Origin of the sequence: Burkholderia aenigmatica (assembly GCF_048627025.1) — a bacterium.
Classification (GTDB): Bacteria; Pseudomonadota; Gammaproteobacteria; order Burkholderiales; family Burkholderiaceae; genus Burkholderia; species Burkholderia aenigmatica.
Genome location: NZ_CP184468.1, coordinates 625,483 through 737,118 on the forward strand (window position 1 = coordinate 625,483; position 111,636 = coordinate 737,118).

Consider the following 111,636-nt stretch of genomic DNA (forward strand, 5'->3'; position numbering starts at 1 on the left):
GCTTCGTTCATGCGTGTAGCGGTGTGGGTCATGCGTCGAGACGGCGCCCGAGCGCCCATCGGTAGCCGTCGAGATCCTCGATCTGCGCGAACCGGTCGCCCCAGAACTGATCCTGCGGCGCACTCAGCGATTTCGCGCCCGCGTCGAGCGCGCACTGCCAGGTGGCGTCGACGTCGTCGACATACAGATAGAACGATTGCGGCGCGATGGCGTTTGCGCTCTTCGGCGTGAGCGCGGTCGAGCCGAACGCGCCCTCGGGCGCGAACATCACGATCAGCTGGCCGCGGTAGGCCATCTCGACGTGCATGATCGCGCCGTCCTCGTCGTGCACGTCGCGCAGCTCGAAGCCGAATGCGGCCTGGAAGAAATCGATGGCCGCGCGCGCGTTGCGTACGGCCAGGTAGGGCGTCAACCAAGGCACGTTGGCCGGACGTGGATCGGTCATGAAAATCTCCTGTGGGGGCGCTTCGGCACGTGCTCTGACTCCATGCGTCGGCGTTCGTTCAGGGGGCGGCGCGGCGTCCGGGGCGTTCCGCCCCGGTGCGATGCATCACGAATCCTGCGAAGACGCGATGGAAAACGGAAGCGAGGCGGCCGCCCGGACGTTCAGCGGCGAACGCCCAGTGTATCGCGCAGCGCGCACGGCAGGGCAAACAGGGACGCATGCAGCCGCGCGTCGTAGTAGCGCAAGCCCTGGACGCGACGGGCGGCGAGCCGTTCGTCGATGTCGTGGGCGAACAGCGCGGCCGCGTCGAGCGTGTCGCTCGCGATCGCCATCAGCCACTGCGAGCCGTACAGCGGCACGTGCGCGGACAACGGATCGACGACCGCGAAGCACGCACGCAGGTCGTCGAGCAGCGCGGCGATGCGCGCCGCGTGGAACACCGGCGAGCCGAGGTGCATCGAGATTGCACCGCACGGCGTCAGGATCCGCTTGAGCCGTGCGTAGAACGCGCGCGTATAGAGGCCGGCCGCCGGCGAATCGGGCGGCGTGAGGTCGAACACGACGAGATCGAAATGCTCGACGGTCGACTCGACGAAATGCGCGGCGTCGCCGATCACGACCTCGACGCGCGGATCGTCGAGCGCACCCTGGTGCACGTCGTCGAGATAACGGCGCGCCATCCCGACCACCTCGTCGTCGAGTTCCGCGATCACGATCCGCTCGATGCACGCATGCTTGAGCAGCTGGCGCGCCGCGCCGCCGTCGCCGCCGCCGAGCACGAGCGCCCGGCGCGGTGACGGGTGCGCGAGCGCGGCCGGGTGCGTCATGCACTCGTGATAGACGTACTCGTCGCCGACTGACGTCATCGGACGGCCGTCCAGCGTAAACAGTCGGCCGAGCTGCGGGGTTTCCCAGACTTCGATCTGCTGGTGCGGGGACGCGACGCGCGCGAGCCGCCGGGCGTTCGGGAAGCCGTAGGCGGCGTCGGGCGTAGGGTGGAAGAGAAGTGTCGTGCTCACGGGCGGGCGGCTCAGGGCTGGCAGTTCCGACGTCTGAATTATAGGAGGCGGGCAGTTTGACGGAAAACCGTGCCGGAACACTGTGCATAGACAAGGGAAATGTCAGCCCATCTGTTAAAATGACGAGCTTTGCAGCCCCGTCCGTAGGCTCCGTCCGCTTCGCGTCCGTCAGGCGCCGCACCGCGCGCCGGGAACGATTGACGCTCGAGCTTCCGGATGCCGCCGTGCCCCCGTTTCCTCGACTCGTTCTCCGGACTCGACATGACGACTTCGTCTCCCGCCTCCACCACCCTGATGGCCAACGCGATCCGTGCGCTCGCGATGGACGCCGTCCAGCAAGCGAACTCCGGCCACCCCGGCATGCCGATGGGCATGGCCGAAATCGGCGTCGCGCTCTGGTCGCGCCATCTGAAGCACAACCCGACGAACCCGCACTGGGCGGACCGCGACCGCTTCGTGCTGTCGAACGGCCATGGCTCGATGCTGCTGTACTCGCTGCTGCACCTGACCGGCTACGACCTGCCGATGGAAGAGCTGAAGAACTTCCGCCAGCTGCACTCGAAGACGCCGGGCCACCCGGAATACGGCATCACGCCGGGCGTCGAGACGACCACCGGCCCGCTCGGCCAGGGTCTCGCGAACGCGGTCGGCATGGCGCTCGGCGAAGCGCTGATGGCCGACGAGTTCAACCGTGATGGCGCGAAGATCGTCGATCACCACACGTACGTGTTCCTCGGCGACGGCTGCCTGATGGAAGGCATCTCGCACGAAGCCTGCTCGTTCGCCGGCACGCTGAAGCTGAACAAGCTGATCGCGCTGTACGACGACAACGGCATCTCGATCGACGGCGACGTCGTGAACTGGTTCCACGACGATACCCCGAAGCGTTTCGAAGCCTACGGCTGGAACGTGATCCCGAACGTGAACGGCCACGACGTCGACGCGGTCGACGCGGCCATCGCGAAGGCGAAGCTGTCGGACAAGCCGACGCTGATCTGCTGCAAGACGGTGATCGGCCAGGGCGCGGCGACCAAGGCCGGCGGCCACGACGTGCACGGCGCGGCGCTCGGCGCGGAAGAAATCGCGAAGACGCGCGAAGCGCTCGGCTGGACCTGGGCACCGTTCGAGATTCCGCAGGAAGTCTATGCGGCATGGGATGCGAAGGAAGCCGGCAAGCGCGCCGAAACCGAATGGGATGCGACGTTCGCTGCCTATCGCGCCAAGTTCCCGGCAGAAGCCGCTGAATTCGAGCGCCGGATGGTCAACCAGCTGCCGGCCGACTGGGCGCAGAAGGCTGCCGCGATCATCGCCGGCGCGAACGAGCGCGCCGAGACGGTAGCGACCCGCAAGGCGTCGCAGCAGGCGATCGAAGGCCTGGCTGCCGCGCTGCCCGAACTGCTCGGCGGCTCGGCCGACCTGACCGGCTCGAACCTGACCAACTGGAAGGCGTCGAAGGCCGTCCGTGCGAATCCGGAAGGCCCGGGCGTCCAGCTGGGCAACCACATCAACTACGGCGTGCGCGAATTCGGCATGAGCGCCGCGATCAACGGCCTCGCGCTGCATGGCGGCCACAAGCCGTTCGGCGGCACGTTCCTGACGTTCTCCGACTACAGCCGCAACGCGCTGCGCGTCGCCGCGCTGATGAAGGTGCCGTCGATCTTCGTGTTCACGCACGATTCGATCGGCCTCGGCGAAGACGGCCCGACGCACCAGTCGATCGAGCACGTGTCGAGCCTGCGCCTGATCCCGAACCACGACGTGTGGCGTCCGGCCGACACGGTCGAGACGGCCGTCGCGTGGACCCACGCGATCGCAGCCGACCGTCCGTCGAGCCTGATCTTCAGCCGCCAGAACCTCGCCTTCAACCCGCGTACCGATGCGCAGATCGCAAACATCGAGAAGGGCGGCTACGTGCTGAAGGACTGGGACGAAGAGATCGTCGCGCGCAAGATCATCCTGATCGCGACGGGCTCGGAAGTCGAACTCGCGATGAAGGCCGTCGCACCGCTCGCGCAGCAGGGCATCGCGGCCCGCGTCGTGTCGATTCCGTCGACCAACGTGTTCGACCGCCAGGACGCCGAATACCGCGAACGCGTGCTGCCGCACGGCGTGCGCCGCGTCGCGATCGAAGCCGGCGTGACCGCCTTCTGGCACAAGTACGTCGGCCTGGAAGGCGGCGTCGTCGGGATCGACACGTTCGGCGAATCGGCGCCGGCCGGCGTGCTGTTCAAGCACTTCGGCTTCACCGTCGAGCACGTCGTCGAGACGGCCAAGGCCGTGCTGGCCTAAAGACATACGCGACGCGCGCCACCCCTCGCGCGCGTCGCACCGTGAAGCTGCACGAAACGAATTTTTTCAGCCATCAGGAGATAGACCATGACGATTCGCGTCGCAATCAACGGCTACGGCCGTATCGGCCGCAACACGCTGCGCGCGTTCTACGAGAACGGCAAGAAGCATGACATCGAGATCGTCGCGATCAACGACCTCGGCGATGCGAAGACCAACGCGCACCTGACCCAGTACGACACCGCGCACGGCAAGTTCCCGGGCGAAGTGTCGGTCGACGGCGATTACCTCATCGTCAACGGCGACCGGATTCGCGTGCTGGCCAACCGCAACCCGGCCGAACTGCCGTGGGGTGAGCTCGGTGTCGACATCGTGATGGAGTGCACGGGCTTCTTCACGACCAAGGAAAAGGCGAGCGCGCACCTGAAGGGCGGTGCCAAGAAGGTGATCATCTCGGCGCCGGGCGGCAAGGACGTCGACGCCACGATCGTCTACGGCGTGAACCACGACGTGCTGAAGGCCGAGCACACCGTGATCTCGAACGCATCGTGCACGACGAACTGCCTCGCGCCGCTCGTCAAGCCGCTGCACGACAAGATCGGCCTCGAAACCGGCCTGATGACGACGATCCACGCTTACACCAACGACCAGGTGCTGACGGACGTCTATCACGAAGACCTGCGCCGCGCGCGTTCGGCCACGCACAGCCAGATCCCGGCCAAGACGGGTGCTGCTTCGGCGGTCGGCCTGGTGCTGCCGGAACTGAACGGCAAGCTCGACGGCTACGCGATTCGCGTCCCGACGATCAACGTGTCGATCGTCGACCTGTCGTTCATCGCGAAGCGCGACACGACGGTCGAGGAAGTCAACGCGATCATGAAGGAAGCATCGGAAGGCGCGCTGAAGGGCATCCTCGGCTACAACACCGCACCGCTGGTGTCGATCGACTTCAACCACAACCCGGCTTCGTCGACGTTCGACTCGACGCTGACCAAGGTGTCGGGCCGCCTCGTCAAGGTGTCGAGCTGGTACGACAACGAGTGGGGTTTCTCGAACCGCATGCTGGATACGGCTGTCGCATTCGCGAACGCGAAGTAATCCCGCACGTTACGCGGCCGCCGCAAGGCGGCCTGCGTAGCGAACGAGCCCGGCCCGGTTTTCCGGCCGGGCTTTTTTATTGCCTGTCGTTATTGCCCGCCGTTATTGCTTGAAGCGGCCGTCACCTGCTCGAGCGCGGCGACGAACGCGCGCTTCAGCGGGCTGTCGAGGTCGGTCCATGCGAGGCCGATGCCGGTGCGGTGCCCGGCCAGGTCGAGCGGCCGCGAGAGCACGTTCGGCGGCAGCGCGCTGGCGGCTTCCGCCGGAATCAGCCCGATTCCCATCCCCGCCGCGACGAGCGCGAGCATCGTCGTGAATTCCCCGAACTCCTGCGCGATCTCGAGCGTCGTGCCCGCGCGGCTCAGCGCGAGCAGCATGTCGTCGTGAAAGCCCGGCGCGTAGCGGCGCGCGAGCACGAACGCGGGCTGGCCGCGCAGCGCGGCCGGCGAGATCGCATCGTGCGCGGCGAGCGGATGGTCGAGCGGCAGCGCGACGACGAAGCCTTCCTCGAGCACCACGCGCGTGTCGATGCCCGCATACGCGGCCGGCAGCCGGATCATCCCGAAATCGATCCGCCGGTCGCGCAGCGCGGCGATCTGGTCGGGCGTCGGCAGGTCCTTCAGTTCGAGCGCGATCAGCGGATAGCGCTCGCGCATCGTGCGCAGCACGGCCGGCAGCAGCACGGGCAGCACCGACGACACGAACGCGATCCGCAGCGTGCCGATCTCGCCGCGGCTCGACAGCCGAGCCATCTGTTCCGCACGCGCGGCCTGCTGCAGCGTGGCGCGCGCCTCGGGCAGGAACACGCGCCCCGTATCGCTCAGTTCGACCTTGTGCCGGTCGCGCTCGAACAGGCGCGCGCCGAGCTCTTCCTCGAGCGCCTTGATCTGCATGCTCAGCGCGGGCTGCACGATGAACAGGCGCTGCGCGGCGCGCCCGAAATGCAGCTCTTCCGCGAGCGTGACGAAGGCGCGCAATTGCTTGAGTTCCATGGGCGGCGGGCAGGCGAGAGTGGTAATCAGATTTCATGATAACCGGATCAAAAAAGACCATTGGCGCGGCGCCCGGCCGGCGGCCGAAGATACCGTCAACGCGAGACCGGCCGCGATGGGCCGCCGGCTCGACTGGCACGAGGAGACACACATGACCAACGCGCTTGACCGGTTCCGCCTCGACGGCCGCCGCGCACTGATCACGGGTTCCGGTCGCGGGATCGGGCTGACGCTCGCCCGTGGGCTAGCCGAAGCAGGGGCGGCGATCGTCATCAACGATCGCAATGAGGACAAGGCCGCGACGCTCGTCCGGCACCTGCGCGAAGAAGGCTTCACGGCTGACTACGCGGTGTTCGACGTCGCCGAGCACGCGCAGGTACGGGCGGCGATCGACGATTTCGAGGCGCGCATCGGCGCGATCGACATCCTCGTGAACAACGCGGGCATCCAGCGCCGCGCGCCGCTCGACGCATTCGAACCGGACGACTGGCATGCGCTGATGCGCGTGAACCTCGACGGCGTGTTCAACGTCGCGCAGGCCGTCGCGCGGCACATGATCGCGCGCGGCCGCGGGAAGATCATCAACATCTGCTCGGTGCAGAGCGAGCTCGCGCGGCCGACGATCGCGCCGTATGCGGCGACCAAGGGCGCGGTGCGGATGTTGACGAAAGGGATGTGCGCCGACTGGGCGCGCCACGGCATCCAGGCGAACGGCCTTGCACCCGGCTATTTCGAAACCGAACTGAATCGCGCGCTGGTCGACGACGCGGCGTTCTCGGACTGGCTGTGCAAGCGCACGCCGGCCGGCCGCTGGGGGCGCGTCGACGAGCTGTGCGGCGCGGCGATCTTCCTCGCGTCGGCCGCATCCGATTTCGTGAACGGCCAGACGCTGTTCGTCGACGGCGGGCTGACCAGCGCCGTTTGAGCGACGGTGCTTGCGCCGTGAGCGCAGCACCGTTGCGCCGGCTCGCGCCGGCATCCGAATTCCCAGAAGAGCCCGCCATACGAGCGGGCCGATGTCCCGGCGCGATGGCGCCGGGTTCCGGAACGGAAGGCAGGAGACAGGAGACAACGATGGATCGCATTTCCCCGCCGCCCGCGCGGCACGATGCAGGGTCCGGCACGCCGGGCGACACCGTCGAGCGCCGCGGCGTCGACACGAAGCAGCTCAACCGCGCGGCATGGACCTGCTCGCTCGGCAGCGCGCTCGAATACTACGATTTCGCGTTGTACACGCTCGCGTCGGCACTGGTGTTCGGGCCGCTGTTCTTTCCCGCGCAGACCGCCGAGATGCGGCTGATCGCGAGCTTCGGCACCTACTTCGTCGGCTTCGCGGTGCGCCCGCTCGGCGGCGTCGTGTTCGGCGTGCTCGGCGACCGGATCGGCCGCAAGTTCGTACTGACCGCGACGGTGCTGCTGATGGGCATCGCGAGCACGCTGATCGGCGTGCTGCCGACCTTCGCGACGGCCGGCTACTGGGCGCCCGCGCTGCTGATCCTGCTGCGCATCCTGCAGGGCCTCGGTGCCGGTGCGGAACAGGCCGGCGCTGCCGTCCTGATGACCGAATATGCGCCGCCGGGCAAGCGCGGCTTCTATGCGTCGCTGCCGTTCCTCGGCATCCAGCTCGGCACGGTGCTCGCGGCGGCCGTCTATTTCCTGCTGCTCGCGAACATCGATCGCGTCACCGACGGCTGGGGCTGGCGCGTGCCGTTCCTGTTCAGCGCGGTGATCGTCGCGGTCGGGATCTACATGCGCGTGCGGTTGCACGAGTCGCCGACCTTCGTGCGGCTCGAGAAGCGTGCGCAGGTCGTGGCGAATCCGCTGAAGAGCGCCGTGCAGCATTCGAAGCGCTCGCTGCTGATCGGTATCGGCCTGCGGATGGCCGAGAACGGCGGCTCGTCGATCTACCAGGCACTCGCCGTCAGCTATCTCGCCGGCGTGATCGGAATGAAGGGGCCGATCGGCGCGCTGGCGCTGGTGTGCGCGGCGACCGTCGGCGCGTGCACGGTGCCGCTGGCGGGGCACTTGAGCGACCGCTTCGGCCGTGTGCGCGTGTATCGCACGTTCGCGTGGCTGCAACTCGCGCTCGCGTTCCCGGTGTGGTGGATCTTCAGCCAGGGGAACGTGGTCGCGAGCGTGATCGCGATCTCGGTCGCGCAGGGCTTCGCGAACTGGGGGATGCTCGGCGCGCAGGCCGCGCTGCTGCCCGAACTGTTCGGCTCGCGCCATCGCTACATGGGCGTGTCGTTCTCGCGCGAAGTGTCGGCCGTGCTCGCGGGCGGGATCGCACCGCTGGTCGGCGCGACGATCATCGCGACCGTGATCGCGCTGCACGGCGGCGACCACATGGCCGGCGTGCGCGCCTGGGTGCCGATCGCCGCCTATCTGGTGCTGCTGACGCTGATCACGCTGTTTACGACATCGCGGATGCCGGAAACGCTGAACCGCGATCTCGACGATCCGCTCGACGCGGCGCAGGCGGCGCCGGCACCGGACGCCGATGCGCTCGCGCGGCACGCATGAACGCGCCGGGCGGCTGACGCGGCCCGGCACGCTTTCGCATTCAACTTACCTCGACAGGAGCAAGCGCAGATGGCGCACGAATCGACCCAGCGGCCCGAACTGCTGATGACGGGCCCTTACCAGCCGTGGGACGACGCATGGCTGGCCGGCTATAACGTTCACCGGCTGTGGGAAGCCACCGACCGCGCGGCGTTCCTCGCCGAACACGGCGCCGGCGTGCGCGCGATCGCGACGCGCGGCGACCTCGGCGCGAATGCCGAGCTGATCGCCGCGCTGCCGAAGCTCGAGATCATCTCCTGCTATGGCGTCGGCACCGATGCGATCGATCTCGCCGCCGCGCGCGCACGTGGCATCCGCGTGACGAACACGCCCGACGTGCTGACCGGCGACGTGGCCGACCTCGGCGTCGGGCTCGCGCTCGCGATGATGCGCCGCATCGGCGCGGGCGACGCGTACGTGCGTTCCGGCGCATGGCGCGACGGCGACATGCCGCTCGTCACGCGGCTTTACGGCAAGCGCGTCGGCGTGGTCGGCTTCGGCAGGATCGGCTCGACGCTCGCGCGCCGGCTGTCGGGCTTCGACGTCGAGCTCGGCTACTTCGACGTCGCGCCGCGCGAGGACAGCCCGCACCGCTTCTTCGGCGACCTTGCGGAGCTGGCTGGCTGGTGCGACCTGCTGATCGTCACGCTCGCGGGCGGGCCGACGACGCGCCACCTCGTCGATGCCGCCGTGCTCGACGCGCTCGGGCCGCAAGGCTATCTGGTGAACGTGTCGCGCGGCACGACCGTGGACGAACCGGCGCTGCTCGACGCGCTCGAGCGCGGCGCGATCGCCGGTGCCGCGCTCGACGTGTTCTGGAACGAACCGCACATCGACCCGCGTTTCCTCGCGTTGCCGAACGTGCTGCTGCAGCCGCACCATGCGAGCGGTACGATCGAGACGCGCCAGTCGATGGGCTGGCTCGTGCGCGACAACCTCGCCGCGCACTTCGCCGGCGCGCCGCTTGTCACGCCGGTCGCCTGAGGAGGCTGTCATGCGTATGCGTTGCATGTGCGTCGTGATCCACGGGCCGAACGACCTGCGGGTGGAAGAGCAGGATCCGGGCGAGATCGGCCCGGGCCAGGTGCGCGTCGATGTCGCGATGGGCGGCATCTGCGGCTCCGATCTTCATTACTTCCGGCACGGCGGCTTCGGTGCGATCCGGCTGCAGCAGCCGATGGTGCTCGGCCACGAGGTGGCCGGCACGGTCGCGGAAGTCGCGCCGGACGTGACGTCGGTGAAGGTCGGCGATCGCGTCGCGGTCAATCCGAGCCGGCCGTGCGGCGCGTGCCGCTACTGCCTCGAGGGGCTGCCGAACCAGTGTCTCGACATGCGCTTCTACGGCAGCGCGATGCGGATGCCGCACGTGCAGGGCGCGTTCCGCAACGCGCTCGTGTGCGATGCCGTGCAGTGCGTGAAGGTCGCCGATCACGTGCCGCTGTCGCTCGCGGCGCTTGCCGAACCGTTCGCGGTCGGGCTGCATGCGGTGTCGCGCGCGGGCCCGCTGATCGGCAAGCGCGTGCTCGTGTCGGGCTGCGGGCCGATCGGCGTGCTGGCGGTCGCGGCGGCGCGCGTGCATGGCGCGGCGGAGATCGTCGCGACCGACGTCGTCGAGGCGCCGCTCGAAGTGGCGAGCGCGCTCGGCGCCGACCGCACGATCAATGCGGCGGTCGATACCGGATGGGTCGAGCGTTACGGCGCCGACAAGGGCACGTTCGACGTGATGATCGAGTGTTCGGGCAATGCGCGTGCGCTGCGCGACGGGCTGGACGTGATGCGTCCGCGCGGGGTCGTCGTGCAGCTCGGGCTCGGCGGCGACGTCAGCCTGCCGCAGAACGTCGTGGTCGCGAAGGAGTTGTCGATCTGCGGATCGTTCCGCTTCCACGCGGAATTCGCGCTCGCGGTGCAGCTGATCAACGCGGGGCGCGTCGACTTGCGGCCGGCCGTCACGCGCGTGTTCCCGATGCGCGACGCGAACCTCGCATTCGAGCTGGCCGGCGACCGGCAGCGCGCGATGAAGGTGCTGATCGATTTCGCGGACGAGGCTGCTTGACGGTCACGTTCACGGTCACGCGCTGGCGCGCGACGGACGGTATCGGCCACCCTCGTAAAAAAGGCACGCCCGCGCTTCGCGCGGCGTGCCTTTTTTCGTCGTGCTGCGCAAACGCGCTATCGCATCACTGCGTGACCTGCCGCACGCCGACGCGCTGCGACGCGAGCCACAACGCGATCAGCACGCCCGCGAGCGCCGCGCCCGCGACGCACACGCCGCGCCAGCCGTCGATGCCGTACGCGACGCTCGCCGCGAACGACCCGAACGCACCGCCGATGAAGTAGCTCGTCAGGTAGATCGTCGTCACGCGGCTGCGCGCGTTGCCGGCCAGCGCATAGATCACGCTCTGATTCGAGATGTGCATGCCCTGCACGCCGACGTCGAGCAGCAGGATGCCCGCGATCAGCGCCGCGAGCGAGTGCGCGCCGGTGGCGATCAGCGCGAACGACGCGAGCACGGCCGCCGCGAACAGCCCCGTCGCCGCATTGCCGTGGCCGCGATCGACCAGCCGGCCGGCCGACGTCGCCGCGAGCGCGCCCACCGCGCCGACGATTCCGAACAGGCCGATCTGCCCTTCGGAATAGCTGTACGGCGGCTGGCTCAGCAGGAACGTGAGGCCCGTCCACAGCAGGCTGAAGCACGCGAACACGAGCGCGCCGTAGGTGGAGCGCAGCGCGATCAGCGGTTGCGCGCGCACCAGTGCGACGAGCGACTTCATCAGCGCCGCATAGTCGAGGCGCGCGTCGCGGCGATCCTTCGGCAGCTTCACGGCGAGCACGACGGTCAGCGCCGCCACCATCACCGCAGCGATGCCGTACACCGCGCGCCAGCCGAACCCGTCGGCGATCGCGCCGGCCGCGACGCGCGCGAGCAGGATGCCGAGCAGCAGCCCGCTCATCACGGTGCCGACCGCGCGGCCGCGCGAGCGCGCGTCGGCGAGCGATGCGGCGAACGGCACGAGCAGCTGTGTCGAACAGGTGACGAAACCGACTGCGACGTTCGCGACGACGAACATCGTGAAGTTGGTGCTGAACGTGACCGCGACCAGCGCGACGACGTTGAGCATCAGCAGCCGCACGATCAGCGTATGACGGTTGACCGCGTCGCCGAGCGGGACGATCAGCAGCAGGCTCGCCGCATAGCCGAGCTGCGTCAGCGTGACGAGATAGCCGAGCTCGGTCGGCGCACGCCCGAAGCTGCGTGCGATCGCGGCGAGCAGCGGCTGCGCGTAGTAGATGTTGCCGATGACGATGCCGCACGCGCAGGCGAACAGCAGCGTCATGCCGCGGGTGAGGGGAGGATGGGTGTCGTGATGCGGTTCCATGGTCGCGAAAAACAGCGGCGCCGTCCGGCGGCACGGGGCCGTCGGCTGCGCGGGGTGACGGAAATCGGGGCCGGCGTCAACGGATCGGCGGTGAACCGATGCGCGCCGGGCGGATCGCGGCCGGGCCCGGATCGGGCGGGCGGCGGATCGTCGTGCGGCGGGCGGAGGCAGGGCGGGCCCGGGCGGGCCGTTCCGGTGCGGCGCCAGGCGCGATGCACGGGAACGGATGTGCGTATGATGCGGGAATCGAACCATAGCGTCCAAGACTGGATCGTTATGCGCTTCATTGGTAAAACCAATACATCGGCCGCCATGCTCCTCCGCCACATCCGCTATTTCCTGGCCGTCGCCGAGCAGCGCAGTTTCACGCGCGCGGCCGACGCGCTGCACGTCTCGCAGCCGACGCTGTCGCAGCAGATCCGCCAGCTCGAGGAAACGCTCGGCGTGCAGTTGTTCGACCGTTCGGGCCGCACGGTGCAGCTCACCGAGTTCGGCGAGGTTTATGCGCGCCACGCGCGCGCCGCGCTGCACGAGCTCGAGACGGGGCAGCGCGCGCTGCACGACGTCGCCGATCTCGGCAGCGGGTCGTTGCGGCTTGCGATGATGCCGACCTTCGCGGCCTACCTGAGCGGCTCGCTGATCGACGCGTTCCATGCCGACTATCCGAACGTCGCGCTGACGATCGATGCGATGCCGCAGGAGCGCATCGAGGCGCTGCTCGCCGACGACCGGCTCGACGCGGGCTTCGCGTTCATGCCGCCACGTGCGCCGGACATCGACGCGCTGCCGCTGTGGGACGAGCCGCTCGCGCTCGTGACGGGCCGCACGCATCGTCTCGCGCGGCGCCGTCGCGCACTGACGCCGGCCGAGCTCGGCGGCGAGCCGCTGGTGCTGCTGAGCCGCGCGTTCGCGACGCGCGAGAGCATCGACCGCTATTTCATCGAGCATGGCGCGCAGCCGAAGATCGCGATCGAGACGAATACGGTCAGCGCGGTGCTGGAGCTCGTGCGGTGCGGCCGGCTCGCGACCGTGCTGCCCGACGCGGTCGCGCGCGAGAGCACCGACCTGTGCGCGCTCGAGATCGATCCGCCGCTGCCCGCGCGCACGGCTGCGCTGCTCACGCGCAAAGGCGCATACCGCAGCGTCGCGGCGCGCGCGTTCATCGAGCGTGCGCTCGCGTATCGCGATCCGTCGGGAGGGTGACCGGTACGGCCGGGCGGCGCGCGCGACGGGCGCCCGCCCGAGCCGTCATGTGCGCGGTGTCGGGAAGAAGATGCCCGCGCGCTGCGCGGCGTTCGCGATGTGCGTTTCGATCGCGGTGCCCGCGGCAGCCGCGTCGCGCGCGATCAGCGCGTCGACGATCGCACGGTGCTCGTGCCACGTCGACAGCAGCAGTTCGCGCCGGTAGAACGGCATGCGCTGGCTTTCCTTCATGATGTCCGCGCTGCTGCGCAGCACCGATTCGATCGCCGCGTTGCCGGCCAGGTGGATGATCCGCATGTGGAAGTCGAAGTCGAGCTGCGACGCTTCGTCGAGCGCGTTTTCGGTGAGCGCGACGTGCAGGTCGGCGAGGTTGTCCTCGAACCACGCGATGTCGCCATCGCTGACGACGTGCGCGGCCATCCGCGCGGCGAACCCTTCGAGCGCATAGCGCATCTGGTACGTGTCGGGCGGCGACGACTGCTCCGCGAACCGCCATGCGTGCGCGGCCGTGGCCTGCGCACTTTCGACGTACACGCCCTTGCCGGCGCGGATGCGCAGCATCCCGAGCGCCTCTAGCGTCGACAGCGCCTCGCGCAGCGACGCGCGGCTGATCTCCAGCTCTTCGGAGAGCTGGCGCTGGGCCGGCAGCAGGCTGCCGACCGGATACACGCCTGCCTCGATCCGGTCGCGGATCGTCGCGATGGCGGCGTCGGTCACGGTGTGCGGAACGTTTTTCATGATGTGAACTTTGGCCGGTCTGACCGGCATTGTAATCCGCACGCAGGCGGTGCATGGCCGGCCTACGGGAAAGCCACGATCTGCCCCTGTCAGGTGCATCGAAACCGGGCGGGCAGGGGGCGGGAAATCCCTATTTTGTCCGTCCTTGACGCCACTATATCGGCTTCCTACTATCCACCATAACATCACTGGTCTTACCAGTATGAACAGACGAAACTGCAACCGTTGGATCGGGAGAGCGCCGTGTCGAAATTCCTCAATTCGCTGTTTGGCCGAGTAGTCGTCGCATTGATTCTAGGGATCGCGCTGGGTGCGTTCTTCCCGCATTTCGCCGAGTCGTTGCGACCGCTCGGCGACGGCTTCCTGAAGCTCATCAAGATGGTGATCGGGCCGATCGTGTTCTGTGTCGTGGTCAGCGGGATGGCCAACGCGGGCGACCTGAAGAAGGTCGGCCGGGTCGGCCTGAAGGCCGTCATCTACTTCGAGATCATGACGACGCTCGCGCTCGGCATCGGCCTCATCCTCGCGTGGCTCACGCGCCCGGGCGTCGGGATGAACATCGACCTGCGCTCGCTCGACGCATCGTCGCTCGCGTCGTACGCGAAGAACGCCGAAAGCCTGAAGGACACGGCCGGCTACCTGATGAAGATCATCCCCGAGACCGCGATCGACGCGTTCGCGAAGGGCGACATCCTGCAGATCCTGGTGTTCGCGGTGCTGTTCGGCTCCGCGCTGTCGCTGCTCGGCGACAAGGCGCAGCGCGTCAACTCGCTGATCGAGGAACTGTCGCACGTGTTCTTCCGCATCATCGGCTTCATCATCAAGCTCGCGCCGCTCGGCGTGCTCGGCGCGATCGCGTTCACGACCGGCAAGTACGGCGTCGCGTCGCTCAAGCAGCTCGGCTATCTGGTTGCGGTGTTCTACCTGAGCTGCTTCGTGTTCGTCACGGTCGTGCTCGGCACGGTGATGCGGCTCGCGGGCTTCTCGGTGTTCAAGCTGATCCGCTACCTGCGCGAGGAACTGTCGATCGTGCTCGGCACGGCGTCGTCGGACGCGGTGCTGCCGCAGGTGATGCGCAAGCTCGAATACATGGGCGTGAAGGATTCGACGGTCGGCCTCGTGATTCCCACCGGCTACTCGTTCAACCTCGACGGCTTCTCGATCTACCTGACGCTCGCCGTGCTGTTCATCGCGCAGGCCACCAACACGCCGCTGTCGACGCATGACCTGATCGTCGTGCTGCTCGTGTCGCTCGTCACGTCGAAGGGTGCGCACGGGATCCCGGGCTCGGCGATCGTGATCCTCGCGGCAACGCTGTCGGCGATCCCCGCGATTCCGGTGCTCGGCCTCGTGCTGATCCTGCCGGTCGACTGGTTCGTCGGCATCGCCCGCGCGGTGACCAACCTGATCGGCAACTGCGTCGCGACGGTGGTCGTCGCGGTGTGGGAGAACGACATCGACCGGGCCCGCGCGAAGCGCGTGCTGAACCGCGAGCTGCGCTACGTGCCGGCCGAAGAGGAAGACCGCGCGGCGCCGGTCGCCGGCGACCAGGCTCACGCGCTCTGAGCGCAACCCCGCGCGGGGCGGCTTCCCCTGGTCGTCCCGCGCAACCGGAATTCAGGTGGCCGGCGCCTCGATGCGCCGGCACTTCATCGCACCCCAGGAGACGACATGGCAGCCCCCATCCTCGATCCGAACGCGCCGGCCTTTACGCGGCGTTACATGAACCTCGCCGATCCGCGCCTCGGGGCACAGGCGCTCTTTGCCAGCGACGAATTCTTCGCGCCGAAGGAGCGCATGCTGAATCCCGAGCCGGCCGTGTTCATTCCCGGCAAGTACGACGACCACGGCAAGTGGATGGACGGCTGGGAGACGCGCCGCAAGCGCACGACCGGCCACGACTTCTGCGTGGTGCGGCTCGCGCGGCCAGGCGTGATCCACGGCGTCGACCTCGATACGAGCCACTTCACCGGCAACTTCCCGCCGGCCGCGTCGATCGACGCGTGCGTGGTCGAAGGCGACACGCCGCCCGATGACGCCGAATGGCGCCCGATCGTCCCGGCGACGACGCTGCAGGGCAATTCGCATCACTACGTGAGCGTCGACGATGCGCGGCCCTATACGCACCTGCGCGTGAACCTGTACCCGGACGGCGGGCTCGCGCGGTTGCGCGTGTACGGCCAGCCGCAGCGCGACTGGCGCCAGGTGCCGGCCGGCGAGCTCGTCGATCTCGCAGCGATCGAGAACGGCGGCTACCTGGTGGCCGCGAACAACCAGCACTTCGGTCCGGCGTCGCAGATGCTGATGCCGGGGCGCGGCGTGAACATGGGCGACGGCTGGGAAACGCGGCGCCGCCGCGAGCCGGGCAACGACTGGGCGATCGTCGCGCTTGCGCGGCCGGGCATCATCCGGCGCGTCGAGGTCGATACCGCGTTCTTCAAGGGCAACTTTCCCGACCGCTGCTCGCTGCAGGCCGCACATGTCACGGGCGGCACCGACGACTCGCTCGTCACACAGGCGATGTTCTGGGCCGAACTGCTCGGCGAGCAGAAGCTGCAGATGGATCACGTCCACACGTTTGACGCGCTTGCGGCGCTCGGCCCCGTCACGCATGTGCGTTTCAACATCTTCCCGGACGGCGGCGTGTCGCGCCTGCGTCTGTGGGGCGAGCCGGTTTGAAGGAGGGCAACGGCATGAGCGGATCCCACCTGCTGCGCGTCGAGCGCCTGACCCGCGAAGCGTTCGCGCCGTTCGGCGACGTGATCGCGCTCGAAGGCGCACGGCATTTCCCGATCAACGGCGGCACGACCGAGCGCTTCCACGATCTCGCGACGATCGACGTGTACGCGGACGGCGGCCGCCCGCTCGTCAGCGTGTTCCGCGCGCAGCCGCGGGCGCTGCCGGTCGCCATCACGCTGATGGAGCGCCATCCGCACGGCAGCCAGGCATTCATCCCGCTTGCCGCCGTGTCGCGCTACGCGATCGTCGTCGCGCCGGCCGGCGAGTTCCGGCCCGACGCGATGCGCGCGTTCCTCGCGGAAGGCTGGCAGGGCGTGAACTATGCGAAGGGCGTCTGGCACCATCCGCTGCTCGCGCTCGACGCGGTCAGCGATTTCGTGATCGTCGATCGCGGCGGCCCGCAGCCGAACTGCGACGAGATCCCGCTCGAGCGCGCGTGGGCGCTCGAGTTCGAGCCGGCCTGCGCGGCCTGACGCAAGTGCAGCGTCCGGCGCAGGCTGCCTGACGGCAGCCCGCGCGGGCACGTCGAAGGGATTTCGAAAGCCTCGGCCGCACGGCGGTACGCCGACGCTATCCTGATCCGGGTGCTATCCCGAAAAGAACACGGCCCGGGCGGCGAGATGCCGGCCGGGCCGTGCTGCGTGCGCGGGGTGCGCGACTCAGTGCTTGCGGTGCGGGCAGTTCTCGGTGGTGCAGGAACCGTACATCGCGAGCGAGTGCTCCTGGAGCTTGAAGCCGCGCTCCTTGGCGATCGCCTGCTGGCGGCCTTCGATCTCGGCGTCGAAGAATTCCTCGACACGGCCGCAATCGAGGCACACGAGGTGATCGTGGTGCGAGCCTTCGTTCAGTTCGAACACGGCCTTGCCGGATTCGAAGTTGCTGCGCGTCAGCAGGCCGGCCTGCTCGAACTGCGTCAGCACGCGATAGACGGTGGCGAGCCCGATGTCGAGCTGCTCGTTGAGCAGGTTCCGGTAGACGTCTTCTGCCGTCAGGTGGCGCACGGGGCTCTGCTGGAAGATCTCGAGAATCTTGAGGCGCGGTAGGGTGGCCTTTAGCCCGATATTCTTGAGATCCGTCGGATTGGTCATGGCTAGGCATCCCTAGAGTACAATGCAGGGCTTCAATGTTACCGGCTTTTCGCCGTTCCAGAAACACGCGCGGCCTGCGACGCGGGCCTGCACGGTGAGGGAAATGATTCCAGAATCTCTTTCGCACTTTCAGAGGAGCCGCATGCGGAGTGTCATCATCGCTGCCGCCGCCGTTGCCGCGCTGGCTGGTTGTTCGTCGTACGACAGCGTGACGCAGCGCATCGCGCAGAGCATCACCCCCTACCGGATCACCGTCGTGCAAGGCAACTTCGTGTCGCAGGAGAAGGCCGCGCAGCTGCAGGTCGGCATGTCGCGCGAGCAGGTGCGCGCGCTGCTCGGCACCCCGCTGCTGGCCGACATGTTCCACGCCGACCGCTGGGATTACCTCTTCTACTTCAAGCGCGGCTCGACGGCGGTCGTCCAGCAGCGCGATCTCGTCGTGACGTTCTCGGGCGATCGCCTGGCGGGCTGGACGGGGGCGGACAACCTGCCTTCGGAACTCGACCTGCTGGCCGATATCGACGGCGACCGTGGCGGCAAGAAGGCGAAAGCGGCCGCAGCGGCGAAGAAGGCCGCCGAGGCTGCCGCCGCCGCGAGCGCCGCGCAAGCGGCGAGCGCGTCGGCGCCGGAGGCTGTCGCCAGCCCGGCCGCCGTACCGGCGTCGGGCGCGGTGGTCGACCAGGATGCGAACGCGCAGGCCGCCCGCGCGGCGAACCGCGCGACCAACCAGGTGTCGGGTCAGGGCACGGCCGCGCGGCGGTTCACGCCGTCCACGCAGGCTGCCGGCGGTGCGCCGGTGCCGGGCGGCCAGCCGCCGGGCGCGGTTCCGGCGATCCAGCCGCAGTTCCAGTTCCATCGTCCGCCGCAGCCGAACGTGTCGAACGAGGCGTCGCCGCCGGTCGGCCCGCAAGGCTCCGACACGCTGCAGAACCAGCCGCTCACCGCGCCGGCGCAGTAAGTCCGCGTGCGGAAACAGGGCGGCATGCGCCGCCCGTTTTTAGACTTGTCGTGTAGAAAGCCATGAAGATTGCGATTGCCGGCGCATCGGGCCGAATGGGCCGGATGCTGATCGAAGCCGTTCTCAACGATTCCGACGCGCAGCTGGTCGGCGCGCTCGACCGTGCCGACTCGCCGTTCCTCGGCCAGGACGCCGGCGCGTTCCTCGGCAAGGACACCGGGGTCAAGCTGACCGCCGACCTCGACGCCGTGTTCGCGCAGGCCGACACCCTGATCGACTTCACGCGTCCGGAAGGCACGATGGCCCATATCGAGGCCGCGCTGCGCCACGACGTGAAGCTCGTGATCGGCACGACCGGCTTCACCGCCGAGCAGAAGGCCGAGTTGCAGGCCGCGGCGGGCAAGATCGGCATCGTGTTCGCGGCGAACATGAGCGTCGGCGTGAACGTCACGCTGAAGCTGCTCGAATTCGCGGCGAAGCATTTCTCGCACGGCTACGACATCGAGATCATCGAGGCGCATCACCGTCACAAGGTCGATGCGCCGTCCGGCACCGCGCTGATGATGGGCGAAGCCGTCGCCGGCGCGCTCGGCCGCTCGCTCGACGATTGCGCGGTGTACGGCCGCCATGGCGTGACGGGCGAACGCGACCCGTCGTCGATCGGCTTCGCCGCGGTGCGCGGCGGCGACATCGTCGGCGACCACACCGTGCTGTTCGCCGGGATCGGCGAGCGCATCGAGATCACGCACAAGTCGTCGAGCCGCGTGTCGTACGCGCAAGGCGCGTTGCGCGCGGTCCACTTCCTGTCGGCGCGCGGCGCCGGCCTGTTCGACATGCAGGACGTGCTCGGCCTGCGCTGACCCCACGGGGAAACTCCGATGGCGATACCCACCGGCGTTGTCCACTACCTCGAAAGCGGCGATGCGATCACGCACGCCGTTGCCTATGTGCTGCTGGCGATGTCCGTCGCCAGCTGGTGCTTCCTCCTCACGAAAGCCTGGCTGCTGGTCCGTGCGAAGCGGCAGGGGCCGCGCGCGCTCGCCGCGTTCTGGCGTGCGTCGTCGCTCGACGCGGGCATAGCCGCGCTCGCCGGCGCCGATCGCGAGCGCGTGTTCGTGCCGCTCGCCGAAGCCGCGCGCGATGCGGCCGACGACCACGATCCGGCCGCACTGGCCGCGCGCGTCGAGCGCAGCGAGCGCGTGCTGCGTGCGTTGCGGCACGCGATGCTGCGCTCGCAGCGGCGTCTCGAATTCGGCCAGGTGCTGCTCGCGTCGATCGGCAGCACCGCACCGTTCGTCGGGCTGCTCGGCACGGTTTGGGGCATCTACCACGCGCTCGGCAGCATCGCCGCGAGCGGGCAGGCGCAGATCGAGAACGTCGCGGGGCCGGTCGGCGAGGCGCTGATCATGACCGCGTTCGGGCTCGTCGTCGCGATTCCCGCGGTGCTGGCCTACAACATCCTCGGGCGGCTCGTGCGGCAGCTCGCCGAGGAACTCGACGGCTTCGCGCGCGACCTGCACGTGTTCGTGTGCGCGCAGGAAGCCTGACGCGTGAACAGGCCCTAGAGGAGCGACCATGGCATTCGGCGGACTCGAGCACCACAAGACGTCCGCGCCGATGGCGGAGATCAACATGACCCCGCTGATCGACGTGATGCTGGTGCTGCTCGTCATCTTCATCATCACCGCGCCGCTGATGACGCACGCGATCCGGCTCGACCTGCCGAAGGTGGCGGCCAGCGTCGCGCGCGACACGCCGCAATCCGTCACCTTGTCGATCGACGATACGGGCAAGCTGTACTGGGACGATACGCCCGTGGCGCTTGACGCGCTGCCCGCGCGCTTTCGCGCCGCCGCCGCGGGTGGCGCGCCGCCCGAGTTGCGGCTGCGCGCGTCGCGCGCGACCCGCTACGACACGATCGCGCAGGTGATGGGCGCCGCGCAGGCCGCCGGCCTCACGCGGATCGGCTTCGTGACCGACGTGCCGCCGCAGGCGGGCGGTTCGGCGGCAGCGCCTGCCGTGCCGGCCAACCGCTGAGCGGATCCGGCGGGCCCATCCCTGCCGCGGGATCGGGCCGCACGCCGCAAGACCGGTCGAATGGGCCGGCGCGGGCGGTATAATCAACGTTTTTCCCGGTTGGCAGGCTTTTTTCAGGTAACCCGGAATTTTCCAGGCTACCCGGGCATGCTGCGGGTTACCCGGAAAATTCCCGGAAACCGTGAACAGGTCCGGCAACAGCGAACCTGCCAGTCCGCCGGGCCAGCACGACTTTCGATCCACATCCGCGCGCGAGCCGTCGCGCCGCTTAAAGCCTAGTCCGAACCACACCATGCACGAGAGATACGTACCCGCCGACGTCGAAGCCGCCGCCCAGGGCGACTGGCGCGCAGCCGATGCCTACAAGACGCAGGAAGATTCGCAGAAGCCGAAGTTCTACTGCGTGTCGATGCTGCCGTACCCGTCCGGCAAGCTGCACATGGGTCACGTGCGGAACTACACGATCAACGACGTGATGTACCGCTATCTGCGGATGAACGGCTACAACACGCTGATGCCGATGGGCTGGGACGCGTTCGGGATGCCGGCCGAGAACGCCGCGATGGCGAACGGCGTGCCGCCCGCGAAGTGGACTTACGACAACATCGACTACATGAAGGGCCAGATGCAGTCGATGGGTCTCGCGATCGACTGGTCGCGCGAAATCGCGACGTGCAAGCCCGACTACTACAAGTGGAACCAGTGGCTGTTCCTGAAGATGCTCGAGAAGGGCATCGCGTACAAGAAGACGGGCACCGTGAACTGGGACCCGGTCGACCAGACCGTGCTCGCGAACGAGCAGGTGATCGACGGCCGCGGCTGGCGCTCGGGCGCGCTCGTCGAGAAGCGCGAGATCCCGATGTACTACCTGCGCATCACGCAGTACGCGGATGAGCTGCTGAACGACCTCGACGGCCTCGGCTGGCCCGAGCGCGTGAAGATCATGCAGCAGAACTGGATCGGCAAGAGCTTCGGCGTGAACTTCGGCTTCCCGTACGAACTCGACGGCGAGAAGAAACTGCTGCGCGTGTTCACGACGCGCGCCGACACGATCATGGGCGTCACGTTCTGCGCGATCGCGGCCGAGCATCCGCTCGCCACGCGCCTCGCCCAGGACAAGCCCGAGCTGCTCGCGTTCATCGACGAATGCAAGCGCGGCGGTGTCGCCGAGGCCGACGTCGCGACGATGGAGAAGAAGGGCGTCGCGACGGGCTTCTCGGTCACGCACCCGCTGACCGGCGAGCCGGTCGAGGTGTGGATCGGCAACTACGTGCTGATGAGCTATGGCGAAGGCGCGGTGATGGGCGTGCCGGGCCACGATGAACGCGATTTCGCGTTCGCGAAGAAATACGACCTGCCGATCAAGCAGGTGATCTCGGCCGAAGGCCAGCAGTACTCGCTCGACGCATGGCAGGAGTGGTACGGCGACAAGGAAACCGCGGTCTGCGTGAACAGCGGCAAGTACGACGGCCTGCACTACGCGGAAGCCGTCGACGCGGTCGCGGCCGACCTGAACGCCGGCGGCTTCGGCGACAAGCAGGTCACGTGGCGCCTGCGCGACTGGGGCGTGTCGCGCCAGCGTTATTGGGGCACGCCGATCCCGATCATCCACTGCCCGTCGTGCGGCGACGTGCCGGTGCCGGAGCAGGACCTGCCCGTCGTGCTGCCGGAAGACCTCGTGCCGGACGGCTCGGGCAACCCGCTCGCGAAGTCGGAAGCGTTCCTGAACTGCGCGTGCCCGAAGTGCGGCGCGGCCGCGAAGCGCGAAACCGACACGATGGACACGTTCGTCGATTCGTCGTGGTACTTCTCGCGCTACACGGCGCCGGACGCCGAGACGATGGTCGACGCGCGCACCGACTACTGGATGCCGATGGATCAGTACATCGGCGGTATCGAGCACGCGATCCTGCACCTGCTGTATTCGCGCTTCTGGACCAAGGTGATGCGCGACCTCGGCCTCGTGAAGTTCGGCGAGCCGGCGAAGAACCTGCTCACGCAGGGGATGGTGCTGAACGAGACGTACTACCGCGAGGACGCATCGGGCAAGAAGACCTGGTACAACCCGCTCGACGTGACGGTCACGCACGACGACAAGGGGCGCCCGGTCGGCGCGACGCTGAACGCGGACGGCCAGCCGGTCGTGCTCGGCGGCATCGAGAAGATGTCGAAGTCGAAGAACAACGGTGTCGATCCGCAACTGCTGATCGACCAGTACGGCGCGGATACCGCGCGCCTGTTCACGATGTTCGCCGCGCCGCCCGAGCAGCAGCTCGAGTGGTCGGGTGCGGGCGTCGAGGGCGCGAGCCGCTTCCTGCGCCGCGTGTGGAGCTTCGGCGCAACGAACCGCGAAGCGCTCGCCGCGCGCGCGGGCTTCGATGCGGCCGCGCTCGGCGAAGCCGACAAGGCGCTGCGCCGCGAGATCTACAGCGTGCTGAAGCAGGCCGATTTCGACTACCAGCGTCTGCAATACAACACGGTCGTGTCGGCCGCGATGAAGATGCTGAACGCGATCGACGGCGCGAAGGGCGCGACGCCCGGCGTGCTGCGTGAAACGTACGGCGTGCTGCTGCGCGTGCTGTACCCGGTCGTGCCGCACGTCACGTTCGAGCTGTGGAAGGCGCTGGGCTATGCGGACGAATTCGGCCCGCTGCTCGACGCACCGTGGCCGAAGGTCGACGAGGCCGCGCTCGAGCAGGCCGAGATCGAACTCGTGCTGCAGGTGAACGGCAAGGTGCGCGGCGCGCTGAAGGTGGCGAAGGACGCGAGCCGCGAGGCGATCGAGGCCGCGGCGGTGGCCGACGACGCGTTCGCGAAGTTCAGCGACGGCAAGCCGGCGAAGAAGATCGTCGTCGTGCCGGGCCGCCTCGTGAACATCGTCGTCTGACGGCCGCTGGCCGTCGGACGTACCCAGAAGGAGCGAAGGTGATCCGCAGATCGTTTTTGATGCTCGCTGTCGGCAGCGCGGTTGCGCTGTCGGCATGCGGCTTCCAGTTGCGCGGCCAGCAGGACTACGCGTTCAAGCGCCTGCTGATCGCCGGCGCGCCGCCGCCCGTCGAGGCGCGCCTCGTGCGTCTCGTCGAGGCCGGCAGCGACACGAAGATCGTCCAGTCGGCGGGCGACGCCGATGCCGTGCTGACCATGTGGGAATCGCGTAGCCTGAATACGCTGACGCTCAACAAGTACGGTTCGGCACAGGAATACGCGCTCTTTTATACGTTGCGCTACCAACTGACGAGCAAGGACGGCACGGTGCTGATTCCGATGAGTGCGATCGCGCTGAACCGCGCGATGACGTACAGCGATCAGTACACGAACGCGAAGGCGCAGGAATCGGAACTCCTGTACGGCGACATGCAGAACGACGCGGTCGACCAGCTGATGCGACGTCTCGCGATCGTCCACTCGCTGACGCCGGCGCCGGAAGATGTGGTGCCGGGCGTCGCGCCGCGCGCGCCGCTGCCGCCGCCGCCGCTCTGATCGACGGCGTACGCACCGATGCAACTGCGACTTGATGCGCTGGAGCCGCACCTCGCGAAGGGGTTGGCCGGGCTCTATACCGTCTACGGCGACGAGCCGCTGCTCGCGCAGGAAGCGTGCGACCGCATTCGTGCGGCCGCGCGCGCGGCCGGCTTCACCGAGCGTTCGGTGCATACGGTCGAGCGCGGTTTCGACTGGAGCGTGCTGCTCGGCGCTACCCAGGCGATGTCCCTGTTCGGCGAGCGCCAACTGATCGAGCTGCGCATTCCGTCGGGCAAGCCCGGCAAGGAAGGCGCCGATGCGCTGAAGACGCTCGCGGCCACGCCGAACCCCGACGCGCTGATGCTCGTCACGTTGCCGCGCCTCGACGCGGCCACGCAGAAATCCGCGTGGTTTACCGCGCTGCAGAACGGCGGCGTCGCGCTGAAGATCGATCCGGTCGACCGCGCGCAGCTGCCGAACTGGATCGGCCAGCGTCTTGCCATGCAGGGCCAGCGCGCCGCGCCCGGCGAGGACGGGCGGCGCGCGCTGCAGTTCATCGCGGAGCGCGTCGAAGGCAACCTGCTTGCCGCGCACCAGGAAATCCAGAAGCTCGGGCTGCTGTATCCGCAGGGCGCGCTGTCGTTCGAGCAGGTGCACGACGCGGTGCTGAACGTCGCGCGTTACGACGTCTTCAAGCTGAACGAAGCAATGCTCGCCGGCGACGCCGCGCGGCTCGCGCGGATGATCGACGGGCTGAAGGGCGAGGGCGAGGCGATCGTGCTCGTGATGTGGGCCGTCGTCGAGGAGTTGCGCACGCTGCTGCGGATCAAGCGCGGCACGACGGCCGGCAAGCCGCTCGCGACGCTGCTGCGCGAGAACCGCGTGTGGGGGCCGCGTGAGCGGCTGATCGGCCCCGCGCTGAACCGCGTGTCGGAAGCCGTGCTCGAGAAGGCGCTCGCGTTTGCCGCGAAGCTCGACCGGCAGGTCAAGGGGCTCACGGCCGTCGCGCCGGGTCGCCGCACGCAGGACGAACCGCCACCCGATCCGTGGGACGGGCTGTTCCAGCTCGCGATGACGGTGGCCGGTGCCCGCGGCGAGCGACCGCCGACCGCGGGCCACGTGCGACGCTAAGTCCCGTTCGGGCCTTCAGCGCGCGCTGCGCAACCCGCTTACAATGTTTTGATCGCTGGCGCGGCTCTCCGGCCGCCGCCGCTCACGCTTCCCCACGAATTCATGCCGCCCCGCGCGGCGCGCTTCTCGAGTCACACGATGGATATCGATCAGTACATGACCGACCTGGGCCGTCGCGCCCGGCACGCTTCCCGCGCGATGGCGCGCGCCAGCACGGCCGCGAAGAATGCGGCGCTCGACGCCGTGGCGCGCGCGATCGAACGCGACGCGCAGGCGCTGAAGGATGCGAATGCGCGCGACGTCGAACGTGCCCGTGAAAAGGGGCTCGATGCGGCGTTCGTCGATCGCCTGACGCTGTCGGACAAGGCGCTGAAGACGATGGTCGAAGGCTTGCGTCAGGTGGCGTCGCTGGCCGATCCGATCGGCGAGATCAGCAACCTCAAGTACCGCCCGAGCGGCATCCAGGTCGGCCAGATGCGTGTGCCGCTCGGCGTGATCGGCATCATCTACGAATCGCGCCCGAACGTGACGATCGACGCGGCTGCGCTGTGCCTGAAGTCGGGCAATGCAACGATCCTGCGCGGCGGCTCCGAAGCGCTCGAATCGAACGCGGCGCTCGCGAAGCTGATCGGCGAAGGGCTCGAAGCAGCCGGCCTGCCGCAGGATGCGGTGCAGGTCGTCGCGACGGCCGATCGCGCGGCGGTTGGCAAGCTGATCACGATGACCGAATACGTCGACGTGATCGTGCCGCGCGGCGGCAAGAGCCTGATCGAGCGCCTGATCAACGAGGCGCGCGTGCCGATGATCAAGCATCTCGACGGCATCTGCCACGTGTACGTCGACGATCGCGCCGATCTCGCCAAGGCGCTGACCGTCTGCGACAACGCGAAGACGCACCGCTACGGCACCTGCAACACGATGGAGACGCTGCTCGTGTCGAGCGGCGTCGCGGCGAAGCTGCTGCCGCCGCTCGGCAAGCTGTATCGCGACAAGCAGGTCGAACTGCGCGTCGATGCGGCCGCGCGCACGGTGCTCGCCGATGCGGGCGTCGGCCCGCTCGTCGATGCAACCGAGGAAGACTGGCATACCGAGTATCTCGCGCCGGTGCTCGCGATCAAGGTCGTCGACGGCCTCGATGCCGCGATCGAGCACATCAACCATTACGGCTCGCACCACACGGATGCGATCGTCACCGAGGATCACGACCGCGCGATGCGGTTCCTGCGCGAGGTCGATTCGGCGAGCGTGATGGTCAACGCATCGACCCGTTTCGCCGACGGCTTCGAATTCGGCCTCGGCGCGGAAATCGGCATCTCGAACGACAAGCTGCACGCACGCGGCCCCGTCGGCCTGGAAGGGCTGACGTCGCTGAAGTACGTCGTGCTCGGGCACGGCGAAGGCCGCCAGTAACCAGCGAGGCGCACAACCGATGGCAATGCTCTGGGTCAAGACGTTCCATATCGTTCTGATCGCCGCGTGGTTTGCAGGGTTGTTCTACCTGCCGCGCATCTACGTGAACCTGGCCATGGAAACCGATCCGGCCGCGGTGCGGCGCCTGCTGCTGATGGCACGCAAGCTGTTCCGCTTCATGACGATGATCGCGGTGCCGGCGCTGGCCTGCGGGTTGTGGCTCTGGCTGTCGATCGGCATCGGGCAGGGGCAGGGCTGGATCCACGCAAAGGTGACGGTCGTGCTGCTGCTGATCGTCTACCACGCGTATTGCGGGCATCTGCTGAAGGTGTTCGAGCGCGGCGAGAACCGCCGCACCGACAAGTGGTATCGCGTGTTCAACGAACTGCCGGTGCTCGGCATGCTCGCGGCGGTCGCGCTGGTCGTGATCAAGCCGTTCTGAGCGGCATGGCCGGCGAGGTTGCCGGCGCCGCCCGATGCGCAACGGCGCCCTGCGGGGCGCCGTTGGCCGTTTACGCGCGGTAGGCGTGGCGCGCGCTCAATCCTTCGCGCCGTCGTCGATCCGGCGGCGCGTGATCGCCTCCTTCGCACGGCCGACCCGTTCCATCAGCGCGGGGCCGCGCGACAGCGCGACGCCGACCGCGAGGATATCGCCGATCGCGAGATGCGACATCCGCGACGTCATCGGCGAGAACACGTCCGTTTCCTCCGCCACGTTCGACGCGAGACTCACCGTCGCGAGCTTCGCGAGCGGCGAATGGCTCTGCGTGATCGCGACGACTTTCGCGCCGCACGCGAGCGCGGAGCGCGCGGCGTCGACGATGTCGCGCGTGCGGCCGGTGTTCGAGATCGCGACGACGACGTCGTGCGGCCCGAGCAGCGCCGACGACATCGAGAACGTGTGCGGATCCGAATACGCGACGCTCGGCACGCCGAGCCGGAAGAACTTGTGCTGGATGTCCTGCGCGGCGATGCCCGAGCCGCCCGCGCCGTAGAACTCGATTCGCGATGCGTTCGACAGCAGTGCGATCGCATCGGCGACGCTGCCCGCGGACAGGCTGTTGCGCACCTCGATCAGTGCGCCGATCGTGCGGTCGAACACCTTGCCGATGATGCCGGGCGCCGGTTCGTCGGGCTCGACGTCGCGATAGACCGACGACACGCCCGGCGCGACGCTCTGCGCGAGCCGGATCTTGAATTCGCGAAAGCCGCTGCAGCCGAGCGCCTGGCAGAAGCGCGCGATCGTCGGCTGGCTGACGCCCGCGCGCGTCGACAGCTCGGTCATCGCGAGGTCGAGCACCTCGCGCGGCGCGGCGAGGATGTAGTCGGCGAGCTTGCGCTCGGACGGGCGCAACTCGGCGCGGATCGCTTCAATGCGGGGCAGCATGGGACGGCAGGCAGAAATCGGGTTCGGATGAGCGAGTGTATCGCAATCGAATTGTAGAAAATCTACAAGAAAATGCTAGCTCCAGTCAGACGCTTTTGCTGAGACGGGTTAGGGTTTTCACTAGGTATAGCCTTGCTGGTAGCGGGAATAAGGGTTGCGGGGCGACGAATCTGCATTGCGTGCGTGTAGTTTTTCTACTAGACTGACTTCGTTCTGTCGACGTGTTCGACCGTCCCCACGATTCCAACGCCGGTGTCGGCCGGCATACAGGAGCGCCCAGCATGACGTCGCTGCACCCCACCCTGGCGAAGGTCACCGAACGCGTGATCGCCCGCAGCCAATCGACCCGTTCCGCCTATCTGCAGCGCATCGACGGCGCGCAGGGCAAGTTCCCGGCGCGTGGCGCGCTGTCGTGCGCGAACCTCGCGCACGGCTTCGCGGGCCTCGAGGGTAACGACAAGTTCGCGATCAAGGCGATCCGCGAGCCGAACATCGGCATCGTGTCCTCGTACAACGAGATGCTGTCCGCGCACGCGCCGTACAAGGATTTCCCCGACATCATCAAGGCGGCCGCGCGCGAGAACGGCGGTGTCGCGCAGTTCGCGGGCGGCGTGCCGGCAATGTGCGACGGCGTCACGCAGGGCAATCCGGGGATGGAGCTGTCGCTGTTCTCGCGCGAGGCGATCGCGATGGGCACGGCCATCGCGCTCACGCACAACATGTTCGACGCGGCGCTGTGCCTTGGCATCTGCGACAAGATCGTGCCGGGCCTGCTGATCGGCGCGCTGCAGTTCGGCCACCTGCCGACGATCTTCGTACCGGCCGGCCCGATGACGAGCGGCCTGTCGAACGACGACAAGGCGAAGATCCGCCAGCAGTTCGCGACCGGCCAGGTCGGCCGTGACGCGCTGCTCGAAGCCGAATCGGCCGCCTATCACGGCCACGGCACCTGCACGTTCTACGGCACCGCGAACAGCAACCAGATGCTGATGGAGCTGATGGGGCTGCACCTGCCGGGCTCGGCATTCGTCCACCCGCACACGCCGCTGCGCACCGCGCTCACGGCCGAGGCCGCGCGCCGCGTGCTCGACCTGACCGTCGAGCGCGGCCAGTACACGCCGATCGGCCATGTGATCGACGAGAAGGCGATCGTCAACGGGATCGTCGCGCTGCTCGCGACCGGCGGCTCGACCAACCACACGCTTCACCTCGTCGCGATCGCACGCGCGGCCGGCATCCTGATCGACTGGAACGATTTCGACGAACTGTCGGCCGTCGTGCCGCTGCTCGCGAAGATCTACCCGAACGGCAAGGCCGACGTGAACCACTTCCACGCGGCCGGCGGCATCGCGTTCCTGGTGCGCAACCTGCTCGAAGGCGGGCTGCTGCACGAGGACGTGACGACCGTCGCCGGCAAGGGGCTGTCGCACTACACGAAGGAGCCGAAGCTGATCGAAGGCAAGCTCACGTGGGTCGACGGCGCGGCCGAGAGCCACGACACGAAGGTGCTGCGCGGCATCCGCGAGCCGTTCCAGCCGGACGGTGGCCTGCGCCTGATGCAGGGCCGGCTCGGCCGCGGCGTGATCAAGATTTCGGCGGTCGCGCCCGAGCACCGCAAGGTGACCGCGCCCGCGATCGTGTTCGATTCGCAGGAAGCCGTGCAGGAAGCGTTCGATCGCGGCGAGCTGAAGCGCGATTTCGTCGCGGTGGTGCGCTTCCAGGGCGCGCGTGCGAACGGGATGCCCGAGCTGCACCGTTTGACGCCGCTGCTCGGCGTGCTGCAGGATCAGGGCTTCCACGTCGCGCTGGTCACCGACGGCCGCATGTCGGGCGCGTCGGGCAAGGTGCCGGCCGTGATCCACGTGTCGCCGGAAGCGCTGCTGGCCGGCCCGCTGGGCAAGGTGAAGACGGGCGACACGCTCGTGATCGACGCGGAAGCCGGCGTGCTCGACATCGAGGTCGATGCCGCCGAGTGGCAGGCGCGCCCGGTTGCGCAGCCGCTGCACCAGGCCGAGAACGAGGTCGGATTCGGGCGTGAGCTGTTCGGCGTGTTCCGCGCGGCCGCCGCGCCGGCAGAGCAGGGCGCATCGGTTTTCGGTACGCTGGTCGGCGAAACGGCCGGCCACGTCGCCGCATGAATTTCAAGGAGCCAATTCAATGAAGACGATTGCTGAAATCGTGAAGCTGGGCCCGGTCATCCCGGTGCTCGCATTCGACTCGGTCGAGCAGGGCGAACACGTGTCGCGCGCGTTGCACGCGGGCGGCGTGAAGGTGCTCGAGATCACGCTGCGCACGCCGGCCGGCCTGGAGGCGATCCAGCGCGCGAGCCAGCTCGCGGACGACATCGTCGTCGGCGTCGGCACGATCACGAAGCCCGAGCATTGCGCGCAGGCGAAGCGCGCGGGTGCGAAGTTCGGCGTGTCGCCGGGGCTGACCAAGGAACTGCACCTCGCGTCGCTCGACGCGGGCCTGCCGCTGCTGCCGGGCGTAATGACGCCGAGCGACATCATCCAGGCGCTCGAATTCGGCTACGAGATCGTGAAGTTCTTCCCCGCGCAGCAGGCCGGCGGCGTGCCGATGCTGCAGGCGTTCCACGGCCCGTTCCCGGCGCTGAAGTTCTGCCCGACCGGCGGCATCACGGTCGACACCGCGCCGAATTTCCTGAAACTGCCGAACGTCGTGTGCGTCGGCGGTTCGTGGCTCACGCCGAAAGCCGCGCTCGCCGCGCAGGACTGGGCCGAAGTCACGCGCCTCGCGCAAGCCGCGAGCCAGCTCCCCCGTTAAGAATTGTACGAAATGACGGTTTAACCCTCGGATGACGAGCGCTTAGTGCTTGTTTTACCGAGGGTTTTTGCTGATGGAACCGGTTCTATCCGCGAGCCGCAAAGATCAGTAAAATTCAGCGTCCTGACGGGGTGGGTACCCCCCGTGTTTCGGAGACCTGCATAGCCGGGCATACTCGCAACAACTCGCCCGGTTCGAACAATTCTAGGAGGAGTGCCACATGGGGGCTGTCCAAGGCAGCATGCTGCTCGTATTCACGCTGATCGCGATCGCCGCGCTGATCCTGATGATCGCGCGCTTCAAGATTTACCCGTTCCTGGTGCTGATCATCGTTTCGCTCGGCCTCGGTCTCGTCGTCGGCATGCCGATGGACAAGATCGTCAAGTCGTTCGAGGCGGGCACCGGTGGCACGCTCGGCCACATTGCGATCGTCGTCGGCCTCGGCACGATGCTCGGCAAGATGATGGCCGAATCGGGCGGCGCCGAACGGATCGCGACCACGCTGATCGACTGGTTCGGTGAAAAGAACATCCACTGGGCGATGATGTTCGTCGCGATCATCGTCGGCCTGCCGGTGTTCTTCGAAGTCGGCTTCGTGCTGCTGATCCCGATCGCGTTCAACGTCGCGAAGCGCACCGGCAAGTCGCTGCTCGTCGTCGGCCTGCCGATGGTGGCCGGCCTGTCCGTCGTGCACGGCCTGATTCCGCCGCACCCGGCCGCGCTGCTCGCCGTCCAGCAATACGGCGCCGACATCGGCAAGACGATCGCGTTCGGCCTGATCGTCGGCGTGCCGACCGCGATCATCGCGGGCCCGCTGTTCGCGCTGACGATCTCGAAGTTCGTGAAGCTGCCGGAGAACAATCCGCTCGCCGCGCAGTTCGTCGATACGCACACGGACGGCCGCAAGCGCGAACTGCCGAGCTTCGGCATCACGCTGTTCACGATCCTGCTGCCCGTCGTGCTGATGCTCGTCGGCAGCTGGGCCGACCTGCTGTTCACGCCGAAGTCGCTGCCGAACAACCTGCTGCGCTTTGCCGGCAACTCGGACGTCGCGCTGCTGATCGCCGTGCTCGTGAGCTTCTTCACGTTCGGCAAGCTGCAGGGCTTCAACCGCGACCAGATCCAGAAGTTCTGCGGCGAGTGCCTGGCACCGATCGCCGGCATCACGCTGATCGTCGGCGCGGGCGGTGGCTTCGGCGGCGTCCTGCGCGACAGCGGGATCTCGCAGCAGATCGTCGAGACCGCGAAGCACGCGCACCTGTCGCCGCTGCTGCTCGGCTGGTTCGTCGCGGCGCTGATGCGTCTCGCGACGGGTTCGGCGACGGTCGCGATGACGACCGCCTGCGGCATCGTCGCGCCGATCGCGGCAGCGGCCGGCACGACGGTCAGCCCGGAACTGCTGGTGCTCGCCACCGGCTCGGGCTCGCTGATCTTCTCGCACGTGAACGACGGCGGTTTCTGGCTGATCAAGGAATACTTCGGGATGACGGTCGGTCAGACGTTCAAGACCTGGTCGTTGCTCGAAACGATCATCTCGGTGCTCGGCCTCGGCTTTACACTGCTGCTGAGCATGGTTCTGTAACAAGGGGTAGTCAATGATTCTGATCGCAATGGGCGTGTCGGGCGCGGGCAAGTCGCGAATCGGCGAAATGCTGGCGGAACGCCTGTCGTGCAGCTATACCGATGGCGACGCGTTTCACAGCGCGGCGAACAAGGAAAAGATGCACCACGGCATTCCGCTGACCGACGACGACCGCTGGCCGTGGCTGCGCACGATCCGCGAGGCCATCGAGGAAAAGCAGCGTGCCGGTGAGACGGCCGTGTTCACGTGTTCGTCGCTGAAGCGGTCGTACCGCGACGTGCTGCGCGGCACCGATACCGACGTGCGGTTCGTGTATCTGAAGGGTTCGTTCGAGGTGTTGCACGAGCGCCTGAAGAGCCGCACCGGCCATTTCTTCGATCCGTCGCTGCTGAAGAGCCAGCTCGACACGCTCGAGGAGCCGGGCCCGGACGAAGCGATCGAGGTCAGCATCGAGCTGACGCCCGAACAGATCGTCGATCAGGTCATGCTGAAGATCGGCATCGCGCAGCAGCACTGAGCGCGGTTCGCGGCAATCGTCACGAAAAAGGCGCCCTTCGGGGCGCCTTTTTCGTGGGCGGCCCGCGGGCCGCAGGCGGGTCAGGTCGCGAGCGCCTGCTTCGCGATGCCGTCGAGCAGCACGTCGAGCATCGTGTCGTGCACGGCTGCCGGATCGAGCTGCGCATAGAGCGGGGCGGCCGCCTTGACGAGCGGATGCGCGGCGTCGGACAGCGCTTCCATCTCCGCGAGCTCGACGTCGTTCGCGGCGCGCGTGAGGCCGCCGGCTTCGGCGGCGGCCAGCCCGATCACGCTCGCATACCAGCCGACGCACACCGACGGCAGCGCCGCGCGCGGGATGCCGGCGTCGGCCAGCGCGCGATGCACGGCCTCGATGTGCGCGAGATCGGCCGGCCCGGTACTCATGTGCCGCTGCAGCAGCGCGAACGCGGCCGGGTAGCGCAGCGCGAGCGCGCGGTACTGGCGCGCGAGGTCGCGCAGCCGTTCGCGCCACGGCAGGGCGGCGTCGACCGGCACGAGCGAGCGCGACAGCGCGTTCGCGATCGCACGGCTCAGGCCTTCCTTCGACTTGAAGTGATACAGCACGCTCATCGGATCGCAGCCGACCGACTGCGCGAGCTTGCGCACGCTGAATGCGGCTTCGCCGACGTCTTCGAGCAGTGCGAGCGCGGCCGCGACGATCGCGTCCTTGTCGAGGCCGCGCGGGCCCTGGGCGGGTTTGTCTTTCATCGATGCGGGCTGACGGGCCGGCGTGGCGCCGGCTGTAAACTTGACGAAAGCTTATTCTACACTGTAGAATTATTTCTGCGGTGTAGAAATTGGGTGTCCCGGCACCTTTCAATACGTGCTTTCGCACAGTCCGGGATCCAGGCGGCACGAGCGTGTCCGCCGTCAACACGGGCCATCGCGCCCCTTTATCTCGTTGACACCCATGTGGAACCGGCTGCCCCACCCGCGAAGCCAGAAGGCTCTTCGACAGGCGGCCCAAGACCATGCAAGTGCAATCATGACTTTCAACCATCAACCCCTGATCCAGGGCGAATCGCGTTTCGAACAAACGCAACTGAACATCGAAAAAGACAACTGGAACTGGTGCGACCCGGCCCGCTACGACGGCGAGCGCCCGGCGAACTGGTACGAAGCGTCGCTGTCGCGCCACGCGAACAGCGCGCCGCTCGCGCACGACGTGGTCTGCGACGTGCTCGTGATCGGCGCGGGCCTGCTCGGCGCATCGGCCGCGCTGCATCTCGCGGAAGCGGGCGTCGATACCATCCTCGTCGACAAGCACCACGTCGGCTCGGCCGCATCGGGCCGCAACGGCGGGCAGCTCACGCCCGGCCTCGCGCGCTGGGAAGCCGCCGACATGATCGATCACCTGTCGCACGACGACGCAAAGCGGCTGTGGCGCTTCGCATCGACCGAATCGATGGACCTGATCGATGCGATCGGCGCACGCTACGCGCTCGAGCTCGACCGCAAGCGTGGCCACGTGACGGCCGCGGTCCACCCGGGCCACATGAGCGCGCTGCTCGACGGCGCGGATGCGCGCCGCCATCTCGGCGACGCGGGCGTGACGCTGGTCGGCCGCCACCAGCTGCATGACGAATACGTGCGCTCGGGGCTCTACCACGGCGCGGCGATCGACGCGATCGGCGGACAGATCCATCCGCTCGCGCTGGTGCGCGGCCTCGTGCACGGCTTCCGGCTGAACGGCGGCGCGCTGTTCGAGGGCACCGAGGTGCTCGAACTCGACGAAACGCCGGAGGGTGTCGTCGCGACGACGCCGGGCGGCACGATCACCGCACGCAAGGGCGTCGTGCTCGCGCTGCACAACACGACGTTCCGGCTGCTCGACGACGGCGCCGCGACGACCGTGCCGTTCTTTACCTACGTGAGCGTGACGGCGCCGCTCGGCGTCGACGTCGCGACCTTGATGCCGGCCGGCATGCCCGTGTACGACACGCAGTTCCAGATCGACTACTACCGGCCGGTACGCGGCAACCGCCTGTTGTTCGGCGGGCAGGGCACCGGCACCTGCTGGGCGCAGCCGGACGTGAACGCGTATCTGCTGACGCGGCTGAACACGGTGTTCCCGCAGCACGACGGCCAGTTTGCGCTCGACTACTGCTGGAGCGGCGTCAGCGACTTCACGCTGAACGGCGCGACCGACAGCCGCAAGACCGACGGCCGCGTGCCGATGTACATGGTGCAGGGCTGGAGCGGCCACGGCGTCGCGCAGACGGTGCGGATCGGCAAGGCGATCTGTGACGATTTCGTCGGCCGCAACGACGACTTCTCGATGCTGACCGGCATCGACCATCGCGCGATTCCGCTCGGCCGCCAGCTGTCGCCGATCGCGATCCCGGCCGCGAAGGCGGCGATGAGCGTGATGAGCGCGCTCAATCCGGGCAAGATGATCTCGTTCTGATCGGCCGCACAGCAAAAAGCCCGATGCGATTGCTCGCATCGGGCTTGTTTATCTGCGGAGACGGTAGCGCTTACGCGATCCGCTTCGCCAGTTCGACGGCCTTGCCGATGTACGACGCAGGCGTCATCGCGAGCAGAAGATCTTTCGCGTCCTGCGGGATCGCGAGCGTGCCGACGAATTCCTGCAGCGCTTCGCGCGTGATGCCCTTGCCGCGCGTCAGTTCCTTCAGCTGCTCGTACGGGTTCTCGATGCCGTAGCGGCGCATCACCGTCTGCACCGGCTCGGCCAGCACTTCCCAGCAGTTGTCGAGGTCTTCGTTCAGGCGCTGCGGGTTCACTTCGAGCTTGTCGAGGCCGCGGATCAGCGAGTCGTATGCGAGCAGCGAGTAGCCGAGCGCGACGCCCATGTTGCGCAGCACCGTCGAGTCGGTCAGGTCGCGCTGCCAGCGCGACACCGGCAGCTTGTCGGCGAGGTGGCGCAGCGTCGCGTTCGCGAGGCCGAGGTTGCCTTCCGAGTTCTCGAAGTCGATCGGGTTGACCTTGTGCGGCATCGTCGACGAGCCGATTTCACCGGCCTTCGTCTTCTGCTTGAAGTAGCCGACCGAGATGTAGCCCCACACGTCGCGGTCGAGGTCGAGCAGGATCGTGTTCGCGCGCGCGACCGCGTCGAACAGCTCGGCCATGTAGTCGTGCGGTTCGATCTGGATCGTGTACGGGTTGAACGTGAGCTTCAGGCGGTTCTCGATCACGTCGCGCGAGAACGCTTCCCAGTCGAATTCCGGATAGGCGGACAGATGTGCGTTGAAGTTGCCGACCGCGCCGTTCATCTTGCCGAGGATCTCGACCTTCTCGATGCGTGTGATCGCGCGGGCGAGGCGGGCCGCGACGTTCGCGAGTTCCTTGCCGAGTGTCGTCGGGCTGGCCGGCTGGCCGTGCGTGCGCGACAGCATCGGCTGCTCGGCGTGCGCGTGCGCGAGTGCGACGAGGCGCTGGTAGACCGTGCGCAGCGCCGGCAGGATCACGTGCTCGCGCGCGCCGGCGAGCATCATCCCGTGCGACGTGTTGTTGATGTCTTCCGACGTGCACGCGAAGTGGATGAATTCGCTGGCCTTTTCGAGTTCTTCCTGGCCCTTCACCGATTCCTTCAGCCAGTATTCGACGGCCTTCACGTCGTGGTTCGTCACGCGCTCGATGTCCTTGATGCGGGCCGCGTCGTGCGCGGTGAAGCGCTCGGCGAGCTGCAGCAGGAATTGTTCGGATGCGTCGGAGAAGCGCGGGACTTCCGCGAAGCCGGCGCGCGACAGCGCGATCAGCCAGTGCACCTCGACGGTGACGCGGTGGCGCATGAAGGCGGCTTCGGAGAGCCAGTCGCGCAGCGCTTCGGTCTTGCTGGCGTAGCGGCCGTCGATGGGCGAAAGCGCGGTGAGGGCGAAAAGCGTATCGGGACGAGTGTCGGACATGATCGGGCGGGCCTTGGGGCCGGGTCGAGCGAGGGGAAGGAGAATCCGGCATTTTACCATCGGCGCGGGACGATCCCGGCTGAGCGTGGCCGACGGGCGCCGCCGCATGCGGACACAGTGCCGGCGCCCGTTGGCGGCGGGGCGCCGCGCCGCTCGCCGCGCCGCCGGCCGGGGCCGCCCGCCGGTAGAATGCAGGCTTCTTCCCGACCGCCGCCCGCCGCGCCCGCCTGCATGGAACTGAAATGGCTCGAAGACTTCGTCTCGCTCGCGGAGACGCGCAGCTTTAGCCGGTCCGCCGAACTGCGGCACGTGTCGCAGCCGGCGTTTTCGCGGCGCATCCAGGCGCTCGAGGCATGGCTCGCGACCGAACTGATCGATCGTTCGGTCTATCCGACGCGGCTCACGCAGGCCGGGCAGATCTTCTACGAACAGGCGCTGACGATGCTGTCGCAGGCGCACGAGGCGCGCACGCTGCTGCGCGGCCACGTCGGCGCGCCGGTGCCGACGATCGAGTTCGCGGTGCCGCACACGCTGTCGCTCACGTATTTCCCGCGCTGGCTGCAGCGGATCGAGGCGAAGATGGGCCAGGTCCACACGCGGCTGCGCGCGCTGAACGTGCACGACGCGGTGCTGTCGCTCGTCGAGGGCGGCTGCGATCTCGTGATGGGCTACCACCACCCGAGCCATCCGGTCGCGCTCGACCCGGCGCGCTACGACATGCTGATCCTCGGCAGCGAGCCGATCAGCCCGTTCTCGGCGCCGGGCCGCGCGGGGCGGCCGCGCTATACGCTGCCCGGCACGGCCGACGCGCGCGTGCCGTACCTGTCATATACGCCGAACGCGTATCTCGGCCGGATGACGGAGGTGATCGTCGCGAATGCATCGACGCCGCTGTTCCTCGATCGCGTCTATGAAACCGACATGGCCGAAGGGCTGAAGGCGATGGCGCTCGCGGGCCACGGCATCGCGTTCCTGCCGCACAGCGCGGTCGAGGATGCGGTCGCCGGCGGCCGCCTGATCCGGCTCGACCGGTCGGTGCGCGGCGGCGCGTACCCGTTCACGTTGACGATGGAGATCCGCCTGTACTGCGACAAGCTCGCGCTGCAGGGCGACGATCCGCGGCAGAAGCTCGTGCGTGCGCTGTGGGACGTCGTGCGCGACGAACTGCGCGAAACCGCGGGTTAACCGTCGGCGGTTAACCGTCGGCCGGCTGTCGTCGAGCTTGCGGTGCCTGTCGGACGGCTGTCCGGCGGCCATCACGTATCCAGGAAACACGATTTTTCACGCACGCGATGCACGAGCGATCGCGTGCGTTCTTGCGCAAATCGACCGCAGATTTGCGAAAAATCGCGATCATGCAAGAAACGCATAATCGAATAAGCAAACGGCATTGGATAAAAAAAACGGGTTTTTCGACAATGTGCGCACCTGTTGACCGTTGGAGCATCCATGTCTTCGCAATTGCAGTCCATCCCGTCCTACCTGCACGCCGACGATCTCGGCCCGTGGGGCAACTATCTTCAGCAAGTCGATCGCGTCGCGCCGTACCTCGGCTCGCTGTCGCGCTGGCTCGAAACGCTGAAGCGCCCGAAGCGCATCCTGGTCGTCGATGTGCCGATCGAACTCGACAACGGTACCGTCGCGCACTTCGAAGGCTATCGCGTGCAGCACAACGTGTCGCGCGGCCCGGGCAAGGGCGGTGTGCGTTACCACCAGGACGTGACGCTGTCGGAAGTGATGGCACTGTCCGCATGGATGTCGGTCAAGAACGCGGCCGTGAACGTGCCGTACGGCGGCGCGAAGGGCGGTATCCGCGTCGACCCGCGCAAGCTGTCGCGTGGTGAGCTCGAGCGCGTGACGCGCCGCTACACCAGCGAAATCGGCATCATCATCGGCCCGAACACCGACATTCCGGCGCCGGACGTCAACACCAACGAACAGGTGATGGCGTGGATGATGGACACCTACTCGATGAACCAGGGCCAGACGTCGACCGGCGTCGTGACCGGCAAGCCGATCGCGCTGGGTGGTTCGCTCGGCCGCAAGGAAGCAACGGGCCGCGGCGTGTTCGTCGTCGGCTGCGAAGCGGCGAAGAAGAAGGGCCTGGAAATCGAAGGCGCACGCATTGCAGTGCAGGGCTTCGGCAACGTCGGCGGCATCGCGGCGAAGCTGTTCCAGGAAGCGGGCTCGAAGGTGATCGCGGTGCAGGATCACACGGGCACGATCTACCAGCCGGCTGGCCTCGATTCGAACAAGCTGCTCGACCACGTTGCCCGCACGGGCGGCGTCGCGGGCTTCGAAGGTTCGGAGCCGATGCCGAACGACGAGTTCTGGACGGTCGAAACCGACATCCTGATCCCGGCGGCACTGGAAAACCAGATCACCGAGAAGAATGCAGCGAAGATCCGCACGAAGATCATCGTCGAAGGCGCGAACGGCCCGACGACGACGGCGGCGGACGACATCCTGACGGCGAACGGCGTGCTCGTGATCCCGGACGTGATCGCGAACGCAGGCGGCGTGACCGTGTCGTACTTCGAATGGGTGCAGGATTTCTCGAGCTTCTTCTGGACGGAAGACGAGATCAACCACCGTCTCGAGCGCGTGATGCGCGAAGCGTTCTCCGGCGTGTGGGCAGTCGCGGAAGAGCACAAGGTGTCGGTGCGTACGGCGGCGTTCATCGTTGCGTGCAAGCGCATCCTGATGGCACGCGAAATGCGTGGCCTGTATCCCTGATCGGCGGTTGCCGATTTCAGATCGGTTGACTACGATCAATCCATGACGCAATCCATCCGGTTGCGTGCATGAACCCTCGCGGGCGGTGCCGAATCCGGTACCGCCCGCGCGCGCATTCAGGCGCCGGAAGGGGGCCGAAGCCGGGAGGAAGGCTTCGCGCAGCACGATTCGTAGTGCGGTAAACAACCAGTACTTTCAAAAATATTACTTTGATACACTGGCGCGGGTTTTAGCCAAGGAGATGACCAAAATGAAATACCAAAAGGCAGTCCTGATGTTCGCGGCGCTTTGCGCGTTCGCAAGTGGCGCGCATGCTCAGGAGACGGGCACGCTGAAGAAGATCAAGGACACGGGCGTGATCGCGCTGGGGCACCGCGAATCGTCGATCCCGTTCTCCTACTATGACGAAAAGCAGCAGGTGGTCGGCTATTCGCGCGAATTCCAGATGAAGGTGGTCGACGCGGTGAAGAAGAAGCTGAACCTGCCGAACCTGCAGGTGAAGAACATCCCGGTCACGTCGCAGAACCGCATTCCGCTGGTGCAGAACGGCACGGTCGATATCGAGTGCGGCTCGACGACCAACAACGCCGAACGCCAGCAGCAGGCCGCGTTCTCCGACACGATCTTCGTGATCGGCACGCGCCTGATGACGAAGAACGATTCGGGCATCAAGGATTTCGCCGACCTGAAGGGCAAGACGGTCGTGACCACCGCCGGCACGACGTCCGAGCGCCTGCTGCGCAAGATGAACAACGAAAAGCAGATGGGCATGAACATCATCAGCGCGAAGGATCACGGCGATTCGTTCAATACGCTGGAATCGGGCCGCGCGGTCGCGTTCATGATGGATGACGCGCTGCTCGCGGGCGAGCGCGCGAAGGCGAAGAAGCCGGGCGACTGGGTGATCGTCGGCACGCCGCAATCGGAAGAAGCGTACGGCTGCATGATGCGCAAGGGCGATGCGGACTTCAAGAAGGTCGTCGACGACGCGATCTCGCAAGTCGAGAAGTCGGGCGAAGCCGCGAAGATCTACGCGAAGTGGTTCGAGAACCCGATCCCGCCGAAGGGGCTGAACCTGAACTTCCCGCTGTCCGATTCGATGAAGAAGCTGTACGCGAACCCGAACGACAAGGCGCTCGACTGACCGCACGGCCGTTGATGCAGAAATGACGCTAATGAGACGGAAGAGGCCCCGCTTCTTCCGTCTCTTTTTGCTGGAGTCTTGCCCATGTCTTACCACTGGAACTGGGGCATCTTCCTGAGCCCCGTGTCGACCGGCGAGCCGACGACTTATTTCGGATGGCTGATGTCCGGCTTCTGGGTGACGATCGAAGTGTCGCTCGTCGCCTGGGTCATCGCGCTGATCGTCGGTTCGCTGTTCGGCGTGCTGCGTACCGTGCCGAACAAGTGGCTGTCCGCGATCGGCACCCTGTACGTGTCGATCTTCCGGAACATTCCGCTGATCGTGCAGTTCTTCGTCTGGTATCTCGTGATACCCGAGCTGCTGCCCGCGTCGATCGGCACCTGGATCAAGCAGTTGCCGCCCACCACGCAGTTCTTTACCGCGTCGATCATCTGTCTCGGCCTGTTCACGGGCGCGCGCGTGTGCGAACAGGTGCGCTCCGGGATCAACGCGCTGCCGAAGGGCCAGCGCGCCGCCGGCCTCGCGATGGGCTTCACGCAATGGCAGACGTACCGCTACGTGCTGCTGCCCGTTGCGTACCGGATCATCGTGCCGCCGCTCACGTCGGAATTCCTGAACATCTTCAAGAACTCCGCCGTCGCGTCAACGATCGGCCTGCTCGACCTGTCCGCGCAGGCGCGACAGCTCGTCGACTACACCGCGCAGACGTATGAATCGTTCATCGCGGTCACGCTCGCGTACGTGATCATCAACCTCGTCGTGATGGCGTTCATGCGCTGGATCGAAGGCCGCACGCGGCTGCCCGGCTATATCGGAGGCAAGTGATGCATCAGTTCGACTGGAGTAGTATTCCCGGCGCGCTGCCGACGCTGTGGACGGGGGCGATCGTCACGTTGCAGATCACGCTGATCGCGATCGTGGTCGGGATCGTCTGGGGCACGCTGCTGGCGCTGATGCGGCTGTCGGGCGTCAAGCCGCTCGCGTGGTTCGCGCAGGGCTACGTGACGGTGTTCCGCTCGATCCCGCTCGTGATGGTGCTGCTGTGGTTCTTCCTGATCGTGCCGCAGCTGCTGCAGGGCGTGCTCGGGTTGTCGCCGACGATCGACATCCGTCTCGCATCGGCGATGGTTGCGTTCTCGCTGTTCGAAGCCGCGTATTATTCCGAGATCATCCGCGCCGGCATCCAGGCGGTGCCGCGCGGCCAGGCGAACGCCGCGTTTGCGCTCGGCATGAACTACGCGCAGGCGATGCGCCTCGTGATCCTGCCGCAGGCGTTCCGCGCGATGGTGCCGCTGCTGCTCACGCAGGCGATCGTCCTGTTCCAGGATACGTCGCTCGTGTACGTGATCAGCCTCGCGGACTTCTTCCGCACGGCGGCCAACATCGGCGATCGCGACGGCACGACCGTCGAGATGGTCCTGTTCGCCGGCGCATGCTATTTCGTGATTTGCTCGTTGGCGTCTGCTCTCGTCAAGGGTCTCCAGAAAAAGGTCACAAGATGATTTCCATCAAGAACGTTTCGAAGTGGTACGGCCAGTTTCAGGTCCTCACCGACTGCACGACCGAGGTCAAGAAAGGCGAAGTGGTCGTCGTGTGCGGCCCGTCGGGCTCGGGTAAATCCACGCTGATCAAGACCGTGAACGGCCTCGAGCCGTTCCAGCAGGGCGAGATCCTCGTGAACGGCCAGTCGGTCGGCGACAAGAAGACGAACCTGTCGAAGCTGCGCTCGAAGGTCGGGATGGTGTTCCAGCATTTCGAGCTGTTCCCGCACCTGTCGATCACCGAGAACCTGACGCTCGCGCAGGTCAAGGTGCTCGGCCGCGGCAAGGACGAGGCGAACGAGAAGGGCATGAAGCTGCTCGATCGCGTCGGCCTGAAGGCGCATGCGCACAAGTTCCCGGGCCAGCTGTCGGGCGGCCAGCAGCAGCGGGTCGCGATCGCGCGCGCGCTGTCGATGGATCCGATCGCGATGCTGTTCGACGAGCCGACGTCCGCGCTCGACCCCGAGATGATCAACGAAGTGCTCGACGTGATGGTCGAACTCGCGCAGGAAGGGATGACGATGATGGTCGTCACGCACGAGATGGGCTTCGCGAAGAAGGTGGCCCATCGCGTGATCTTCATGGACAAGGGTGCGATCGTCGAGGACGACCGCAAGGACGATTTCTTCTCGAATCCGAAATCGGAACGCGCGAAGGACTTCCTCGCGAAGATCCTGCACTGAGCGTTCGCGCGCGTCGGCGCTGCATGTGCGTCGCTGCGAAAACCGCCCGGCCAAGCGCCGGGCGGTTTTTTTTCGTCCGCCGCCAGCGGGCGTTACCAGCTGTAGCGGTAGCCGACCTGCCCGACGATGCCGCGCCGGTAGTCGCCGCCGATGTTGCGTGCGATCTTCGCGTTCGCATACAGCTCGCCCGACTTGCCGAAGCCGGCGGTCACGCCGACGCCGAGCTCGTACCACGTGCGGCCGAGATGCGTCGCGAACGGGGTGCCGCCGACGACGGTCTGGCCCGGCGACAGGAAGTCGTGCAGCACGTCGGCCGTGAAGTACGGCGTCGCGGCACCGCCGCCTGAATCCGACTGGAGGTTCGGCCGGAAGATGCGCACGCCGACGCGGCCGCGCAGCGCGTTCGTCGTCGTGCCCGAAACCGCCGAGACGTTGTCGTTGAACCCGTTCAGCTTCAGGTACTGAACCATCAGCTGCGCCTGCGGCTCGACCGCAACCGGCAGCGCGCCGATCGCGAACGGCTTGCCGACTTCCTGCGACAGTGCGACACCGAAGCCGTTCTGCGACGCCTCGTTGCCGTAGCTGTCGCGATAGCGGTTGCCGTAGTGCGTGACCTGCCCGACGCTGTCGAAGTACGTGCCGTCGGACAGGTACTTCGTCCAGTAGCCGCCGACGCTCTGCGCGTGCATCTCGACCGAGCCCGTCGACGTCGACAGGTTGGCCGTGTCGGCGCGCGCCATGTCGCTGAAGCTCGCGTTCGACACGCCGATGCTGGCCGTCACGCCCGCGTGCGTGCTGCCGCCGCCGTTCGGCGCCTGGTCGAGCGTCCAGTCCTTGCCGAACTGCGCGAAGAACGTGCGCGCGTCGGCCGCGAAGCGGCCTGCGTTCGCGTCGAGGCTCTGGCCGCCGATGCGCCCCCACACGCCGTCGCGATTGCCGGGCTGCTGCTTGCCGAGGTTGTAGATGTCGCCGACGCGCTCGTGCAGCTTGCCGAGGGTCGAGAAGCCGTAGTCGGCGTTCAACAGCGGTGTGAGCGCATAGCCGGCGACACCGGGGCGATACGCGAGCGTGCCGCCGTTGCCATTCCCGTTGCCGTTACCGTCGCCGCCACCGGACGGGTGGATCGGGTCGCCGGGGTCCGACGGATCGAGCTGCGACCGCAGGTACCAGCTGTTCGCGTCGCCTTGCCCGCCGCGATACAGCCGGTATTCGTACGCGCCCGCCTGCACGGGCCCCGCGAGCTGGAATGCCGATGCGGTGGTCGTGCCGCCGTTGGCCGTGACGACCACCGGAATCCCGTCGCCCATCGTCTGCGCGCCGGTGCCGGCCGTGTTGGCGATCTTCAGGCCCGTCGTGCCGCTCGCGGCGCCGCCGTTCACGATCACCCGATCGGTCGGCGATGCGTCGGCGCCGAGGAACGTGTTGAGCGCGATCGTGCCGCCGTTGCCGACGTAGCTGCCGGTCGTCAGCGTCTTGTAGCTGCCCGCGAGCGTCGGCGAACCGGTCGGTGCGGCGAACGCGACCAGGCCCGCGTTGTTCAGGCTGCTCAGCACGGAGCTGCCCGTCATGCGCCAGGTGCTGCTGCCGTCGACGGTCAAGGCGACCGGATCGATCGTGCCGGTCAGCGTCGTGCCGTTCGCGAGGAACACGTTGCCGATGCTCGATGCGTCGGAGACGACGTTGCCGGTCAGGTTCACGGCCGACGCGGTGAAGCTGGCGTGGCTGCCGTTCGACAGGTCGAGCAGTGTGCCGTTGCCGGCCGTCACGACCGTGCCGTTGCGCACGGCGATGTCGGCCGTGCCGCCGCGCACGGCGAAGGCCGGCCCGGTGGCGGACGTGACGCTGCCGCCGTCGACGAGCACCGAGCTCGTCGCGCCGTTGGCGAGCGTATCCGACGCCAGCACGCCGGCCGTCGCGCCCTTGAGTGTCGTGCCGGTCAACGCGAGCACGCCGCCGCTGTCGGCGGTTGCGCCGTTGCCGGCGGCGCTGGCGATCGACGAGCCGGTATCGCCGATGCGGCCGCCGTTCTGCGCGACAAGGCCGTCGGCCGCCGTGCCGGCTGCGCTGATCTTCGCGCCCGACAGCAGCGCGGTCGCGCCGCCACTCGTCACGATCGCGGCCGAACCCGCGCCGGTCGTCGCGACGGTCGTACCGTTGGCCGTCAGCGTCGAATCGACACCCGACACGAAGAAGCCGCGCGCGTTGTCGCCGGTGGTCCGGACGACGGTCGCCGCATCGGTCGCGATGCGTGCGCCGGCGCCCGTTGACGACAGGCCGTCGGCGCCGCCGCCGGTCGTGCCGATCTGCGTGCCGGACAACGCGACCGTCGCGTTCGTCCCCTGGTTGTCGATCCCCTTGCCCGAGCCGCCGACCGCGATCGACGTCGCGCCGGCCGCGAGCCCGCCGCCCGTCACGGTCGAGTCGATCAGCACGCCGTCGGCGCTGCCGTTCGCGATCACGGTGCCGGCGCCCGACAGCGCGACCGATGCGCCGGCACCCGTCAGGTGTACGCCCGCGATGCCGTCGTCGGCTTCGATCGACCCCGCGTTGGCGAGCGTCGCCGACGCACCCTGGACGAGCGCGCCGGTGCCGTCGGAGACGCGGATCGTCGACGCGTTGTTCACCGTGCCGAGCGTGCCGATCACGACGCCCGTCGAGCCGGCGCCCGTCAGCAGTACCGTGTTGCGGTTCTCGAGCGTGCCGAGGCGTTGCGCGACGAAGCCCGTCACGCCGGCAGTCGATGACGTGACGGCGGCGCTGTTGGTGAGCGTCGTCGCGACCGGTGCGCCGGCATTGGCGCCGGCGAGGTCGTGCGCCTGGCCGTCGACGACGCCGGCGATCGCGCCGGCCGCGTTCAGGTTGATCGTCGCGCCCGCGTCGATCGTGCCTTGCGCGCCGCCTTCGACTGCGATCGCGATGCCGTTCGTGCCGTTGACGTTGTAGATCGCGTTGCCGGTCGACAGCACGGTGCCGGCGTCGGTTGCGAGCACGCCGCGTGCGCGCTGGCCGTTGACGTCGGTCGTCAGCGCGCCGGCCGTCGACGCGCCCGTGTAGGCCGCACCGCCCGCGACCCGGAACAGCGTCGAATCGTCGGTGTCGACGCGGAGGTGCTGCGCGGCGACGTTGATCTGCGAGCCCGCGCCATAGGCGTAGAAGCCGATCTGGTTCGTGCCCGACATGAAGGCGGGCACCGCATTGGCGCCGACGTCGATCGTCGCGCCCGAACGCGCGTGCACGCCGATCGCGCCGGTGCCCGTCAGGTTGAGCGCGCCGTCGAGCGTGGCCTTCGCGCGCGGCCCTTCGGCCCACACGCCGTAGTTGCGCGTGCCCGAGGCGGGATCGAGGCCGCCGGCCACGTTGATCGTGCCGGTCGAGGTTGCAGCCGTCGCGCTCGTGCCGGTCCCGACGACCATGATGCCGATGCCGTTGACGCCATTCAGCGTGATGGTGCCGGTATTGGTCACGGTCGCGGCCGTGTTGGCCGCGAGCATGCCGACGTTGGCGAGCGGCGTGCCGGACGCCGCGCCGTTGACGACGATCGCGCCCGCGTTGCTCAGCGTGCCGGACGACGAGCCGATGCTCGCCAGCGCGGCGCCGTTCTGTGTCTGCGAACCGATCACGATCGTGCCGAGGTTGCTCGCGGTACCCGATGCGCCGAGCAGGATGCCGTACGCGTGCGCGGACAGCGCGACGTCGTTCGCGGCTTCCGGCGCGCCGGCGTCGTACTGGGCCGCCCGGCCGAGGTAGATCGTGCCGCCGGCTTCGTTCGTGAAGCTGCCGCCGGCGACGAGGCCGCCGATCACCTGGCTGTCGAGCGTCGTCGTGTTGACGCCCACGTTGATCGTGCCCGCGTTCGATGCGGTCGCGCCGTCGGTCGCGGCCACCGCATAGTTCTGCAGGTCGAGCCGGTTGCGGATGAGATCCCAGGCGCCGACGTTCATCACGCCGTTGTTGACGAACGTGGTGCCTGCGCCGTTCGCGTACACGCCGCTGCCTTCGACGTACGTGTTGAGGCCGAAGTTGTCGGGCGGAACGGCGCCGCTCGTGCTGACGTTGTCGCCGGCCGTATAGCCGGAGGAAATCGAGCCGTTGTTGACGCCGCTCGCGCCGCTCAGTAGGCGCACCAGCGTGAAGTCGCCCGACAGGCGCCCGTCGTTGACGAAGTGCGCGCCGTTCTCTGCGACGACGGCAGCGCTCGCGTCGATCGTGTTGGCGCCGCGGAAGTCGATCTGACCGTCTTTGCCGATGTGCAGCGTCGCGTTCGCGCCGGTGCCGTGCATCGCGGTCGGATAGTTTCTGGGCAACGCGTTCTTGTCGCCGGGCGACACGTTGTTCGCGTACTCGAAGGTCTGCGGGGAGAGCGTTACGGCCTGGCCGAACGCGTTGTCGTAGGCGGCCTGCGAGCCGAGCGCGCCGTTCCGGACCGAGCGCACGAGGAAGTCGTTGTACGCGGCAAGCGACGCGGCGTCGGTGACGGTCCACGTGCTGCCGTCGAACGCGGTGAAGGTGCCCGCGTAGGCTGGCACGTCGAGCTGGATGCTGCCGACGGGGCCGCCGCTCGCGAGATAGTCGCCGGTGATGAACCAGATCTGGTTGCGCGAATTCCAGTTGATGACGCTCGGTGCCGAGCCGGTGCCGTCCGCGTAGGTGAGGTCGGTCTGCTTGGCCGCGATCGTGATCGCATTGCCTGCCGCCGCGGGTGCGTTTGCCGGGTTGCCGATCGATACGTCGAGCGTGCCGCCCGAGTTCGCGACCGTGCCGATCCGCGTGTTCACGTACTGGTTGCCGTTCACGTCGTGGTAGACCGGCACGATGGTCGAGCCTGCATTCGACGGGGTGAAAGCGGACGAATCGTAGGTGGCGACTGACGTGCGGCCGCCCGTGATCGAGTCGGGAGTGCCGACGCTTTGCGTCTTGCCGCCGAGCGTCAGCAACGGCTGATTCGGGTTGCCCGACACGACGGACGTGCTGCCGAGCGGCACCTGCGTGTAGCCCATGTCGCCGGTTGCACCGGTCCACGCGCCCGTCAGGCTGACCCGGTCGCCGCCCGACACGGTCGTGGCGCCGACGAGGTTGTCGTTGACGGTCGGGCTGAAGCTGTCGAGCGCGCAGGTGCCGTTGCTCGCGACGGCCGCGCCGCTGCCGCACGTCGACGCGTACGCGGAGCCGGCCGACAGCGCGGCCAGCGCGGCGCCGACTGCCGCGACGCGAAGCGATGTCCGGTGCGGTGCCGCGTGCGCGGCGCGGCGGCTCGTTCCCGACGGGCGGCCCGAACGCTTGCCGCGCGCCCGTGCCGTTTCCGCAGCCGCGACCCAGCAGCCGGTGGTCTCGCTCCATATCGATCGAAATGAATGATTCACGACAAGCCCCTCTCTCTTGTTTTGATGTGGTTTTCACCGCGGCGCAGTGAAATCGCAATCCGCGGCGGGGAATGGCGTGAATGGGTGTGCAGCGGCTGTGGCCGTGCCAATCGCGATTCGTTACACCGAGGATGAGCGGAGTCTATTGACCGGGAGGGTGGCCGATTGTCGGGAAGCTTACAAATGCGGCATTAATGCTGTTTTCGTTTGGTATTTTTTGTTTGTGTGATGAATCGAACTGAGCGCCTTGATGGATAAGGGTTTGGTCGATTTTTTGTGTGTAGCGTCGCGATCGCCGTATCGGTGGGATGGCGCACGGTTTGCGTCAGGTTGGTCCGTTAAAATGCGGTTTGCGGATTATATGCACTCTGGCGACGTGATTTATTCGTTTCTCTTCTTGATGATTTTCTATTGGAGATGAATTAAATCAAGAGAATATTGCGTGACGTTGCTTCGATATACCGGAATGTGGGCCGGATGAACGGAGTTGGCACGGGCGAGCGCTAGGGCCCGAAGCGTCACGGCACCGTGTGTGCAAAACAGCCCGCCGCAATCGCACATGGCGGGCGACCGTCTTGCGGAACAGCGGCCGGCAGGAGAGAGGAGCGGGCGCGGGTGCGCCGGGCTCAGAAGTCGATTGCGTCGTCGGAATCGACGTCCGCGGCGGTGGCGAGCGCCTCGCGTGTGTCGCGCGGCGCCGACGCCGATGCGTCGAGCGCCGGATTGCGCAGCTTCTCGAGCACGCGCTCGGGCACCGGGATCCGCATCCGCGCGGCGACGTCGCCGCACTGGAACATGATCAGCTCGCCCGGCTCGAACGCGGTCCAGACTTCGTTGTCGGTGAGCGGCTGCGTCGCGATCACGGCGACGCGATCTTCGGGCGTCGTGTATTTCGCGAAGTCGATCGACAGGTCTTCGTCGACGAGGTGCGCGGTCGAGAACGGCCAGCGCCGCACGAGGTAATGCAGCCGCGTCGAGCAATGCGCGAACAACGCCTGGCCGTTCGACATCAGGAAGTTGAACACGCCGTGATCGGTGATGCCGCGCGTCAGTTCGCCGACGCGCTCGAACAGCTCGGGCAACGGCGGCTGCGCACCGGGGAACGCTTCGCGCAGCCCCTGCATCAGCACGCAGAACGCCTGCTCGCTGTCGGTCGTGCCGACCGGGTGGTAGACGCTGCCTTCCATGTCCGGTGCGTAGTCCTGCAGGTCGCCGTTATGCGCGAAGATCCAGTGCCGGCCCCACAGCTCGCGCATGAACGGATGGCTGTTCTCGAGCAGGATGTGGCCTTGCGTAGCCTTGCGGATGTGCGCGATCGTGTTCTTGGACTTGATCGGGTAGCGCTTCACCATTTCGGCGATCGGCGACGTGGCCGATGCCTGGTGATCGATGAACAGGCGGCAGGCTTTATCTTCGAAGAACGCGATGCCCCAGCCGTCGGCATGGTGATCGGTGAGCCCGCCCCGGGCCGCGAAACCTGTGAAGGAGAATGTGACGTCCGTCGGCGCGGCGCAGTTCATTCCTAAGAGTTGGCACATTTTACTTGGGGCAGCAGGCTGAGGCGGGGGGTAACGAACCGGGCGAACCCCGGTACAATGCGGCTTCTAGCATATCACCGAGCCCTGAGCGGTAAAAAGCGGATTCCGCTGGCCAAAGGTCCCGTGTTGCGGTTTGCCGTCAGTCGGCCCGCGGCATGCGTGTTCCGGCCCCGCCGACGGCAAGCACGTTCCTCACGACGCCTCCTATGACTGCCTCGAACGCTTCCTCCCCGGCGACGCTCTCGCTCGCCCGTCCCGACGACTGGCACCTGCACCTGCGAGACGGCGACATGCTGGCCGCCGTGCTGCCGCACACCGCGCGCCAGTTCGGCCGCGCAATCGTCATGCCGAACCTGAAGCCGCCGGTGACGACCACCGCGCAGGCGCAGGCGTATCGCGAGCGCATTCTCGCCGCGCTGCCGGCCGGGATGACGTTCGAACCGCTGATGACGCTGTACCTGACCGACAACACGCCGCCCGACGAGATCCGTCGCGCGTGCGAAAGCGGCTTCGTGCACGGCGTGAAGCTGTATCCGGCCGGCGCGACGACGAATTCCGACCACGGCGTCACCGATCTCGCGAAGTGCGCGAAGACGCTCGAGGCGATGCAGGAAACCGGCATGCCGCTGCTCGTGCACGGCGAGGTGACCGATGCGTCGATCGACCTGTTCGATCGCGAGAAGGTCTTCATCGACCGCGTGATGACGCCGCTGCGCCGCGATTTCCCGGGCCTGAAGGTCGTGTTCGAACACATCACGACCAAGGACGCAGCCGACTACGTGCGCGACGCCGACGCGGCGCCCGGCCTGCTCGGCGCGACGATCACCGCGCATCACCTGCTGTACAACCGCAACGCGCTGTTCGTCGGCGGGATTCGCCCGCATTACTACTGCCTGCCGGTGCTGAAGCGCGAGACGCATCGCGTCGCGCTGGTCGAGGCCGCGACGTCGGGCAACCCGCGCTTCTTCCTCGGTACCGACAGCGCGCCGCATGCACGCGACGCGAAGGAAACCGCTTGCGGCTGCGCGGGCTGCTACACGGCGCTGCACGCGCTCGAACTGTATGCGGAAGCGTTCGACCACGCCGGCGCGCTCGACAAGCTGGAAGGCTTCGCGAGCTTCTTCGGCGCCGATTTCTACGGGCTGCCGCGCAGCGCCGAGACGGTCACGCTGCGTCGCGAGGCGTGGGAACTGCCGCGCGAGATCTTCGCCGGCGATACGCCCGTCGTGCCGCTGCGCGGCGGCGAGACGATCGGCTGGAAACTGGCGTGACGGTCGCGCCGCCGCGCGAACCCGGCCACACGGCCGGCAGCGGGGCGGCGGATTTTGCGCGGATCGACTGGTCCGTGCCGTGGCTCGCGCCCTATGCCGGGCCCGGCTGCGTTGCACAGGCGGCTGCGCGGGCGGGCGAAGCCGCGCTGCTCGACGCGCTGAACGGCGCGTTGGGCGACACCGGGCCCGGCGGCCCGCGCGCCACCGGCCGCGGCCGGCTGCTGCGGTTCGTGCCGCAGGCTGCGTTGCCGCCCGGCGTGGCGTACGAGACCCATATCGCGGAGACGGGCGGCGTCCCGACTCGCCACAATCTGCACGACTTCTTCAATGCGCTCGTCTGGTTCGCGTATCCGCGCATCAAGGCCGCGCTGAATGCGCGTCAGGCCGCGGCGATCGACGCCGCGGGCGGTGTCGGCCCCGTGCGCGGCACGCTGCGCGATGCGCTCACGCTGTTCGACGAGAATGCCGCGCTGTTCGTGACGGCCGACCGCACGCTCGCCGACGCGTTGTGCGGGTTCGACTGGCCGCGGCTGCTGGTCGCCGCGCGCGATGCGTGGGGCACGCGCTGCGAGGCGCGGCTCGTCGGCCATGCGCTGCTCGAGCAGCTCGTCGCGCCGTACAAGTCCTGCACCGCGCACACGTGGATCGTCGAAGTGAGCGCCGACTATTTCTCTTGGCCCGACGCGCAACGCATCGCGCATGTCGATGCGCGTGTCGCCGCCGAACTCGCGGCGCGCGCGCTGACGAGCCGCGATTTCGCGCCGTTTCCGGTGCTCGGCGTGCCGGGCTGGTGCGATGCGAATGCCGAGGCCGCGTTCTACGACGATCCGGCCGTGTTTCGCAGCGGTCGCCGTTCGCGCCATGCCGACAGCGGCGCGCAGTGCTAGAATGCGCGTCGCAAAGCAGGCCAGGCAGTCGCGGCCTCGCCGCCTTCGGGCGCGCGGGGGCGAGGAAAGTCCGGACTCCACAGGGCAGGGTGATGGCTAACGGCCATCCGTGGCAACACGCGGAACAGGGCAACAGAAAGCAAACCGCCGATGGCCCGGCGCAAGCCGGGATCAGGTAAGGGTGAAACGGTGCGGTAAGAGCGCACCGCGGCGACGGCGACGTTCGCCGGCACGGTAACCTCCACCCGGAGCAATTCCAAGTAGGCAGGCGCGCATTTTCGGATGCAGGACGGGGCCCCCGTCTCGTCTGCGGGTAGGAAGCTTGAGCGCGTCAGCAATGGCGCGCCTAGAGGAATGGCTGCCACGCGTTGCGTGCTTCGGTGCGCAGCGTGCACAGAATCCGGCTTATCGGCCTGCTTTGCCGTTCGAATGCGAAAGGGCCGGCGCTCCCCACGGAGCGCCGGCCCTTTTTTCATCCGTGCTCGCCGTGCGTTCAGGCGGCGACGATGTCGAACGAGTGCGTGAGTTCGGCCGTCTTCGCGATCATGATCGACGCGGAGCAATACTTGTCGTGCGACAGGTTGATCGCGCGTTCGACCGTGGCCGGGTTCAGGTTGCGGCCGGTGACGGTGAAGTGGAAGTGCACCTTCGTGAACACTTTCGGATCTTCGCTTGCGCGCTCGGCCTTCAGCGTGACCGAGCAGCCGCTGACTTCCTGGCGGCTCTTCTTCAGGATCAGCACGACGTCATAGGCCGTGCAGCCGCCGGTGCCGAGCAGCACCATTTCCATCGGGCGCGGCGCGAGATTGTGGCCGCCGCCTTCGGGCGCGCCATCCATCGCGACGAGGTGGCCGCTGCCGGTCTCGGCGGAGAACGCCATGCCGTCCTGACCCATCCAGCTTACTTTGCATTCCATGCTTGCACTCCAGCGTTGCCTGATTCGGATTCGATCCGGCATTGTAGCCCGCTGCGCAACGGTCGGCTGATGCGCTGCACGACGCGCAACGCCGGCGCCGTGCGCGCGGCGCGCCAGGCGGCCAATTCGCTCTCGTTTTTAGGGGTTTTGCTCTAGATGGGGGTGGTTTCTGATCCTGCCAGTCGGGATCAGGTGGTTGATTTCAAAGAGAAAATCAATTTTTCAAACGCGTCGCCTCAAATTTCGTATTGTGGTGTTTGATTTCGTAATGCAAATTTTCTTGTGAAGTCGGCAACGCGTTCGTATAATGAGCCTCATTGGTTGTCGCGCTGCGGCAACCTCCGAATGTCTCCTCCACCCTCCTCCTATGGTGGATTAAGCCCGAACCAGCCGTTCGGGCTTTTTTTCGTCCCATGCAAACATCGGCGCGCGGCTTGCGCGCGCTGGCAGCGTCACACCGGCTGCTTTGCGGCCGACTGCGACGCCGCGCCGCCGGACGGCACGCCGCGCGAGCGTGCGTCAGGGGCCGGCGCGTGGACGGCCGACGCATGGCCGTGGCCGCGTGCGCAGAAGTGGCGGACGCGTTCGCGCACCGCGCGCAGGCGGACGACGCGATCCTCGGCATGGGCCGCGCGGGCTTCGGTAATGCGCGTATCGAGCGCGTCGAGCTTGGCTTCGCAGTCGGCGCGGGCGGCGACGGCAGGCGCCGAGGCGGCCAGCAGCGCGGCCGCAAGGAAGGGCGTAAGTCGTTGATTCATCATGCTTGTTTGTTGTTTTCCAGATTCGGCCGGTCTGGCGCGGCAAGGTCATGTGCCGCGCGTCGATGGGTGCCTCCCTGGGCGCTCGGTTCGCCTGGCTTGTCGGGGCACGACCGGATTTTGGCCCATTTCGGCCGCCGTGGACACGGGACGTGGATTCCCTTTGACCGCGTTGCCGTATTTCCTTTATAATTCAGGGCTTTTCCGCATTCATGCCCACGGAAAAAGAACAGGGAGAGCCTGCACCGCGCCTTGAAGCGCACACAGACAAGCAGGACGAACACATCGGGCAAAGCATTTTTTTTGGATCGATCATGAAGACGTTTTCCGCAAAAGCCCATGAGGTGACGCGCGAATGGTACGTGATTGACGCGACGGATAAGGTTCTCGGCCGTGTTGCCAGCGAAGTGGCACGCCGTCTGCGCGGCAAGCACAAGCCTGAGTTCACTCCGCACGTCGACACTGGTGATTTCATCATCATCGTGAACGCGAGCAAGTTGAAAGTCACGGGCAACAAGACGCTGGACAAGAAGTACTACCGTCACTCGGGCTACCCGGGCGGTATCTATGAAACGACGTTCGGCAAGATGCAAGAACGCTTCCCGGGCCGCGCGCTCGAGAAGGCGGTCAAGGGCATGCTGCCGAAGGGCCCGCTCGGCTACGCGATGATCAAGAAGCTGAAGGTCTACGCAGAAGCGACGCATCCGCACTCGGCTCAACAGCCGAAGGCGCTCGAGATCTAAGGGGACCCACATGATCGGTAACTGGAACTACGGTACGGGCCGCCGCAAGAGCGCAGTCGCACGTGTCTTCATCAAGGCTGGCAAGGGCGACATCATCGTCAATGGCAAGCCCATCGCTGACTACTTCTCGCGCGAAACGTCGCTGATGATCGTGCGTCAACCGCTGGAACTCACGAACCACGGCCAGACGTTCGACATCAAGGTCAACGTCAACGGCGGCGGCGAAACGGGTCAGGCAGGTGCAGTGCGCCACGGCATCACCCGTGCACTGATCGACTACGATGCGACGCTGAAGCCGTCGCTGTCGAGCGCAGGCTTCGTCACGCGCGATGCACGTGAAGTCGAGCGTAAGAAGGTCGGTCTGCGCAAGGCACGCCGCGCCAAGCAGTTCTCGAAGCGTTAATTTCGCTTCATGGCTTCGCTGCTCTCGGGCGGCGTCTGCCCGAAAAACCGCCAGCTTTCGCGCTGGCGGTTTTTTTATGTCCGCTTCCAGGCGCGTGCTGCCGCGGCCCGCGCGGGCGTGTTTGATGAAATCGACAAGAACCTATTGATTTCATGGACTTCAGCACGATCTTCTGATCGGCCCTACAATAGCGGCTAAAGCTTTTTGGAGAGTTCGCAATGAACGCTGTTACCGAATCCGCAGCAACGACGGCCGAAATGCCGGTTCCGTTCGTCTTCACCGACGCCGCAGCCGACAAGGTCAAGCAACTGATCGACGAAGAGGGCAATCCCGACCTGAAGCTGCGCGTGTTCGTGCAGGGCGGCGGCTGCTCCGGCTTCCAGTATGGCTTCACGTTCGACGAGGAAGTCAACGAGGACGACACCGTGATGAACAAGAACGGCGTCCAGCTCCTGATCGACTCGATGAGCTACCAGTACCTGGTCGGCGCCGAGATCGACTACAAGGACGACCTCAACGGCGCCCAGTTCGTGATCAAGAACCCGAACGCGAGCACCACCTGCGGGTGCGGCTCGTCGTTCTCGGTCTGAGCGCACGATCGATCGTGTCCGGTTCGCCGGAATGAAAAACGGGGCTTCATGCCCCGTTTTTTTATGTCCGTGCGCAATGGCGATGCAACGCCCGCGTTGTGGCGGGTGTCGCGTCAGCGCGGATAGAGCGCGCCCAGCACGCGGTTGCCGGCTGCACCCGTGACCGTCGCGAGATTGCCGGGCTGGCGCGCGGTGAAGCGGTACGCGAGCCAGGCGAACGCGAGCGCCTCGACCTGTTGAGGCGGCACGCCGAGCGCGGCCGTCGTTTCGACCGTGGCCGGCACGCCGGCCTCGTGCAGCGCGTGCCGGAGCGCATCGAGCAGCACCGGATTGCGTGCGCCGCCGCCGCAGACGAACACGGCCTTGCAGCCCGCCGCGTGCTGCGCGATCTCGCGTGCGACCGACACGGCCGTAAGCGCGGTGAGGGTCGCCTGGACGTCCTGCGGCGCGAGTTGTGCGAACGCGGCGAGCTTCGCGTCGAGCCACGCCGGATTGAACAGGTCGCGTCCGGTGCTTTTCGGCGGCGGCGCAGTGAAATACGGCTCGTCGAGCAGCGCGTCGAGCAGCGGTGCGTGGACGGTGCCGCGCGCGGCGAACTTGCCGCCGTCGTCGTACGGCTTGCCGAGATGGCGGGTCGCCCATTCGTCGAGCAAAGCATTCGCGGGGCCGCAGTCGAAGCCGCGCACGTCGCCGCCTTCGCCGGGCAGGATCGTGATGTTGCTGATCCCGCCGAGATTGCAGACGACGCGCGTTTCGCCCGGCGCGCCGAATACCGTCGCGTGGAAGGCCGGCGCGAGCGGCGCGCCGTGGCCGCCTGCTGCGACATCGCGGCTGCGGAAATCGGCGATTACGTCGACCTGGGTCAGTTCGGCGAGCAAGGCAGGGTTGTTGATCTGCCGCGTATAGCCGCGCTCGGGGCGATGGCGCACGGTCTGGCCGTGCACGCCGATCGCGCGGATCTCGTCGCGCGACAGCCCGGCCGTGCGCTGCAATTCGTGGCAGCACACCGCGTAGCGCGTGACCAGCGCGTTCGCCGCGAGCGCTTCGCGGTCGATTTCATCGTCGCCCGGCTGCTGCAGCGCGAACAGCGCGTCGCGCAGCGATTGTGCGAAGCCGACGAACGCTTCCGCGAGCGCGACCGGCGGCTTGCCGGCCTCGAAACGCGCGGCGACGCCATCGACGCCGTCCATGCTGGTTCCCGACATCAGCCCGAAGTAGATGCCGTCGGCCGGATGGGCGTTTGGCGGCTGTCGTTGCGGCACGTTGGGTTCTCCTGGATCGTGCGGCGCGGGCCGGTGCCGCGCGCCTTGCGCCCGATTATCCGCGCAACATGACGCGCCGTTAAGCGATGCGCGCGCAAGTTATGGGAAAATCCCTGCTTTTGCGACATTCTTCCTGGCACCGATGAGCACCGAACCCAGTTCCAAGCCTGTTTTCCCGATCACCGACGAAGTCCGGCATGCGCTCGCCGTCACGAAGCGCGGCGTCGACGAGCTGCTGGTCGAGGAAGAGTTCGCGCAGAAGCTCGCGCGCAGCGCGGCCACGGGCACGCCGCTTCGCATCAAGCTCGGCCTCGACCCGACCGCACCTGACATCCACATCGGCCATACGGTCGTGCTGAACAAGATGCGTCAGCTGCAGGATCTCGGCCACACCGTGATCTTCCTGATCGGCGATTTCACGTCGCTGATCGGCGACCCGTCGGGCCGCAACGCGACGCGCCCGCCGCTCACGCGCGAACAGATCGAATCGAACGCGAAGACCTACTTCGAGCAGGCCGCGCTCGTGCTCGATCGCGACAAGACCGAGATCCGCTACAACAGCGAATGGTCGATGCCGCTCGGCGCGGACGGGATGATCAAGCTCGCGTCGCGCTACACGGTTGCGCGGATCCTCGAGCGCGAGGATTTCACGAAGCGCTTCCAGGGCGGCGTGCCGATCTCGATCCATGAATTTCTGTACCCGCTGATGCAGGGCTACGACTCGGTCGCGCTGAACGCCGACCTCGAGCTCGGCGGTACCGACCAGAAGTTCAACCTGCTGGTCGGCCGCGAGTTGCAGAAGCAGTACGGCCAGGAACAGCAGTGCATTCTCACGATGCCGCTGCTCGAAGGCCTCGACGGCGTCGAGAAGATGTCGAAATCGAAGGGCAACTACGTCGGCATCAGCGAGCATCCGAACGACATGTTCGGCAAGCTGATGAGCATCTCGGACACGCTGATGTGGCGTTACTTCGAACTGCTGTCGTTCCGCCCGATGGACGAAATCGGCGGCTTCAAGCGCGAGATCGAAGGCGGCCGCAACCCGCGCGACTTCAAGGTGCTGCTCGCGCAGGAAATCGTCGCGCGCTTCCACTCGCAGGCCGACGCCGAGCGTGCGCTCGAGGATTTCAACCACCGCGCGAAGGGCGGCGTGCCGGACGACATTCCGTCGGTCACGCTCGCGGGCGCGCCGCTCGCGATCGGTCAACTGCTGAAGCAGGCCGGCCTCGTGCCGTCGACGAGCGAGGCGCTGCGCAACATCGAGCAGGGTGGCGTGAAGATCGATGGTGCGACCGTGTCGGACAAGGGCCTGAAGGTCGAAGCCGGCGAGTTCGTCGTGCAGGTCGGCAAGCGCCGCTTCGCACGTGTCACGCTGACCGCATGATCGCGCTGATCCAGCGCGTGAAGCGCGCCGACGTGCGCGTCGGCGACCGCACGACGGGCGAGATCGGCGCGGGCCTGCTCGCGCTGGTCTGCGCGGAGCGCGGCGACACCGACGCGGCAGCCGACAAGCTGCTGGCGAAGATGCTCGGCTACCGCGTGTTCAGCGACGCGGCCGGCAAGATGAACCTGCCGGTGTCGAATATCGACGGCGAGGGCCGCGCAGGCGGCCTGCTGCTCGTGTCGCAGTTCACGCTGGCGGCCGATACCAACAGCGGGCTGCGGCCGAGCTTCACGCCGGCCGCGCCGCCCGACGAGGGCGCGCGGCTGTTCGACTATTTCGTCGCGGCCGCGCGTGCGCGCCATCCGGTCGTCGAGACGGGCGAGTTCGGCGCGGACATGCAGGTGTCGCTCGTCAACGACGGCCCCGTGACGTTCTGGCTGCAAGTGCGGCCCTGATTCTTCCCCGGAGACGTGCCGCGATGGCCATCACGCAGATTCTTTTCATCCGCCATGGCGAGACGGCCTGGAACCGCATCAAGCGCATCCAGGGTCATATCGACATTCCGCTGGCCGAAACGGGCCTCGAGCAGGCGCAGCGGCTCGCCGTGCGGATCGCGCGCGAGGCGCGCGACGGCGCACGGCTCGATGCGATCTATTCGAGCGATTTGATGCGCGCGCAGCAGACCGCGCAGCCGTTCGCCGATGCGCTCGGGCTGTCGCCGCGGCTGCGGGAAGGGCTGCGCGAACGCTCGTACGGCCAGTTCCAGGGGCATGACAGCGCCGAGATCGAGACGCTGTTCCCCGATGCCTACGCGGCCTGGCAGACGCGCGACCCCGGTTTCGCGCCGGAGGGCGGCGAGTCGCAGCGCGAGTTCTATCACCGCGTACTGCATGCGCTCGAACCGATCGTCGCCGAGCATCCGGGCGGCCGGATCGCGTGCGTTGCGCACGGCGGCGTGCTCGATTGCGTGTACCGGTTTGCGAACGGCATCGAACTGTCGGCGCCGCGCAATTATCAGCTGCTCAACACGAGCATCAACGTCGTCGATTACGTGGATGGCCGCGCGCAAGTCGTGCAGTGGGCCGACGTGTTGCACCTGGACGCGGCAAGCGACGACGACGGGTACCGCAAGGTGCTCTGAACCAGCAGGCCCCGTCCGGCATCGCCGGCCGGGGTTTCCTTCCTGTGCGGTGCTGCCGCTTACGGCTTACTGCGGCAGCGCGTGGCGCGTCTTGTAGTCGAGCGCGTACGCGATCTTGCCGGGCTTGTCCGCCGCGATCGGCTGGCGCAGCTTGTCGAATTCCCCCTTGTTGTATTTCTTCCCGCCGTTGATCGCGTCCGCGCGCCCGAGGTCGGCGCCCGTCTTGCCGTCGATCACCGGATCCGTGGCCGCGACCATCCGCGTCGACGCATTCCAGACCGCGTTCAGGTAGCCCGTGTCGGCCTTCGCCGGATCGGGATCGGTTGCGCCGGCGCGCGTCAGGTCATAGCCGGCGAGCGAGAACGTGCCCGGTTGCGCGCGCAGCCAGTCGGCCCAGTAGAACTCGAGGTAGTCGGTGGCTTGCGCGGGCTTGCTGTAGCCGATGTCGCGCGTGAAATAGACGAGCGAGCGGTAGCGGTCGTTCGTCATCCCGAGTTTCAGGCCGAGCCCGGTCGGCAGCTGCGCGGCCGTGATCGGCTTGCCTTCGCCATTCTTGAGGCGCAGATAGCCGCGGCTCTGCATCTGCTGCCAGAACGCGTCGCCCGAGTAGTCGCTGAGGTTGTCCTTGACGACGACGTGCACGTGCAGCGCCGGGCCGCCGTCGGGCGTCTCGTAGTAGGTCGACAGGCCGTGGTGGCCGTCGGTCAGGTACAGCGCATCGCCGTTCGGGCCGATCACGACCGGGTTCAGCACCGAGCGGTCGCGGGCGTTCGCGTCGGTCGTCGTGCACGTGTAGCTCGCGGGTTCGCGCAGCGCCGATCGGGCCGTGTAGCCGCCCGAAGCGACGCCGCCGAGGCCTTCGTCCGCGCAGAAGTCGTCGAACTTCTTGTCGGGCTGCAATTCGTAGCAGCCGAGCTTGTAGTAGATCTGGTCGTAGCCGATCGCGCCCTGCGTCGGATGGAGATCGCCGAGCGTCACGTCGATCAGGTCGCCCGCGCGAGCGGCCTTCCACTTGCCCGGTTGCGGCGTGACGGTGGCGGGCGGCGTGGGAGCAGGCGTAGTCGGGGTGCCGCCGGACGGCGTTTGCGCGTCCGAGCGCGCGACGGCGGTGACATCGTCGCCTCCGCAGGCGGTGAGGGCGAAGACGGCGGACAGGCTGGCGGCAAGGGCGAAACGGATCGGCAGGCGTGGCATCGCGGGCTTTGGGTGTCGGTCGGGTTGGCGGGACACCGCGCGGGTCACGGACAGGCGGGACGTACGGCACGTGCGACCGTGCGCGGGTGCAAGCCCGTCAGCTTGTCACAGGTATTTGACAGTAAATTGAAATGATAAGAGGAAGCGAATCGTCAGGCGGGCGGCTTGCCGTCGGGCGGTGTCGCTGTGGCGCGCCGGCGCGCGCGCTTTGACGCGCCGTTCACGAGCGCCCAGCGCAGCACGGGGGCGACGACCCGTATGCCGGGCCGGACCACTGCGCGTCGCAGCGGCGCGAACGCGGCCACGCCGAGCATGCGTTGCGCCCACGGCGGCAGCAGGTCGATCCCGGCATGCATCACCAGCGACGCGGCCGGCCGCAGCGCGGGCTTCGCAACCGGCACGTTCAGCAGGATGGACATCACGTCGAAGGTGCGCGGCCCGGCCTCGAGCTCGGGCTGCATGCGCGCGAGATAGGCGGCCACTTCGGCGCGCGAACGGGGCACCTCGTGCGCGCCGAGCAGCTCGGCGATCAATGCCGTTTCGGCGTAGTAGCGATCCTGCAACTCGCCCGGCAGCGCCGGATTCACGTAGCGCAGATGCGCGGCGAGGAAACTCGACACTTCCGCGACATGCACCCAGGTCAGCAACGCCGGATCGTCGGCGCGGTACGGCCGGCCGTCCGGCGCGGTGCCCGAGATGTGCGCGTGGATCGATTTCACGCGCTCGATCAGCGCGAGTGCGTCCGCGCGACTGCCGAACGTCGTACCGGTGATGAATGTGGCGGTGCGCCGCAAGCGGCCCAGGATGTCGGTGCGAAACGACGAGTGATCCCAGACACCCGCGAGCGCGAGCGGATGGAGCGCCTGCAGCAGCAGCGCGGCGATGCCGCCCGTCATCATCGACGTGAAGTCGGCATGCACGCGCCAGCAGACGGCGTCGGGGCCGAACAGCCCCGGGTCTCCCGGCGGCGAAGAGAGGTCGAGCGACGGGCCGCCGCCGCCCGCCGTCAGGTGCGTGACGCCGGCCACGAGCCGCTTGCGGATCGGCTCGGCCCAGCGCGGGCCCGGTGCGGGTGCGGCGGGGTGGCGGGTGGGCGGCGTCGTCATGGTGGGTGCGGCTCGGGCGACGGGTTACTTCCCGTCGGGGGTATCCCACTCGCCGCGTTCGGTGCGGCCGGTGTCCGGCACGGAAAGCCCGAAGTGGCGATAGGTGAGCAGCGTCGCGACGCGCCCGCGCGGCGTGCGCTGCAGGAAGCCCTGCTGGATCAGGTACGGCTCGAGTACGTCCTCGATCGTGTCGCGCTCCTCGCCGATCGCGGCGGCGAGGTTGTCGATGCCGACCGGGCCGCCGTCGAACTTGTACAGGATCGCCTCGAGCAGCTTGCGGTCCATCAGGTCGAAGCCGACCGGATCGACGTCGAGCATCGCGAGCGCGGCATCGGCGACGGCCGCGGTGATCTGGCCGTCGGCCTTCACTTCCGCGAAGTCGCGCACGCGGCGCAGCAGCCGGTTTGCAATCCGCGGCGTGCCGCGCGAGCGCTTCGCGATTTCGAGCGCGCCGTTCGGATCGATCTGCGCGTTCAGCAGCGACGCCGAGCGCCGCACGATGCGCGACAGTTGCTCGGCGTCGTAGAACTCGAGGCGCGCGACGATCCCGAAGCGATCGCGCAGCGGGTTGGTCAGCATCCCGGCGCGGGTGGTCGCGCCGACCAGCGTGAACGGCTGCAGGTCGAGCTTCACGCTGCGCGCGGCCGGGCCTTCGCCGATCATGATGTCGATCTGGTAATCCTCGAGTGCCGGATACAGGATTTCCTCGACGACCGGCGACAGCCGGTGGATCTCGTCGATGAACAGCACGTCGTTCGCTTCGAGGTTGGTCAGCAGCGCGGCGAGATCGCCCGCGCGCTCGAGCACGGGGCCCGACGTCTGGCGCAGATTCACGCCCATCTCCCGCGCGATGATGTGCGCGAGCGTCGTCTTGCCGAGGCCCGGCGGCCCGAACAGCAGCACGTGATCGAGCGGCTCGGAGCGGCGCTTGGCGGCTTCGATGAAGATCTCGAGCTGGCCGCGCACCTTTTCCTGGCCGACGTAGTCGTCGAGCTGGCGCGGCCGCAGCGCACGTTCGAACACCTCCTCGTGCGACGAGGCGGGCGTGGCGGCGATGATCCGCTGCTCGGTGGCGAGTTTGTCGGTTTCAATCATGCGGCCATTGTACCGCGCGCCGCTGTCCCGCCCACCTGGCCGAACGGCCGACTGGCGAGCGTCGCGCGGCCGCGCGACACTGGCTTCGACGCACCGAATGGCGGCGCGTCATGCGGGCGTTACACCTTCGACAGCGCCTTCAGTGCGAGCTTGATGCCTTCCGATACACCGGTGCCGGCCGGCACGTTCTTGATCGCGGCGAGGCCTTCCTTTTCCGAATAGCCGAGCGCGAGCAGCGCGTTGAGGATGTCGGTCGCGTGGTCGGACGGCGAGGCGGCGCCGGCGAGTGCACCGAGATCGGCGCCGAGCTTGCCCTTCAGTTCGAGCAGCAGGCGCTCGGCCGTCTTCTTGCCGATGCCGGGCAGGCGCGTGAGGCGCGCGGCGTCCTGCATCGTCACGGCCTGCGCGAGTTCCTGCACGCTCATGCCGGACAGCACGGCGAGCGCCATGCGCGCGCCGATGCCGGTGATCTTCAGCAGCTCGCGGAAGGTCGTGCGTTCCTGCGGCGTCAGGAAGCCGTACAGCAGGTGCGCGTCCTCGCGGATGATCTGCTGCGTGAGCAGCACGATGCGCTCGCCCGTTTGCGGCAGGTTGTAGAAGGTGCTCATCGGCACGTCGATTTCATAGCCGACGCCGTTGCAGTCGACGAGCAGGTGAGGCGGGTTCTTTTCGAGCAGGATGCCGGCGATGCGACCGATCATGGATGGCTTGGTGCGAGGAAGAAAGCGCGAGTGTAGCGCACGTGCGGCGCTATGCCGACGGGATCGGCCGTCTGGCGGAAGCGATACGTGCCGCGTATGCGTCGTGCGAGGCTGGAATGGCCGGCGCGGTCGAAAGCGGTTCCCCGGTGCGCCGGGCGATGGCGTGCGCCAGCGTTAGCCGACCAACCGCCCGCGTCGCACGCGCAGCCCTTTCTTCGCGAGCGCCGGCGCGAGGCCGCCGAGCGTGCTGAGCGTGTTGCCGCCGTGCGCATGGCAGATCGCCATGCCGAGCGCGTCGGCCGCGTCGGAGCCCGGTTGTCCGGAGAGGTCGAGCAGCCGCGTGACCATTTCCTGCATCTGCGTCTTGGTCGCGCGGCCGTAGCCGACCACGGCCTGCTTCAACTGCAGCGCGGTGTATTCGGCCACCGGCAGGCCGCCCGCGACGAGGCCGCAGATCGCGGCGCCGCGCGCCTGGCCGAGCAGCAGCGTCGACTGCGGGTTCACGTTGACGAACACTTTTTCGATCGCGGACTGGTCGGGGGCGTGCTCGCGCACGATGGTCGAGACGCCCTGGAAGATCGTGCCGAGCCGGGTGGCCAGGTCGGCGGTCGGCGTGCGGATCACGCCGCTCGCGACATACGCGAGCCGGTGGCCGCTGACGTCGATGACGCCGAAGCCGGTGACGCGCAGGCCGGGGTCGATGCCGAGAATTCGCATGGGTAAGGAGAGAAGCCTGATGCAGCGATACTACAACGAATGGTGCGGTGCGCTGGCCGCACGGTTGCGTACGAGCGCGCCGCGCAATAAAAAACCCGGCGGGTGCGATGCCGCCGGGTTGTCGAGCAGCGGCCGCGCGGGCCGCAGGCGATCAGTGACGGAAGTGGCGCACGCCCGTCAGGATCATCGCGATGTTGTGCTCGTCGGCTGCGGCGATCACTTCGTCATCGCGCATCGAGCCGCCCGGCTGGATCACGCAGGTCGCGCCGGCCGCCACGACGACGTCGAGGCCGTCGCGGAACGGGAAGAACGCATCCGACGCCACGGCCGAGCCGGCCAGCGTCAGGCCCGCGTTCTGCGCCTTGATGCTCGCGATGCGCGCGGAATCGACGCGGCTCATCTGGCCTGCACCGACGCCAAGCGTCATGCCGTTGCCGCAGAACACGATCGCGTTCGACTTCACGTACTTCGCGACACGCCATGCGAACAGCAGGTCGTCCATTTCCTTCGGCGTCGGGTGGCGCTTCGTGACGACACGCAGTTCGTGCGGCTGCACGTTCTTCGAGTCGAGCGACTGCACGAGCAGGCCGCCGCCCACGCGCTTCAGGTCGAATGCGTTGTGGCCGTCGCCCAGTGCGATTTCGAGCAGGCGCACGTTCTGCTTCGCGGCGAACACCTGCTTCGCGGCGTCGGAGAACGACGGGGCGATCAGCACTTCGACGAACTGCTTCGCGACAGCCTGGGCCGCCGTTTCGTCGACTTCGCGGTTGAACGCGATGATGCCGCCGAACGCCGAGGTCGGGTCGGTCTGGAACGCCTTTGCGTACGCGTCGGCCGAATCGTTGCCGACCGCGACGCCGCACGGGTTCGCATGCTTGATGATCACGCAGGCCGGTGCGTCGAACGTCTTCACGCATTCCCACGCCGCGTCCGAATCCGCGATGTTGTTGTACGACAGTTCCTTGCCCTGCAGCTGGCGGTAGTTCGCGAGCGCGCCGGCCGGCGTCGTGAGGTCGCGGTAGAACGCCGCGCTCTGGTGCGGGTTCTCGCCGTAGCGCAGGTCCTGCACCTTGTCGAACGCCATGTTCAGCGTCGCCGGGTACGCGCTGCGCGATGCGTGCTTCAGCTCGTCGGTCAGGCTCGTCAGGTAGTTCGTGATCGCGCCGTCGTATTGCGCGGTGTGCGCGAACACCTTCGTCGCGAGGCGGAAGTTGGTCGGGTAGCCGACCGTGTTGCCGTTCGCCTTCATTTCATCGAGCACGACCGAGTAATCGGCCGGATCGACGACGACCGTCACGTCGCGGTGGTTCTTCGCGGCCGAGCGCAGCATCGTCGGGCCGCCGATGTCGATGTTCTCGATCGCGTCGGCGAGCGTGCAGTCGTCCTTCGCGATCGTCGCGACGAACGGATACAGGTTCACGACCAGCAGGTCGATCGTCGGGATGCCGTGCTGCTCCAGCGCCTGCATGTGCTCGGGCAGGTCGCGGCGGGCCAGGATGCCGCCGTGCACCTTCGGGTGGAGCGTCTTCACGCGCCCATCGAGCATTTCCGGGAAGCCCGTGTAATCGGCCACTTCGGTAACGGGCAGGCCCGCGTCGGCGAGCAGTTTCGCGGTGCCGCCGGTCGACAGCAGCTTGACGCCGAGGTCGGACAGCGACTTCGCGAAGTCGACGATGCCGGTCTTGTCGGAAACGGAAATGAGCGCTTGCTTGATCATGATGGAACCACCAATAGCCAGGGAAACGGGGACGGGACGGCCGCCTACAGCAGGCCGTGCTGCTGCAGCTTCTTGCGCAGCGTATTGCGATTGATGCCGAGGTACTCCGCGGCGAGCGACTGGTTGCCGCCGGCCTGTACGAGCACGACCTCGAGCATCGGCTTTTCGACGCAGGACATCACCATTTCATAGACGTCGTGCGGATTGGAGCCGTCTAGATCCCGGAAATACACGTCCAGGCTCTCGCGGACACATTGTTCGATGTTGTGCTTGCTCATGCTGCTAACTGGTTATGGTCGTCCGACTCGCCCTGGCCGTTTTCCTCTTCGTCATCGACGTAGACGAGGTGGTCCGACAGCGCCTTTTGCGCCTCGAAGAATGCATTGACGGCGGCGAGCTGCTCGCGGGTGGAATCGAGCGTGTTCATCCTGTGCCGGAACCCGTTGGCACCGGAAAGGCCGCGAGTGTACCAGCCGATGTGCTTGCGCGCAGTACGGACGCCCGTGAATTCACCATAGAAAGCGTAGTGGTCTTCCAGGTGTTCGTTCATCACGTGCTGGATCTCGTCGATCCGCGGCGGGGGCAGCAGCTCGCCGGTTTGCAGGAAATGATCGATTTCGCGGAACAGCCACGGCCGACCTTGCGCGGCACGACCGATCATCAGGGCATCGGCGCCGGTTGCGTCGAGTACGGCCTTCGCCTTCGCGGGCGACGTGATGTCGCCGTTCGCGACCACCGGAATCCGCACCGCCGCCTTCACGGCCGCGATGGTTTCGTATTCGGCGTCGCCGCGGTACAGGTCGGCGCGCGTGCGGCCGTGCACGGTCAGCATCGAAATGCCGGCGGCTTCGGCCAGGCGCGCGACCGTGATCGCGTTCTTGTGATCGCGATCCCAGCCCGTGCGGATCTTCAGCGTGACGGGCACCGCATCGGGCCCCGTGCCGACCGCCGCGACGACCGCCTCGACGATGCGCTGCACGAGCGGCTCGTTCTGCAGCAGCGCGGAGCCGGCCGCGACGTTGCAGACCTTCTTCGCCGGGCAGCCCATGTTGATGTCGATGATCTGCGCGCCGTTGTCGACGTTGTAGCGGGCCGCTTCGGCCATCATCGCCGGATCGGCGCCGGCGATCTGGACCGCGATCGGCTCGACTTCGCCTTCGTGGTTCGCGCGCCGCATCGTCTTCGCGCTTTTCCACAGCTGCGCGTTGGACGCGACCATCTCGGACACGGCGTAACCGGCCCCCAGCCGCTTGCAGAGCTGGCGGAACGGACGATCCGTCACGCCGGCCATCGGGGCGACGAACAGGTTGTTACGCAATACGTGAGGGCCGATAACAGGCATCGCAATGGCACCGCCCGCGGCGGGCGCGGGCAGGGAAAGGGCAGACGGAAACGCGCATTTTACCGTATTCCCATGTCCCGCCGATTTGACCCGGTTTGAGTGGCGCGACTGTGCACGCCGCGCGTCAGTTGCGCTGGCCGAACATCATCTGGCGCGCGATCAGCTTCTTGAGCGGCGGCACGAACTCGAGCGCGGTGAGCGCGGCACCGCGCAGCAGCGGGAGCGGGCCCGCGTCGATCGTGAACAGGCGCGCCAGCGTGTCGGTCGCGCCGATCGTGAAACGCCGGTCGAGTGCGCGGCGCGCATTGAAGGTGGCGAGCGCGGTCGCTTCGAAGCCTTGCGCGGACAGCGTGTCGACGAGCGTATGCGCATCGCGCAGCCCGAGGTTGAGCCCCTGGCCCGCGACGGGGTGCAGGGTTTGCGCGGCATTGCCGACGATCGCGACACGGCCGGTGACGAGCGTTTGCGCAGCGTTCAGGCCGAGCGGGAACGATGCGCGGCCCGCGATCGCGACGAACTCGCCCATGCGTTCGCCGAACGCGCCGCCGAGTTCGCGCAGGAACGCGTCGTCGGGCAGCGCGGCGCGGCGCGCCGCTTCGTCGGGCGTGCAGCACCAGACGAGCGCGTACTCGGCCTGGCGTGGCCCGCCGAGCGGCAGCAGCGCGAGCGGGCCTTCGTGCGTGAAGCGTTCCCATGCGACGTTCGGGCGCGGCGCCGAGACCGTGACCGTGCCGACGAGCGCGGTCTGCCCGTAGTCGCGGCGATGCTTGGTCGTATCGGCCTGCTGTTCGTGGAACAGCCCGCCTTCGGCATTGATGACGACGCGCGCGCGCAGCGTGCGCTCGCCTTGCGGGCCGTCGAGCGTCAGCGTGACGCCGTCGGCGTCCTGCTGCGGCGCGCGCGCGGTGGTCGACGTGAGCCAGTCGACGCGCGTGCCGCGTACGGCGCCCGCGAGCGCCTGCATGAGCGAGCCGTAGCGCACGACATAGCCGAGCGCGGCGACGTCGTGCTCGTCGCGGTCGATCAGCGTGCGGCCGAAATGGCCGCGCTGCGACACGTGGATATGTTCGATCGGCGTCGCGTCGGCGGGCCATGCGAGCGTGTCGAGCAGCACGCGGCTGCCGTGCGACACGGCGATCGCGCGCGGATCGCTCGCGCTCGCGGCCGGTTCGCGCGCATCGATCAGCACGATCGATGCGTGCTGCGTGGCGCTGCGGCGCGCGAGCCAGCCGGCGAGCGCGAGCCCGACGGGGCCCGCGCCGACGATGGCGAGGTCGTAGTCCGGCGTGGCCGGGGAGGAAGCGGTCGTCATCTTGATTCGTGAAACGGAAGTAACGGTCGGCGGCAGCCGGTCATGCGCCCGCGCGCATCAGCGCTTCGATTTCATCCGCCGCGACGGGCACGCCGCGCGTGATCAGCTCGCAGCCGTGCTCGCGCACGATGGCGTCGTCCTCGATGCGGATGCCGATGTTCCAGTACTCGGGCGGCACGTCGTCGTCGGCGCGCACGTACAGGCCGGGTTCGACCGTCAGCGTCATGCCGGCCTTCAGCGTGCGCCACGGCAGCGCGCCGTTGCCGTCGCGCTCGGCGAGCCGCTCGCGGTAGTCGCCGCAATCGTGCACGTCCATGCCGATCCAGTGGCCGGTGCGATGCATGTAGAAGCGCGTGTACGCACGCTCGGCGATCACGTCGTCGACGTTCGAGAAGCGCGCTTTCGGGATGATGCCGGTGTCGAGCAGCCCCTGCGCGAGCACGCGCACGGCCGCGTCGTGCGGCGCCTCGAACGGCACGCCGGCGCGCGTCGCATCGATCGCCGCCTGCTGCGCGGCGAGCACGATGTCGTACAGCGTGCGCTGCGCGGGCGAGAAGCGCCCGTTGGCCGGGAACGTGCGCGTGATGTCCGACGCGTAGCCGTCGAGTTCGCACGCGGCGTCGATCAGGATCAGGTCGCCGTCTTTCGCGGCTGCGTTGCCGGCCGGGTAGTGCAGCACGCACGCGTTCGCGCCGGCTGCGACGATCGAGCCGTACGCGGGCGACTGCGCACCGTGCTTGCGGAACACGTACAGCAGCTCGGCTTCGAGTTCGTATTCGCGGATGCCGGGCCGGCACGCCTGCATCGCGCGGCGGTGCGCGAGCGCGGAGATGTGCGCGGCGCGCATCATGATCGCGAGCTCGTGCTCGTCCTTCACGAGCCGCATGTCGTCGAGCAGCGGCGTGAGGTCGAGCATCGCGTCCGGCGCGGCGACGCCCGTGCGCGCCCGCGCGCGCACCGCGTCGACCCAGCCTGCGAGCTGGCGGTCGAAGTCGGCGGATGCGCCGAACCGGTAGTGCACGGTGCCCGAGTCGGCGAGCAGGCGCGGCATCTCGGTGTCGATCACGTCGACCGCGAACGCTGCGTCGAAGCCGAACGCGTCGCGCGCGGCTTCGGGCCCGTAATGGAAGCCTTCCCAGATCTCGCGATCGGCATTCTTGCCGCGGCAGAACAGGATCGACTCCGGCGTGCCGTGCGGCGCGGCCGCGTTCAGCACGAGCACGGCATCCGGCTCGCTGAAGCCCGTCAGGTAATGGAAGTAGCTGTCGAACCGGTACGGATAGTCCGTATCGCGGTTGCGCGGCACTTCGGGCGCGGTGGGGACGATGGCGACGCCGCCGCCGGCGGCACGCAGTGCGGCAAGCACGCGTTCACGGCGCTGGCGGTAGACGTCGACGGCGATGGCGGTATCGAGGGGCGCGTTCATTCGTGCGATTGTAGCGCCGCGGGACGCCGCGCGTGAAAGAGGGGCGGGAAGCCCGCCGGAAAGCCCGCGTGGCGGTTGTTGCAAACCATCCACAGGCCGGCCGGGCGATTTTCTATCGCGCAACGCTGGCCGGTTATGATCGACGACAACGTATACTCCCGGCGGTTCCCAAAAAAAGGCAGATGATGAAATTAATCGGTTCGCTCAGCAGCCCGTACGTCCGCAAGGCGCGGATCGTGCTGGCTGAAAAGAAGATCGACTACAAGCTGGAGCTCGAGAACGTGTGGGCGCCGGAGACGGATATTCATGCATCGAATCCGCTCGGCAAGGTCCCGTGCCTCGTGATGGAGGATGGTGCCGCGGTGTTCGATTCCCGCGTGATCTGCGAATACGTCGATACGCTGTCGCCGGTCGGCAAGCTGATTCCGCCGTCGGGCCGCGAGCGCGTCGAGGTGCGCTGCTGGGAAGCGCTGGGCGACGGCGTGATCGACGCGTCGGTCTCGATTCGTATCGAACATACGATGCGCGACGAGGCGCAGCGCAGCGCGAGCTGGATCGCGCGCCAGCAACGCAAGATCGACGACGGTCTCGTCGCGATGTCGCAGGGGCTCGGCGGCAAGACGTGGTGCGTCGGTAATCATTACACGCTCGCCGATATCGCACTCGGCTGCGCGCTCGGCTATCTCGACTTCCGGATGCCCGAGCTCAACTGGCGCGATCGCCACCCGAACCTCGACAAGCACTTCGTGAAGCTGCTGCAACGACCTTCGTTCGCCGACACGCTGCCGCAGAACTAAGCCGCATTCACGGATTCGGCAGACGAAAGAAAAGCGCCCCGCGGGGCGCTTTTCTTTTTGCCGGGCCGCCCCGCGGCGGGGGCGGTCGCCCGCGTCATTCGATCGACGCGTACACGGCTTCGCCGAGCGTGAACGAATCGCTGCGCGAGATCGGCCACCACTTGTCGTACAGCGTAAAGCCGCAGGTGTTGCCGTCGAGCAGCGAGCCGGGTTTCAGGTACTTCAGCAGTTGCGACATCAGCCGGACCTCGTGCGGCGCGATGCGCTGCACGATGTGATGCGCGCGCAGCTCCGACGGATGCGCGAGGCCGGCCGCCTGCACGAGTTCCTGCAGCGCGTGCAGCGTATTGCGGTGGAAGTTGTACACGCGGTCGGCCTTGTCCGGCACGACGAGCGCGCGCTGGCGCACCGGGTCCTGCGTCGCGACGCCGGTCGGGCAACGGCCCGTGTGGCAGGTCTGCGCCTGGATGCAGCCGACCGCGAACATGAAGCCGCGCGCCGAGTTCACCCAGTCCGCACCGATCGCGAGCGTGCGCGCGACGTCGAACGCGGTGATGATCTTGCCGCTCGCGCCGAGCTTCACGCGGTCGCGCACGCCGATCCCGACGAGCGTGTTGTGGACCAGCAGCAGCCCTTCCTGCAGCGGCACGCCGACGTGGTCGGTGAATTCGAGCGGCGCCGCGCCGGTGCCGCCTTCCGCGCCGTCGACGACGATGAAGTCCGGCACGATGCCGGTCTCGAGCATCGCCTTCGCGATCCCGAAGAATTCCCACGGGTGGCCGACGCACAGCTTGAAGCCGGTCGGCTTGCCGCCCGACAGCGTGCGCAGCCGCTCGACGAATTCGAGCAGCCCGCGCGGCGTCGAGAACTCCGAGTGCGTCGCGGGCGAGATGCAGTCCTTGCCCATCGGCACGCCGCGCGTCTCGGCGATCTCGGGCGTGATCTTCGCGGCCGGCAGCACGCCGCCGTGGCCCGGTTTCGCGCCCTGCGACAGCTTCACCTCGATCATCTTGACCTGCGGATCGGCGGCTTGCTTCGCGAACTTGTCCGGGTTGAAGGTGCCGTCGTCGTTGCGGCAGCCGAAGTAGCCGGACGCGATTTCCCAGATGATGTCGCCGCCGTTTTCGCGGTGGTACTTCGACAGCGAGCCTTCGCCCGTGTCGTGCGCGAAGCCGCCTTTCTTCGCGCCGAGGTTCAGCGAGCGGATCGCGTTCGCGGACAGCGAGCCGAAGCTCATCGCCGAGATGTTGAAGATCGAAATGTCGTACGGTTGCGCGCGATTCGCGCCGACGCGGACGCGGAAATCATGGTTCGGCAGCTTGGTCGGCGCGAGCGAATGGCTGATCCATTCGTGCGCGACGGCCTTGACGTTCAGTTCGGTGCCGTACGGGCGATTGTCGGCGACGTTCTTCGCGCGCTGGTAGACGAGGCTGCGCTGCGCACGCGAGAACGGCTTCTCGTCGGTGTCGTCCTCGACGAAGTACTGGCGGATTTCAGGTCGGATGAATTCGAACAGGAAGCGGAAGTGGCCCCAGAGCGGGTAGTTGCGCAGGATGGCGTGGCGGTCCTGCTTCAGGTCGTACAGGCCGAGCGCGACGAGGGCGGCCGGGATCACGAGCCACAGCCACGCGATCGTGTGCCGGGCGGCGAGCGCCGCGACGGCCACGAACAGCAGGACCGCGCACCACATCGCGATATAGCGTCGGGAAAACATGGGGACTCCATCGTAATTGTCTGGATCGCCGTCACGTCGCCAGGATCGCGCGACGGCCGGCAGGTCGGCGCCCGAGGCATCGCGCGGGCCCGGCGGGCATGCTGCCCGTGCCGTACCCGCCGCCGCCGGCGCCCACGATGGTCGAGAGTCTACTACGGGTGTCGTGAAGCCCGCGTTGCCAAGACGGGGCCTAGCTGCCCGCGCCGGTCGGGCGGATGAACGGGCTGTACGCCGGGCTGCCGGGCTTCAGCCTGGCGTCGTCGTCGAAGTCTTCGTCGCGATTGAACGGCACCCGCGGCCACGCATGCCAGTCGCGCAGCCGCGCGCGGTAGCCGGCGAGACTGTGCGCGAGGTGCGCGTCCTGCCGCTGAGCGGCGTCGCCCGCGAGGCCGCCGCGGACGTCGTGGATCAGGTGCGGTTCGAGCACGTCGAAGCCGACGTAGCGCAGCGCGTACATGATCGGCCACAGCAGCAGGCTGGTGTCGCCTTCGCGGCCGTCGGGCGCGCAGGCGGCCGACGACGAGCCGGTCGTGACGCTCAGCAGTGCGCGCCGCCCATGCAGCACGCCGCGATCGTGGCGCTGCCGGCTGCTGTAGAGGCCGCCGTAGACGAACACGCGATCCATCCAGCCTTTCAGGATCGCGGGCGCGCCGAACCACCACAGCGGGAACTGCAGGATCAGCGCGTCGGCCTGCCTCAGCAGGTCGACCTGATGCGCGATCTCGGGCGCGAGCGTGCCGCGTTCCCAGTGATGGCGCTGCTCGCGCTGCGTGTCGAAGCGCGCGGTGTCGAGCCGGTCCGCGTAATGGCGCGGTGCTTCGCACGGGTCGAACGCGTCGGCGTACAGGTCCGCGATCGTCGCGGTATGGCCGCCCGCGCGCCACGCGTCGGCCGCCGCGCCGGCGAGGGTGGCGTTGAACGACTGCGGTTCGGGATGGGCGACGACGATCAGCGCATGCATGGCGGGCTCCGGGAGTGTGCGACGATGATGGCCGGCGGCGACGGGGCCGCGCAATCACGCACCCGGAGGTAACCATGGCATTTCCCGGCGACGTCTATGCGGCGGACTGCTCGGCGCGCGACGCGCTGGCGCTGATCGCCGGCAAGTGGTCGCTGCTGATCCTGCCCGCGCTGGCCGAGCGGCCGCTGCGCAACGGCGAGCTGCTGCGGCGTATCGGCGGGATTTCCCAGAAGGTGCTGACGCAGACGCTGCGCGAGCTGGAGCGCAACGGGCTGATCGAACGCATCGCGGTGGCCGCGCGGCGCGCACACGTCGAATACCGGTTGACGGCAGTGGCGGGGTCGCTCGTGGAGACACTTGTGGCGCTCGACCGCTGGGCCGAGCGCCATTTTCCCGAGCTGGACGCGGCGCGCGAGCGCTACGACGCGTCGGTGCGGAACATGCGGTGAGCGGCGCGGCCGCTTCCGGCCGGCGGCCGCTTGCGCGGCGCCGGCGGCGGCGCGTCAGCGGGCGAGCGCGAGGGCGGGCGCCTCGTTTGCCTGCGTGTTGCCGGACAGCGCGGATTCGATGATCCCGCCGCCGAGGCAGATTTCACCGTCGTACAGCACGGCCGACTGGCCGGGCGTGACGGCCCACTGCGCGTCGTCGAACGCGAGCGAGAAGCGCGCTTCGCCTGCCGGGCCGGGCGTGGCGGCACCGAATGCGCACGCCGCGTCGGCCTGCCGGTAGCGCGTCTTCGCGCCGCACGCGAAGCCGTCGGCCGGCGGCTCGCCGGCGACCCAGCTCACGTTGCCGGCGACGAGCTGGTGCGCCAGCAGCCACGGATGATCGTGCCCCTGCACGACGTACAGCGTGTTCGACGCGATGTCCTTCGCGGCGACGAACCACGGGTCGCCGTTGCCGGTCTTGCTGCCGCCGAGGCCGATGCCCTTGCGCTGGCCGAACGTGTAGAACGCGAGGCCGATGTGCTCGCCGACGACCTTGCCGTCCGGCGTCTTCATCGGGCCGGGTTTCGTCGGCAGATAGCGGTTCAGGAAATCGCGGAACGGCCGTTCGCCGATGAAGCAGATGCCCGTCGAATCCTTCTTCTTCGCGTTCGGCAGCCCGATCTGCGCGGCGATCTCGCGCACCTTCGTCTTCGGGATCTCGCCGAGCGGGAACATCGTCTTCGACAGTTGCGCCTGGTTCAGCCGGTGCAGGAAGTACGACTGGTCTTTCGTATGATCGAAAGCCTTCAGCAGTTCGAACCGCCCGTCGCGCTCGCGCACGCGCGCATAGTGGCCGGTCGCGATCATTTCCGCGTCGAGCGACATCGCGTGATCGAGGAACGCCTTGAACTTGATCTCGGCGTTGCACAGCACGTCGGGGTTCGGCGTGCGGCCGGCCGAGTATTCGCGCAGGAACTCGGCGAACACGCGGTCCTTGTATTCGGCCGCGAAGTTGACCGCTTCCACGTCGATGCCGATCAGGTCGGCCACCGACACGACGTCGATCCAGTCCTGGCGCGTCGAGCAGTATTCGCCGTCGTCGTCGTCTTCCCAGTTCTTCATGAACAGGCCGACCACGTCGTAACCCTGTTCCTTCAGCAGCCACGCGGTCACCGACGAATCGACGCCGCCCGACATGCCCACTACTACACGGCGCTTGCTCATTTGTTGACCGCCTGACGTTCGAATGCCTCGGGGCGCGGCGCGACCGAATGCGTGTGCACGAAATCGAGCGGAATGCGCCGCCCGGCGAGGTAATCGTCGACGCAGCGCATCACCGCGGGCGAGCGATGGCGCTCGCTGCACGCGCGCAGTTCGTCGGCGGTCATCCACAGCGTGCGGACGATGCCGTCGTCGAGCGCGTGGCCCGCGATCGGCTCGCCGGCCGCGCCGCAGAACGTGAAGCGCAGATAGGTTGCGCCGGCGGTGCCGGGACGGTCGTAGTGCGCGAGATAGACGCCGACGAGCGCGTCGGGCGTGAACGGGTGCGCGGTTTCCTCGAGCGTCTCTCGGATCACGGCGTCGGCCAGCGTTTCGCCGGCTTCGAGATGGCCTGCCGGCTGGTTGATGCGCAGGCCCGACGAGGTTTCTTCCTCGATCATGAGAAAACGGCCGGCGTGCTCGACGAGCGCCGCGACCGTCACATGCGGGGTCCAGATTTCGGGTTTCATGGTTCGGCATTTTACCGGTTGCGCCCGAACGCTGCCGGTCGCTGCGCTAAACGAATCCGACCCTCTCAATTCATCTGTCCCGCCGATGCGCGGCGACGCCGGCCCGGGCTGGCGCCGCCTCTCGCACGATCGTGGCGCCTGCTGGTACGGCCATCGCTTTCGCCTAAAGTGAAGAGTGAGTGTCGTCGCTCGTGAGCCGGTCGTCAGCCTGCCCGGCTCGTTGTGCAGTAAAGATCGCAACAAACGAAATACTGACAATGACTGGAGGGACCGACGATGCATATTGGCGTGCCTGCCGAAACGCGGGCGAACGAGGCGCGTGTGGCTGCGACGCCGGAAACCGTGAAGAAATACGCGGCGGCCGGGCATCGCGTCAGTCTCGCGAAAGGGGCCGGCATTGCCGCGAGTTATCCCGACGCAGCCTATGCGGCCGCTGGTGCCGAGCTGACCGGCCAGTCGGCAGCTTTCGATGTCGACATCGTGCTGAAGGTCCAGGCGCCGACCGACGCCGAACTGCCGCTGCTCAAGCGCGGCGCCGTGCTGGTCGGCATGCTTGAGCCGTTCAACGGCGAGCAGGCGGCGAAGCTCGCCGCGGCCGGCGTGACGGGCTTCGCGCTCGAAGCCGCGCCGCGCACGACGCGTGCGCAGAGTCTCGACGTGCTGTCGTCGCAGGCGAACATCGCGGGCTACAAGGCCGTGCTGGTGGCCGCGGCGCTGTATCCGCGCTTCTTTCCGATGCTGATGACGGCCGCGGGTACCGTGAAAGCCGCGCGCGTGCTGATTCTCGGCGCGGGCGTCGCGGGCCTGCAGGCGATCGCGACCGCGAAGCGCCTCGGCGCGGTGATCGAGGCGTCCGACGTGCGGCCGGCCGTGAAGGAGCAGATCGAGTCGCTCGGCGCGAAATTCCTCGACGTCCCGTACGAAACCGACGAAGAGCGCGATGCGGCGCAGGGCGTGGGCGGCTATGCGCGCCCGATGCCGCCGTCGTGGCTCGGCCGCCAGGCCGCGCTCGTGCACGAGCGCGCGAAGCAGGCCGACATCGTGATCACCACCGCGCTGATTCCCGGGCGCCCGGCGCCGACGTTGATCTCGGTCGAAACCGTGCAGTCGATGAAGCCGGGCTCGGTGCTCGTCGATCTCGCGGCCGGCCGTGGCCCCGAATTCGACGGGCGCAAGAGCGGCAACTGCCCGCTGACGGTCGCCGACCAGGTGATCGTGCACGACGGCGTGACGATCGCCGGCTACACGAATCTCGCGTCGATGCTCGCAGCGGACGCGTCGGCGCTGTATGCGCGCAACCTGCTCGACTTCATGAAGCTGATCGTCACGAAGGAAGGCACGCTCAACATCGACCTGACCGACGACATCGTCGCCGCGACGCTGTTGTGCCGCGATGGCGAAGTCGCGCGCAAGTAACCGGGGGAGGAGGTGACCATGGAAGTCATCAATCACACGGTGATCAACGTGATCATCTTCGTGCTGGCGGTGTACGTCGGCTACCACGTGGTGTGGAACGTCACGCCGGCGCTGCATACGCCGCTAATGGCCGTGACCAACGCGATTTCGGCGATCGTGATCGTCGGCGCGATGCTGGCGGCGGCGCTCACCGTCGGCGCAACCGGCAAGGTGTTCGGCACGCTCGCGGTCGCGCTCGCGGCCGTCAACGTGTTCGGCGGCTTCCTCGTGACGCGGCGCATGCTCGAGATGTTCCGCAAGAAGGCGCCGAAGCAGGCCGAAGGCGGCAAGGAGGGCGCGCGATGAGCATGAACGTCGTCACGCTGCTGTACCTCGTCGCGTCGGTGTGCTTCATCCAGGCGCTGAAAGGCCTGTCGAACCCGAAGAGCGCGCGGCGCGGCAACCTGTTCGGGATGGCCGGGATGGCCATCGCGATCCTCACGACGATCGCGCTGATCGTCAAGCAGGCCGCGTGGCTCGGCGCAAACCTGCCGCTCGGCATCGCGCTGGTGCTCGGCGCGCTGATCGTCGGCGGCGGCGTGGGGGCGTTCGTCGCCGCGCGCGTCGAGATGACGAAGATGCCGGAACTCGTCGCGGCGATGCACTCGCTGATCGGGCTCGCGGCCGTGTGCATTGCGTACGCGGTGGTGTCGGAGCCGGAAGCGTTCGGGCTCGTGCCGCAGGACGCGGTGTCGTCGAACTTCATCCCGTACGGCAATCGCGTCGAGCTGTTCATCGGCACGTTCGTCGGCGCGATCACGTTCTCCGGCTCGGTGATCGCGTTCGGCAAGCTGTCGGGCAAGTACACGTTCCGGCTGTTCCAGGGCGCGCCGGTCGTGTATGCGGGCCAGCACCTGCTCAACCTGATGCTCGCTCTGGCGATGCTCGGCTTCGGGATCCTGTTCTTCATCACGCAGTCGTGGCTGCCGTTCATCATCATGACGGCGATCGCGTTCGCGCTTGGCGTGCTGATCATCATCCCGATCGGCGGCGCGGACATGCCGGTGGTCGTGTCGATGCTGAACTCGTACTCCGGATGGGCGGCGGCCGGCATCGGCTTCTCGCTGAACAACGCGATGCTGATCATCGCAGGCTCCCTCGTGGGCTCGTCGGGCGCGATCCTGTCGTACATCATGTGTCACGCGATGAACCGCTCGTTCTTCAACGTGATCCTCGGCGGTTTCGGCGGCGAGGCAGGGGCCGGTGGTGCGGCGGGTGCGAAGGAGCAGCGGCCGGTGAAGTCGGGCTCGGCCGAAGACGCATCGTTCATGCTCGGCAACGCGGAAACGGTCGTGATCGTGCCGGGCTACGGGCTGGCCGTGGCCCGTGCGCAGCACGCGCTGAAGGAACTGACCGACAAGCTGGTCGAGAAGGGCATCGACGTGAAGTACGCGATCCATCCGGTCGCGGGGCGGATGCCGGGGCACATGAACGTGTTGCTCGCGGAAGCGGAGGTGCCGTACGAGATCGTGCACGAGATGGAGGACATCAACGGCGAATTCGGCCAGGTCGACGTCGTGCTCGTGCTCGGCGCGAACGACGTGGTGAACCCGGCCGCGAAGAACGATCCGCAATCGCCGATCGCGGGGATGCCGATCATCGAGGCGTACAAGGCGCGCACGGTGATCGTCAACAAGCGCTCGATGGCGGCCGGCTACGCGGGCCTCGACAACGACCTGTTCTACATGGACAAGACGATGATGGTGTTCGGCGATGCGAAGAAGGTCATCGAGGACATGGTGAAGGCGGTCGACTAGCGCACGCGCCGGCAACGCGGCTGCCTGCTTCGATTCACGGGCAGCGTGACCGGACATTGGACAGGCCCGACCGGCGCAAGCCGGCCGGGCCTTGTTCATGGCGCGACGAGGTTCGCGACGCACGCGGCGATCGTGTCGCGTACGCGCACGATCGCCGGGTCGCGCTGCGTGCTCGTGCGCCAGCCGATTTCCACCGGGTAGTGCGGCAAGTCGACCGGGCATGCGAGCGCGCGCAGCGGTGTCGATTGCGCGATCGCGCGCGCCGCGTGCGCGGGGATCGTCGCCACTGCGTCGGAGCCGGCGAGCAGGTACGGCAACGCGGCGAAATGCGTGGTCGACGCCGCGACGCGCCGCTTGTGGCCGAGCGTGGCCAGCGCCTCGTCGACGATCCCGATCACGCCGCCCGACGACACGAGCAGGTGATCGCGCCGCAGGAAATCGGCGAGCGTCAGCGTGCGCGGCGGCCGCTCGCGGGCGGCCGGGTCGATCAGGCACGCATAGCCGCCCGTCGCGACCGCGCGCCGGCTGAGCCCGTTCGCCGAGAAGCCGCCCGACGCGATCGCGAGGTCGACGCCGTGCCGCAGCAGCGCGTCGCCGGCGATCCCGCTGTGCGTCTGCCGGAAGATCAGCCGGATGCCGGCGGCTTCCCGCGCGACGGCGTCGATCAGTGCGCGGCCGAGCGCGATCTCGAAGTCGTCCGACAGCCCGATCGAGATCGTGCGGCCGATGCGGTCGCCGCCGTCGGCCGCGATCGCGAGGCTTTCGCGGCAGCGGTCGAGCGCGTCGGACAGGATTGGCTTCAGTTCGTCCGCGCGCGGCGTCGGCGCGAGGCCTCGGCCGGTGCGCACGAACAGCGGATCGGCATAGATCACGCGCAGCCGCGCCAGCGCCGCGCTCACCGCCGACTGCGTGAGGCCGAGCCGCAGCGCCGCGCGGCTCGCGCCACCTTCCTCGTACAGCGCCTCGAACACTTTCAGCAGGTTCAGGTCGAGACTGGCGATATCATCCGCATTCATGACACTTATCGTTCTATCGATTTGATCGATGACATCATATCGATAAAGATGGCGTTACCCCATTCACCGGAGACGCCTTCATGTCCACGTCAGTCATCGCCGCGCTGCAGATCGGCGCATCGCCCGCCGGCACGCGCGCCACGCTCGATACGATCCTCGGCTACGAAACCGCGATCCGCGACAGCGGCGCGTCGCTCGTCGTACTGCCCGAGGCCGTGCTCGGCGGCTATCCGAAAGGCGAGATCTTCGGCACGCGGCTCGGTTACCGGCTGCCCGAAGGCCGCGACGCGTATGCGCGCTATGCCGCGCAGGCGATCGACGTGCCGGGGCCTGAAACCGACGAGCTGGCCGCGCTGTCGCAGCGCACCGGTGCGAGCCTCGTGGTCGGCGTGATCGAGCGCGGCGGCAGCACGCTGTACTGCACGGCGCTGTTCTTCGACCCGCGCGACGGGCTCGTCGCGAAGCACCGCAAGCTGATGCCGACCGGCACCGAACGGCTGATCTGGGGGCAGGGCGACGGCTCGACCTTGCCCGTCGTCGAGACGGCCGCGGGCCGCGCGGGCGCCGCGATCTGCTGGGAGAACCACATGCCGCTCCTGCGCTGCGCGATGTACGCGAAGGGCGTGCAGATCTGGTGCGCACCGACCGTCGATGAGCGCGATGTCTGGCAGAGCTCGATGCGGCATATCGCGCACGAAGGGCGCTGCTTCGTCGTCAGTGCGTGCCAGGTGCAGCCGTCGCCGCGCGCGCTCGGGATCGACGTGCCGGGCTGGGACCCGGAGCGGCCGTTGATCCGCGGCGGCAGCGTGATCGTCGGGCCGCTCGGCGACCTGCTGACGGAGCCGCTGATCGGCGAAGCCGGGCTCGTGACCGCGCGTATCGATACCGACGAACTCGTGCGGGCGCGCTACGACTTCGACGTGGTCGGGCATTACGCGCGGCCCGACGTGTTTTCGCTGCACGTCGACGAGCGGCCGAAGCGGACGGTGGTGTTCGGCGGGTAGGGAAGGAGGCGGGCCGGGCAACGCGTGGCGGTGTGGAACATGAACGGCGGCGGCGCGCCCGCCGTCGTGCCGCGTCAGCACATCAGCACATCAGCGCATCGGCGCTTCCGCGATCCGCATGTAGTCGGCGATCCGCCGCCCTTCCATGTCAGGAAACTGCTCGTGCACGGTGATGTCGCCCATCCGCGCGATGTCGAAGGTGCGGAAATCGTCGCGGAGCTCGCACCACGCGCCGATCGTCCAGCGCCCGCCCCAGTAGACGAGCCCGAGCGGCCACACGCGGCGTTGCGAATGCGCGCCGAGCCGGTCGCGGTAGCCGAAGCTGACCACATGGCGCGTGTCGATGGCCTGGTGGATCGCATCGACCTTCGCGCAAAACGTCTCGTCGATGTGGAACGACGGCGCGAACACGGGCAGGCGGTCGAGCGTCGTGCGCTTGTCGGCCGGCATGGCCGACGCGATCTTCGCGAGCGCCGAGCGCGCGCCGCTCGCGAAGCGCGCACCGCCCCAGGTTTCGAGCATGCGTGCGCCGGTGGCGAGCGCCGCGAGTTCCTCGGCCGTGAACGTGAGCGGCGGCAGGCTCGCGTTGCGGTTCAGCCGGTAGCCGATGCCGGCTTCGCCTTCGATCGGCACGCCTGACAGTTGCAGGTCGCGCACGTCGCGATAGACCGTGCGCGGCGACACCGACAGCCAGTCGGCCAACTGCTGCGCGGTCGTGAGGCGACGCCCGCGCAACAGCTCGGCGATCTGGAACAGGCGGTCGGCACGGCGCGTCATGACGGCACCTCGACTCCAACGGCGGTGGGGACTTCGCGATGATAGCGCCGCGCGAGCCCGATGGCCGGTGCGCTCAGTGGCATTTCGGCGCGTGCAGGCCGACGCGGTTGCCTTCCGTGTCGATCAGGTAGCCGACGTAGCCGTAGTTGTTCGGCAGCTCGACGACCGAGCCCTGCACGACGCCGCCCGCGCGCTTCGCGCGTTCGAGCGCCGCGACGACCGATTCGCCGGCGTTCAGGTAGACGAGTACGCCGTTCGCGCTCGGCTTCATCTGCTGCGGATCGAACACGATGCTGCCGCCCGTGCTCGATGCCTCGTGATCGAACGTGGCCATCGGCACGCCGCCGATGACTTCGCGCTGCAGCGTCGTTTGCAGCACGGTTTCGTAAAAGCGGATCGCCCGGTCGAAATCGAGGGACGGAATATCGAACCACGCGATCGCGCGCTCCAGGGTGGCGGTGGCAGTTGCGGACGTCATGACGTGCTCCTTGTTGCGTGGTTGTTCGGGTTCGGTGTGGAAACCGGCGATGCATTGCGCCGGGATTGCAGTGTGATCGCGCCCTGCTGACACCGTCTTGTCAGTAGAGTTGTCACCCTTGACATGCAACCGTTTGGTTGCATAATAGGCGCATTGACCCGGGAGCGGCATGGATCTCGTTTTCAAGGCGCTGGCCGATGCCACGCGCCGCCAGTTGCTCGACCTGCTGCATGCGAAAAACGGACAGACCCTGTCCGAGCTGTGCGACGGGCTCGCGATGAGCCGGCAGGCCGTGAGCAAGCATCTCGCGCTGCTCGAGGCCGCGAATCTCGTCGCGACCACGTGGCGCGGCAGGGAGAAGCTGCATTACCTGAATCCGGTGCCGATCCACGACATCGCGGAACGCTGGATCGGCAAGTTCGAGCGTCAGCGCCTGCAGGCGCTGGCGGATCTCAAGCGCGGGCTGGAAGCGGCCGGCGATTCTGGAGGCAACGATGAGTAATCCCGCCTTTGTGTACGTGACGTTCATTGCGTCGACGCCCGAGCGCGTGTTCGATGCACTGACCAACGCCGAGCTGACGAAGGACTACTGGGTGCGGCATCGCAACGCGTCGCCCGACTGGCGGCCGGGCTCGCGCTGGGAACATCAGGACTACGACGATCCGTCGCGGGTCGACATCGTCGGCGAAGTGGTCGAGAACGATCCGCCGCGCCGGCTGGTCGTCACGTGGCGCGCGCCGTCGGGGGAGAGCGGGGAATCGCGCGTGACCTACGTCGTCGAGCCACACGAGGGCGTCGTGAAGCTGACCGTCACGCACGACGGGCTGGTGCCGGGCTCGGAGATGGATCGCGGGATTCGCGGCGGGTGGCCGGTCGTGCTGTCGAGCCTCAAGACGCTGCTCGAGACGGGGCAAGCGCTGCCGTTCACGATGGGGCGCTGGGAGCATTCGAAGCACTGAAACGAAACGCCGCCGTTGCCGCGGGTGCGGTAACGGCGGCGTTCCGGTTGCCGCGATGAGGCCGCGCGAGCGGCCCCATCGCGACCATGATGCGGATTACGCGTCGCCTTCCGGCGTGGCCGGGCGCGCCTTCACGCTGCCGGCGATCAGGTCGAAGCGGAACAGCCGGCATTCGAGCGCGCCGTTGAACAGCGGCGTCTTCGCCGATTCGCGCAGCCGCAGCTGGCCCGGCAGCGAACGGTCGGACGTCAGCAGGAACGCCTGCCAGCCCGTGAAGCGCTGCTTCAGCGCATCGCCGAGCGCGTTGAAGAACTCGCTGTCCGGCGCATCGGTGTGGGTGCGGCGGAATGCGTCGTCGTTGCCGCGATTGCGGCCCGTCTCGCGTACCTCGCCGCGCGCGCTGCGGCCACGCACCTCGATCCGCTCGCCGTACGGCGGGTTCGCGAGGATGATGCCGGGGCCGTCGCACGGCGGCGTCATCCCGCGCGCGTCGACCTGCTTGAGCCACACCGACGGCACGCCCGCGCGCTCGAGGTTCGCGCGCGCCTTCTCGAGCATGTCGCCGGAGATGTCGCTGCCGTACACGCCAAGCGCTTCGCTGCGTTTGCCGCGCGCCGCGCGCTTCGCGTCCAGTGCCGGGACCTTTAGCCCTTGCCACGCGGTGATGTCGTACTGCTTGAGTTTCTCGAAGCCGAACCGGCGCTCGACGCCGGGCGCCACGCCGAGTGCGATCTGCGCGGCTTCCGCGAGGAACGTGCCGCTACCGCACATCGGGTCGTACAGTGCCGTGCCGGGCGTCCAGCCCGTCAGGCGCAGGATGCCGGCCGCGAGGTTCTCGCGCAGCGGCGCCGCACCCTTGTCGAGACGCCAGCCGCGCTTGAACAGCGGCTCGCCCGACGTGTCGAGGTACAGCGTGCACTCGCCCGCGGTCAGGAAGGCAAACACGCGCACGTCCGGCGCACCCGTGTCGATGCTCGGGCGCGCGCCGGTCTTGTCGCGCATCCGGTCGCAGATCGCGTCCTTCACGCGCAAGGTCGCGAATTCGAGGCTCTTCAGCGGCGACTTGATCGCCGTGATGTCGACGCGCAGCGTCTGCGTCGCCGCGAACCAGCGCTCCCACGGTTGCTCGAGCGCGAGCGCGTAGACGTCCTGCTCGTTGCGGTATGCGCGGTGCGCAATCTTCAGCAGAACCCGGCTCGCGATCCGCGAATGGAGGTTCGCGGCCATGCCGGCGGCCCAGCCGCCGCTGAAGTGGACGCCGCCCGGCACCTGCGCGCCCGCGGTGAACGGCGCGCCGTTCAGGTGGCGGCCGGCGATTTCGGCCAGCTCGGCGGCAAGCGCCGCTTCGAGGCCGCGCGGGCAGGGGGCGAAGAATTCGTACAGGGTGGGCGAGGACATAAGGCGGGTGAGGACGTGCAAAAGTCCACTATTGTACGCGGCGCGGGCGGCCGGGGCCGGCGTTGTGTCGCGTTTCGGTGCTGCGGCGCGGGCCCGGCGCCGCGCGAGCGCGCCCGGAGGCCGGCGCGGCGGTACCCGGGCGGGCACTGCCATCGCGCCGCGGGCTCAGTGCGAGCCAGGCTGGCCGGCGCGCGCGGCCGGGCTGTTGCCCGGCCAGAACAGCGCGAGCGGATTCGACAGCACCGTGCGGATGATCGCGGCGACGAGCGCGCGCACCTTGGTTCGGCGCAGGCTGCGCGAGCGCACGGCCATCGTGAACGCGAGCGCGAAGCTCACGAGCACGTTGAGGATCGCCATGCTGAGCACGCCGGCGCCGGCCCACCACAGCTCGGGCGTGCCGAGCGCGTCCTTGCCCAGCACGCCGAGCGCGATCCCGATCGAACCGGCCGACAGCGTCACGTGGCGCACCTCGAACGGGAACATGAATACGGTGACGATCGCCGGAATCAGGCCGAGCATCAGGCCGAGGCCGACGTTCGCGACCACGCCGGCCACGTTCGACCGGCAGAAGTGCGCGAGCTTCGCCGCGCCGGCCGCGCCGAGCGTGATGCGCAGCCGGCGGTTGTACGTGAGCGCGTCGCCGACCCGGTGCAGCACGAACCAGTTGTCGGCCCAGCCCGCGAGCAGGCTCGACGCCCACAGCAGCACGCCCGTCAGCGCCGCGTAGAGCGGCGTCGGGCCGAGCAGCGAGAACGAGCGCAGCGTCGCATGGGCTTTCTCCGGCGAGATCAGGTTCGCGTGCAGCAGGTTGCCCGCGAACAGCTGGACCAGCAGGCACACGGGCAGCACGACGAGCACGTTGCCGGAAATCGCCGCGGCCTGCGTGCGGATCAGCGCGATCACCGATGCCACGAACGCCTTCACGCCTTCCTCGTGGCCGGTGTCGTCGAGCTCGCGCGCGAGCGTCGGCGCGGTCATCGCAGGTTGCTTGGTCGCGAGCGTGAAGTGCAGGAAGTGCATCAGCATGAAGCTGGCCGCGTAGTTGACGCCCGCGAGCAGCCCTTCGAGCATCGACTGCAGGTGCGCGCCCGTGATCGCGAACTTCACGCACACGGTCACGACGGTGACGAGACCGCCGCCCGCGGCCATCCGCAGCATCTTCAGGTACTCGGCGCGGCCGCGCGAGATGTAGTGCTCGCCGGTGTCCGCGTTGGTTTCGACGAGCTTGCGCGCGAACAGCGAGAAGTTGCTGCGCACGAGGTGCGACACGCTCTGGCTGTTGTGGTTCGCGTCGATGAGCTCGGCCGTCAGGTGCGCCATCCCGTGCAGGTCGTCGCGCGCCATCCACGCGTTGAGCAGCATCTCGGCGCGCAGGATGCGCATGCGCATCCGCTCGACCTGGAACACGATGTCGACCGACACGCCGTTGCGGTACAGGTGCGAGAACACCTCGTCGACGGCGATCCGGCATTCGTCGAGCAGCACGCGCAGGTAGTTCACCTCGTGCAGCAGCTTGCTCGGGTCGCCGCCGTCCTCGACGGCCGCGTGCGCGGTCTCGACCGCGAGCATCGCGCGCGTGAGGCGGTAGAACGGCTGCGTTTCGAGCGGCTTGCGCGCATCGTCGTCGGAGAGCCGGCTGCGCACCGTCTGCGACAGGCCGGTCGAACTGATCTGGCAGGTGAGGTTGTGCAGCGCGGCCAGCAGGTCGCGCGAGAACGAACCCGGCTCGTGGCGCTCCTCGTCGGTGATGTCGAACGAGATCAGTTCGGCGAGGCGGGCGAGCAGATCGTCGGGCAGCGCGTCGATCCATTGCGCGTCTTCCGGCGTCGGGAACATCAGCGTGAACAGCGCCGACAGCTCGCGGCGGTTCGGCGCGGGCGGGATCAGCGACGAGTCGATCCGCTCGAACAGCGCGCCGAAGAAGCCCGAGTGCACGGGCATGCCGGCGTCGCACAGAAGCGAGATGCCGTCGCACTCGCGCAGGATGCCGCGCAGGATGCGCGCGGCGTGCGTTTTCCACGCGGGATTGCGATCGAGCACGTGGAACAGGTAGCGCAGCCGCGCATGGGCCGGATACGCGCGCGCATCGGCGGCGCGATCGGCCGGCGCGTCCTGCATCGTGCCGGTGCGGCGCAGCCAGTGCGCGAGCTCGATCAGCCATTCGCTGCGCTCGGCGTACGACGCATCGGCGTCGGCGTGCGCGAGCAGCGCATCGAGCTGGTGACCGGCATTGCGCGACGCGCGCCACTTCTTGATCAGGGTCGTCAGGGAACGAAACATAAACGGAATAGCGAAAGCCCTCGGCGGGCGGGTTCGGGATGCCGGCCGGGGAAACGGCGCGGCGCCGGGGAGAACGGGTGAGACGGGGCCGGTTGCCGGGCGATGCGCGGCGACCCGCGATGCGGCTGCCCCGCTGCGGTGCACGCCGAACGCGTGCGGGCGCCGGGAGGCACGGCGGTCGGGCCGAACGCGGCCCGGCGCCGCTGGCTGGCGCGCACGACGAGCGGCGCGAGCCGGAAAGTGCGTAGGATCGTCAATCGGACCGGAAAACGCAAGCCGACCGTATGGTATGACGCCGGTTCCGGCCGACTTTGACAAACAATGCAAAGTCGCCGTTCGGCGCGATCCGCGTGATGTGACGCAGGCGGCGGCCGGCGCGCGCTACCGGACGTACCGGGCCGGACGAAGCCGACCAACGCTGCTTCCGACGCTCGCCTGCGCGCCGAACGCTTACGTGCCGGACTTGCCCGTCGCGCCGGCGTCGCCGCCCGGCGTCGGGTTGGCCGGACACGGCACGACCGGCGCGGCGGCCGTCTTGCCGCCGGCCGCGGGCGCCGTCGCAGCCGGCACGCTGCGGCGCGCGGCCATCGCGCGCACGCCGGCCGCGGCTTGCGCGGCAATCACGTCGAGCGCGCGCCGGTGGCCGGCGACGAGCGCGTCGTAGCCGTCGGCCACCGGTTCCGCGACGCTCGTGCGGCAGGTCATCACGGCCTGCGTGGCGAGCGAGCGCACGCTCCACACGGCGTCGACCGCCGCGCGCTTGCCGGGCCACGATTCGAAGCGCTGCACGTTCACGCTGACGCGATACACGGGCACGCCGGGCGGGTGGGCGGAATTCGCGACGTCGATCGTGCCGAGCTGCGCGGCGAGATCGTCCGACAGCGCACGGCGGATCTCGTCGGCGGGCGGCGACGCCCAGCGTTCCTGCTCGAGCACGTCGACCTGCGCGGCGTTCTTCTGCACGACCAGCTGGTTTTTCGCGATCTGCTCGGGCACGCCGACGGACGGTACTTCGATCAGGAACGCCGGGTTGGCCGGCGCGGTGCGCAGCGGCGCTGCCGCGTCGGCGGGGCTGAGCGTGTAGAACCGCGCGGGCGGCGAGCTGCACGCGGCGAGCGCGAGGGCGGCGACAGCCGCCGCCGCGCCGCTCGCGAAACCGTTCACGCGTGTCGTCATTGTTGATCTCCTGGCTTGCCCTTGAGCAGCGATTCGGGATGGCGCTCCAGATAGTCGGAGAGCGCGTTCAGCGACTGCAGCGTGCGCGTGAGTTCCTTCAGCGCGCCGCGCACGTCGGTCTGCAGCGGCGAATCCTGCTGCAGCGTCGCTTCGGCGGTCGAGAAGGTCTGCTTCGCGGCCGACAGCGTGTCGCGCGCTTCCGGCGCGACCTGCGTGTCGAGCTGCTTGAACAGCTTGTCGGCGTTCGACAGCGCGCTGTTCAGGTTCGCGCCGATCTGGTCGAACGGCACCTTGTCGAGCTTCTTCGCGATGTCGGCGACCTGCAGCTGCAGCTCGTCGAGCGTGTTCGGCACGGTCGGCAGCTCGAGCGGCTGGCGGGCCGTGTCGATCTGCGCGGCCGGCGCCTTCGGGAAGAAGTCGAGCGCGACGTACAGCTGGCTCGTCAGCAGGTTGCCGGTGCGCAGCTGGCCGCGCAGCCCGTGCCGGACGAGCCGCTCGACGATCTCGCGACGAGCCGGTTCGCCCTTGCTCTCTATCGTCTCGCGGAAGCGGCGGCCGAGGCGCTCCGGATAGATGTTCATCGTCACCGGCATCAGGAAGTTCTTCGTCTTCGGATCGAAGTCGATGCCGATATTGGTGACTTCGCCCAGCACGATGCCGCGGAAGTCGACCGGCGCGCCGACGCCGAGCCCGCGCAGCGACTGGTTGAAGTTCATCACGACCTGCAGCGGCTGGCCGTCCGGATCGCGCATCGCGTCGGCTTCGTCGGAGCCGAGCCGGAAGGTCGAGTTGTTCGCCGCGGTCGTGCCGGAGCCCTGGTTCGGCGGCGTCTGGAACGCGATGCCGCCGAGGATTACGGTGGCGAGCGACTGCGTGTTCAGCTTCAGGCCGCTCGAATCGAGCCGCAGGTCGACGCCGCTTGCCTGCCACCAGCGCGAGTTCACGCCGACGTACTGGTTGTACGGCGCGTTGACGAACACGTGGAACGTCACGCCCGTGCCGTCCTTGTCGAGCGAGAAGCCGACCACCTGGCCGACCTGCACGCGCCGGTAGTAGACCGGCGAACCGATGTCGACCGAGCCCAGCGAATCGCCGCGCAGCACGTATTGCGTGCCCTTCTGGTCGCCGGTGACGGCCGGCGGCGTTTCGAGACCCGTGAAGTCGCTCTGGGTATCCTGCGAGCGCCCGGCGTCGACGCCGATGTATGCACCGGACAGCAGCGTGCCGAGCCCCGACACGCCGGTCGCGCCGATGCGCGGCCGCACGATCCAGAAGCGCGAGTCCTTGACCGCGAAATCCTCGGCTTCCTTCTTCAGCTGCACCTGGACGAGCACGCGCGACAGGTCTTTCGACAGCTTGATCGTCTTGACCATGCCGATCTCGACGTCCTTGTACTTGACCTGGGTCTTGCCGGGCTCGAGCCCTTCGGCGCTGTGGAAGCTGATCGTGATTTCCGGGCCGCGCTCGCGCACGGACTTGATCACGAGGCCGATGCCGATCAGCGCGGCGATCAGCGGCACGAGCCAGACGAGCGACGGCAGCCAGCCGCTTTTCGTCGAGATCGTCGGATCGGGCGGCCGGGGCGCGTCGTGCTGCGGGCCTTGTGGACTATTCATGGTGATTCCCTGAGGTTTCGACTGGATCCCAGATCAGACGGGGATCGAACTGCATCGACGCGAGCATCGTCAGGATCACGACGGAACCGAACGCGAGCGCGCCGGGGCCGGCCGTGATGATGGCGAGCGAACGAAAATGGACGAGCGCGACGGTCAGCGTCACGACGAAGATGTCGAGCATCGACCAGCGGCCGATGCGCTCGACGATCCGGAACAGGCGCGTGCGCTGCAGCGGCCGCCAGGCGGTGCGACGCTGCGCGCTGATCACGAGGATCAGCAGCACGCCGAGCTTGAGCATCGGCACGAGGATGCTCGCGACGAACACGACGACGGCGAGCGGCCAGTCGCCCGAGATCCAGAAATAGATGACGCCGCTCATGATCGTGTCTTCCTGCGAGCCGACGATCGACGCCGTGCGCATGATCGGCAGCAGGTTCGCGGGAATGTACAGGATCGCGGCCGCGAGCAGCAGCGCCCACGTGCGCATCAGGCTGTTCGGCGTGCGGAAATGGAGCGCGCTGCCGCAGCGTGCGCAGTGTGCGTGCGGATGGTCGAGCGTCTGCACGAGGCCGCACACGTGGCAGCTGGCGTAGCCCTCGCGGGCGGCGGTCGGGATCGTCATCGGCGGGCGGCTTCCGGCAGCGGGGCGGCATCGTCGGGCTGCCCGGGCGCGCGCCCGGCACGCAGGTCGTCGGCGATGTCCCACAGCGTGCGCGGATCGAACATCAGCACGACGGCGATCATCAGCGTGAGCGCGGCGAACGCGAACAGCGCGGCTTCGGGAACGACTCTTGCGAGACTCACCATCTTCACGATCGTGACGAGGATCCCGAGCATGAACACCTCGATCATCCCCCACGGCCGCACGAGCTCGATCGCGCGCAGCACCAGGTTGAAACCGGGCGGCACGACGCCGCGGCGGATCGGCAGCAGCAGGTACAGCAGCGCGGCCATCTCGACGAGCGGGAACAGCACGGTCGAGCAGAACACCATCACGCCGACGATCGCCATGTCCTGGTGCCACAGCGAATCGATCGCGCCGATCAGCGTGGTCTGCACGCGATTGCCGTTCACGTCCATTTCGAGGATCGGGAACGCCTGCGCGATCGTGAACGTGATCAGCGCCGCGAGCGCGAGCGCGCAGATCCGCTCGATCTGCGCGGCGCTGTTGCGATAGAGCAGTGCATCGCAGCGCGGACAGCGCGCGGATTCACGTCCGCTCAGGCGCGGTTTGTGCAACAGTGCGTCGCACTCATGACAGGCAATCAGGTCGTTTCGTTGCATGGAAAAGGCAGTTGTGCGACGGCTGGGGAGACGCGTCGACGGGGCCGGAACCCGCGCCAATCTTACCAAAAGGCCTTTTTCGGTGTGTCAACGATCGTGTGTTCGGTGACTGATCGGTAACATGACAGGAAACCGTCAGCCGGCTGGCGCGCCTGTCTTCAGAGTCCGCGCGCGTCAAAAGGTTGCGGTAGCATGGCGCCCTTGACAAGCGTCGGACCAATTGCCGGCGCGGCTGTTCGCTGAACTGAGGAATCCAAGATGGCATCGAAATCGCTGCCGGCCACGCCGGTACGCTATACGCAGACTGCGATCGCGCTGCACTGGCTGATCGCGCTGCTGATCGTCTGCGCGTTCGCGCTGGGCTGGGTGATGACCGACATCCCCGGCTTCACGCCGACCAAGCTGAAGTACTTCTCGTGGCACAAGTGGATCGGCGTGACCGTATTCGCGCTGGCCGTCGCGCGCGTGCTGTGGCGTGCGACTCACGTGCCGCCGGCGCTGCCGGGCGATACGCCGGCGTGGCAGCGTGCGGCGTCGCACGGCGTGCACATCCTGCTGTACGTGCTGATGATCGTGATTCCGGTGACGGGCTACCTGTACAGCTCGGCGTCGAACATCCCGGTCGTCTACCTCGGCATCGTGCCGCTGCCGCGGCTGATCGACCCCGATCCGGTGCTCAAGGAAACCTTCAAGACGCTGCACGTGTCCTTGAATTACATTCTGCTTGCGCTCGTCTCGCTGCACGTGCTCGCGGCGCTCAAGCACCAGTTGTTGGACCGCGACGGCCTGCTGTCGCGGATGCTCCCCTTTGCCAAATGAAGGATCCCATGAAAGTGTCTTTCTCCCGCTCCATGCTGACCGCCTTCGCCGCGGTGTCACTTCTCGCGTCGGGCGCCGCGCTCGCCGATGTCGATCTCGCGAAGAGCAAGGTGTCTGCCGTGTCGAAGCAGATGAACGTGCCGACCGAAGGCGCGTTCAAGAAATTTTCCGCGCAGGTGAAGTTCGATCCCGCGAAAGCCGCGCAGGGCAGCGCCCAGATGACGATCGACGTCGCGAGCTATGACCTCGGCGACAAGATGTACAACGACCAGGTCGCCGGCAAGGACTGGTTCGACGCGAAGGGGTATCCGCAGGCGACGTTCGTGTCGTCGGCGATCGCGCCGGCGGGCGGCAACAAGTACAACGTGACCGGCAAGCTGACGATCAAGGGCAAGTCCGAGAACGTCACGGTGCCCGTCACGGTCACGCAAAGCGGCGCGACGCAGACGTTCGACGGCGTGCTGCCGATCAAGCGTTCGGCCTTCAACGTCGGTACCGGCGAGTGGAAGGACACGTCGGTCGTCGCGGACGAAGTGCAGATCAAGTTCCATCTCGTCGCCACCAAGTAAGCGGCGGGCTGTCGCCTCACCTGAATGCCGCGCGAGGGCGCGGCGCCGTTCCAAGGAGAAAGAGTTTGAAAAAGCAACTGATCATCGCCGTGGGCGCGCTGGCCGCGTCGCTGTCGTTCTCGGCGTTTGCCGATAGCGCAACGTACCAGTTCGATCCGAGCCACACGTACCCGAGCTTCGAGGCCGACCACTTCGGCGGCCTGTCGGTCTGGCGCGGCAAGTTCGACAAGTCGAGCGGCACCGTGACGCTCGACCGCGCGGCGAAGACGGGTACGGTCGACGTGACGACCGACATCGCGTCGATCCACACCGGCAGCGCGAAGCTCGACGAGCACCTGCAGACGGCCGAGTTCTTCGACGTCACCAAGTTCCCGCAGGCGAACTACAAGGGCACGATCAAGTTCGACGGCGACAAGCCGGTGTCGGTGGTCGGCAACCTGACGATGCATGGCGTCACGAAGCCGGTGACGCTGAAGATCGATTCGTTCAAGTGCATGCCGCACCCGATGCTCAAGCGCGAAGTGTGCGGTGTCGACGCCGTCGGCGAATTCAGCCGCGACGATTTCGGCCTCGACTACGGCAAGCAGTACGGCTTCAAGATGAAGACGAAGCTGCTGATCACGGCCGAAGCCGTCAAGCAGCAGTAACGCTTCCGGCCGGGCCGGCCGCCGCGCCGGCCCGCCGCGAGTACACCGCCGCGTTCCCGTCAGGGGGCGCGGCGGTATTTTTTTGCGCGCCTATAATCGCCCGAGCGCCGTGCGCGGCGCCGGGCAGGCCGACGGCGCGCGCGAGTGCATCGAACAGAACGTACAACGACAAGGAGATCGCCGATGCATGCCGTCACGCAGTCCCGTTCCATTGCCTCGTCGCCGCGCGTGTGGCGCGCGGTGGTCGCCGCGTCGATCGGCAATGCGCTCGAATGGTTCGATCTCGTCGTCTACGGCTTCTTCGCGGTGACGATCTCGAAGCTGTTCTTCCCGGCCGGCAACGACACCGTGTCGCTGCTGCTCACGCTCGGCACGTTCGGCGTGTCGTTCTTCATGCGCCCGCTCGGCGCGATCGTGCTCGGCGCGTATGCCGATCGCGAGGGCCGCAAGGCCGCGCTCACGCTGTCGATCCTGTTGATGATGGCCGGCACGCTGATCATCGCGGTGCTGCCGACCTACGAGACGATCGGCGTCGCGGCGCCGGTGATCCTCGTCGCCGCGCGGCTGATGCAGGGTTTCTCGGCCGGCGGCGAGTTCGGCAGCGCGACCGCATTCCTCGCCGAGCACGTGCCGGGCCGGCGCGGCTTCTTCGCGAGCTGGCAGGTCGCGAGCCAGGGGCTCACGACGCTGCTTGCCGCCGGCTTCGGCACCGTGCTGAACGCGCAGCTGTCGGCCGCGCAGATGGCATCGTGGGGCTGGCGCGTGCCGTTCTTCTTCGGCCTGCTGCTCGGGCCGGTCGCGTACTACATCCGCACGAAGGTCGACGAGACGCCCGAGTTCCTCGCGGCGGAAGGCACCGCGAACCCGCTGCGCGACACGTTCGCGTCGCACAAGGCGCGCCTCGTCGCCGCGATGGGCGTGGTCGTGCTCGGCACCGTCGCGACCTATCTCGTGCTGTTCATGCCGACCTACGGCGTGAAGCAGCTCGGCCTCGCACCGTCGGCCGCGTTCGCGGCGATCCTCGTCGTCGGCGTGATCCAGATGGCGTTCGCGCCGCTCGTCGGCCACTGGTCGGACACTTACGGCCGCGTGCGCGTGATGATCGCGCCGGCCATCGGCATCCTCGTGCTGATCTATCCGGCGTTCGCGTACCTGGTCGCGCATCCGGGCTTCGGCACGCTGATCGCGCTGCAGGTGCTGCTCGCGTTCCTGATGACGGGCTACTTCGCGGCGCTGCCGGGTTTGTTGTCCGAAGTGTTTCCGGTGCAGACGCGCACGACCGGGATGTCGCTCGCGTATAACGTCGCGGTGACGATCTTCGGCGGCTTCGGGCCGTTCATCATCGCGTGGCTGATCAAGGCGACCGGAATGAAGACCGCGCCGAGCTTCTACCTGATGTTCGCGGCCGTGTTGAGCCTCGTGGCGCTCTTCGTGCTGCGCCGGCGATTCGGATTCCGGTAACCGGGCGGGCGGCGCGCGTCAGTTGCCGACGCGCTCGCACACGGGCTGCGCCGGCATCAGTTGCGGCTTGGTTTCGACGGTCTGCACGGGGCGCCCGGCGAGTGCGGCGAGCGCCTGCCTGAGTTGCCAGTCGGTTGCCGTGCCGAACACGCGCTGCGGTAGCGCCGCGCTCTTCGCCGTATCGATCTTCGCGAGTGCACGCTGCTCGCGCAGCTTCTGCCGTTCCTTGCGCCCCTTCGCGAACGGATCGGGCGCGAGCCGGTCCGCATACGGCGCGCGGGGGAGGTCGGCTTCCCGGTACCACAGCAGCACGCCGTCGACGTCCGAGTCGCGGCGCGGCGGCACGAGCCAGTCCGGCACGACGCCGTAGCCGTCCATCGGGCAGCCGTTCGGCCGCAGGTTGCGCGCATACGTGAAATTCAGGCGCGTGCCGTCGATCAGGTCGACGCCCGTCTGCGCGAGGCCCTTGCCGTAGGTCGGCATGCCGAGCAGCTTCGCGCGGCCGAGATCCTTCAGCGCGGCCGCAGTCGCTTCGGCGGCCGATGCGCTCTGTCCGTCGACGAGCACGACGAGCGGTACGGTGCGCCACCAGTCGTCGGCCTGCAGCGGCGCGAGCGGATCCTGCCCGTGCATGACCGGTAGTTCGTAGTCGGGCCAGTTGGTCGTGTAGCGGCGGCGGTTGGCGTCGCCGCGCTCGACCGTCACCATCGCGGTGCGGTCGCGGCCCGCGAACAGCGCGATGATGCCGATCGCCGCATTGATTGCGCCGCCGCCGTTGATGCGCAGGTCGAGAATCAGGCCTTTCACCGGCGGGCCCGCGCGGCGCGCGGCCTGCACCGTGTCGATGTAGTCACCGACCGCCGGTTCCGGGAAGCTCGACAGCCGTGTGTACAGGATGTCGCCGTCGAGCCGCTTCGCGGTCGCCGGATGGGGTTTGAGGATCTTTCGCACGGGCGCGAAGCTCAGCGTCGCGTGCGACGGGCCGCGCTGAACCGTGAGCTTCAGCGGCACGCCCGCGTCGCCCTTTGAGAGCTTGGCCAGGTCGGCGGGGTCGATGCCGACGACGCTCGTATCGTTCATCGCGACAACGAGATCGTCGGGGCGCACGCCGGCCTGTTCCGCGGGCGCGTCGGGAATCACGTCGACGATGTGCAGCCCGTCGGGCCGCGTCTCGAACACGATGCCGATGCCGGGCGTGCCGTCGCGCGCACGCTGTTCGTCGTCGCGGCGCTCCTGCTCCTCCTTCGCGTCGAAGAACCGTGCGTACGGCAGCGTCTTGATTCCTGCGTGGGTCGTTGCGTCGAGCAGCGCGCCGATGTCGACGTCGGTCAGGTGCTGCTGCTTCAGGACTTCCACCGCCGCCTTGAGCTCGCAGATCTGCTGCTCCCAGTCGGGCGGGCAGGGCGAAGGCGGCTGGGCGGCGGGCGAGACGGCGCCGGGTGCGGAAGCGGGCGGCGGGGCCGCCGGCTGCTGCGCACCGACGGGCGACACGCAGGGCAGGAGCGCGGCCGTGACGGCTGCGCAAACGGCAAGGCGAACAACGACACGCGTGGGAGGCATCATCGGGACCGCACGTTTGAACGGAGGGCGAAGGTGCTGTCCCGCCGACGCGCGGCCGGCGTGCGGTCCGGCGAGACGGTCACGATTGTAGCCGACGCGCGTGACGGGGCAGGGCGAGCGGGCGGCGCGATGCACGGCGGTAGCGCAGCCATGAAAAAAGCCGGCCCAACCGGGCCGGCTTGTCGTCTGTGCCGAAGCAGCGTGGCGCTTAAACCTGCGCGCCTGCGTTCGGATCGTCCGGATCGTGCGCGGTCTTCTTTTCCTTGAGCAGGTCTTCGCGCTTGATGCCGAGCCACATCGCGAGCGAACCCGCGACGAACACCGACGAGTAGATGCCGAACATGATGCCGACCGTCAGCGCGAGTGCGAAGTAGTGCAGCGTCGGGCCGCCGAAGAAGAACATCGACAGCACCATCATTTCGGTCGACGTGTGCGTGATGATCGTACGCGACATCGTGGTCGTGATCGCGTGGTTGATCACTTCCTGCACGCTCATCTTGCGTTCGCGGCGGAACGTTTCGCGGATCCGGTCGAAGATGACGACCGACTCGTTGACCGAGTAGCCGAGCACCGCGAGGATCGCCGCGAGCACCGCCAGCGAGAACTCCCACTGGAAGAACGCGAAGAAGCCGAGAATGATCACGACGTCGTGCAGGTTGGCGATGATGCCGGCCACTGCGTACTTCCACTCGAAGCGGAACGACAGGTAGATCACGATGCCGATCACGACGCACGCGAGCGCGAGCAGGCCGTCGGTCGCGAGCTCCCGGCCGACCTGCGGGCCGACGAACTCGACGCGTTGCAGCGTGACGTCCGGGCTCTGCGCCTTCAGCGCGCCCATCACCTGGTCGCTCTGCTGCGCGGACGTGAGGCCTTCCTTCAGCTGCAGGCGGATCAGCACGTTGCGCGACGTGCCGAAATTCTGCACCTGCGCGTCGGCGTAGCCGAGCTTGCCGAGCGTCGCGCGCACGGGTTCGAGTTCCGCGGCCTGCTGGTACTGCACCTCGATCACCGTCCCGCCGGTGAATTCGACGGACAGGTGCAGCCCGCGGTGGAACAGGAAGAACACGGCGGCGAGGAACGTGACCAGCGAGATCACGTTGAACACCAGCGCGTGCCGCATGAACGGAATGTCTTTACGGATGCGGAAAAATTCCATGATTCGTCTCCGGGGCCTTATTGGGTCGAGCCCGGTTTCTTCGGCGACACGCCTTGCTGCGCGCGATTGCGCAGCTGCGGCTTGCCGGCGCGCGGCGCGTTGCTCTTCGCGGGGGCGGCGAGCTTCGCGGCGCGTGCCGTGTCGGTCGATTCGTCGGCGTCGGTGAACGACGCGCCGGCAGCGGCGCCTTCCGGCTTCCACACCTGGCCGATCGCGAGCGACTTCAGCTTCTTGCGGCCGCCGTACCAGAGGTTGACGATCCCGCGCGAGAAGAACACCGCGGAGAACATCGACGTCAGGATACCGAGGCAGTGCACGATCGCGAACGCGCGAACCGGGCCCGAGCCGAACGCGAGCAGCGCGAGGCCGGCGATCAGCGTCGTGACGTTCGAGTCGAGAATCGTCGCCCAGGCGTGCGCGTAGCCGGCCTGGATCGCGAGCTGCGGCGGCTGGCCGGCGCGCAGTTCTTCACGCACGCGCTCGTTGATCAGCACGTTCGAGTCGATCGCCATACCGAGCGCGAGCGCGATAGCGGCGATACCGGGCAGCGTCAGCGTCGCCTGCATCAGCGACAGCACGGCGACGAGCAGCAGCAGGTTCACCGACAGGCCGATCACCGACACCACGCCGAACAGCATGTAGTACGCGATCATGAACACGGCGATCGCGCAGAAGCCCCAGATCACCGAGTGGACGCCCATCTTGATGTTGTCGGCGCCGAGGCTCGGGCCGATCGTGCGTTCCTCGATGATGTCCATCGGTGCGGCGAGCGAACCGGCGCGCAGCAGCAGCGCGAGGTCGGCCGCGGCCTGCGGTGTCGGCTGACCCGTGATCTGGAAGCGGTCGCCGAGTTCCGACTGGATCGTCGCGACCGTCAGCACTTCGCCCTTGCCCTTCTCGAACAGCACCATTGCCATCGGCTTGCCGATGTTGTCGCGCGACACCGTGCGCACCGCGCGGCCACCGGCCGAGTCGAGGCGGATGTTGACGGACGGACGCTGGTGTTCGTCGAAGCCGGCCGATGCATCGATGATGCGGTCGCCGGTGAAGATCACGTCCTTCTTCAGCAGCACGGGAGCCTGGATGCCCTGCGTGAACAGTTCTTCGCCCGGCGGCACCGGATCGTTCGGGTTCGGGTGCGTGTTGATCGGGTCGGCGAGGCGTGCTTCGAGCGTCGCGGTACGGCCGATGATGTCCTTCGCCTTCGCGGTGTCCTGCACGCCCGGCAGTTCGACGACGATGCGGTCGCTGCCTTGCTGCTGCAGGATCGGCTCGGACACGCCGAGTTCGTTCACGCGGTTGTGGAGCGTCGTCAGGTTCTGCTTGAGCGCGGCGTCCTCGACGGACTTCTGCACGGCCGGCGTAAACGTGCCGACGACCTGCGTGCCGCCACCGCCGGGCTGGGTCGCCCACTGCAGTTCGGTGATCGACAGCGCGAGCACCTTGCGGGCGTCTTCCGCCGTCTGCGCATCGCTGAAATTGACGACCACGGACTGGTCGACGCGGCTGACGCCGCCGTCGCGGATGTTCTTGTCGCGCAGCAGCGTGCGCGCGTCGGACGCGTCGGAATCGAGCTTCTTCGTCAGCGCGCCCGTCATGTCGACCTGGAGCAGGAAGTGGACGCCGCCGCGCAGGTCGAGGCCGAGATACATCGGCAGCGCGTGCAGGGCGGTCAGCCAGCGCGGCGACGCGCTCTGCAGGTTCAGGGCGACGACGTACTGCGGATCGTTCGGGTCGGCGTTCAGCGACTTCTGCAGCAGGTCCTTGACGCGCAGCTGCGTATCGGTGTCCTTCAGGCGCACGCGGATGTTCGCGTTGGTCGCCGTGTTCTCGAAGGTGACGTCGTCCGGCGTGATCTGCGCGGAGGCGAGCGCCGATTCGACCTGGGTCAGCGTGGTCGAGTCGAGCTTGACCGTGGCCTTGCCGCTCGACACCTGCACCGCCGGCGCTTCGCCGAAGAAGTTGGGCAATGTGTACAGAAGGCCGATGGCGAGCGCCACGACCATCACGACATATTTCCAGAGTGGATAACGATTCATGAGGGAGCCGAACGGGTGGTTGGCGTGAAAGCGTCGCGTCCGGCGCCGCGGCGGCCCGCTCTCTCAGGCGGGCACGGCGCGGGGAGCCGGACGCTCGGTGAAAGCCTTACAGCGACTTGATCGTGCCCTTCGGCAGAATGGTCGTGACGGCAGCCTTCTGCACGGTGATTTCGGTGCCTTCGGCGATTTCGACGCCGATGTAGCCTTCGGTGACCTTCGTCACCTTGCCCACGAGGCCGCCGCTCGTGACGACTTCGTCGCCCTTGGCCATGGCCGCGAGCATGTTGCGATGCTCCTTCTGACGCTTCATCTGCGGACGGATCATGATGAAGTAGAGCACGGCAAACATCAGGATGAGCGGCAGGAAGCTCATCAGGCTCGATTCGGCGCCACCGGCACCTTGTGCGAACGCGTTGGAAATGAACGGCACGTTGGTCTCTCCGTAAGGGAAGATCGAAAAATAAGCCGGTTATTCTACCACCGGCCCCATGCGCAAACGGATCGGCAAATGCGCTTTCGGATCAAGCTGTTAAAGCGCGAACCGGTACCGTTGCGACTTGTTTGGAAAGGTAATTGTAATATTTGGCGGTCGGGTTCGACAGTCGGGACGCGTTATTTAGTACGCGTCCCATGTGACGAGCCGCGGTGCGGGCCGCCGGCCCGTCAGTCGACCCCTCTTGCGCGATCCTCCGCGAAGCGCTGGCGGAACGCGTCGAACGTATGGGTTTCGATCGCGTCGCGGATCTCGCTCATCAGCTGCAGGTAGTAGTGCAGGTTGTGGATCGTGTTGAGCTGCGCGCCGAGGATCTCGCCCACGCGATGCAGGTGATGCAGGTAGCCGCGCGAGAAGTTCTGGCACGTGTAGCACGTGCAGCTCGCGTCGAGCGGCTTCAGCGAGTTCTTGTGCGTCGCGTTGCGGATCTTCACGTCGCCGAAGCGCGTGAAGAGCCAGCCGTTGCGCGCGTTGCGGGTCGGCATCACGCAGTCGAACATGTCGATGCCGTTCGAGACGCCTTCGACCAGGTCCTCCGGCGTGCCGACGCCCATCAGGTAGTGCGGCTTGTTGGCCGGCAGCTTCGGGCCCACGTGCCGCAGCACGCGCATCATGTCTTCCTTCGGCTCGCCGACCGACAGCCCGCCGATCGCGAGGCCGTGGAAGCCGAACTCGGCGAGCCCCGCGAGCGATTCGTCGCGCAGGTCCTCGAACATCCCGCCCTGGACGATCCCGAAGAGGGCGTTCGGGTTGCCGAGCCGGTCGAACTCGTCGAGCGAGCGCTTCGCCCAGCGCAGCGACATCCGCATCGAGTCGGCCGCTTCCTTGTGCGTGGTCGGCACGCCGTTGGTCGCATACGGCGTGCATTCGTCGAACTGCATCACGATGTCCGAGTTCAGCACCTTCTGGATCTGCATCGACACTTCCGGCGACAGGAACAGCTTGTCGCCGTTGATCGGCGACGCGAACGTGACGCCGTCCTCGGTGATCTTGCGCAGATCGCCGAGCGAGAACACCTGGAAGCCGCCCGAGTCGGTCAGGATCGGCTTGTTCCAGCCCATGAAGCCGTGCAGGCCGCCGTGCGCGTCGATCGTGTCGAGGCCCGGGCGCAGCCACAGGTGGAACGTGTTGCCGAGGATGATCTGGGCCTTGATCTCGTGCAGCTCGCGCGGCTGGATCGCCTTCACGGTGCCGTAGGTGCCGACCGGCATGAAGATCGGCGTCTCGACCACGCCGTGGTTGAGCTTCACGCGGCCGCGGCGTGCGTGGCCGTCGGTCGTCAGCAGTTCGAATTCGAGCCCGTTCGCCGGGCGGTCCTGCACGGCAGCGTGCGTATCGTGGGATGAACCTTCGGTCATCGCGTCATTCTCCTTGCTACCGGAAAACAGTCCGGCGCATGTTGGAAGCGCCGCCGGAATACCGGCGGCGGTGAAAAAACGGGTGCGCGCCATCGTAGCGCGCGCAGCGGGAAAACGGGGCACGGCGGCCGCGCGGTGCGTGGGCCGTCGCGCATGCCGCGCTTATGCGCGCGGCGCCTCCGGCGTGTCGCGGCGCGTGAGCAGCATCGCGTCGCCGTAGCTGAAGAAGCGGTAGCGCTCGTCGATCGCGTGCCGGTACGCGGCGCGGATCGTCTCGACGCCCGCGAATGCGGACACCAGCATCAGCAGCGTCGATTTCGGCAGGTGGAAGTTCGTGACCAGCCGGTCGACCACGCGGAAACGATAGCCGGGCGTGATGAAGATGTCGGTCTCGGCCTGCGTGGTCGCGAGCGGGCGGCCCGCTTCGTCGGCCGCGCGCGCCGCGGCTTCGAGCGCGCGCATCGACGTCGTGCCGACCGCGATCACATTGCCGCCGCGTGCGCGGGTCGCGGCGATCCGGTCGACGAGCGACTGCGGCAGGTCGTACCACTCGCTGTGCATCTTGTGCTCGGCGATGTTGTCGACGCGCACCGGCTGGAACGTGCCGGCGCCGACGTGCAGCGTCAGCGTCGCGCGTTCGACGCCCATCGCGTCGAGCCGGTCGAGCATCGGCTGGTCGAAATGCAGCCCGGCCGTCGGCGCGGCGACCGCGCCCGGATTGCTCGCGTAGACGGTCTGGTAGCGCGTCTCGTCGGTCGCGTCCGGATCGTGCTCGATATAGGGCGGCAGCGGCAGGCGGCCGAACTGCTCGATCAGGTCGAGGCACGGCGCGGGGAAGTTCAGCGTGAAGAACGGCTCGACGCGCTCGCCGACCGTCACGTCGAACGCATCGGCGAGCCGCAGCGTCGTGCCGGCGCCCGGCGACTTGCTCGCGCGGATCTGCGCGAGCGCCGTGTGCGTGCCCGTCACGCGCTCGATCAGCACTTCGATCTTGCCGCCGCTGGCCTTCTGGCCGAAGAAACGCGCCTTCAATACCTTGGTATCGTTGAAGACGAGCAGGTCGCCGGCTGCGATGCACGACGGCAGCTCGGTGAAATGGCGGTCGACGAGGCGCGCGGGCGCGACGGTGCCGTCCACCTCGAGCAGGCGGCTCGCGGTGCGATCGGGCAGCGCGGTTTGTGCAATCAGCTCGGGCGGCAGATTGAAATCGAAATCGGAAAGCGTGAACATGCGGGCTGGTTCGAAGCGGCCGGCGGGCGTCGCCGGCAGGGCGGAAACGCGTAAATGGGGCGCGCGAGCCGCTATGATGACGGGATGCGCGGCCTGGCCGGCGTCGTTCGTTCGGACGACGTGAAAGCCGCTATTGTACTTGCCTTGCGAAGCACCCAGACGATCCGATGCCTGTGTCACCACGCCGTTCCCCCGCTGCAGTTGCCGATTCCGCCGATCCGTTCGACGCGGAGGATGCCGCGCCGCCCGCTCAAGACGCGGCGGAGCGCGCCGCCCCGCGTCGGGTTGGCCCGAAGCGCGGCGCTGACGGCAGGCTCGCGCAGCCGGCCGCCGCCGCGGCCGCGGCCGATGCCGATGCCGATGACGCCGCCGCGACCGACGCAGCGGGTGCGGCCGGCGCGAAGCGCAAGAAGAAGCCGGCCGCCGACAAGCCCGTGAAGACCGTCGACAAGCTCGCGAAGCTCGGCCTCACGCGTTCGATCGATCTCGTGCTGCATCTGCCGATGCGCTACGAGGACGAAACCACGCTCACGCCGATCGGCGAGCTGCTGCCGGGCGGTATCGCGCAGGCCGAAGGTGTCGTGTTCGACAACGAGGTTGCATACCGGCCGCGCCGCCAGCTGGTCGTGAAGATCCAGGACGACGACGGCGAGCACCTCGTGCTGCGCTTCCTGAATTTCTACGGCTCGCAGGTCAAGCAGATGGCCGTCGGCCAGCGGCTGCGCGTGCGCGGCGACGTGCGCGGCGGCTTCTTCGGGATGGAGATGGTGCATCCGGCGGTGCGCGTCGTCGAAGCCGATGCGCCGCTGCCGCAGGTGCTCACGCCCGTCTATCCGAGCACGGCCGGCGTGTCGCAGGCGTATCTGCGCAAGGCGATCGAGAACGCGGTCGAGCGCACGCCGCTGCCCGAACTGCTGCCGCCCGAGATCCAGCGCGATTACTTGAAGCCGCTCGACGTGCCGTCGCTCGAGCAGGCCGTGCGGATCCTGCACCACCCGCGCGTCGATTCCGACGAAGCCGCGCTGATGGACGGCTCGCATCCGGCGTGGACGCGCATCAAGTTCGAGGAGCTGCTGGCGCAGCAGCTGTCGCTCAAGCGCGCGCACGAGGAGCGCCGCACGCGCGCGGCGCCCGCGATGCCGCGTCGCACCGCGAGCGATGCCGATGCGCTGACCACCCGGCTCTACGCGGCGCTGCCGTTTACGCTGACGGGCGCGCAGGGGCGCGTCGTCGACGAGATCGCGAACGACCTCACGCTCGCGCACCCGATGCAGCGCCTGCTGCAGGGCGACGTCGGCAGCGGCAAGACGGTCGTTGCAGCGCTGGCCGCCACGCAGGCGATCGACGCCGGTTACCAGGCCGCGCTGATGGCGCCCACCGAAATTCTCGCGGAACAGCACGCGCGCAAGCTGCGCGCGTGGCTCGAGCCGCTCGGCGTCACGGTCGCGTGGCTCGCGGGCAGCCTGAAGGCGAAGGAGAAGCGCGCGGCGATCGAGGCGGCCGCGCTCGGCACCGCGCAGCTCGTGATCGGCACGCACGCGATCATCCAGGACACCGTCGAATTCGCGCGGCTCGGCCTCGTGATCGTCGACGAGCAGCACCGCTTCGGCGTCGAGCAGCGGCTCGCGCTGCGCGCGAAGGCCGCGAATGCGGCCAACGGCGCGCGCGACTTCCAGCCGCACCAACTGATGATGTCGGCCACGCCGATTCCGCGCACGCTCGCGATGACGTATTACGCGGATCTCGAGGTCTCGACGATCGACGAGCTGCCGCCGGGCCGCACGCCCGTGCTGACGCGCCTCGTCGGCGATGCGCGGCGCGAGGAGGTGATCGCCCGCGTACGCGAGGCCGCGCTGACCGGGCGCCAGGTCTACTGGGTGTGCCCGCTGATCGAGGAGAGCGAGACGCTGCAGCTGCAGACGGCCGTCGAGACTTACGAGACGCTGGCCACCGCGCTCCCGGAGCTGAAGGTCGGGCTCGTGCACGGCCGGCTGTCGCCGGCCGACAAGGCGGCCGTGATGGAAGCGTTCACGCGCAACGACGTGCAGCTGCTCGTCGCGACGACCGTGATCGAGGTCGGCGTCGACGTGCCGAACGCGTCGCTGATGGTGATCGAGCACGCGGAGCGCTTCGGCCTTGCGCAGCTGCACCAGCTGCGCGGCCGGGTCGGGCGCGGCACCGCGGCGTCGGTGTGCGTGCTGCTGTACACGGGGCCGCTGTCGCTCACGGGCCGCGAGCGCTTGAAGACGATGCGCGAGACGACCGACGGCTTCGAGATCGCGCGGCGCGACCTCGAGATCCGCGGCCCCGGCGAATTCCTCGGCGCACGCCAGTCGGGCGCGGCGATGCTGCGCTTTGCGAACCTCGAGACCGACGGCTGGCTGATCGATCCGGCCCGAGAAGCCGCGACGCGGCTGATTGCCGCGTATCCCGAGATCGTCACGCAGCATCTCGCACGCTGGCTCGGCGCGCGCGAGCAGTATCTGAAGGCCTGATCCGCGGGGCGGAGCCGGATTTCAAACCGCCGTTTGAAGCATTCCGATGCAGAGAAACTTGGCGAACCGGTGTCACAGGGTGTATAAATTAAACCTATCGCTTGTATATCTCTGATTGACCCACAATGACGCTGACTGAATTGAAATACATCGTCGCGGTCGCGCGCGAACGGCATTTCGGCCGCGCGGCCGAAGCATGCTTCGTGAGCCAGCCGACGCTGTCGGTGGCGATCAAGAAGCTCGAAGACGAGCTCAACGTGCAGATTTTCGAACGCGGCGCGAGCGAAGTGAGCGTGACACCGATCGGCGACCAGATCGTCACGCAGGCGCAGCGCGTGCTCGAGCAGACCTTCGCGATCAAGGAGATCGCGAAGCAGGGCAAGGATCCGCTGGTCGGCCCGTTCCGCCTGGGCGTGATCTACACGATCGGGCCGTACCTGCTGCCGACGCTCGTCAAGCAGATGATCCAGCGGGTCCCGCAGATGCCGCTGATGCTGCAGGAAAACTACACGCTGAAGCTGCTCGAACTGCTGAAGCAGGGCGAGATCGACGCCGCGATCATGGCGCTGCCGTTTCCGGAAACCGGCCTGATGGTGCGCCCGCTGTACGACGAACCGTTCGTCGTTGCGCTGCCCGCCGGCCATCCGTGGGAAAAGCGCGAGGAAATCGACGCCGAGGACCTGAAGCAGGAAACCATGCTGCTGCTCGGCAACGGCCACTGCTTCCGCGATCACGTGCTCGGCGTGTGCCCGGAGCTGATGCGCTTCTCGCAGACGGCCGACGGCATCCAGAAAACCTTCGAGGGCTCGTCGCTGGAGACGATCCGCCACATGGTCGCAAGCGGTGTCGGCATCACCGTGCTGCCGCGGATGTCGGTTGCCGAGGTCGGCCCGCGCGCGAACGGCCCCGATGCCGAACTGCTGTCGTACGTGCCGTTCAACGAGCCGGTGCCCGACCGCCGCGTGGTGCTCGTGTGGCGCAAGAGCTTCACGCGGATGCCCGCGATCGACGCGATCAGCGACGCGATTTCCGCGTGCGAGCTGCCGGGCGTCGCGAAGCTCGACATGCCGGCGACGATGAACTGAGCACGCTGCAGCATGCACATGTGGCAGCACGATGAACGGGGTCTTGCGACCCCGTTTATTTTTCTCTATCGCATAGATGAAATTTATCAAATTCAATAATTTGATAGATCAAAATAGAATCCTCACCATGGATCGGCGTGAAGTCGACGACTGATCCAAACGTCGAATGCAAGCGTCAAAGGAGGGTGTCATGATGCAATCGGTATTGCAGCGCGCGCAGCGGAACATCCCGTCGCGCGACGCGGTCGTACATCGCGCCAGGGCGGCGGTTCGCAGCCTGCGTCCGATTGCGTTCGCGTACCTGGCGGACCGTGTGTATGGTGGCTGAACGCCGCCTCGCGCGGGTTCAGTGTTCCCCCGCATCACCCGCCGTCAAGCCATGAGGGAGCATCGCATGTCCGAAAGCTGGAATACCGCCCGCAGCGCCGGCACGACGCCTGCCGGCAGCCGGTTCCCCGAGCGTCCCGCCTGCGGTGCATCGCAGCGGGAGCGCGCGTCACAGGCCACGCACGACATCCCGTAGTACGACAGGAGGACCAACCTGTTCCGTTTCCCATCCCCGCAATGACACTCCGCCAACCGCGCCCGGCATGCCGCCGGAGCGAACGGGTGGAGTCATATGAGCAAGCCAAGGAGAAATCGCATGTCGAACGAAACGAAGTGCCCGTTCAACCACACCGCTGGTGGCGGCACGACGAACAAGGACTGGTGGCCGAATCAGCTTAACCTGAACATCCTGCATCGGCATTCGGCATTGTCCGATCCGATGGACAAGGATTTCGACTACGCCGAAGCGTTCAAGAAGCTGGACCTTGCGGCGGTGAAGAAGGACCTGCACGCGCTGATGACGACGTCGCAGGACTGGTGGCCGGCCGACTTCGGCCACTATGGCGGCCTGTTCATTCGCATGGCCTGGCACAGCGCCGGCACGTACCGCACGGCCGACGGCCGCGGCGGCGCGGGCGGCGGGCAGCAGCGCTTCGCGCCGCTGAACAGCTGGCCGGACAACGTGAGCCTCGACAAGGCGCGCCGGCTGCTGTGGCCGATCAAGCAGAAGTACGGCCGCAACATCTCGTGGGCCGACCTGCTGATCCTGACTGGCAACGTCGCGCTCGAATCGATGGGCTTCAAGACTTTCGGCTATGCCGGTGGCCGCGTCGATACGTGGGAGCCGGACGACGTGTACTGGGGTTCGGAAAAGATCTGGCTGGAACTGAGCGGTGGTCCGAACAGCCGCTACTCGGGCAAGCGTGACCTCGAAAGCCCGCTCGCCGCGGTGCAGATGGGCCTCATCTACGTGAACCCGGAAGGCCCGGACGGCAACCCCGACCCGGTCGCCGCCGCGCATGACATCCGCGAGACGTTCGCGCGCATGGCGATGAACGACGAAGAGACGGTCGCGCTGATCGCGGGCGGCCACACGTTCGGCAAGACGCACGGCGCCGGTCCGGCCTCGAACGTCGGCGCCGAGCCGGAAGCCGCGGGCCTCGAAGAGCAGGGCCTCGGCTGGAAGAGCACGTTCGGCACGGGCAAGGGCAAGGATGCCATCACGAGCGGCCTCGAAGTCACGTGGACGTCGACGCCGACGCAGTGGAGCAACGACTTCTTCAAGCACCTGTTCAGCTACGAATGGGAGCTCACGAAGAGCCCGGCTGGCGCGCACCAGTGGGTCGCGAAGGACGCCGGCGACGTGATTCCGGATGCGTTCGACCCGTCGAAGAAGCATCGTCCGACGATGTTGACGACCGACCTGTCGCTGCGTTTCGATCCGGCCTACGAGAAGATTTCGCGCCGCTTCTACGAGAACCCGGCCGAGTTCGCCGACGCGTTCGCGCGCGCCTGGTTCAAGCTCACGCACCGCGACATGGGCCCGCGTGCCCGTTATCTCGGTCCGGACGTGCCGGCCGAGCATCTGTTGTGGCAAGACCCGATCCCGGCCGTCGATCACAAGCTGATTGACGACGCCGACGTCGCGGCGTTGAAGGCGAAGGTGCTCGCATCGGGCCTGTCGGTGTCGCAGCTCGTGTCGACCGCATGGGCGTCGGCTGCGACGTTCCGCGGTTCGGACAAGCGCGGCGGGGCAAACGGTGCGCGTATCCGTCTCGCGCCGCAGAAGGACTGGGAAGTGAACCGTCCGGCCGAACTCGCGAAGGTGCTCGCGACGCTCGAAGGCGTGCAGAAGGCGTTCAACGACGCGCAGACGGGCGGCAAGAAGGTATCGCTCGCCGACCTGATCGTGCTGGCCGGTGCGGCCGGTGTCGAGCAGGCCGCGAAGAACGCGGGCGTCGCGGTGACGGTGCCGTTCGCACCGGGCCGTGGGGATGCGTCGCAGGAAGAGACCGACATCGAAGCGATGGCCGTGCTCGAGCCGGTTGCAGACGGCTTCCGCAACTTCCTGAAGCATGCCTACCAGACGCCGGCCGAGGCACTGCTGGTCGACAAGGCGCAACTGCTGACGCTGAGCGCGCCCGAGATGACGGCACTCGTCGGTGGCCTGCGCGTGCTCGGTGCGAACGCCGGCGATGCGAAGCACGGCGTGTTCACCGACCGTCCGGAAGCGCTGACGAACGACTTCTTCGTGAACCTGCTCGACATGGGCACCGAATGGAAGCCGGTGTCGGCCGCGAACGACGTGTTCGAAGGGCGCGATCGTGCGACGGGCAAGGTCAAGTGGACCGGCTCGCGCGTCGACCTGATCTTCGGCTCGCATGCGCAACTGCGTGCGCTGGCCGAGGTGTACGGCAGCGCGGATGCGAAGGAGAAGTTCGCACGTGACTTCGTCGCGGCCTGGAACAAGGTGATGAACCTCGACCGCTTCGACCTCGCGTGAGCATCGCCGTGCAGTAGTGCGGTAATGCAGTAACGGGAAACGGCCGGTCATCCAGCCGGCCGTTTCTCCCTGATCCTGGGTTTCGTTCAAGGAGTGACGATCATGACGCAAATGAAGTTGAACATGCGCGCCGCACTGGCGGCGCCGGCCGAGATCGCGCGGTACGTAGTCGGATTCGCGATCGTCATCGGCGGTGCGGCCGAACTGGCGTCGCAGGCGCTGCACGCGATCGCCTGAGCGCGGCGTTTCACGCGCCACGCGTAGTGGCGAGCACCGCGTGCGAGTGGTGTGGTGTAGACAGGCAGGTCCCCGATTCGCTTTCATTGCTCTGGTTCATTGAGTAAGGAGTCCGGAGCATATTCGGAAGACTCCCGCTGCCCGGATCGACATCGGCATCAGCGACAAGGACCGCAAGAAGATCGCGGAAGGCCTGGCATGAGGCGGTCGTACGCACCGCGCGCACAATCTTCCCGTTCGCTGATGCGGCGAGCGACGAGCCGACCGCCGACCTGTTGACGCAGCGCTTGCGCACGCATGAAAAACCCGCGTGGATGCTGCGGTCGCTGCTCGCGTAGGCGTGCAACGCGCGGCAGGCTGGCAGAAGCCCTCGCGTGCTGCTCCGGCCCTGATTGATCCGCATGCATCGGGTCGAGCGCAGGCCGGTGCGTCCGACGGATCCGCGCGTATGCCGGCTCTGTCCCTTGATTGATGCGCTTTGCGGCTCGGCCATGTGCAGCGGGCACGCGCAGCGCGCTGGTGTCCGGCCGTTGCCGCCCGCCAGCCGCACCGACATGACGCGAAGCACCGCTCGGCTCTAAAATGCCGGGGTTATCTTCCCGGTGCTTCGCCATGCTTGCCCGCTTTCCCCTGTATCTGCGGCTCGTCCGGATGGACAAGCCGATCGGCAGCCTGCTGCTGCTGTGGCCGACGCTCAACGCGCTGTGGATCGCGTCCGACGGCCATCCGCGCTGGCCGCTGCTCGTGATCTTCTCGCTCGGCACGCTGCTGATGCGCTCGGCCGGCTGCGCGATGAACGACTACGCCGACCGCGATTTCGACCGCCACGTGAAGCGCACGGCCGACCGGCCGCTGACGTCGGGCAAGATCCGCGCGTGGGAAGCCATCGCGATCGCGGTCGGGCTCGCCTTCATCTCGTTCCTGCTGATCCTGCCGCTCAACACGCTGACGAAGCAGCTGTCCGTCGTCGCGCTGTTCGTCGCGGGCTCGTATCCGTTCATGAAGCGCTTCTTCGCGATTCCGCAGGCGTATCTCGGCATCGCGTTCGGCTTCGGCATTCCGATGGCGTTCGCGGCCGTGCAGGACACGGTGCCGACGATCGCATGGGTGATGCTGATCGCGAACATTTTCTGGTCGGTCGCGTACGACACCGAATACGCGATGGTCGATCGCGATGACGACATCAAGATCGGGATCCGCACGTCCGCGCTGACCTTCGGCCGCTTCGACGTCGCGGCCGTCATGCTGTGCTACGCAGTGACGCTCGGCATCTACGTGTGGATCGGCGTGACGCTGGGCTTCGGCCTCGCGTACTGGGCCGGCTGGGCGGCGGCGATCGGCTGCGCGCTGTATCACTACACGCTGATCAAGGACCGCGAGCGGATGCCGTGCTTCGCGGCGTTCCGGCACAACAACTGGCTCGGCGGCGTGCTGTTCGCGGGTATTGCCGTGCATTACCTGCTGGCAGGGAGCTGAGCTTCCCGATTTGTCCGCCGGCGTCATGTCGTGCGGAACGCGGCAACAAAAAAAAGCGGCCTGGGCCGCTTTTTTTGTTGGTCGAGCAAGGCCGAGGGGCGGCCCGTGCAGCGCAGAAAGCACCGGGCCGGTACCGCCGGTGCGCTTACGCGCGACCGAGCTCGTCGCCCATTTCCTTTGCGCGCGCTTCGGCCGCGAGCGCACCGCGCACGATCGCGTCCTTCACGCCTTGCGCGTCGAACGACGCGAGCGCGGCGGCCGTCGTGCCGCCCTTCGACGTCACGCGTTCGCGCAGCACGCTTGCCGGCTCGCCCGATTGCGCGGCGAGTTGCGCGGCACCCGTGAACGTCGCGACCGCGAGAGCGCGACCCTGTTCGTCGTTCATGCCGAGCTGGCGCGCGGCTTCTTGCAGCGCTTCGATGAAATAGAACACGTAGGCCGGGCCGCTGCCCGAAATGGCCGTGACGGCATCGAGCTTCGACTCGTCGTCGAACCACACGATCTCGCCGACCGCACCGAGCACGTTCGACGCGAGTTCGCGGCCCGCCGCATCGACGCCCGGCAGCGCGGCGAGGCCCGTCACGCCCATGCCGACGAGCGCGGGTGTATTCGGCATCGTGCGCACGATGCGGTCGTAGCCGCCGAGCCAGCGTGCGAGATCCGTGCCGCGGATGCCGGCTGCGATGCTGATCACGAGCTGCGCCTTCAGGTGCGGCGCGAGCGCCTGCGCGACGTCCTTCAGCACCTGCGGCTTCACCGCGAGCACGACCGCGTCGTAGTCGGCGAGCGTCGCGTCGATGGCCGCGCCGGTGCGCACGCCGAACTGCTGCGCGGCGCGCGCGCGCACTTCTTCGTTGACGTCGATGGCATATAGGCCGTCAGCGGCGACGCCGCGCTTGATCAGGCCGCCGATCAGGGCCGCGGCCATGTTGCCGCCGCCGATGAATGCGATTTTCATGATGTCCGATTGAGCGAGTGAGTGAACGGTAGGGCGTAAAGGGTGCGGCGTTCAGTGCGAGTAATCGCGCGCGCCGAAGATCGCGGTGCCGACGCGCACGATCGTCGCGCCTTCGAGCACGGCCGCATCGAGATCGGCGGACATGCCCATCGACAGCGTGTCGAGCGGCAGGCCGTCGGCGCGCAATGCGTCGAACAGCACGCGCAGCGCGCGATGCGGCGCGCGTTGCGCTTCGGTGTCGCCGGCCGGTTCGGGAATCGCCATCAGGCCGCGCAGCCGCAGCGACGGCAGCGCGGCGACCGCGCGCGCGACCTCGGCCACGTCGGCCGGCGCGACGCCGCTCTTCGACGCCTCGCCGCTGATGTTCACCTGCACGCACACGTTGAGCGGCGGCAGGTGCGCGGGGCGTTGTTCCGACAGGCGCTGCGCGATCTTCAGCCGGTCGACCGAATGGACCCAGTCGAAGCGTTCGGCCACCGGGCGCGTCTTGTTCGATTGCAGCGGCCCGATGAAATGCCATTCGAGACTGGCGCGCAGGTCGGCGAGCGCGTCGATCTTGTCGATCGATTCCTGCACGTAGTTTTCGCCGAAGGCACGCTGCCCGGCCGCATGCGCGGCGCGCACGTCGTCGGCGGGAAACGTCTTCGAGACGGCGAGCAGCGACACGGTGGCGGGATCGCGGCCGGCCGCGCGGGCGGCGTCGGCGATGCGGTGATGAA

103 protein-coding genes, 1 other RNA gene and 1 pseudogene (2 of these 105 cut by a window edge) are annotated in these 111,636 nt (G+C 67.6%); 59 read left to right on the plus strand and 46 right to left on the minus strand.

Annotated elements, in window-relative coordinates:
* From ACN8ZM_RS03015 to speE, 3 genes are all read right to left on the minus strand, one after another.
* On the minus strand, positions 1-11 hold the start of the coding sequence (locus ACN8ZM_RS03015; RefSeq protein ID WP_420210529.1) for a 16S rRNA (uracil(1498)-N(3))-methyltransferase. The gene continues 757 nt to the left of window position 1, outside the view; 11 of the gene's 768 nt are visible here — the first part of the coding sequence; its start codon is at positions 9-11; the stop codon falls past the left edge of the window.
* A gap of 17 nt (positions 12-28) precedes the next feature.
* Positions 29-445: a VOC family protein gene (locus tag ACN8ZM_RS03020; protein WP_420210530.1), complete on the minus strand. Its 417-nt coding sequence runs from the start codon at positions 443-445 to the stop codon at positions 29-31.
* Between the two features lie 161 nt (positions 446-606).
* Positions 607-1,464, minus strand: coding sequence for a polyamine aminopropyltransferase (gene speE, locus ACN8ZM_RS03025; protein WP_043191302.1), 858 nt, complete (start codon positions 1,462-1,464; stop codon positions 607-609).
* A 216-nt stretch (positions 1,465-1,680) separates the two neighbouring features.
* Between speE and tkt the strand changes: the two genes are divergently transcribed.
* Complete coding sequence (gene tkt, locus ACN8ZM_RS03030) at positions 1,681-3,753, plus strand: transketolase (protein ID WP_420210531.1); 2,073 nt, start codon at positions 1,681-1,683, stop codon at positions 3,751-3,753.
* 87 nt (positions 3,754-3,840) lie between these two features.
* Positions 3,841-4,851 carry a type I glyceraldehyde-3-phosphate dehydrogenase gene (gap, locus tag ACN8ZM_RS03035; protein WP_011350914.1) on the plus strand — a complete coding sequence of 337 codons (1,011 nt, stop codon included), beginning with the start codon at positions 3,841-3,843 and terminating at the stop codon, positions 4,849-4,851.
* A gap of 89 nt (positions 4,852-4,940) precedes the next feature.
* Here the strand turns inward: gap and ACN8ZM_RS03040 are convergent, their stop codons facing one another.
* Positions 4,941-5,843 carry a LysR substrate-binding domain-containing protein gene (locus tag ACN8ZM_RS03040; RefSeq protein WP_175021575.1) on the minus strand — a complete coding sequence of 301 codons (903 nt, stop codon included), beginning with the start codon at positions 5,841-5,843 and terminating at the stop codon, positions 4,941-4,943.
* 151 nt (positions 5,844-5,994) lie between these two features.
* On the opposite strand from ACN8ZM_RS03040, the gene ACN8ZM_RS03045 reads away from it, so the two are divergent.
* From ACN8ZM_RS03045 to ACN8ZM_RS03060, 4 genes are all read left to right on the plus strand, one after another.
* Positions 5,995-6,768: an SDR family NAD(P)-dependent oxidoreductase gene (locus ACN8ZM_RS03045; RefSeq protein WP_089450653.1), complete on the plus strand. Its 774-nt coding sequence runs from the start codon at positions 5,995-5,997 to the stop codon at positions 6,766-6,768.
* Between the two features lie 149 nt (positions 6,769-6,917).
* A complete protein-coding gene (locus ACN8ZM_RS03050; protein WP_420210532.1) occupies positions 6,918-8,366 on the plus strand; it encodes an MFS transporter in 1,449 nt (482 codons plus the stop codon).
* A gap of 69 nt (positions 8,367-8,435) precedes the next feature.
* A complete protein-coding gene (locus tag ACN8ZM_RS03055; protein ID WP_043191286.1) occupies positions 8,436-9,389 on the plus strand; it encodes a 2-hydroxyacid dehydrogenase in 954 nt (317 codons plus the stop codon).
* Positions 9,390-9,399: 10 nt separating this feature from the next.
* Positions 9,400-10,458, plus strand: a complete 1,059-nt coding sequence (locus ACN8ZM_RS03060) for an L-idonate 5-dehydrogenase (RefSeq protein WP_175021577.1) — start codon at positions 9,400-9,402, stop codon at positions 10,456-10,458.
* Between the two features lie 124 nt (positions 10,459-10,582).
* On the opposite strand, the gene ACN8ZM_RS03065 is transcribed toward ACN8ZM_RS03060, so the two are convergent.
* Positions 10,583-11,782: an MFS transporter gene (locus ACN8ZM_RS03065; protein WP_420210533.1), complete on the minus strand. Its 1,200-nt coding sequence runs from the start codon at positions 11,780-11,782 to the stop codon at positions 10,583-10,585.
* Between the two features lie 312 nt (positions 11,783-12,094).
* Here ACN8ZM_RS03065 and cynR point away from each other — a divergent pair, with 312 nt between their 5' ends.
* On the plus strand, positions 12,095-12,985 hold the full coding sequence (cynR, locus tag ACN8ZM_RS03070; RefSeq protein ID WP_301769128.1) for a transcriptional regulator CynR: 891 nt from the start codon (positions 12,095-12,097) through the stop codon (positions 12,983-12,985).
* A 45-nt stretch (positions 12,986-13,030) separates the two neighbouring features.
* Here the strand turns inward: cynR and ACN8ZM_RS03075 are convergent, their stop codons facing one another.
* Positions 13,031-13,753, minus strand: coding sequence for a FadR/GntR family transcriptional regulator (locus tag ACN8ZM_RS03075; RefSeq protein WP_080741831.1), 723 nt, complete (start codon positions 13,751-13,753; stop codon positions 13,031-13,033).
* Positions 13,754-13,966: 213 nt separating this feature from the next.
* Between ACN8ZM_RS03075 and ACN8ZM_RS03080 the strand changes: the two genes are divergently transcribed.
* The 3 genes from ACN8ZM_RS03080 to ACN8ZM_RS03090 all read left to right on the plus strand — a co-directional run bounded on the left by ACN8ZM_RS03080 (position 13,967) and on the right by ACN8ZM_RS03090 (position 16,935).
* Positions 13,967-15,289 (plus strand): C4-dicarboxylate transporter DctA, encoded by a 1,323-nt coding sequence (locus ACN8ZM_RS03080; RefSeq protein WP_011350923.1) that lies wholly within the window; start codon positions 13,967-13,969, stop codon positions 15,287-15,289.
* Between the two features lie 105 nt (positions 15,290-15,394).
* Positions 15,395-16,402 carry an allantoicase gene (alc, locus tag ACN8ZM_RS03085; RefSeq protein ID WP_420210534.1) on the plus strand — a complete coding sequence of 336 codons (1,008 nt, stop codon included), beginning with the start codon at positions 15,395-15,397 and terminating at the stop codon, positions 16,400-16,402.
* 14 nt (positions 16,403-16,416) lie between these two features.
* Positions 16,417-16,935: an ureidoglycolate lyase gene (locus ACN8ZM_RS03090; protein ID WP_420210535.1), complete on the plus strand. Its 519-nt coding sequence runs from the start codon at positions 16,417-16,419 to the stop codon at positions 16,933-16,935.
* A 186-nt stretch (positions 16,936-17,121) separates the two neighbouring features.
* On the opposite strand, the gene fur is transcribed toward ACN8ZM_RS03090, so the two are convergent.
* Positions 17,122-17,550 (minus strand): ferric iron uptake transcriptional regulator, encoded by a 429-nt coding sequence (gene fur, locus ACN8ZM_RS03095; RefSeq protein ID WP_043191276.1) that lies wholly within the window; start codon positions 17,548-17,550, stop codon positions 17,122-17,124.
* 142 nt (positions 17,551-17,692) lie between these two features.
* On the opposite strand from fur, the gene ACN8ZM_RS03100 reads away from it, so the two are divergent.
* The 9 genes from ACN8ZM_RS03100 to ACN8ZM_RS03140 all read left to right on the plus strand — a co-directional run bounded on the left by ACN8ZM_RS03100 (position 17,693) and on the right by ACN8ZM_RS03140 (position 26,990).
* Complete coding sequence (locus tag ACN8ZM_RS03100) at positions 17,693-18,508, plus strand: outer membrane protein assembly factor BamE (protein WP_043191275.1); 816 nt, start codon at positions 17,693-17,695, stop codon at positions 18,506-18,508.
* 62 nt (positions 18,509-18,570) lie between these two features.
* Positions 18,571-19,368 (plus strand): 4-hydroxy-tetrahydrodipicolinate reductase, encoded by a 798-nt coding sequence (gene dapB, locus ACN8ZM_RS03105; RefSeq protein ID WP_089449891.1) that lies wholly within the window; start codon positions 18,571-18,573, stop codon positions 19,366-19,368.
* 18 nt (positions 19,369-19,386) lie between these two features.
* Positions 19,387-20,055 carry a MotA/TolQ/ExbB proton channel family protein gene (locus ACN8ZM_RS03110; RefSeq protein ID WP_043191272.1) on the plus strand — a complete coding sequence of 223 codons (669 nt, stop codon included), beginning with the start codon at positions 19,387-19,389 and terminating at the stop codon, positions 20,053-20,055.
* A 28-nt stretch (positions 20,056-20,083) separates the two neighbouring features.
* Positions 20,084-20,545 carry an ExbD/TolR family protein gene (locus tag ACN8ZM_RS03115; protein ID WP_043191271.1) on the plus strand — a complete coding sequence of 154 codons (462 nt, stop codon included), beginning with the start codon at positions 20,084-20,086 and terminating at the stop codon, positions 20,543-20,545.
* Positions 20,546-20,837: 292 nt separating this feature from the next.
* Positions 20,838-23,432, plus strand: coding sequence for a leucine--tRNA ligase (gene leuS / locus ACN8ZM_RS03120; protein ID WP_043191268.1), 2,595 nt, complete (start codon positions 20,838-20,840; stop codon positions 23,430-23,432).
* A gap of 38 nt (positions 23,433-23,470) precedes the next feature.
* Complete coding sequence (lptE, locus tag ACN8ZM_RS03125) at positions 23,471-24,025, plus strand: LPS assembly lipoprotein LptE (RefSeq protein ID WP_089449893.1); 555 nt, start codon at positions 23,471-23,473, stop codon at positions 24,023-24,025.
* An 18-nt stretch (positions 24,026-24,043) separates the two neighbouring features.
* Positions 24,044-25,138, plus strand: a complete 1,095-nt coding sequence (gene holA, locus ACN8ZM_RS03130) for a DNA polymerase III subunit delta (RefSeq protein ID WP_043191265.1) — start codon at positions 24,044-24,046, stop codon at positions 25,136-25,138.
* A gap of 138 nt (positions 25,139-25,276) precedes the next feature.
* Complete coding sequence (locus tag ACN8ZM_RS03135) at positions 25,277-26,548, plus strand: glutamate-5-semialdehyde dehydrogenase (RefSeq protein WP_175021586.1); 1,272 nt, start codon at positions 25,277-25,279, stop codon at positions 26,546-26,548.
* Between the two features lie 19 nt (positions 26,549-26,567).
* Entirely contained in the window at positions 26,568-26,990 is a 423-nt protein-coding gene (locus ACN8ZM_RS03140; protein WP_089449897.1) for a CopD family protein, read from the plus strand.
* A 96-nt stretch (positions 26,991-27,086) separates the two neighbouring features.
* Here the strand turns inward: ACN8ZM_RS03140 and ACN8ZM_RS03145 are convergent, their stop codons facing one another.
* On the minus strand, positions 27,087-27,935 hold the full coding sequence (locus ACN8ZM_RS03145) for a MurR/RpiR family transcriptional regulator (protein WP_011350936.1): 849 nt from the start codon (positions 27,933-27,935) through the stop codon (positions 27,087-27,089).
* Positions 27,936-28,216: 281 nt separating this feature from the next.
* Here ACN8ZM_RS03145 and edd point away from each other — a divergent pair, with 281 nt between their 5' ends.
* The 4 genes from edd to ACN8ZM_RS03165 all read left to right on the plus strand — a co-directional run bounded on the left by edd (position 28,217) and on the right by ACN8ZM_RS03165 (position 32,818).
* Positions 28,217-30,073 carry a phosphogluconate dehydratase gene (edd, locus tag ACN8ZM_RS03150; protein WP_420210536.1) on the plus strand — a complete coding sequence of 619 codons (1,857 nt, stop codon included), beginning with the start codon at positions 28,217-28,219 and terminating at the stop codon, positions 30,071-30,073.
* Positions 30,074-30,092: 19 nt separating this feature from the next.
* Positions 30,093-30,719, plus strand: a complete 627-nt coding sequence (eda, locus tag ACN8ZM_RS03155) for a bifunctional 4-hydroxy-2-oxoglutarate aldolase/2-dehydro-3-deoxy-phosphogluconate aldolase (protein ID WP_043191255.1) — start codon at positions 30,093-30,095, stop codon at positions 30,717-30,719.
* Between the two features lie 220 nt (positions 30,720-30,939).
* The gene (locus ACN8ZM_RS03160) at positions 30,940-32,301 is read left to right on the plus strand and encodes a GntP family permease (RefSeq protein ID WP_043191253.1); all 1,362 of its coding nucleotides are present in this window, start codon (positions 30,940-30,942) and stop codon (positions 32,299-32,301) included.
* Between the two features lie 13 nt (positions 32,302-32,314).
* Positions 32,315-32,818, plus strand: coding sequence for a gluconokinase (locus tag ACN8ZM_RS03165; protein WP_089449899.1), 504 nt, complete (start codon positions 32,315-32,317; stop codon positions 32,816-32,818).
* An 80-nt stretch (positions 32,819-32,898) separates the two neighbouring features.
* On the opposite strand, the gene ACN8ZM_RS03170 is transcribed toward ACN8ZM_RS03165, so the two are convergent.
* The gene (locus ACN8ZM_RS03170; protein WP_420210537.1) at positions 32,899-33,546 is read right to left on the minus strand and encodes a TetR/AcrR family transcriptional regulator; all 648 of its coding nucleotides are present in this window, start codon (positions 33,544-33,546) and stop codon (positions 32,899-32,901) included.
* Between the two features lie 277 nt (positions 33,547-33,823).
* Here ACN8ZM_RS03170 and ACN8ZM_RS03175 point away from each other — a divergent pair, with 277 nt between their 5' ends.
* Positions 33,824-35,245 carry an NAD(P)/FAD-dependent oxidoreductase gene (locus tag ACN8ZM_RS03175; RefSeq protein WP_420210538.1) on the plus strand — a complete coding sequence of 474 codons (1,422 nt, stop codon included), beginning with the start codon at positions 33,824-33,826 and terminating at the stop codon, positions 35,243-35,245.
* 70 nt (positions 35,246-35,315) lie between these two features.
* Here the strand turns inward: ACN8ZM_RS03175 and purB are convergent, their stop codons facing one another.
* Positions 35,316-36,704, minus strand: coding sequence for an adenylosuccinate lyase (purB, locus tag ACN8ZM_RS03180; protein ID WP_043191242.1), 1,389 nt, complete (start codon positions 36,702-36,704; stop codon positions 35,316-35,318).
* 231 nt (positions 36,705-36,935) lie between these two features.
* Between purB and ACN8ZM_RS03185 the strand changes: the two genes are divergently transcribed.
* The 6 genes from ACN8ZM_RS03185 to ACN8ZM_RS03210 all read left to right on the plus strand — a co-directional run bounded on the left by ACN8ZM_RS03185 (position 36,936) and on the right by ACN8ZM_RS03210 (position 42,808).
* Positions 36,936-37,889, plus strand: a complete 954-nt coding sequence (locus ACN8ZM_RS03185) for a LysR substrate-binding domain-containing protein (protein WP_039361477.1) — start codon at positions 36,936-36,938, stop codon at positions 37,887-37,889.
* A gap of 264 nt (positions 37,890-38,153) precedes the next feature.
* Positions 38,154-39,440, plus strand: a complete 1,287-nt coding sequence (locus tag ACN8ZM_RS03190) for a Glu/Leu/Phe/Val family dehydrogenase (RefSeq protein WP_043191239.1) — start codon at positions 38,154-38,156, stop codon at positions 39,438-39,440.
* A gap of 250 nt (positions 39,441-39,690) precedes the next feature.
* On the plus strand, positions 39,691-40,584 hold the full coding sequence (locus ACN8ZM_RS03195) for a glutamate/aspartate ABC transporter substrate-binding protein (protein WP_043191236.1): 894 nt from the start codon (positions 39,691-39,693) through the stop codon (positions 40,582-40,584).
* Between the two features lie 84 nt (positions 40,585-40,668).
* Positions 40,669-41,409, plus strand: a complete 741-nt coding sequence (locus ACN8ZM_RS03200; protein ID WP_043191234.1) for an amino acid ABC transporter permease — start codon at positions 40,669-40,671, stop codon at positions 41,407-41,409.
* The gene (gene gltK / locus ACN8ZM_RS03205) at positions 41,409-42,086 is read left to right on the plus strand and encodes a glutamate/aspartate ABC transporter permease GltK (RefSeq protein ID WP_043191232.1); all 678 of its coding nucleotides are present in this window, start codon (positions 41,409-41,411) and stop codon (positions 42,084-42,086) included. Before ACN8ZM_RS03200 ends, gltK begins: the two co-directional genes overlap by 1 nt.
* Positions 42,083-42,808: an amino acid ABC transporter ATP-binding protein gene (locus ACN8ZM_RS03210; protein WP_011350949.1), complete on the plus strand. Its 726-nt coding sequence runs from the start codon at positions 42,083-42,085 to the stop codon at positions 42,806-42,808. The genes gltK and ACN8ZM_RS03210 overlap by 4 nt, the downstream gene beginning before the upstream one ends.
* Positions 42,809-42,900: 92 nt before the next feature.
* Here the strand turns inward: ACN8ZM_RS03210 and ACN8ZM_RS03215 are convergent, their stop codons facing one another.
* Both ACN8ZM_RS03215 and ACN8ZM_RS03220 read right to left on the minus strand, forming a co-directional pair.
* Entirely contained in the window at positions 42,901-48,168 is a 5,268-nt protein-coding gene (locus ACN8ZM_RS03215; RefSeq protein WP_420210539.1) for an autotransporter outer membrane beta-barrel domain-containing protein, read from the minus strand.
* Between the two features lie 626 nt (positions 48,169-48,794).
* The gene (locus ACN8ZM_RS03220) at positions 48,795-49,706 is read right to left on the minus strand and encodes a class II glutamine amidotransferase (protein WP_080741830.1); all 912 of its coding nucleotides are present in this window, start codon (positions 49,704-49,706) and stop codon (positions 48,795-48,797) included.
* Positions 49,707-49,912: 206 nt separating this feature from the next.
* Here ACN8ZM_RS03220 and pyrC point away from each other — a divergent pair, with 206 nt between their 5' ends.
* The 3 genes from pyrC to rnpB all read left to right on the plus strand — a co-directional run bounded on the left by pyrC (position 49,913) and on the right by rnpB (position 52,288).
* Positions 49,913-50,977, plus strand: coding sequence for a dihydroorotase (gene pyrC / locus ACN8ZM_RS03225; protein ID WP_420210540.1), 1,065 nt, complete (start codon positions 49,913-49,915; stop codon positions 50,975-50,977).
* Entirely contained in the window at positions 50,974-51,864 is an 891-nt protein-coding gene (locus ACN8ZM_RS03230; RefSeq protein WP_420210541.1) for a DUF3025 domain-containing protein, read from the plus strand. The genes pyrC and ACN8ZM_RS03230 overlap by 4 nt, the downstream gene beginning before the upstream one ends.
* Before the next feature lie 12 nt (positions 51,865-51,876).
* Positions 51,877-52,288, plus strand: an RNA gene (rnpB, locus tag ACN8ZM_RS03235) — RNase P RNA component class A.
* Positions 52,289-52,357: 69 nt separating this feature from the next.
* Here the strand turns inward: rnpB and ACN8ZM_RS03240 are convergent.
* Positions 52,358-52,822, minus strand: a complete 465-nt coding sequence (locus ACN8ZM_RS03240) for an OsmC family protein (RefSeq protein WP_175021600.1) — start codon at positions 52,820-52,822, stop codon at positions 52,358-52,360.
* Between the two features lie 410 nt (positions 52,823-53,232).
* Positions 53,233-53,541, minus strand: a complete 309-nt coding sequence (locus ACN8ZM_RS03245) for a hypothetical protein (RefSeq protein ID WP_420210542.1) — start codon at positions 53,539-53,541, stop codon at positions 53,233-53,235.
* Positions 53,542-53,852: 311 nt separating this feature from the next.
* Between ACN8ZM_RS03245 and rplM the strand changes: the two genes are divergently transcribed.
* Genes rplM through erpA form a run of 4 tightly spaced genes read left to right on the plus strand, consistent with a single transcriptional unit; the run spans position 53,853 to position 55,274 of the window.
* A complete protein-coding gene (gene rplM / locus ACN8ZM_RS03250) occupies positions 53,853-54,281 on the plus strand; it encodes a 50S ribosomal protein L13 (protein ID WP_041490553.1) in 429 nt (142 codons plus the stop codon).
* Between the two features lie 10 nt (positions 54,282-54,291).
* Positions 54,292-54,684, plus strand: a complete 393-nt coding sequence (gene rpsI, locus ACN8ZM_RS03255) for a 30S ribosomal protein S9 (RefSeq protein ID WP_006476904.1) — start codon at positions 54,292-54,294, stop codon at positions 54,682-54,684.
* Between the two features lie 9 nt (positions 54,685-54,693).
* Entirely contained in the window at positions 54,694-54,882 is a 189-nt protein-coding gene (locus ACN8ZM_RS03260; RefSeq protein WP_179258659.1) for a hypothetical protein, read from the plus strand.
* Positions 54,883-54,902: 20 nt separating this feature from the next.
* Positions 54,903-55,274: an iron-sulfur cluster insertion protein ErpA gene (erpA, locus tag ACN8ZM_RS03265; protein WP_011350956.1), complete on the plus strand. Its 372-nt coding sequence runs from the start codon at positions 54,903-54,905 to the stop codon at positions 55,272-55,274.
* A gap of 113 nt (positions 55,275-55,387) precedes the next feature.
* Here erpA and ACN8ZM_RS03270 read toward each other — a convergent pair whose 3' ends face one another.
* Positions 55,388-56,536 (minus strand): anhydro-N-acetylmuramic acid kinase, encoded by a 1,149-nt coding sequence (locus ACN8ZM_RS03270; protein ID WP_420210543.1) that lies wholly within the window; start codon positions 56,534-56,536, stop codon positions 55,388-55,390.
* 142 nt (positions 56,537-56,678) lie between these two features.
* Between ACN8ZM_RS03270 and tyrS the strand changes: the two genes are divergently transcribed.
* The 3 genes from tyrS to ACN8ZM_RS03285 are packed head-to-tail and all read left to right on the plus strand — an operon-like array spanning position 56,679 to position 59,061.
* Positions 56,679-57,920 (plus strand): tyrosine--tRNA ligase, encoded by a 1,242-nt coding sequence (tyrS, locus tag ACN8ZM_RS03275; protein WP_043191213.1) that lies wholly within the window; start codon positions 56,679-56,681, stop codon positions 57,918-57,920.
* Complete coding sequence (gene dtd, locus ACN8ZM_RS03280; RefSeq protein WP_011350959.1) at positions 57,917-58,375, plus strand: D-aminoacyl-tRNA deacylase; 459 nt, start codon at positions 57,917-57,919, stop codon at positions 58,373-58,375. The genes tyrS and dtd overlap by 4 nt, the downstream gene beginning before the upstream one ends.
* 23 nt (positions 58,376-58,398) lie before the next feature.
* Positions 58,399-59,061, plus strand: coding sequence for a histidine phosphatase family protein (locus ACN8ZM_RS03285; RefSeq protein ID WP_420210544.1), 663 nt, complete (start codon positions 58,399-58,401; stop codon positions 59,059-59,061).
* A 66-nt stretch (positions 59,062-59,127) separates the two neighbouring features.
* Here the strand turns inward: ACN8ZM_RS03285 and ACN8ZM_RS03290 are convergent, their stop codons facing one another.
* From ACN8ZM_RS03290 to ACN8ZM_RS03335, 10 genes are all read right to left on the minus strand, one after another.
* The gene (locus ACN8ZM_RS03290; RefSeq protein ID WP_420210545.1) at positions 59,128-60,255 is read right to left on the minus strand and encodes a ParB/Srx family N-terminal domain-containing protein; all 1,128 of its coding nucleotides are present in this window, start codon (positions 60,253-60,255) and stop codon (positions 59,128-59,130) included.
* A gap of 152 nt (positions 60,256-60,407) precedes the next feature.
* Complete coding sequence (locus ACN8ZM_RS03295; RefSeq protein ID WP_301769114.1) at positions 60,408-61,361, minus strand: oxygenase MpaB family protein; 954 nt, start codon at positions 61,359-61,361, stop codon at positions 60,408-60,410.
* Between the two features lie 24 nt (positions 61,362-61,385).
* Positions 61,386-62,456 (minus strand): Holliday junction branch migration DNA helicase RuvB, encoded by a 1,071-nt coding sequence (gene ruvB / locus ACN8ZM_RS03300; protein ID WP_011350963.1) that lies wholly within the window; start codon positions 62,454-62,456, stop codon positions 61,386-61,388.
* Between the two features lie 119 nt (positions 62,457-62,575).
* Complete coding sequence (gene ruvA / locus ACN8ZM_RS03305) at positions 62,576-63,157, minus strand: Holliday junction branch migration protein RuvA (protein WP_043191206.1); 582 nt, start codon at positions 63,155-63,157, stop codon at positions 62,576-62,578.
* 174 nt (positions 63,158-63,331) lie between these two features.
* Entirely contained in the window at positions 63,332-63,874 is a 543-nt protein-coding gene (ruvC, locus tag ACN8ZM_RS03310) for a crossover junction endodeoxyribonuclease RuvC (protein ID WP_420210546.1), read from the minus strand.
* Between the two features lie 151 nt (positions 63,875-64,025).
* On the minus strand, positions 64,026-65,591 hold the full coding sequence (gene purH, locus ACN8ZM_RS03315; RefSeq protein ID WP_043191201.1) for a bifunctional phosphoribosylaminoimidazolecarboxamide formyltransferase/IMP cyclohydrolase: 1,566 nt from the start codon (positions 65,589-65,591) through the stop codon (positions 64,026-64,028).
* A gap of 44 nt (positions 65,592-65,635) precedes the next feature.
* Complete coding sequence (locus ACN8ZM_RS03320) at positions 65,636-65,869, minus strand: Fis family transcriptional regulator (protein WP_006476892.1); 234 nt, start codon at positions 65,867-65,869, stop codon at positions 65,636-65,638.
* A complete protein-coding gene (gene dusB / locus ACN8ZM_RS03325) occupies positions 65,866-66,933 on the minus strand; it encodes a tRNA dihydrouridine synthase DusB (protein WP_043191197.1) in 1,068 nt (355 codons plus the stop codon). Before dusB ends, ACN8ZM_RS03320 begins: the two co-directional genes overlap by 4 nt.
* 124 nt (positions 66,934-67,057) lie before the next feature.
* Entirely contained in the window at positions 67,058-68,245 is a 1,188-nt protein-coding gene (locus tag ACN8ZM_RS03330; RefSeq protein WP_420210547.1) for a UbiH/UbiF/VisC/COQ6 family ubiquinone biosynthesis hydroxylase, read from the minus strand.
* Positions 68,246-68,285: 40 nt separating this feature from the next.
* Entirely contained in the window at positions 68,286-69,671 is a 1,386-nt protein-coding gene (locus ACN8ZM_RS03335) for an aminopeptidase P N-terminal domain-containing protein (protein WP_420210548.1), read from the minus strand.
* 185 nt (positions 69,672-69,856) lie between these two features.
* Here ACN8ZM_RS03335 and ACN8ZM_RS03340 point away from each other — a divergent pair, with 185 nt between their 5' ends.
* Positions 69,857-70,468: a glutathione S-transferase family protein gene (locus tag ACN8ZM_RS03340; RefSeq protein ID WP_420210973.1), complete on the plus strand. Its 612-nt coding sequence runs from the start codon at positions 69,857-69,859 to the stop codon at positions 70,466-70,468.
* Between the two features lie 94 nt (positions 70,469-70,562).
* Here ACN8ZM_RS03340 and ACN8ZM_RS03345 read toward each other — a convergent pair whose 3' ends face one another.
* Positions 70,563-72,182, minus strand: coding sequence for an FMN-binding glutamate synthase family protein (locus ACN8ZM_RS03345; RefSeq protein WP_205824151.1), 1,620 nt, complete (start codon positions 72,180-72,182; stop codon positions 70,563-70,565).
* A gap of 190 nt (positions 72,183-72,372) precedes the next feature.
* The gene (locus tag ACN8ZM_RS03350) at positions 72,373-73,143 is read right to left on the minus strand and encodes an NAD(P)H-dependent oxidoreductase (RefSeq protein ID WP_420210549.1); all 771 of its coding nucleotides are present in this window, start codon (positions 73,141-73,143) and stop codon (positions 72,373-72,375) included.
* A gap of 74 nt (positions 73,144-73,217) precedes the next feature.
* Here ACN8ZM_RS03350 and ACN8ZM_RS03355 point away from each other — a divergent pair, with 74 nt between their 5' ends.
* Positions 73,218-73,592, plus strand: a complete 375-nt coding sequence (locus ACN8ZM_RS03355; RefSeq protein ID WP_043191186.1) for a winged helix-turn-helix transcriptional regulator — start codon at positions 73,218-73,220, stop codon at positions 73,590-73,592.
* Positions 73,593-73,646: 54 nt separating this feature from the next.
* On the opposite strand, the gene mnmA is transcribed toward ACN8ZM_RS03355, so the two are convergent.
* The gene (gene mnmA, locus ACN8ZM_RS03360) at positions 73,647-74,795 is read right to left on the minus strand and encodes a tRNA 2-thiouridine(34) synthase MnmA (RefSeq protein WP_043191184.1); all 1,149 of its coding nucleotides are present in this window, start codon (positions 74,793-74,795) and stop codon (positions 73,647-73,649) included.
* Positions 74,792-75,301 carry an NUDIX hydrolase gene (locus tag ACN8ZM_RS03365; protein ID WP_043191182.1) on the minus strand — a complete coding sequence of 170 codons (510 nt, stop codon included), beginning with the start codon at positions 75,299-75,301 and terminating at the stop codon, positions 74,792-74,794. The genes mnmA and ACN8ZM_RS03365 overlap by 4 nt, the downstream gene beginning before the upstream one ends.
* A gap of 276 nt (positions 75,302-75,577) precedes the next feature.
* Between ACN8ZM_RS03365 and ACN8ZM_RS03370 the strand changes: the two genes are divergently transcribed.
* Genes ACN8ZM_RS03370 through ACN8ZM_RS03380 form a run of 3 tightly spaced genes read left to right on the plus strand, consistent with a single transcriptional unit; the run spans position 75,578 to position 78,513 of the window.
* Positions 75,578-76,717: a Re/Si-specific NAD(P)(+) transhydrogenase subunit alpha gene (locus ACN8ZM_RS03370; protein WP_175021617.1), complete on the plus strand. Its 1,140-nt coding sequence runs from the start codon at positions 75,578-75,580 to the stop codon at positions 76,715-76,717.
* Between the two features lie 18 nt (positions 76,718-76,735).
* On the plus strand, positions 76,736-77,062 hold the full coding sequence (locus tag ACN8ZM_RS03375; RefSeq protein ID WP_043191178.1) for an NAD(P) transhydrogenase subunit alpha: 327 nt from the start codon (positions 76,736-76,738) through the stop codon (positions 77,060-77,062).
* A complete protein-coding gene (locus ACN8ZM_RS03380) occupies positions 77,059-78,513 on the plus strand; it encodes an NAD(P)(+) transhydrogenase (Re/Si-specific) subunit beta (RefSeq protein ID WP_420210550.1) in 1,455 nt (484 codons plus the stop codon). Before ACN8ZM_RS03375 ends, ACN8ZM_RS03380 begins: the two co-directional genes overlap by 4 nt.
* Before the next feature lie 95 nt (positions 78,514-78,608).
* On the opposite strand, the gene ACN8ZM_RS03385 is transcribed toward ACN8ZM_RS03380, so the two are convergent.
* Positions 78,609-79,529, minus strand: coding sequence for a LysR family transcriptional regulator (locus ACN8ZM_RS03385; protein WP_043191173.1), 921 nt, complete (start codon positions 79,527-79,529; stop codon positions 78,609-78,611).
* A gap of 80 nt (positions 79,530-79,609) precedes the next feature.
* Between ACN8ZM_RS03385 and ACN8ZM_RS03390 the strand changes: the two genes are divergently transcribed.
* Positions 79,610-80,533 carry a carbon-nitrogen hydrolase family protein gene (locus tag ACN8ZM_RS03390; RefSeq protein WP_047851605.1) on the plus strand — a complete coding sequence of 308 codons (924 nt, stop codon included), beginning with the start codon at positions 79,610-79,612 and terminating at the stop codon, positions 80,531-80,533.
* Positions 80,534-80,623: 90 nt separating this feature from the next.
* On the opposite strand, the gene ACN8ZM_RS03395 is transcribed toward ACN8ZM_RS03390, so the two are convergent.
* Both ACN8ZM_RS03395 and ACN8ZM_RS03400 read right to left on the minus strand, forming a co-directional pair.
* Entirely contained in the window at positions 80,624-81,310 is a 687-nt protein-coding gene (locus ACN8ZM_RS03395; RefSeq protein ID WP_043191167.1) for a helix-turn-helix transcriptional regulator, read from the minus strand.
* A 73-nt stretch (positions 81,311-81,383) separates the two neighbouring features.
* A complete protein-coding gene (locus ACN8ZM_RS03400) occupies positions 81,384-81,788 on the minus strand; it encodes a VOC family protein (protein ID WP_043191164.1) in 405 nt (134 codons plus the stop codon).
* Positions 81,789-81,957: 169 nt separating this feature from the next.
* Between ACN8ZM_RS03400 and ACN8ZM_RS03405 the strand changes: the two genes are divergently transcribed.
* Both ACN8ZM_RS03405 and ACN8ZM_RS03410 read left to right on the plus strand, forming a co-directional pair.
* Entirely contained in the window at positions 81,958-82,290 is a 333-nt protein-coding gene (locus ACN8ZM_RS03405) for an ArsR/SmtB family transcription factor (RefSeq protein WP_043191161.1), read from the plus strand.
* Positions 82,283-82,747: an SRPBCC family protein gene (locus ACN8ZM_RS03410; RefSeq protein WP_043191158.1), complete on the plus strand. Its 465-nt coding sequence runs from the start codon at positions 82,283-82,285 to the stop codon at positions 82,745-82,747. Before ACN8ZM_RS03405 ends, ACN8ZM_RS03410 begins: the two co-directional genes overlap by 8 nt.
* A 96-nt stretch (positions 82,748-82,843) precedes the next feature.
* On the opposite strand, the gene ACN8ZM_RS03415 is transcribed toward ACN8ZM_RS03410, so the two are convergent.
* From ACN8ZM_RS03415 to ACN8ZM_RS03440, 6 genes are all read right to left on the minus strand, one after another.
* Positions 82,844-84,145, minus strand: coding sequence for a THUMP domain-containing class I SAM-dependent RNA methyltransferase (locus tag ACN8ZM_RS03415; protein ID WP_089449922.1), 1,302 nt, complete (start codon positions 84,143-84,145; stop codon positions 82,844-82,846).
* A gap of 165 nt (positions 84,146-84,310) precedes the next feature.
* Positions 84,311-86,425 (minus strand): site-specific recombinase, encoded by a 2,115-nt coding sequence (locus tag ACN8ZM_RS03420; protein WP_043191154.1) that lies wholly within the window; start codon positions 86,423-86,425, stop codon positions 84,311-84,313.
* 450 nt (positions 86,426-86,875) lie between these two features.
* Positions 86,876-87,601: a PqiC family protein gene (locus ACN8ZM_RS03425; protein WP_420210551.1), complete on the minus strand. Its 726-nt coding sequence runs from the start codon at positions 87,599-87,601 to the stop codon at positions 86,876-86,878.
* On the minus strand, positions 87,598-89,217 hold the full coding sequence (locus ACN8ZM_RS03430) for an intermembrane transport protein PqiB (protein WP_043191148.1): 1,620 nt from the start codon (positions 89,215-89,217) through the stop codon (positions 87,598-87,600). Before ACN8ZM_RS03430 ends, ACN8ZM_RS03425 begins: the two co-directional genes overlap by 4 nt.
* Positions 89,210-89,839 (minus strand): paraquat-inducible protein A, encoded by a 630-nt coding sequence (locus ACN8ZM_RS03435; protein ID WP_043191145.1) that lies wholly within the window; start codon positions 89,837-89,839, stop codon positions 89,210-89,212. The genes ACN8ZM_RS03430 and ACN8ZM_RS03435 overlap by 8 nt, the downstream gene beginning before the upstream one ends.
* Positions 89,836-90,501: a paraquat-inducible protein A gene (locus tag ACN8ZM_RS03440; protein ID WP_043191143.1), complete on the minus strand. Its 666-nt coding sequence runs from the start codon at positions 90,499-90,501 to the stop codon at positions 89,836-89,838. The genes ACN8ZM_RS03435 and ACN8ZM_RS03440 overlap by 4 nt, the downstream gene beginning before the upstream one ends.
* A 258-nt stretch (positions 90,502-90,759) precedes the next feature.
* On the opposite strand from ACN8ZM_RS03440, the gene ACN8ZM_RS03445 reads away from it, so the two are divergent.
* From ACN8ZM_RS03445 to ACN8ZM_RS03460, 4 genes are all read left to right on the plus strand, one after another.
* Entirely contained in the window at positions 90,760-91,320 is a 561-nt protein-coding gene (locus ACN8ZM_RS03445; protein ID WP_043191140.1) for a cytochrome b, read from the plus strand.
* Between the two features lie 8 nt (positions 91,321-91,328).
* Complete coding sequence (locus tag ACN8ZM_RS03450; RefSeq protein WP_043191137.1) at positions 91,329-91,889, plus strand: YceI family protein; 561 nt, start codon at positions 91,329-91,331, stop codon at positions 91,887-91,889.
* 65 nt (positions 91,890-91,954) lie between these two features.
* A complete protein-coding gene (locus ACN8ZM_RS03455; RefSeq protein WP_089449926.1) occupies positions 91,955-92,536 on the plus strand; it encodes a YceI family protein in 582 nt (193 codons plus the stop codon).
* A 183-nt stretch (positions 92,537-92,719) separates the two neighbouring features.
* The gene (locus ACN8ZM_RS03460; protein WP_420210552.1) at positions 92,720-93,997 is read left to right on the plus strand and encodes an MFS transporter; all 1,278 of its coding nucleotides are present in this window, start codon (positions 92,720-92,722) and stop codon (positions 93,995-93,997) included.
* Positions 93,998-94,015: 18 nt separating this feature from the next.
* On the opposite strand, the gene ACN8ZM_RS03465 is transcribed toward ACN8ZM_RS03460, so the two are convergent.
* The 6 genes from ACN8ZM_RS03465 to queA form a co-directional block, all read right to left on the minus strand.
* Positions 94,016-95,560 carry a S41 family peptidase gene (locus ACN8ZM_RS03465; protein WP_420210553.1) on the minus strand — a complete coding sequence of 515 codons (1,545 nt, stop codon included), beginning with the start codon at positions 95,558-95,560 and terminating at the stop codon, positions 94,016-94,018.
* Between the two features lie 205 nt (positions 95,561-95,765).
* Positions 95,766-96,716 (minus strand): protein translocase subunit SecF, encoded by a 951-nt coding sequence (gene secF, locus ACN8ZM_RS03470; protein WP_043191131.1) that lies wholly within the window; start codon positions 96,714-96,716, stop codon positions 95,766-95,768.
* A 17-nt stretch (positions 96,717-96,733) separates the two neighbouring features.
* Positions 96,734-98,755 carry a protein translocase subunit SecD gene (gene secD, locus ACN8ZM_RS03475; protein WP_043191129.1) on the minus strand — a complete coding sequence of 674 codons (2,022 nt, stop codon included), beginning with the start codon at positions 98,753-98,755 and terminating at the stop codon, positions 96,734-96,736.
* Positions 98,756-98,861: 106 nt separating this feature from the next.
* A complete protein-coding gene (gene yajC, locus ACN8ZM_RS03480) occupies positions 98,862-99,185 on the minus strand; it encodes a preprotein translocase subunit YajC (RefSeq protein WP_006476868.1) in 324 nt (107 codons plus the stop codon).
* Positions 99,186-99,418: 233 nt separating this feature from the next.
* Entirely contained in the window at positions 99,419-100,606 is a 1,188-nt protein-coding gene (gene tgt / locus ACN8ZM_RS03485; protein WP_420210554.1) for a tRNA guanosine(34) transglycosylase Tgt, read from the minus strand.
* A gap of 162 nt (positions 100,607-100,768) precedes the next feature.
* Positions 100,769-101,836 carry a tRNA preQ1(34) S-adenosylmethionine ribosyltransferase-isomerase QueA gene (gene queA / locus ACN8ZM_RS03490; protein WP_420210555.1) on the minus strand — a complete coding sequence of 356 codons (1,068 nt, stop codon included), beginning with the start codon at positions 101,834-101,836 and terminating at the stop codon, positions 100,769-100,771.
* A 167-nt stretch (positions 101,837-102,003) separates the two neighbouring features.
* Here queA and recG point away from each other — a divergent pair, with 167 nt between their 5' ends.
* The 7 genes and pseudogenes from recG to ubiA all read left to right on the plus strand — a co-directional run bounded on the left by recG (position 102,004) and on the right by ubiA (position 109,959).
* Positions 102,004-104,331 (plus strand): ATP-dependent DNA helicase RecG, encoded by a 2,328-nt coding sequence (gene recG, locus ACN8ZM_RS03495; RefSeq protein WP_420210556.1) that lies wholly within the window; start codon positions 102,004-102,006, stop codon positions 104,329-104,331.
* A gap of 125 nt (positions 104,332-104,456) precedes the next feature.
* Positions 104,457-105,416, plus strand: a complete 960-nt coding sequence (locus ACN8ZM_RS03500; RefSeq protein ID WP_043189592.1) for a hydrogen peroxide-inducible genes activator — start codon at positions 104,457-104,459, stop codon at positions 105,414-105,416.
* Between the two features lie 394 nt (positions 105,417-105,810).
* Positions 105,811-105,939, plus strand: a complete 129-nt coding sequence (locus ACN8ZM_RS03505; RefSeq protein ID WP_268988865.1) for a hypothetical protein — start codon at positions 105,811-105,813, stop codon at positions 105,937-105,939.
* 120 nt (positions 105,940-106,059) lie between these two features.
* The gene (gene katG / locus ACN8ZM_RS03510; protein WP_205824084.1) at positions 106,060-108,246 is read left to right on the plus strand and encodes a catalase/peroxidase HPI; all 2,187 of its coding nucleotides are present in this window, start codon (positions 106,060-106,062) and stop codon (positions 108,244-108,246) included.
* A gap of 102 nt (positions 108,247-108,348) precedes the next feature.
* A complete protein-coding gene (locus ACN8ZM_RS03515) occupies positions 108,349-108,483 on the plus strand; it encodes a hypothetical protein (RefSeq protein ID WP_260865393.1) in 135 nt (44 codons plus the stop codon).
* Positions 108,484-108,677: 194 nt separating this feature from the next.
* Positions 108,678-108,821: pseudogene (locus ACN8ZM_RS03520) on the plus strand (DNA starvation/stationary phase protection protein); the annotation flags it as partial.
* Positions 108,822-109,095: 274 nt separating this feature from the next.
* Positions 109,096-109,959, plus strand: a complete 864-nt coding sequence (gene ubiA, locus ACN8ZM_RS03525; RefSeq protein WP_301770778.1) for a 4-hydroxybenzoate octaprenyltransferase — start codon at positions 109,096-109,098, stop codon at positions 109,957-109,959.
* A gap of 145 nt (positions 109,960-110,104) precedes the next feature.
* Here ubiA and proC read toward each other — a convergent pair whose 3' ends face one another.
* Both proC and ACN8ZM_RS03535 read right to left on the minus strand, forming a co-directional pair.
* Complete coding sequence (gene proC / locus ACN8ZM_RS03530; RefSeq protein ID WP_043189585.1) at positions 110,105-110,917, minus strand: pyrroline-5-carboxylate reductase; 813 nt, start codon at positions 110,915-110,917, stop codon at positions 110,105-110,107.
* Positions 110,918-110,968: 51 nt separating this feature from the next.
* On the minus strand, positions 110,969-111,636 hold the 3' portion of the coding sequence (locus ACN8ZM_RS03535) for a YggS family pyridoxal phosphate-dependent enzyme (RefSeq protein WP_089450656.1). Its footprint extends 31 nt past the window's final position; the window shows 668 of its 699 coding nt (coding positions 32-699); its start codon lies off the right edge, out of view — the gene reads right to left on this strand; it ends in the stop codon at positions 110,969-110,971.

Coding starts and splice junctions, on each gene's coding strand:
- ACN8ZM_RS03370 (WP_175021617.1), top strand. CDS start 75,578: ATGCATATTGGCGTGCCTGCCGAAACGCGGGCGAACGAGGCGCGTGTG.
- alc (WP_420210534.1), top strand. CDS start 15,395: ATGGCAGCCCCCATCCTCGATCCGAACGCGCCGGCCTTTACGCGGCGT.
- erpA (WP_011350956.1), top strand. CDS start 54,903: ATGAACGCTGTTACCGAATCCGCAGCAACGACGGCCGAAATGCCGGTT.
- cynR (WP_301769128.1), top strand. CDS start 12,095: ATGCTCCTCCGCCACATCCGCTATTTCCTGGCCGTCGCCGAGCAGCGC.
- dapB (WP_089449891.1), top strand. CDS start 18,571: ATGAAGATTGCGATTGCCGGCGCATCGGGCCGAATGGGCCGGATGCTG.
- purH (WP_043191201.1), bottom strand. CDS start 65,591: ATGATCAAGCAAGCGCTCATTTCCGTTTCCGACAAGACCGGCATCGTC.
- secF (WP_043191131.1), bottom strand. CDS start 96,716: ATGGAATTTTTCCGCATCCGTAAAGACATTCCGTTCATGCGGCACGCG.
- ACN8ZM_RS03465 (WP_420210553.1), bottom strand. CDS start 95,560: ATGATGCCTCCCACGCGTGTCGTTGTTCGCCTTGCCGTTTGCGCAGCC.
- ACN8ZM_RS03395 (WP_043191167.1), bottom strand. CDS start 81,310: ATGACGCGCCGTGCCGACCGCCTGTTCCAGATCGCCGAGCTGTTGCGC.
- ACN8ZM_RS03065 (WP_420210533.1), bottom strand. CDS start 11,782: ATGGAACCGCATCACGACACCCATCCTCCCCTCACCCGCGGCATGACG.
- ACN8ZM_RS03090 (WP_420210535.1), top strand. CDS start 16,417: ATGAGCGGATCCCACCTGCTGCGCGTCGAGCGCCTGACCCGCGAAGCG.
- eda (WP_043191255.1), top strand. CDS start 30,093: ATGAAGACGATTGCTGAAATCGTGAAGCTGGGCCCGGTCATCCCGGTG.
- ACN8ZM_RS03115 (WP_043191271.1), top strand. CDS start 20,084: ATGGCATTCGGCGGACTCGAGCACCACAAGACGTCCGCGCCGATGGCG.
- ACN8ZM_RS03380 (WP_420210550.1), top strand. CDS start 77,059: ATGAGCATGAACGTCGTCACGCTGCTGTACCTCGTCGCGTCGGTGTGC.
- ACN8ZM_RS03145 (WP_011350936.1), bottom strand. CDS start 27,935: ATGCTGCCCCGCATTGAAGCGATCCGCGCCGAGTTGCGCCCGTCCGAG.
- ACN8ZM_RS03505 (WP_268988865.1), top strand. CDS start 105,811: ATGTCCGAAAGCTGGAATACCGCCCGCAGCGCCGGCACGACGCCTGCC.
- ACN8ZM_RS03020 (WP_420210530.1), bottom strand. CDS start 445: ATGACCGATCCACGTCCGGCCAACGTGCCTTGGTTGACGCCCTACCTG.
- ACN8ZM_RS03385 (WP_043191173.1), bottom strand. CDS start 79,529: ATGAATGCGGATGATATCGCCAGTCTCGACCTGAACCTGCTGAAAGTG.
- pyrC (WP_420210540.1), top strand. CDS start 49,913: ATGACTGCCTCGAACGCTTCCTCCCCGGCGACGCTCTCGCTCGCCCGT.
- ACN8ZM_RS03390 (WP_047851605.1), top strand. CDS start 79,610: ATGTCCACGTCAGTCATCGCCGCGCTGCAGATCGGCGCATCGCCCGCC.
- ACN8ZM_RS03375 (WP_043191178.1), top strand. CDS start 76,736: ATGGAAGTCATCAATCACACGGTGATCAACGTGATCATCTTCGTGCTG.
- ACN8ZM_RS03460 (WP_420210552.1), top strand. CDS start 92,720: ATGCATGCCGTCACGCAGTCCCGTTCCATTGCCTCGTCGCCGCGCGTG.
- ACN8ZM_RS03285 (WP_420210544.1), top strand. CDS start 58,399: ATGGCCATCACGCAGATTCTTTTCATCCGCCATGGCGAGACGGCCTGG.
- ACN8ZM_RS03440 (WP_043191143.1), bottom strand. CDS start 90,501: ATGCAACGAAACGACCTGATTGCCTGTCATGAGTGCGACGCACTGTTG.
- ruvB (WP_011350963.1), bottom strand. CDS start 62,456: ATGATTGAAACCGACAAACTCGCCACCGAGCAGCGGATCATCGCCGCC.
- ACN8ZM_RS03100 (WP_043191275.1), top strand. CDS start 17,693: ATGCGGAGTGTCATCATCGCTGCCGCCGCCGTTGCCGCGCTGGCTGGT.
- ACN8ZM_RS03045 (WP_089450653.1), top strand. CDS start 5,995: ATGACCAACGCGCTTGACCGGTTCCGCCTCGACGGCCGCCGCGCACTG.
- ACN8ZM_RS03260 (WP_179258659.1), top strand. CDS start 54,694: ATGGCTTCGCTGCTCTCGGGCGGCGTCTGCCCGAAAAACCGCCAGCTT.
- ACN8ZM_RS03240 (WP_175021600.1), bottom strand. CDS start 52,822: ATGCCGGATCGAATCCGAATCAGGCAACGCTGGAGTGCAAGCATGGAA.
- recG (WP_420210556.1), top strand. CDS start 102,004: ATGCCTGTGTCACCACGCCGTTCCCCCGCTGCAGTTGCCGATTCCGCC.
- ACN8ZM_RS03335 (WP_420210548.1), bottom strand. CDS start 69,671: ATGAACGCGCCCCTCGATACCGCCATCGCCGTCGACGTCTACCGCCAG.
- ACN8ZM_RS03330 (WP_420210547.1), bottom strand. CDS start 68,245: ATGACGACCGCTTCCTCCCCGGCCACGCCGGACTACGACCTCGCCATC.
- ACN8ZM_RS03200 (WP_043191234.1), top strand. CDS start 40,669: ATGTCTTACCACTGGAACTGGGGCATCTTCCTGAGCCCCGTGTCGACC.
- holA (WP_043191265.1), top strand. CDS start 24,044: ATGCAACTGCGACTTGATGCGCTGGAGCCGCACCTCGCGAAGGGGTTG.
- ACN8ZM_RS03400 (WP_043191164.1), bottom strand. CDS start 81,788: ATGACGTCCGCAACTGCCACCGCCACCCTGGAGCGCGCGATCGCGTGG.
- ACN8ZM_RS03185 (WP_039361477.1), top strand. CDS start 36,936: ATGGAACTGAAATGGCTCGAAGACTTCGTCTCGCTCGCGGAGACGCGC.
- ACN8ZM_RS03050 (WP_420210532.1), top strand. CDS start 6,918: ATGGATCGCATTTCCCCGCCGCCCGCGCGGCACGATGCAGGGTCCGGC.
- mnmA (WP_043191184.1), bottom strand. CDS start 74,795: ATGAGCAAGCGCCGTGTAGTAGTGGGCATGTCGGGCGGCGTCGATTCG.
- ACN8ZM_RS03055 (WP_043191286.1), top strand. CDS start 8,436: ATGGCGCACGAATCGACCCAGCGGCCCGAACTGCTGATGACGGGCCCT.
- ACN8ZM_RS03320 (WP_006476892.1), bottom strand. CDS start 65,869: ATGAGCAAGCACAACATCGAACAATGTGTCCGCGAGAGCCTGGACGTG.
- ACN8ZM_RS03415 (WP_089449922.1), bottom strand. CDS start 84,145: ATGTCCTCGCCCACCCTGTACGAATTCTTCGCCCCCTGCCCGCGCGGC.
- ACN8ZM_RS03420 (WP_043191154.1), bottom strand. CDS start 86,425: ATGTTTCGTTCCCTGACGACCCTGATCAAGAAGTGGCGCGCGTCGCGC.
- ACN8ZM_RS03425 (WP_420210551.1), bottom strand. CDS start 87,601: ATGACGACACGCGTGAACGGTTTCGCGAGCGGCGCGGCGGCGGCTGTC.
- fur (WP_043191276.1), bottom strand. CDS start 17,550: ATGACCAATCCGACGGATCTCAAGAATATCGGGCTAAAGGCCACCCTA.
- ACN8ZM_RS03290 (WP_420210545.1), bottom strand. CDS start 60,255: ATGCCACGCCTGCCGATCCGTTTCGCCCTTGCCGCCAGCCTGTCCGCC.
- dusB (WP_043191197.1), bottom strand. CDS start 66,933: ATGCCTGTTATCGGCCCTCACGTATTGCGTAACAACCTGTTCGTCGCC.
- rpsI (WP_006476904.1), top strand. CDS start 54,292: ATGATCGGTAACTGGAACTACGGTACGGGCCGCCGCAAGAGCGCAGTC.
- ACN8ZM_RS03405 (WP_043191161.1), top strand. CDS start 81,958: ATGGATCTCGTTTTCAAGGCGCTGGCCGATGCCACGCGCCGCCAGTTG.
- ACN8ZM_RS03210 (WP_011350949.1), top strand. CDS start 42,083: ATGATTTCCATCAAGAACGTTTCGAAGTGGTACGGCCAGTTTCAGGTC.
- ACN8ZM_RS03040 (WP_175021575.1), bottom strand. CDS start 5,843: ATGGAACTCAAGCAATTGCGCGCCTTCGTCACGCTCGCGGAAGAGCTG.
- secD (WP_043191129.1), bottom strand. CDS start 98,755: ATGAATCGTTATCCACTCTGGAAATATGTCGTGATGGTCGTGGCGCTC.
- ACN8ZM_RS03445 (WP_043191140.1), top strand. CDS start 90,760: ATGGCATCGAAATCGCTGCCGGCCACGCCGGTACGCTATACGCAGACT.
- tgt (WP_420210554.1), bottom strand. CDS start 100,606: ATGACCGAAGGTTCATCCCACGATACGCACGCTGCCGTGCAGGACCGC.
- ACN8ZM_RS03165 (WP_089449899.1), top strand. CDS start 32,315: ATGATTCTGATCGCAATGGGCGTGTCGGGCGCGGGCAAGTCGCGAATC.
- ACN8ZM_RS03245 (WP_420210542.1), bottom strand. CDS start 53,541: ATGATGAATCAACGACTTACGCCCTTCCTTGCGGCCGCGCTGCTGGCC.
- edd (WP_420210536.1), top strand. CDS start 28,217: ATGACGTCGCTGCACCCCACCCTGGCGAAGGTCACCGAACGCGTGATC.
- ACN8ZM_RS03220 (WP_080741830.1), bottom strand. CDS start 49,706: ATGTGCCAACTCTTAGGAATGAACTGCGCCGCGCCGACGGACGTCACA.
- ACN8ZM_RS03175 (WP_420210538.1), top strand. CDS start 33,824: ATGACTTTCAACCATCAACCCCTGATCCAGGGCGAATCGCGTTTCGAA.
- ACN8ZM_RS03450 (WP_043191137.1), top strand. CDS start 91,329: ATGAAAGTGTCTTTCTCCCGCTCCATGCTGACCGCCTTCGCCGCGGTG.
- ACN8ZM_RS03060 (WP_175021577.1), top strand. CDS start 9,400: ATGCGTATGCGTTGCATGTGCGTCGTGATCCACGGGCCGAACGACCTG.
- ACN8ZM_RS03340 (WP_420210973.1), top strand. CDS start 69,857: ATGAAATTAATCGGTTCGCTCAGCAGCCCGTACGTCCGCAAGGCGCGG.
- dtd (WP_011350959.1), top strand. CDS start 57,917: ATGATCGCGCTGATCCAGCGCGTGAAGCGCGCCGACGTGCGCGTCGGC.
- gltK (WP_043191232.1), top strand. CDS start 41,409: ATGCATCAGTTCGACTGGAGTAGTATTCCCGGCGCGCTGCCGACGCTG.
- katG (WP_205824084.1), top strand. CDS start 106,060: ATGTCGAACGAAACGAAGTGCCCGTTCAACCACACCGCTGGTGGCGGC.
- proC (WP_043189585.1), bottom strand. CDS start 110,917: ATGAAAATCGCATTCATCGGCGGCGGCAACATGGCCGCGGCCCTGATC.
- ACN8ZM_RS03195 (WP_043191236.1), top strand. CDS start 39,691: ATGAAATACCAAAAGGCAGTCCTGATGTTCGCGGCGCTTTGCGCGTTC.
- ACN8ZM_RS03430 (WP_043191148.1), bottom strand. CDS start 89,217: ATGAATAGTCCACAAGGCCCGCAGCACGACGCGCCCCGGCCGCCCGAT.
- ACN8ZM_RS03410 (WP_043191158.1), top strand. CDS start 82,283: ATGAGTAATCCCGCCTTTGTGTACGTGACGTTCATTGCGTCGACGCCC.
- purB (WP_043191242.1), bottom strand. CDS start 36,704: ATGTCCGACACTCGTCCCGATACGCTTTTCGCCCTCACCGCGCTTTCG.
- ACN8ZM_RS03075 (WP_080741831.1), bottom strand. CDS start 13,753: ATGCCGGTCAGACCGGCCAAAGTTCACATCATGAAAAACGTTCCGCAC.
- ACN8ZM_RS03160 (WP_043191253.1), top strand. CDS start 30,940: ATGGGGGCTGTCCAAGGCAGCATGCTGCTCGTATTCACGCTGATCGCG.
- queA (WP_420210555.1), bottom strand. CDS start 101,836: ATGTTCACGCTTTCCGATTTCGATTTCAATCTGCCGCCCGAGCTGATT.
- leuS (WP_043191268.1), top strand. CDS start 20,838: ATGCACGAGAGATACGTACCCGCCGACGTCGAAGCCGCCGCCCAGGGC.
- ACN8ZM_RS03110 (WP_043191272.1), top strand. CDS start 19,387: ATGGCGATACCCACCGGCGTTGTCCACTACCTCGAAAGCGGCGATGCG.
- tyrS (WP_043191213.1), top strand. CDS start 56,679: ATGAGCACCGAACCCAGTTCCAAGCCTGTTTTCCCGATCACCGACGAA.
- ACN8ZM_RS03345 (WP_205824151.1), bottom strand. CDS start 72,182: ATGTTTTCCCGACGCTATATCGCGATGTGGTGCGCGGTCCTGCTGTTC.
- ACN8ZM_RS03365 (WP_043191182.1), bottom strand. CDS start 75,301: ATGAAACCCGAAATCTGGACCCCGCATGTGACGGTCGCGGCGCTCGTC.
- ACN8ZM_RS03140 (WP_089449897.1), top strand. CDS start 26,568: ATGGCAATGCTCTGGGTCAAGACGTTCCATATCGTTCTGATCGCCGCG.
- ACN8ZM_RS03355 (WP_043191186.1), top strand. CDS start 73,218: ATGGCATTTCCCGGCGACGTCTATGCGGCGGACTGCTCGGCGCGCGAC.
- ACN8ZM_RS03500 (WP_043189592.1), top strand. CDS start 104,457: ATGACGCTGACTGAATTGAAATACATCGTCGCGGTCGCGCGCGAACGG.
- gap (WP_011350914.1), top strand. CDS start 3,841: ATGACGATTCGCGTCGCAATCAACGGCTACGGCCGTATCGGCCGCAAC.
- ubiA (WP_301770778.1), top strand. CDS start 109,096: ATGCTTGCCCGCTTTCCCCTGTATCTGCGGCTCGTCCGGATGGACAAG.
- rplM (WP_041490553.1), top strand. CDS start 53,853: ATGAAGACGTTTTCCGCAAAAGCCCATGAGGTGACGCGCGAATGGTAC.
- ruvA (WP_043191206.1), bottom strand. CDS start 63,157: ATGATCGGTCGCATCGCCGGCATCCTGCTCGAAAAGAACCCGCCTCAC.
- ACN8ZM_RS03170 (WP_420210537.1), bottom strand. CDS start 33,546: ATGAAAGACAAACCCGCCCAGGGCCCGCGCGGCCTCGACAAGGACGCG.
- ACN8ZM_RS03190 (WP_043191239.1), top strand. CDS start 38,154: ATGTCTTCGCAATTGCAGTCCATCCCGTCCTACCTGCACGCCGACGAT.
- ACN8ZM_RS03295 (WP_301769114.1), bottom strand. CDS start 61,361: ATGACGACGCCGCCCACCCGCCACCCCGCCGCACCCGCACCGGGCCCG.
- ruvC (WP_420210546.1), bottom strand. CDS start 63,874: ATGCGAATTCTCGGCATCGACCCCGGCCTGCGCGTCACCGGCTTCGGC.
- ACN8ZM_RS03515 (WP_260865393.1), top strand. CDS start 108,349: ATGACGCAAATGAAGTTGAACATGCGCGCCGCACTGGCGGCGCCGGCC.
- ACN8ZM_RS03350 (WP_420210549.1), bottom strand. CDS start 73,143: ATGCATGCGCTGATCGTCGTCGCCCATCCCGAACCGCAGTCGTTCAAC.
- tkt (WP_420210531.1), top strand. CDS start 1,681: ATGCCGCCGTGCCCCCGTTTCCTCGACTCGTTCTCCGGACTCGACATG.
- ACN8ZM_RS03135 (WP_175021586.1), top strand. CDS start 25,277: ATGGATATCGATCAGTACATGACCGACCTGGGCCGTCGCGCCCGGCAC.
- ACN8ZM_RS03435 (WP_043191145.1), bottom strand. CDS start 89,839: ATGACGATCCCGACCGCCGCCCGCGAGGGCTACGCCAGCTGCCACGTG.